Origin of the sequence: Psychrobium sp. 1_MG-2023, assembly GCF_030689115.1 — a bacterium.
GTDB lineage: Bacteria > Pseudomonadota > Gammaproteobacteria > Enterobacterales > Psychrobiaceae > Psychrobium.
Genome location: NZ_JAUYVJ010000007.1, coordinates 57,672 through 153,044, shown reverse-complemented (window position 1 = coordinate 153,044; position 95,373 = coordinate 57,672). Strand labels below are relative to the sequence as shown.

Here is a 95,373-nt window from a genome sequence, read left to right as displayed (position 1 = left end):
GGCGGAGTGGACGGGACTCGAACCCGCGACCCCCGGCGTGACAGGCCGGTATTCTAACCAACTGAACTACCACTCCGCTGCATAATAATTGATGTTGACATAAGTAATTGGCGGAGTGGACGGGACTCGAACCCGCGACCCCCGGCGTGACAGGCCGGTATTCTAACCAACTGAACTACCACTCCGCTTCGCTTACTTGATGTTTCCATCGTTGCTCACTAAAAGACTTCTTTAGAAGCCGTCTCGTTGTCAGCGGGGTGGATAATACGTATGTGACCAATTCTAGTCAACCAGTTTTTTTATCTATCGTAAAAAAATCGTTTAACCGTTGAAAATAACATCAAAAAAATCAAATAATGAGCAAAAAGGCTATTTCTTGTTATCCTTTTCTTTGTCGCCAGCCTTTTTCTTTTCTTTTGCATCATCTCCTTTATCATCTTTTGACACTTTTGGTTTTTTGGTGCGTAAAAAGAACCACATCAATAACCCACCCAGTAATAAGATAATTACATTAACCATGACTATGATAATGATAAGGGATGTTTGTTTTTCTTCACGTTGCTGCTTTTCTTTTAACTGCTTTGCGCGCTGCTGTTTTTTAAACTCAGCCTCACGTTCTTTATCAAAGGTTATTTGTTCTTCTTCTGCTTGTTTAGCTGCCGGGGCAGCAATCTTAAATTTGAGCTGCTTAAGAGATACTTTAAAATCTCGCCCAGAGGTTGTTTTACCGAATACATCCACATCTATTTTATATCGTCCAGGCGCACTGACTTTACTTAACCTAAATAAGTGATTCGCAACCAATCCATTAACACTAAGTTGTTCGACGGTGTTATCAGGGTGCTTAACCTTAATTTGAATGGCAGTCCCAGCTAAGTCCACCGCCTCTGCATTGGTGATAAAGCGTAATGCATAGCTCCCCCCTATCGCTGCTGAAATTAAATCAACTTTTACTGGTTTAGGTCTTAGAAACAGTTCTTGTGACACTTCTCGCTCAAATACTTTATTTTCAGCTCGTACAAGTAAAGTATAAGGTCCGTAAGGTTTATCAAGGTTTAATCGGCCAGTGAACACACCATCACCACGGCGCTCGTCAAAACCTAAACCGTTATCGGTATAGTCACCAATAATAAAAGTCCCCGCACCAAAATTATCGTTATCAACAATATCTTTACTGCGTAGGAATACATTTAAACCAATTAGGTCGTCTACACGCCCCAATGCTAACAGCTCATTATTAAACTCTATCTTTGCTGTCAACTTGATATCTTCACCGATAAATAGCTCATCTGGGATGTGATCAATTTTTAATGACAAGGAGGTTGCTAAACGCACTTCACTGCTTGGTAAAATGTCACCGATGATCTGCCACGGGCCAATCATCGGCCCTGTGATCTCAATCATGTCCCCTGAATTACCATCCATCCAGCGCACATTCTCGACATTACGATTGGAGTAGAGTTTACTGCCATCAGGACGCACTAAAATTATCGGTGCAGAACCCGGCTTGCGCTCAATAATAAATATTATGCTTTCAACAGCTTGATCGACACGAAAGCGATTTGACAATAATTTAATCTTTTGTTGTTCATTAGCAGTGGTTGCAGCCCACACTTTGGTCGGTACTGACATGCTTGCTATTAACACAAGTAAACTAATTAAGAATCTCAACCTTATCCCCTATTGTTGTATTAATTATTCTTGCGGTTCACCCAACCACAAACACTGACCACCTTTGCTTTTAACTAGTTCTAGCCGTTCGGTATGGGCATTTAATTCACTTTCTGTCGCGGCTAGAACTTTTAGTGCCAATGCTGGATTAACGGCCTGTATCGCAGCGCCATCACCATCGTTCTCGGCCTCATTGGCTAAATTTAAAGATGTTTGGCCACCTGTCATTGCTAAATATACATCAGCAAGGATTTCAGCATCTAATAATGCGCCGTGAAGCTCTCGAGAGGAGTTATCGATACCATAGCGTTTACATAAAGCATCAAGGCTATTACGCTGACCCGGATGCATTTGTTTTGCCATGACTAATGTATCAAGGATACCGCTCATTTCAGACGTTTTAGGAATGCCTTGGCCAAGCATGTCAAACTCATAATCCATAAAGCTGACATCAAAGGGCGCATTATGGATAACTAATTCTGCACCTTGTATAAATTCAACAAACTCACTGGCCACTTGAGCAAATGTCGGTTTATCACGTAAAAACTCGTCACTTATCCCGTGAACTTGAAACGCCTCTTCATCAACTGCACGACCAGGATTGACATAGACGTGATAATGTCGACCCGTTAAACGGCGGTTAATGACCTCAACACAACCAATTTCAATGATTTTATGGCCTTGATAAATGGGACCACCCGCTTGGTTCATACCGGTTGTTTCGGTATCAAGCACTACCTGACGGCTATATGTTTGCTCTGCCATATCAATACTCTTTACGATATACTTCTTAAAAATTATTCCCTATGGTAACAACTCAATGAGCAAGCTGAAACAGGTAGATGTATTTACTGATGGTTCTTGTTTAGGAAATCCCGGTCCCGGCGGCTACGGTGCACTATTAATTTACGCTAACCATAAAAAAGAACTATCTTCTGGTTATCAATTAACCACCAATAACCGAATGGAAATGCTCGCAGCAATTAAAGCGTTATCAGCATTAAAAGAACCCTGCGCGGTTAGCTTAACCACAGACAGTCAGTACGTTCGCCAAGGCATTACATCATGGCTAGTGAACTGGAAAAAACGCAATTGGCAAACGAGCAATAAAACACCGGTCAAAAACGTCGACTTGTGGCAGCAACTTGATCAGCAATGTCAACGCCACCAAGTTCAATGGCATTGGGTCAAGGGTCATAGCGGCCACACCGAAAATGAACGAGTGGATGATTTAGCAAGAGCAGCTGCAGAGTCAACATCCCTTGAGGTTGATGAAGGCTATATCGCAAGCACAACGTAACAACTCTAAACGGTTCATAGATAGTTTTTATAATCCATATCTGACTTTAATATATGTTTTGCTAGCCATTTGTAGAGGAACATCGCAACGCGGTTATGACTATCAACATCGTTAAAATCCACACGTTCAACCACTTGCTCAACTTTATCCACCAAGTCTTGGTGCTGTTGTTGATGAATAGCCAATTTGGGGTAATGTATTTGTGCCATCAGTTGCTCTTCAGCAGAAAAATGTAATCCAATATAATGAGTCAGCTGAGCTAGAATCTCACTCAATACATCGGGATCATCATGACTATGAAAAAATTTATTGACCAGTGAGAATAATATTTGATGGTGCTTGTCCATTTCTGAGTGACCCACAGAATATTGAGGGTGCCATTTTATTTCGATGTCTCCATCAATTAATTGCTGCTCGAGAACTTGCCATGGGTTTTTTATCTCTTCCAGAACAGTATTTAAAATGGCACTTCGGCTGGAAGGTTTAACTAGGTAAGCATTCAAGCCTAACGGAATCCATTTAACAATGTAGGGTTTATGTTTTGCCTGAGTTAGTGCGACGATGGGTAATTTAAATCCTAAAGTCCGTAACTTTGTGGTCAAATCCAAACCATTTAATTTAGGTAACTCATATTCCGTTAACAGCGCATCTGGTTGGTGTTTTTTGATGGCGAGTAATGTCTGTGGGCCATCTTGCGTATATATAATCTTAAAACCTTGTGCTTCAAAAATTTCCCCTAACACTTTAGCGAAGAGCTCAGAAGGTTCAGCGATAATAATAGTTCGCTCTATACCGTCAGCATTATTGTTGGTACGTTCACTATCACTACTTAACGGCTTATCGATATCTGTTAAGGTTGCTGTGGCCTGCTCCCCATTAATGTTAATAGAATGAGATTGATGAGGGGCAGCTATTCGCTCTGTTACTGCACGTTGAATTTTATCAACATCTAAAAGTTGCTCAATAAGTTGACCAAACTTGTTATTAAGCACGCCAGTCAATTGATTTAACTCTTCTTTGACTGCCCTCTCCACTTCTTCAACCAACGTTTCATCTTGACTCACTCGCTTGGTTGTTTCGACAATGCTAGATTCACATTGATTAATACTTGATAGTAATTGCTCTTTCAACTCCAAACCATGACTGATACAGGAGGCAAGTTCCAGCTCGCCATTAGCCATCAATTCACTGAGCCCATCTAGATTATGTGTATTGACCAACTGCAATGATTTTAACAAAATTAATGTTAAGCGGTGCGGATCGTTCAGTGGGCTGATTATAGCGTAATCATCAAACAGGCCGTTTTCACATGCAACAAAAGCCTTGATGTAATCTTTATGGCCAGTTAATAAAATCGCACGATGTTGTGACATCTTCTTAGCATGTTTTTCAAGAAAGCTGACATAAAACTCGATGCTTTTGATCAGTTGGTTTGACGAAAATAGTAATATTTTAGGTTGGATTGCCACCAATTCATTCGCCGCATCAGCGGAGAATTTAAGAGGATGAAAGCTTAGGTTTAAATGCCTGACTTGTTCAATAACATGCTTAATCGTATCACTATCTTGATAGATAATGACAATATCCGCTTTTAAATAACTTTTACGAGCAACCATTTATATTAAACCTAATTTAACGACATCTTTAAACTAAACATAACAGGTTTAATCAGTTATACAACAACACTAATCTATCGTAGTATTAGCCTTTAATATCTTCAGACAACAAACTAAGTCATTACACACATGAATATTTTATTTATCACCGATATCTTTGGTCTATGTCACAGCACTGACCTGATAACAAAACATTTTATTCAGCTGGGGCATAACATCTCTATTGTTGACCCTTATCAGCAACAATATCTTGGTTTTGGTAATGAAGAGGATGCATATCACCATTTCATGACTCACTGCGGACACGACCAATTTTTAGAGATGGCACTCAAAGAACTAGCCAAACAACAATTTGGACTCGTGGTTGGTTTTAGTGCTGGAGCCAGTGTAGCTTGGCGCTTATCAGCCTTGCCAGAGCCTCACCACAGCCAAGTAGTTTGTTTGTACCCCTCACAGATTAGGCATCATTTGAAGCTTAAGCCTCAAACCGAAACCACCATAATTTTTGCAAAACAAGAAGCAAGCTTTGATGTAGCGATCGTCGCTCAACAGTTAAGCCAATCGACAAAAACAACTTGTCAGATTGCTCCTTACCATCACGGTTTCATGAATCAATCATCAAAAGCTTATGACGAGCAAGGTTACTTACAAACTATTCAGCAACTCACCACCCTATGTACTTAATAGTAAGAATAACAGAGTATATGTAACTACCCTTCACGCCCATTACTCCATCCTAGTGTTATTAAGTCGCTATTGCGCCAAATGAGCATATAAATTCTTAGACTACTGGCTATTGTCTTCGACCTCTTGTCTTATTTTTACTGGGATAGAGAGACTATCCCATGCCATATTTACAACAGGGATGGTGACATATTTATCTTTTAACGCCCAGCGAGCATAACGTTCGTTTAATTTTCGATATTTTAATGTTGCCGTTAAAGTAATCGGTGACTTAACCCATGATGGTAAAGCAAACTCGTAAGCGACTAAATCTGACTCACCCGCTTTGATCACCCGCTTGAAGGACTCGCCTACCCGATTAAATAAATCATGTTTCCAAACTAAGCGACCTTGCTTATCAACAGGTAACGAGCGATAAAAGTGTGCTTTTTTATCAACAAAATTGTTGCTGTCAATCAATCCACTAGCAAACACATCCCGCCCTTGAGCATCAACGACGATAAACTCAAGCCATGCTTGGTTAATATCAATAGTCCCTCCAGGAAAACTGTGCCCCACACCTTGATTACTCACAATGATATTTATCTTTGCTTGTTCACCTAAATAATAATAATACGGTGCTTCACTTGAATCCCTTAACCGCTCATCTACAGCATGAAGTGTTTGTAAGGCGTTTTGACGACTAGGTTTATCAATACTGACACGTAATTTGTTCGCTTGAAGAAAAGACTTTACCGCTGCTAACTGTTCTTTATCACCACGTAACGTTGGTAATAATGTATTGGCTGCTGGGTAGTGATGTGATCTAATCTTGCCATTTTTGTCCGCCGAAGGATCACTAGACTCAACTAATGGCATATGGCAATCTTGGCAACGACTCACGTTCGCATCTGAAAAGTTTTCTTGATGCTGGTTAGAAAATGGGCTTTCTAACCACTGGCCATACTCATCTTGCATTTTTACCCACCCCCAATCATTCATGTCTTTATCCATAAATTGACTGTGACAGGTAGAGCAGTATTTTGATTCCTTGAACAGTGGCTTACCCAGATCTTTAATATGCTGGTCTGGCTTAACTCTAATCAGTAAATTATTTAGGCGAGTTAGCCACTCATTATTACTCTGGGCAAAAAGATAATCTTGCTTAGGTTTAAATTGATAACTAGCGACCCCCTTTAAATGAACCAATTTATTTATCCCATGACAACCTAAACACGACACTCCCTCTTGATTAGCCATCGTGTCACTCACGGCACCATGTTTTCCTCCGGGTGACAGTTCACCTGATAGTAATGCAACTGGCGCATGGCAGCCTTCGCAGTAACGTGTAGCAGTAATCCCCTTACTATTTACCAATGTCTTAATATTGGTCACATAAGTAGGGTCTGAAGCTGCTTCTTTGTGTACAGAAGCAACCCATTGCCGTCCGATATCTTCATGGCAAGCGAGGCATTTATGAGAATTACCTATTTGTCTCTTATCAATAAATGTATTGGTTGCACTTTCCGTTTGACTGGGACGAAATGGATGTGGTCCATAAGGTAATTCATAGTTATCTACTTGAGGCTGTGTGGAGTATGCTTTCAACGAGTACTGATAAACTACACTCAAACCAATTATTAATCCGACTATTGCCACATTAAACCATAACACCACTTTACTGGTTCCATGAATAATACTCGGAAACTTAGGCTCTGCACTTTCACGTCGTCGTTGAGGTAATAAAAAACGGTGTAAAAAGAGATGCAAAGCCAAAAAAACAATAAACAAGCCCGAGCTAATAATATGAGTAAGGTAAACCCAATGCTCACTTTCTTTTTGCCCCAAAAACAACAAATACCAACCGGTATAGCTAAAAGCGATAAAGATAAAAAGTATTAACAGCCCACTGGTAAACACTCGGATTCGGCGAAAGGCGATAGTCCGGCGAAAGTGACTCACTAAAAAGAATAACAAGCCCAAGCTACAAGCAACCCCAGTGACAATATGAACAAGTACAGACCACTGTATCCAGACAGTATGATTATTAATAAAAAAAGTAGCAGCGCCTGTCACACTACACGCCAATGTGACAGCCCACAGTGCTGGCAGTATTTTTTGCTCTTGGGTTAACAGGTTCATTTTATTATTCATGAGTAAAGAAGTTCGAATGAATATAGGCCAATACTTTCGATGATGTAAAAGGCACAAGGTGTTTTGCTGACGCTAAACGTACTTCAGTATCGAGTTGTTCAGCGGTTAACCTTTGCCATAACAGTTCTTGAAAGCTCGAGAGTAGTTGATGGCGATGCAATACATCAAGAGCATCTAAGTAAGCAGGGGGCGGTAACGATAGCAATCGTTTTGACAATGTTGCTTTAGCAATCAAAGCGTCAGATATAGCTCCATCAATTAGAACATTATTTTTAGCTTTCTCCGATAATGACTCATCAGATAAGAGCTGATGAAGAATGTGATTTTTTTTCAAACTGAGCTGCCTATCTTTTTTCGCAAACAAACGCGATTTGTCAGAAAAAATACACTGTGCATAAGCTAATAAAACTTTGCTTGAAAACGTTGAAGTGTCGACTCCTTGATGCAGTGAAAATGGTATCTTCGAGCTAGTACAACGGTGAAATAATGTCTGTAGTTCTGACTGATTGAGCTTCGCCGTCAACATCTGTTCAAACAGTCGAGTCGCGCTTTTTTTGGAAATAAAATGATATAAATCGATCAAGTGCTCGACTGGAACACCTTGTTTATCAGCCCTCATCAGCAACTGCTCGATGAATACCCCTGATAAAGTTAATTTTACGCTCCCCAACTCTTTGATCACATTGATAACGTCAAGGACCGGCAAATTTAAAAGCGCTTGCTCAAATAGCTTTGTTGAGTTTAAGTCACCAAATAATGACAACGACTTTAAAGCATGTCGTTGAATTCTTTTGTTTGGGTGAGTTAAAAAAGGCTTAATCAATAAATAATGTTGTGATGTTTTTCCCGCTGCTAGGGCGTTTAATCTTGCCACAGAAAGCCGCTCTTTTTCATTAGGCGATGGTTGGTTTTGATGGAGTAGTTGGTTTAATAACGATTGTAATTGGTGATGTGAAAAAACAACTCCATCAGGGTGATTAAATAAATACGAGAGTATTTGATAATTTTTATCACTCACTACGCCCGCAACTTGTGTCGCAGTGCTTTGACCAAGTACGGTTCTGCTGAGTAATGGCACCAACAACTGATAATCCAGCCGAGATAACCCAATCAACGAAGATGCAATCACTTGAGCATCAAGTTGATTGTTTTTGATGATTTTAACTAGAGGTTTTATAGCCCTCTTATCTCTTATGAGCCCAAGAGCTCTAATCGCCGCAGACTGCACAATAGGGTTTGTGTTGGCATTAATAAGCTTAATTAAAGGCAAAACAGCACGCTTTCTCTCAGCCCTCGCCAATGCATTAATGATACAGACTTTGACATCATCATCTGTAGAGTCCAAATGCTTTATCAACGGCACCAGCGCTAAAAACTTACGGTGGGTAGCGGCTTCTTCTTCATTGAAATAAAACTCAAACGTTTTAGCCACTCCACATTGAATGGCTGGCTCACTGTCATTGAGTAATGGTATAAGCCAATTAACACTACTCTCAATCTCTGATAACCTTAATAAATGAACACTCAACAACCGTAATCGACTTTGTTCACTTGTTAATGCGTCCATGACTATTGGTAAAAATCGCTTATCCCAACGCCCCTCTAATTGCGACAAAATAGATGCTTGTACTTGAGGTGAGCTTTCTGACCAGATGGCCAGCAATTCATCGATCACTGTGTCGGGCGGGTATTGTAATAAAATTGTTGAAAGTAACTTTAATGACTGAGGCGTTAACTTAGCGTGTATTTTGATTGTTACATTATCTGATACCGCATTCGTGTCGTTAACATCATTCCCTATAACTTGCTCATAATGGCTGTTTTGTTTATTAACCGAGATGTACTGATTCACTTTAATATTGTCAAACGAAGAGCGATGACCATCAGGCCAAAAGATTGTTAGCCGTTCAATGACATCATTTTTTCCTAACCCAAAATGGACTCTCGAATCGCTTTGGGATAAAAAGCTTTGCTGTGGCAGCACATTTTTCTTTAAAGTCAGGTTGTTGGTTTTCAGTTCAATACTCGCGCCCAAGACATCTTCAGAGTTATTTTCTAAGTGCAGTTCAATTCCTAACCAATTATTCGTATTTCCACTTTGACTTTCAAAGATTTGTAGATCGCTGTTATTATTACTAACAATTATTTCCATTGCGCCGTCATTATTCAAATCAGCGGTGATAGCGCCCCGTGACGAATTGGCAAAGTGTTGCTCAAATGCTCGTGGTTGCAAGCTAAAACCGTTCTCTTTGTTATTCAAGTAAATGCTATTTTTTTGGCCCTGACTGAGAAATGGCGCGTCAACATCAGGGCTACTCAAGCCATGAGCAACAAAAATATCTAGATAGCTATCATTATTTAAATCTGCACTCACAGAGGCCCATGACATATTGGAAAGAGATCTAGCCTGAGCTAACCCGTTTTCCCAAGAGAGGTTTTTAAATGAATATCGTTTCTTTCCATCATTCCCATCATTCCCATCATTAGTTGCTGTGTTTTTCAAAAACACAGCAGGAAAATTCAGACCCCGACTAATAAAAAACTCGTCTTGTTGATCATTGTTAAAATCATTAATCAATAAATCATGACTCCAAGCGACTTCTAAAGGCGCATACTGACCACCACCGCGGATGAATTGCTTACCTTTGTGATTAATAAATACCTGATTTGCTGATTTTTGCGCATTAATCACAATTAAGTCTAACCAAGAGTCATTATTAATGTCATACCATTTAGCCCCCACGCTGCGCCCTAAATCGTTAGCCACTTCCATTTTATTGGTCACATCTTCAAACCTGAACTGCCCTGTGTTTAAATATAGTTTATTGGGTTGTGGGTCATAAAGCGTTGCATCAAATGCAATATCGGTCGTTGGCCGGAAACCTTTGGTACGTTCGAAGGTTCGAGCTCCTTTTTTATAATCAATATAATTACTCAAATAGATATCGAGTAAGCCATCTTTGTTAAAGTCCCCTAATGCCGCAGACATACTCCAATGGTTACCAGATAGTCCCGACTTATCAGTTACATTAATAAAGGTACTATTGCCCTGATTTGCATATAGTTGATTTTTTCCAATGCCAGTTATCAATAAATCCGTTAAACCATCATTATTGAAATCAGCAACCGCACACCCCATGCCTTGAGTTATTTCCAAGACTCCAGCCCCTTCAGATATATCAGTAAAATATTGGCCTTTCATATTGAGCAATAGGCGATTGCCACTATTTTTCGACCACCACGACTGTTTACCGTAATAACGGGTGTGACCACTGCCCCCAACAAAAAACAAGTCCATCCAGCCGTCACGGTTAATATCTAAAGTACAGACACCACTTCCCATACTCTCTGTTAATGAAGAGAGTTGTTTTGATGCTTGTTGATGTTTGTTTTGCACTCGCCACTGTAAGCTAGTTTCTTTAAAAACAATTTTTTGCAACGTATTTTGAGTGACCAGTGGCGAAAAAACACTCGCCTGTATTTTTTTATGAGGAATTGGCTGCAGCACAATGACTACATAAATAATCATGCAACTAACTACCCCTAAAAAGACGATATAACGAGATATCTTAAGCATTTATAGCTCTCAAAGTTTAATTTGAGTATAGGTTAGAATTTTGCGAGGAGAGAAAATAAAAAAGATACAACAGCGAAAAAAAGTTTATCGTGATTTTTTAAAGACGAATACATTTGTAACTCGTTAACTCTATTACTTTTTAACTACAATTTCGCTACATTGCAGTTGTAATGCGGGTTTTAAAGTGAATTTAATTTTTAACTTAACAGGAAAAAACAAAGGTTCTTTACTATACTTTCCTTTTAGAAAATTAAAGAAAGTAACTAGAACTTACATTTTCAATCCGACTTCCCAAGTGAAGGTGGATCTAACTGAAGGTGTAAGTATTTGCTTTTCCGGTGTGGCGTAACTAAACCCGACACTGGTTCTCAATAATTAGTGATAACTAAATTATGGGAGAGTGTGATGCTAAATAAAAAGATATCACTCTATTACCTTATAAGTGCATTATTTTTAAGTTTTTTCTTGATTTCGTGTGGGGGTGGTGGAGACAGTAAAAAGTCAACTACCGACCCTAATAATGCACCTACCGTCGAAATTATTGGTTCAAAGACCGTTCAAGAACGCAATAATTTTTCTCTTACTGCACAAGCAACTGACTCGGATGGTTCAATTTCCTCCTATCTATGGTCAGTCACTTCAGATAAAAAAGTCACGCTATCAGGAAAGACTTCAGCAACCGTCTCATTTCAAGCCATTGATGTAAATGCTGATACCCCAATCGAGCTGAAAGTTGTTGTCACTGATAACGACGGTGCTTCAGCCACAAAAAGTCATACTGTAACCATATTACGAAAATCAAGTGAATTAACGTTAACAGGCTCAGTCACCGACAACCCTATTGCTAATGCATCGGTTCTAATTACGGTGGGTACAGAATCATTTTCGACGATTGCTGATGCCGTTGGCGATTACAGTATCATGATTGATGTAGATGAGGATAACACTGACAAATTAGTATTACTAAAAGCAACAGGGGCCAGTGATAGCCATCCTGGTGTAGTTTTAGTGTCACAACTGCCAACTTTTAACAGCCTGGCAACGCTAGCAGGAACCGGATCAGAAATAGATAGTAGTAACTTTTTTGGTTTAAACATTACCAATGTCACAACCGCACAACTTGCTCTAATCCACCGAAATTTAAGCGGTAACAACCTTGAAAGTGAAGAGCAACTCAACCAACTATTAGCAATGGTCGATGCACAAGAGCAGTTGACGATAGCAGCATTAATTAAAATTATTATCGACAACCCACTATTTACGTTACCAGACGGTGCTCAAGATACCTTTGCTTTAGTTCTAGATGAAACATTAAAGCAAAACTTTGAAGACCTTGTCATTATTCAAGATAGCGCTTTAATATCAAAAACAGTCAGCGAAATCATTAATGATGAAAGCTTGGTTTCAATCGGTGAAGGCCGAGACTTTGACAATGATAGCGTTTTAGACACCGATGACGCCTTTCCGTTTGACTCAACAGAAAGTGTCGATAGTGATAAGGATGGTGTTGGTAATAACGCTGATGATGACGATGATAATGACAAAGTTTTAGATGTTAATGATGCCTTTCCAACAGACGCCACTGAAAGTGTCGATACAGATAAAGATGGCATCGGTAATAATGCCGATAAGGACGATGATAACGATAAAGTCTTAGACACCAACGATGCCTTTCCCACAGACGCCACTGAGAGTGTAGATACAGATAAAGATGGTACGGGCAATAATGCCGACCCTGACGACGATAACGACAAAGTTTTAGATGAAAATGATGCCTTTCCTTTAATATCAGTCGAGGGGTTAGTTGATACAGATGCTGACGGCAGACCCGATGATTGTGACCAAGCTTGTATAGATTTAGGCTTAGCTGCGGACGATGACGATGATGGTGACGGAATCTTAGATGTAGATGAAATTCCCCCCGTTATTAATGTCGCCATTAACACGCCCAAATCATTGACCACCGTAGGCACATCGACAATCACAGTTTCTGGTACTGCCGTACCTGCCGATGCCACATTAACATTAAACGGAACCACGGTGACTAATAACAGTGGTAACTTCTCAAGCGAAGTTACTTTAACTGAAGGTTCAAATACAATTGAGGTTAAGGCGACAAAAGGCAACCTTATCCAAACAGATATCGTTACAATTTCATTGGATCAAACACCTCCCTTCCTCACTATCGACTCGCATAAAGATGGCGATACAGTCTTTACCAACACAGTAACAATTACAGGCTTAGTTAATGATATTGTGCGGGGAACAATTGAGGAAGATCAAGCTAATGTAACCGTTAACGGCATTGATACAACTATCAGTAATCGCTCCTATGCTGCCGCCAATGTTCCACTTATCGAAGGGGAAAATACCATAACAGTCAATGGTGCTGATCAAGTCGGGAATGTTAGCAGTATTGATATTAAGCTTAATTACGAAGTCATCGTTGGTAAACGTGTTGAACTTTCACGAGGCCAACAACAAACCGGTGTGATAAAAACAGAATTAGCAGAACCACTCGAAGTTCGTGTACTTAATGATGATAATGAATTAGTACAAGATGCTGCTGTGGTCTTTAGGGTTTCTCAAGGTTCAGGCGCAGTTGGAGCAGGAACCGATAATGAAGGGCGAGCTGTTGTTGTAGAAACTGACGTAAACGGGATTGCTTCGACCCGATTTAAAGTCGGTGCGCGTGCCGGTGTCTCAAATCATAAAGTAACCGCAGCCGTGGTAGGTTATGTAAGCCAAGTTGATTTTAGTGCTTCAGCCAGTGGTGAAATAGGTAATAAATTAAGTGTCAATTCGGGAAACAATCAACGCGGCTCGGTAGGAAATAATTTACCTGAACCATTGGTAGTGGTTGTCACAGATGCTGGTGCTAATGTTGTCGCAAATTCCAGAGTAAAATTTGATGTAACCGTTGGCGAGGGTTTATTAAGCAACGACCTGCAATCCTACGAGGTACAAACAGACTCTGATGGGCGTGCGTCAACGTTATTTAAATTAAGCTCTCTGACAGGAATCGATGCCCAGAGGGTTGTCGCAACATTAGTGGATGCACCAGAAGGGAAAGTGATTACTGCAGGGTTTAGCGCGACGGCCTTTATTCCTGCTGAAGCGGGTCTCACGAAAGTAAGTGGGGTTGTACTTGATAATCAAGAGGAACCTATTCCAGGGGTGACATTACGCATTGAAGGTAGTAACCGTGAAGCCATCAGTGACTCCTCTGGACAATTCACCATAGAACAAGCCCCAATTGGCCCTCTTCATATTATTGCCGATGGTTCAACAGCAACAAATGAAGGTGAGTATCCGTCACTAAGTTTCAATTTAGTAACCATTTCGGGGGTCGATAATCCCCTCCCATCACCTATTTACATGGTCAAGCTAGACACTGAAAATGCCGTTTATGCAGGTTTGGCTGATACTGTATTAGAGCTAAAAGAATACCCAGGCTTTAAACTAGAAATTGCCAAAGACTCAGTCACTTTCCCAAATGGTGATAAAGAGGGATATATTTCTGTCACCCCAGTCAATGCTGGCACAGTGCCGATGGCACCACCGAATGGAATGCAGCCTAAATTTATTGTGACCATTCAGCCAACTGGCACCAAGTTTTCACCTCCTGCTAAGCTCACCTTACCTAATGTTGATGCCCATGAACCCGGGGCACAAGTTGAAATGTATTCTTTTGATCATGACTTGGAAGAGTTTGTTGCCATTGGCTTAGGCACGGTCAGTGAAGATGGCACTCTTGTAACGACCAACCCGGGAGTTGGTGTAATTAAAGCAGGCTGGCATTGTGGCTCTCAACCAGGAGGACAAAGTTGTGCGCATAATTGCCCTATCTGTCAAGACTGTGATGGTGATTGTAACTGCGTGCCCGCCTCCGGCGACCCTCGTTTAGCAAGTTTAAATAAAGTTGGGGATTGTAAGAAAGCAGAATGTTCTGATGGCGGTGTAGTCACAGTCAATGACAACGCAGATGCACCAGAAGATGATAAAGTGGGCGATTGTAAGAAGTTTAGCTGCGAGGATGGAAGTCCTGTAAAAGTCACTGACAATACTGACGAAACAAAATGTACGACCTGTGGTGAAGACGGTCCAGAGGCTAAACCTGACGGACATGTTCCAGACGATGATAAGTGTATTATCTGCCAAGACGGTAAAGAAACGAAAAAACCGGATAATGAACTTGGCGGTACTACGATTACCTTTAATGGGATGAAAAACTTAATTGCTGATATCAATAAATTATTGACTCTTCTAGGCTCTAATAAAAAGCTACCGGAAGTATCACTTGAATACAGTAATACGAAAAAAGAAGTCTGTTGTACCCAAAGAGATGGTGCCACAACCTTAGAAGAAACCGACTCTGGAACCGCAGCAATCAGTAAATGGGATAATGAATGGATTCCAACTATTCCGCCTTTCTCAGGAGATTATACAGTTCGAGTTTTCGGTAAAGAAATTGGTGTCAAATATGGCATTCGCTTTACCTTCGGTGTCAGTGGCAAACTCACCATCAGTCGAGTGAAAAAAGAATGTGAAGACAAAAACTGCTGGGGTGGCAGTGTCACCATTGATATTGGTGTCGGCGGAGGCCCATTTGGCAGTGTTCCAAACCCTGCCTCATCGCCAATATCTTGTGGACCAGATGGGAAAAAACGTCCCTGCGACATTATCAGAATTCAAGGCACAGTTAAAACGGGTGTTAATGCCCAAGCCTCTGTCGACTGTACCGCAATCAAAGGTACCATTGGTCATAATGGTATTAGTTTAAATGCAGAAATTGTTGTAGCAGAAGGCTCTTGGGTCGAAATAGGTGCGTCAGAATCTTGGGTTGTTGCTAATTCAGCGAGTGTCGCAATAATTAATATCCCGATGCCAGAATAATGTTTAATCAACATAATCTAAGGAGTGAGATTTGAAACAAGTGACCGTATTTTCTCAAATGTTAATTCTATTGTTGGCCTGTATGTTGACCATGATGACTCGTTCAACACATGCAGCTGAACTGCTATGGGTTATTCCTACATACCCCGCTTCAGAGCCAGAAAAGAAAAGTTTGATCGTTGAAACACAATTTGATTATCACCTTTACACTCCACATAAAGGCCATAATCAGGTTCATTTGGTACAACGTAAATATGCTTCATTGGATTCTGCTGATGACTCTTTTGTTTCAAGAATGTCCGCAATTAGCTCAGTAAATTATTCATGGTGGTTAGATACTTGGCAACCTTCATCAAAACAACTAGCACTGCAATATTACCAACAGAAAGGCCTTGACCAACCTTACTGGGAAAAGGTGTGGCGAGAAAAGTTTGTCGGCAGAAAAATTCGGCTAAAACAAAAAGTGATTTACAACGATTACATTGTGATGGTTTATAACGTTTCTAACCCTAATGGTAAAGAAAGTTACCTCGATTTACCTGTTGTTTTAAAAAAGGAAAGTAATGATTGGTTAGTAAGTTTAGACCTCAGACAAAGCCCACTACTTCGGTTTAGCCCTTGGGTTGAAGGTATTGACTCCGAGAAGGTGATTTATGAATAATTTAGCTAAGAATTATCTTTCTCTTGTAATGTTAATCGCAATATCAACGTTAGTACTGTGGTCATCGACCGCACAAAGTATTGAGCGTAAATATAATGATCAAGGCGAAAAAACATTTACCTACACTCAAGAATTTATTTTTCACCATCAAAAATATCAAAATGTGATTTTATCTGACTTTATCACTGAATCTATTGATATTAACAATGGGCCGGATACACAACTAGTTCACTTTCTATCCGCTATTCTTGCCGACGATTTTGAATGGTGGTTAGGTCTATGGAGCATTGAAACGCAGCAAGACTGGACACAAAAGTTAGCGATAAATAAAGCCCAACGTACCTTCCACTATTGGAAGGGTCGCTTCAACAAAAACACGGTTGCTCAGTTACAAGATTTTATTGTTTTAGGGCAGCGAGTATTAATTGGTGTGGAGCTAAAAAACATTGCATCTGAGTATTATTTGATCCCATTTACACTTGAAAATAACCGTTGGCGAATAGACCAACCGTTTATGGATTCGTTGCTCTATAAAAAGTTAAAAAACAACATCATTAAGTCATAGAGAAGAAATAATGTTATGGCAGTAACAATAGAAAAAGACACAACACAGTTCATGGTCAGTTCATTTCCAAAATGCGTCTTTGGCTTGTGTGTACTATTTCTATTAATTTTTTGGTCAGCGGTACTACTTGTTGAACAAGCAAAACAACTAAAAGCAGTTGACTATTTTATCTTCTCTTCAATTTGTTTAATCGGAATGATTATTCAAAAACATAAAAAACTGTCGCTTAATAAACAAAACAATCAAGCGATATTAGTCGTTAAGAGTATTTTGGGTACTAAAGAGCAGCGGTTTTCTTTAACAGATATAGAGTCTGTTGAAATGGTTTACGGAAGAGGACAATACGCCCGTGGAGGCGCAATTTACCTTGTTATTGACGGTCAAAAGCAAGCGATCGTCGATTCAGATATTTGTTTCGGTAATGTAGAACGTAATATTCGAGTAAAAGAAGAGATTTCACAGTGGTTATAGCTGTTGGTTTATGAATTAAACAAACCTTGATAATTGATGAATAATCATTTGAATATATTGTCCATCGATTAAACCAAAGCTTACTGATTTTTTATTCTATGTATACGTTAAAACGGTAACTTAGTTATGAATAATCTAAATAAAATCAAAGCAGTGTTTACGATTTTGACTTCGTTAAGTATTGCTTTATCTTCTCATTCATTTGCCGTTGAACTTAATGACAAGTGTGTTATTAATATACTCAATCGCACGATCCAAGTTGCATCCAATGGGGGGTGGTCACTCCCTAATGTGCCCTCTAATCAAGGGGCTGTCAAAGCCCGTGCGACTTGTATCAATGAAGATGGAAGCACGTCGTCTGGTCAATCCGGTTACTTCAATCTAATCACCAATGGTATTACCCCGGTTGGTGACATAATGTTTGCCGAGCAAGAACCCGTTCCTGCTGACTTAAGCTTTTTCTCATCAAATCAAATTACGCTCACTTCACTTGGGCAAAACTTTCAATTACAAGTAACAGCCACCTACCCTGATGGTTTGACCGACGATGTCACCAATAGCGGTTCTGGAATAAACTATACCAGCTCCAATACAGGCGTTGTTTCTGTCAATGCTAACGGTTTACTCACTGCCACAGGTAGCGGTCAGTCACTAATAAGTGCAGATAAAGACGGCCTTATTGCCACGCGGCTGGTCCGAATCAGCTTTACCGGTGATCAGGATGGTGACGGTTTACCCGATGATTATGAAACTTCAAATGGTCTCGATCCCAACGACCCTGCAGATGCGTTTGAAGATATTGATGGCGACGGTCTAAGTGCACTAGATGAATATAATGCCGGCACCGATTTAACTAAAGCCGATAGTGATGATGATGGAATAAAAGATGGCGAAGAAATAATCGAAGGTGACGATGGCTTTATTACTAACCCTCTACTATCAGATAGTGACGGTGATGGTTTATCTGATTCTGTTGAAATTACGACAGGCTCAGATCCAAGTGATAACAGCAGTAATAACTTTGAAGACGCTATCGTCTCAATTTCTGCAACGCCAACCAATGTTGTCATGACTTTTAATGGTATTGATAGTGAAGTCAGCACGCAATTAACAGTCATGGCCACAATACTCGATGGATCACAACTTGATGTGACCGCAAAGGGGAATGGTACAGCCTATAGTTCATCTGATCTCAGTATCGTTAGTTTTGGTTTAAGTGATGGTGAAATTTTTGGTGGGGCTGAAGGTAATGCCACAGTCACCGTTAGCCTATTTGACCTATCTCTTGATATTCCTGTAACGGTTGAAAGCTTTCAACCTGTTGGGATTGCTTCACTGACATTCACTGGCAATGGCCACGATACTGACGTTCAAGGTGACTATGTGTATATTGCCGCTGGTGCAGGTGGCTTGCACATCGTAAACACCAGCGTAAAAGAAACACCTGAGCTAGTTGCAACTCAGGCCATAACTGGCAGTGCTGTGGATGTTAAAGTTGTCGGAATGACAGCTTATGTCGCTGCGGGAGCTAGTGGAATCGACATTATCAATGTGAGTAATCCATTAGAGCCAGCACTTATATCTAACATCAAAACTGCTGGTAACGCCGTAGATTTGGCAGTACAAAACGGTTTACTCTTTGTCGCCAATGGTAGCGGCGGCATGGAGATCATAGATGTTAACGACAATACAACCCCCTTTAGCCTGGCTAAGTTAGAAGGGTTAGGCAACGTCATCGGTATTGATGCTCAAAATGATAGAGCAGTGATAGCCAGTTCATCTTCAATCATCATTGCCGATATAACCGATCCTAGCTCACCTATGCGCTTAGGGAGTATTAATATCGGTAATGTTCGCGCCGTCGTAATGGACGGTGATTATGCCTATGTAGCATGTTACACCTGTGGTTATAAAGTCGTTGATATTTCTGACCCTTTAAAACCCTCCATAGTCGGTAGTGATAGTCGGTTTTATCCATCTGACGTTGAATTAACCAATGGTTTAGCTTTCTTCTCCGATATATTATTTGTCAACGCAGTTCCTTACGTTAATATCTTTGATCCGTTAAATTCGATATTTCAAGGCGTTATCGACATCAGAGAGTTTGGTGATCGGGATGCCGTGGGCCTGTCACTCGATGCAGCCTTTGCATATTCAACAGGCAGTAATAAGCTCTATATATCACAATATCGTGTACTTGATGACAATCAAGGAATAGCACCAACTGTTGAGATAATCGCTCCACTTGATGGAGGGGTGGTTGTTGAAAATAGTCGAGTGCTGGTTCGCGTTGAAGCGTCAGACGACGTCGCTGTCGCTGCCGTTAACTTTACTGTCAATGGTACACTTTTACTAACCGATACCACCCGACCTTATGAAGCTCCTGTTCTGGTGCCTGACGACTCAGACACATTAAACATTCTTGTTGAAGCCGTCGACTTTGGGAACAACATTGAAAACCAAGTCACCTTACTTTCAATCGAACCAGATGGTGATAATGATGGGCTTGGCGATAACGAAGAAGTATTTACTTGGTTCACCGATCCAGAAGATCCTGATAGCGATAACGATGGGTTACCTGACGGCGATGAAATAAATATCGGCACTGACCCGAATGACTCAGATTCAGATGATGATGAGCGTACTGATGGCGCAGAAGTTGCCGCAGGAACAGACCCATTAAACCCTGATATTACCGCGCCTTTAGTTAGTTTAGTTGACCCGTTAAATGAAGCACTTGATATTTGTGAAAATCAATCGATTACCGTGACCTTTAACGAAGGAGTATTACGCAACTCCATCACGGCCGATAGTTTAATGTTATTAAAAGATGGGGCGACTGCCACTGACGGCTCTTTAAGCTTAATTTCTAGCAACACTGAAATCCTCTTTAGCCCGACAGGACTACTACAAGATAACAGTGATTACACTATCAAGGTTGCCGGCGTCAAAGATGAGGCTGGTAATGTATTAGCCACCGAATTCACATCTACGTTCACAACGGGAAATTGTGTTGATTTAGAACGCCCAACCGTCATTGACATTAGCCCGCTGAATGGCTCAACGGAAATACCTGTTAATTCACTTGTCACCGTCATTCTCAACGAGCCAATCGACCCGACTACCGTAACTGAAGACACCATGTACGTGATCGATCAGTCCAGCGGGCAACGTATTGGAGGAGTCTTACAAGTTGCAGATAATAAGTCTGCAATTACTTTTACACCTAACGTTCCGTTCTTGGTCGGCCGACGCCATTACGTTTATATCACAACCGGTATATTAGACTTATTTGGTAACGCATTAATAGGGACTAGTCGTTATTTTGATACTTCATTTGAGCCCGATGGGACAGGGCCAGAAATCATCAGTACCACAATTGATGATGGCGCCACTGACCTTCCTATTAATGCTAAGTTAGCTGTGTTATTTGATGAACCAATTAATGCATTGTATTTACAACAAATTCAATTACAAACAGCGTTAGGGGTTCAAATTGCAGTGACACGAGACATTAGCTCTGACCGTCGAAGAGTTATTTTAAGTCCAATCACAAACCTTGACCCCAATGAAGATTTCGTTTTCCTAATCGATGGCGTACAAGACTCAAGTGGAAATTTACTGGCTAATTCTTATCAAGTGTCATTTACCACGGGCGAAGAAAGTGACACGACAACAGGCAGTGACTCAATTTGGAGCATACCTGTCAACAACACCCAAGACGTCCCACTTAACCCAATACTTTCTGTCACCTTATCTGAACCAATCGACCCGACAACACTTAACTCTAACTCCTTATATTTATGGGATAATTCCACAGGATTAAGAATTAGTGCAACAAGAACCATTTCAGAGGATGGTACAACCCTAACCTTGGTTCCAGACGATTTATTACGAGAAAATAGACGTTACTACTTCTATGTTGGTTACTCACCATATTTCACGGACTTTGCAGGAAACATCGTGGCGCAGAATCGTTATAGATACTTCACCACTGGCTACGCTGAAGATTCTACTGCACCTGAAGTATCATCGCTTAATATGCTTGATGGAAATACCATTATGCCAATTAATGGCAAAGTCATTATCACCCTTGATCAACCGATAAGTGATGCATGTTCTTTAGCGGACTCTATACAATTAATGACAGGAGAAACCCCTACCCCGGTCACAGCCTCATTAGCCAATGATCGTAGAACTATCACTATCATGGGGGAAGAACCATTTGATACCGAGACAACTTACCAACTTTCAGTTGCTGGCCTGTGTGACTATGCGGGCAACGCATTAAGTGAGTTTACCATGTCATTTACCACAACGGATGTTGAAACAAATGACACCACAGGCCCATCGTTAGTTAGTATTACTCCAGCCCATACAGCAACTGACGTCTCAGTCACGACAACTGTTGTTATGGAATATGACGAAAATATTGATATCCGCTCGATGCCACCGATCACTGGAGCAGGCATTACACTGCCGGGTGACTATGTCGTTGACGGTAGTACTATAACTTTCACTCCGAGCATTAACCTTTTAGGTGAAACTCGCTATACCGCAGGTCTGTATTACAATGTTGCTGACTTGGCTGGTAATACAAGATACGGAGGTACAAAATATTTTGATACACAAGCAACAACAGATATTATTACCCCAACAGTGCAGGTCATGTCGCCAAATAATGGCGCGATGGATACCAACCCATCTCAACCTATTGTTTTAACCTTTGATGAGCCGATGAACATTGGCACACTCATTAGCAATAATATTGCTATTTATTCTAATGGCAGCATCATTAATAGCAGTATTTTCCGCTCTGCAGATGGCCGTCAGGTGACATTAACCGCTTCACTTCCACACTCATCATTAATTAGTGTCGTCATGACCGATGCAGTAACGGATCTATCAGGAAATGCAATAGCACCATTTGTAAGCTCGTTTACGACAGGTGTATTTGATACAGATGTAACACGCCCAAGTATTATTCGACAAGTACCTGCTAATGGTTCTGGTGGCTGGTTAAATATGAGTGACGTTTATTTTTATACCAATGATGTTATGGATAGTTCAACACTTGAGGAGAGTTTCCACCTCGCGGAGAATGGTGTACTCGTTGATGTTGATATTTCCCTTGTTGGTGATGGACGAACCATTAAAGTGTCCAAAGCAACTAATTTTACCGAAGGTGCATTAGTTCAAGTGTACTGGAACAACAACTTAATGGATGACTCTGGTAACCCAGTTCATGCCTACAACGGTTACTTCAATATGGGGGTCAGTATTGATAACATTGGAGATAGAGCTTACCCAACAGCCTATTATCCAAACAATGGAAGCCGTGGAACACCTCTTAATCCAGTGTTACTTACTAGATTTACAGAAGAAATAGATGAATCTAGTCTGACTGATGCTACCGTCACTTTATCTGATGTTACTGGTGGTTGGATTGAGCTGCCAATCACAACGAGTCTAGATAGTACCGGCAAGGTGATCAAAGTCACCCCTGTCGAACCACTTGTCGCCGATAATCAGTACTATCTCTGGTTTGGCGTTGATATTTTAGACACTGATGGTGATAACATTGCCAGTGATTATGCAACCTACTTCCATACCGATGCTGATTCTGAGCTTGATGACAGACAGCCAATCGTTGAAGTGATGAGCCCGCCAGTAGGAGAAGATGCCGTCGGCATCAACACATTGTTCTCAGTGCGTTATGATGAACAAATGAACCCTATCTCCTTTGATTATCAACTTGCAGTTAATCCACAGTTTAGCGAAACAAACAAAGTGGTTAAATATGAACTACCAGCACCTTTAGCACCGCTCGCTGAGCATACTGAACCAGCGCCATTAATGGTTGACTTAGCTGGCAATGGAATCGTGCCTCAATCTACAACCTTTACCACAGCCAACGGTCCAGACTTTATTGCTCCAACAGTGTTAGACACGGCGATAAGCCAAAATCAACAAGACGTTGCTTTAAACCCAGTCTTTGAATGGCGTTTTAGTGAACCTATCGATCCAAATAGTGCAACCTCTTCGGGCATCTATATTTGGGATAGTGTAACGGGTTTAAATGTGCCATCTACATTCGAGCTATCTGCTAATGGTAAACACTTAATAGTCATACCAACAGAGCCTCTGCTCGTGCTTCGCCGCTACTATCAATATGCCTATGGCATGCGAGATTTAAGTGGCAACAATTTAGGCAATCATTATCGTTACTTCACCACTGGAACGGAGTCTGACGCTACAGCCCCTTCAATTATCACGACAACAATCAATGATGGCGAAACAGGAATCTCCACTAATGTTCGACTAAACGTTCAATTTGATGAACCTTTAAACCCACTGAACTTATCAGGTGTTAGCTTACAAAATGCCGCAGGTGAAGAGGTTGGGGTTAATATCAATCTTATTCGTGGTCGAACAACCATAAATATTGTGCCAAAACAGCTACTATCCTCAATGAGTGATTATCAATTACGCATTAATGGCATGAGAGACACCAGCGGTAATACTCAAGAAGGTGAGCTTGTTATTAACTTTAGTTCAGGTGACAGTGTTGATTTAATTAAGGGAGCTATTACTCGCTGGAGCATTCCTGTGAACAATACGCAAAATGTCCCACTAAATCCATTATTAGAAGTTACCTTTAATGAACGTATCGACTCAACCACTGTAGATAAAAATAGTTTCTATCTATGGAATAACACAACTGGGCTTAATGTGCCTGGAACTTGGTTACTATCCAATGATGGCTTGACCCTGCAGTTCATTCCAGAGCAACCACTGGAAAGTAATACACGCCATTACCTCTATGTAGGATATTCACCTTACCTTACCGATCTTTCCGGTAATTTAGTCGCCCAGAATAACTATCGTTACTTCACCACGGGTACCACAGAAGATGATGCGGCGCCTGCAGTGTCTGCGACCAACTTCTTAGATGGTAATTCCATGGTACCAGTTAACGGTAGAGTATTATTAACATTGAACGAACCATTGAGTGATTCGTGCAATCTCACTAATGGCGTCTCGGTCGCATCTGGCGCGGTTAATCATGATTTCAATGCTGTGCTCGACAGCGATCGTAAAACCATTATCATAACCTCAGTTTCAGGGTTTGATGTATCAACCGCTTATACCGTCACTCTTGATGGAATCTGTGACTACGCTGGTAATAACATTACCCCATATAGCATCAACTTTACGACTTCTGCATCAACCGATCCAGATGCCTCTGGCCCGAGTCTTGTCAGTATATCACCAGCACATACGGCCACCGACGTAGTCACCAGTCTGGATCAAATCGTCATGGTTTATGATGAAGCAGTGGATGTTCGATCTGCGCCACCAGTTAAGGGTGGAGGCATAACTATTCCTGGTGATTATGTCGTCACAAATGACACAATCACCTTTAACCCGAGTATTAACCTACTAGGCAGTACTCGTTATACTGTAGAACTATATTATAACGTCCCTGATTTAGCGGGTAATACTCGCTGGGGCAGTACGAAATATTTTGAAACTGCGGTAGCCGCCGACACCGTGGCACCGACGATCACTGCAATATCACCAGCAAGTGATGCCACCGATACAAGTCCAACGCAATCCATAGTCATTAATTTCAGTGAACCAATGGCAGCTGGGAGTTTAGTCCGAAATAACATTGCCTTGTTCCATAATGGCGCTGTAATCAACCCAACGATTTTCCGTTCAACAGATGGGCAGCAGTTAACCTTAACCGCATCCTTACCGCAAAACGCTCTTATTAGCGTCGTACTAAACGATGGGGTAACAGACCTATCAGGTAACTCATTGACCCCTTACGTGAGCTCCTTTACTACAGGTATTATTGATAATGACAACGCAAGACCTCGGATCATTAGTCAAGTGCCAAGTAATGGGTCGACTGGATGGACAGATCTCGATGCTATCACGCTTTATTCATCCGAACCTCTCGATAGCACTAGTCTAGATAATGGTTTAACCATTGAAGAAGATGGTGTCTTAACTGAGGCATCTCTATCACTTTCTGGTGATAACCGAGTGATGACAATAACTAAAGAGGGTGGGTTCACCCCAGGTAAACGAACAACATTCTACCTAAATACGAATATCACTGATCAATCAGATAACCCACTACATAACTACAGTGGCTCTATCGTGATGGCGGATATTTCTGATGGCACAGGTTCGCGCCCTTACCCAACTGCTTACTACCCAAATAGTGGCAGTAGAGGGACACCTCTTAACCCTATTTTACTCACCAGTTTCACTGAAGAAATTGATGCTTCATCATTGTCATCAACTACTGTAACACTCTCAGATGTAACTAATGATTGGGCAGCTCTCAGTGTGAGCATTAGCTTAGATGCAAGTGGAAAAATAATTCAGGTAACTCCAGATGAAGAGCTGGTTCCTGAAAATCAATACTACCTCTGGTTCTCAGTCGATATTTTAGATACCGATGGTGATAACCTTGCTTCAAACTATGCCACATACTTCAATACATTCGCTGATTCTGCAGTTGACGATAGCCAGCCATCAGTTTCCGCGATGAGCCCACCATCAGGTGAAGACGGGGTTGGTATCAATGCTCAATTCTCTGTACGCTTTGACGAGCCAGTCAATAGTCTCAGCTTTGATGTGGCAACCAACAATAAAGTCAATGTGCAATTTAGCGAAGATAATACCGTGGTTAAATATAACCACCGGACTCCATTGGCTCCTAGTACTGAAATTACCGAAACAATCGATGCAGTGACCGACTTGGCTGGCAATATCGTGATTCCTTCCTCTGCTACATTTAATACAGCAAGCGGACCTGACTTTATCAACCCGACAGTTATTGACACGGCATTATTCAATAACCAACAAAATGTTCCAACCACCCCTCAAATAGAATGGATATTTAGTGAGCCAATTGATTTTGTTAGCGCCACCAATTCAGGTATTTACATTTGGAATAACAATACCGGTGAGAACGTAGGCAGCTCATGGGAGCTATCTCCAGACGGTAAGCGCTTAACGGTTGTTCCTGATGAGGCGCTCGAATCAGGTTCACGTCATTACACTTACGCATACTCAATGCGTGACTTAAGCGGCAACAATTTAGGTAACCATTATCGCTACTTTACCGTGGGCTTTGATGAAGATACCCTAGGTCCACTGGTGCAAAGTAGTACCGTTTTTGATGGCCAAACTAACGTGCCTACCAATGTGAAACTTAAAGTCCGTTACAATGAAATATTAAACCCGATAAGAATGCCGTTTGTCAGTTTAAAAGATAGCGCAGACCAAGTTATCCCGGTTAATGTCTCATTAACACGTGGCCGAACGCTGCTAAATATTACGCCTAAACAGTTATTAACACCAAACACCAGTTATACTCTCGATGTTTCCGGTGTAGAAGATATCAGTGGGAATGCCCAAGAAACTGATTTAGCATTAACATTCGTCACAGGTGAAACTGTCGACTTAGCGACAAGTGGGATTAAAACATGGAGTATTCCGGTTAACAACACTCAAAACGTTCCGTTAAATCCATTACTAGAGGTCACCTTCAATGAACGCGTGGATCGTACCACGGTTGATGAAAACAGCTTCCGCCTATGGAATAACACGACTGGATTAAATATAGCGGGAACATGGGCACTGTCTGCCGACGGTCTACGTTTAGGGTTCTCCCCTGCTGAAGCATTGGATGAAAATACACGCCATTACCTATATGTTGGGTACTCTCCTTACCTAACTGATATGGCAGGTAACTTAATTGCCCAAAACAATTACCGTTACTTTACAACAGGTGATACAACAGACACCACGAATCCGATGATAAATAAAACCAGTATTGCAGATGGTAATACAACAATGCCTGTCAATGGGCAGATTGTGTTGGTAATGGATCAACCATTGAGTGACGCCTGCTTATATTCTGACAATATTGTATTAAAAACAGGTGGAGCTAATGTTGATATTAATATCGCACTGGCCAGTGATCGCAAAACAATTACAATCACCGGTAAAGAAAACTTCACTGTTGATACTCTTTATGACTTGTCGGTAATAACGTTATGTGATTATGCGGGTAACGAACTCACCGGGGATGTACTAAGCTTTACTACTATAGCGTCAGATATTGAAGACACATCGGGGCCAACCCTTGTAAGCATTACACCCGCACATACCGCCAGTGATGTAGCTATTACCAGTACAGTCGTCATTGAATATCAAGAGCCTGTGGATATGCGCTCAGCACCGGCAATCAAGGCGGGGTCGGTCGTGGTGGAAGGGACCTATAGCGTTGTTGGTAACACAATTACTTTTACACCAGCCGAAGATTTAGCAAATGGAACGACTTACACGGTAGAACTGTACCGCAATGTACCCGACTTTACAGGGCGCACCGTTTACGGCGGCACAAAAACATTTACCACTGTTGAATAGGCATAGTAATGACAAATATTAAAGTACCTATCATACTAACTTTAGCAATTGCGATATTGCTTGCTACTTATTGGCTGTCAAGCAACCAATCAACGAGCTCATTGTTGGAGTCCGAAAAAGTGCTTCACCACGACAGCCAAACTCCCCTATTGGAGAAAGAGATTGCTCTGCGCCCTAAAATTGATGTACCTGAAGCAGAAAATATTAAACAGCAATTAAGCGCAGTACAAGCTGAAAAAGCAGCTCAAGCGGCACGATTTCTCCCTAAAAAAGCGACAGTCGTGACCTTGTCAGTACAAGAAATGAGTCTAATCAAAGAGCAATCACAACTCAAGCAAGCAGAAATTGCCCTACTGATCTCAGAGTACAAGACTCACATAAACGACCAAGCTAAAGTGAAAGCGCTGCAACAACAAGTAAAACGGCTAACCGCTGAGTACAATGAGTTAATTTTACCTTTAGCGCTCAATGCCATGGCGGAAAAAAACAATGGTTAAGACAAACAGCACCTGTCTTTACAAGTTTTGGCTAACGATCACTTTACTTTTTACTTTTTCTGTCGCAGAACCAGTACAGTCGGCTAATTTCATTCCCACTGAGTCAGAGTATTACCCATTTTTAGTCAATGGCTGGGACCCAAAGCGAAAAACAGTTTTAGTCTTCAAAGACCCCTACTGCCCTTACTGTATTAATGCGATCTCGGATATTGAAAAATTAACCAAATTCAATGTATTTGTTTTTTGGGCGCCTATTTTAGGCGAACGAAGTAAACAAAGAGTTGATGATATCTTTCAGTGCCGCTCCCCTGTCAACAAAAGAATATTGGATGCTATGATGGTCCGTAAATCCCCTAACTGCGATCGTCCGATTAATCACAAATTAAAAGCATTAAATCAGCGGGTTGTTGATAATTACAATATCTTCGCTGTACCCAGCATTTTTATCTCAGGAAAGCAGGTTTCTTTGGCCCAATTAATGAAAGAGTCAAACAAACGTCCTGCAGTAAACGGGGTTCAGGTTAATTGGAAACGATTCAAGTTAATGCAACAAGACGCTAATCACGAAGCTAAGACGCTCGCCTTATTAATTCCTAACAACCACCCACAGGTACCAGCTCAGGTTGTCGACTCTTATAAACCTGAGTTTGTCTTTTTAGCCAATAAAGTCATAGAGCAGCGCCCAAGGTTTCTAAAATGTAAATCAGATAATTTGTTATGTTTAAGCTATCAATTGAATAAATACAAAGCAAAGTACCAAGAGTTCACTTTACTATTTGGCACAAGTATCAAACCTGAACGGCTTATGGTAATTGATCGCAACGGCAAGGTGAGTTACCCCTGAAAAGTAATACAGAGCACACCTAGCCTTATACCATTACCACTAATAACCTGATCTCTTAATTAATGGAATTAATAGTATTATGGCTATTCTATTTCCTTATTCATCGTGGCTACCGGATTAAGTAGTGGTTTTTGTTTAAATGCCCAGCGACGTTTCACTGGTGTTAAAGGGCGCACTAACTTCTTGGCCATAATACAATAAAAAGACCCAACCCCCGGTAAATTATAAGCCATGATTCGTTGTAAATATTTGGTGTGTTGAGGTTTTAATAACAAACTAGAATAGACAAGTTTTTGCTCTGCAATCACCTTATAGCCTAATACAGCTAGCCAATCCTTAACTCTCGACTTTGCAAAAAAACGCCCATTAAAGGGATACTTATGACCTAACTGCGGGTTTAAGCTCACTAAGCCCAAAGGACTGACAGGATTAAGCCCAACAATAATAATATGCCCACCAGGAACAGTGACTCGATTAATCTCACGAAGTAATTGATGGGGGTTATGATGGAAGTTTAAACTCAGAGTGAGTACACATGCGTCAATGCACGACTCTTGAAAGGGTAAACGCGAAATATCTGCGATTAAATCAGCGCCTCGCTCTGGTGCAACGGTTACTTGATGCTTTATTGGCGCACTACTCATATCAAGTTGACCACTTAGTGAGCCAATTTTCAGTAAATGATAGCCAAAAACACGCGATAGCCAAGGCGTTAACGCCTCCGTTACTTCTTGCTTTAGCCATTCCCCTTGAGCTAATTCCGTCCAATCACTCGGCGCAAGTACTCGGCGGTGGTTAAATGCAGGCTTTAAAATCACTATCGATAACCTTCTTATGTAAACCTTGTCTTAATCTATCATAAAACCTCGAATCAATAAAAAACACTACGACTTATCTCCAGAATGCGTTGGTACTTTTATCGTAAAGCATGTCCCTTGACCTATCACTGATGCCACAGTAATACTACCATTGTGCTGCTCCATAATCTGATGCGAAATTGACAACCCTAACCCAGTGCCCTGACCAACAGGCTTAGACGTATAAAAGGGTGTAAATATTTGCGACAGTTTTTCTGCTTCAATACCGCATCCATCGTCTGCAATCTCGATAACGACATCTTCACTAGTAAAATAAGTTTTCACCCTAACCTCACCATGATGAGTCATGGCCTGTCCGGCATTGACTAGGACATTCATAAAGACTTGATTAAGCTTCCCAGGGAAACCCATGACCATCGGCACAGGGCTCAATGACACCTTAACATCACAGCAATATTTTAACTCATTACTCACCATATTGAGCGTTGCGGTAAGTCCTTCATTAATATCGATGAGGCTCATTTCATCTTGCTCAACTCTGGCAAAGGTTCTTAAACTATCAACTATTTCTGACACACGCTTTATACCACCACTGCTACTATCAAGTAATGGCAGCATATCATCTAGGATATGAACAATATCTAGAGTGTCAGCTAGTCGCTTTTGTTCGGGTGCTAATTCAGGGGCGAGTGCTAATAGCTCATTAACACCACGGTGGTAAGTAAGGAGTGATGTGACGTAATCGTGTAATACCTCCAAATTACTCTTCACAAAACCAATCGGGTTGTTTATTTCATGAGCAACACCCGCTGCAAGGACACCAATGCTGGCCATTTTTTCAGATTGAATCAACTGGGACTCGCTGTCTTTGAGACTCTCATTAGTTTTTGATAACGCTAAATAACTCTCTTTTAATGCCTGTTCTCGTTCAATGACTCGCTTGGTCATCAAATTAAAAGTCTGGAAAAGCTCATTAAACTCCCTGACCTTTAAACCTTCATCAAGGACTCTCTGCTCTTCCCCGTTCTCAAGCCCCTTAGCGGCATTTGATAAAAGCACCACGGGCTGTACAAAGTATCGATAGCCAAATAAATAGGCAAAGAGCGTAACAACTAGAATAGCAGTGGTGATAATTAAGACTAGTTGAGTAACAATAGACTCAACTTCTTGTTTCTTGTAATGTTCATCAACTGTAAAACGAAACATAAGCCTCTGACTAGGCCAAGTGAGAACATATTCAGAGCCTTGACCAAGGGTGCCAAACTTCGTAAGCACCTTATTATTTTGAACTATCTCAATCGATAACCCAGCCAGGGGCTGAATTGATGCCCCTTGTTCATTAATATCCTGCAATGGAATATTGGCGATCAATACGCCTTCAACACTTTGGTTATAAGTAATGGACACTCCTAAACTCCAATAGGCTTGCCCATCAATTTCAATCACTTGAAAATCTGTACCTGATTGCTCTAACAAACCTAATACCCAATCAAAAGTGTGATATTCAACCGAAGTTGTTGCCTTATTTGCATGAATTATACGCCCTTCAAAATCGAGTAACGTTAGCTCATAAGGCTTCCCAAGCAAAGGCAACGTGTTCATATGGTCTTTAATCTTTCCAATATTCACCTCAGGTTGCATCAACGATTGGATCATCAATGGTTCTCTGGCGAGTTGTTGTAATAGCGTTAATCGATGTTGGATAAAGATTTGGTAACGACTAACGATAGAGGTCATCTCTCTATTGAGGATCTGCTCATTGCCTTGTTTCATTGTACTGACCACAACTGTCGCCACCGCAATAGTTATTGTTAATGCCAATGCAACACAACAGATAAAAACAAAACGAGCTAATGTAAATGAAATTGAGGGTGTGCGTTTCATTTAATCCCTTACTCAATCAAAATCACATCATTATTGTGATCAAAATACCCCATCGCATAATCCATCTCCCTGAGAGCTTCATGTGCATTAGGTTTTAATGGAGACCATCGCATAAAAGGCTTGGAGTAGCGTTTAATTAAACCATCAACTGGTTTATTTAAATTCTCTAATGCTAATTTAACCGCTAATTTATCCTGCTCTTTGTCCCCAGAGAGCCCTGCTTGTTTGATCGCGGCAATCAATATTTTAGTCAGGTCGTAAGCATGAACAAACCCTGTCACGGTTTTGATATCATCGCTAGAACGAACCTCGGGTAAGTGGCTTATCGCAACCTCTAATACCGAAGCGGCTAGTTCGCTATGAGGACGTTGCACAAAAGAAAAGCGAGTCTGAATAAATTGTAAATCTATCTTTTTGCGTTGTTGATGAGGAATAACCTCAGGAAAATCCCCACCAGTAATCCCCCAGTGACTCCTTATTGGTAAATTAAATTCATGTGATAGTTCAACCATTGCCTGAACAAACACTTTACCCTCGGGCGCATTGGCGACTAAGAAAATAACATCAGCGCCACTTTGTTTGATTTGACGTAAAATTAACTTGGCATGATTCTTACCAATACCCCAATTAAACCACGACACTCCCTTAGCTTCTACATTGAACGTTTTAAGAACATTAAGCATGTTTATCTCGTTGGAGCGCCCCCAGCCTGTATCTTCGAGTAATAAGTAAGGTCGTCGAAAACCCTCTTGATACGCTTTTTTACCGATAAAGCCACCAGCGCTTCTATCATCGATTGATAGCCGATAGATCCAGTTTTCGTTACTCTTACTGCGCGTGATCGGCCCCGCCGCAGCCCACGGATCGAGTAATAAAACCTGAGATTGATTAATAAAGTCTTTATGGGCTAATAAAGGGGGTGAATGCAAACCCGAAAAAACCACTAACGACTGAGGGTCATTTATAACCGATTCAAGGTTCTTTTTACTTCTGCGTGAATTTGCTCTGTGATCTTTAATTTCAACAGAAAATGTGTAATCAGCAATCCGGTGATTAACTTCTGCCAATGCAGTCTCTATACCTTGGCGAATCGAGTGACTTGACGTAACTGAGCCCGTAAAATCAGCATCTATCACGATCTTGTAGTGCGAGGGTTTAGCCGAAATGCTTTGAGACATGGCCACGTAACAAGCCAGTACAGCGACAAAAAGGAGCAGACGCTGGATGAATGAGCGCTTAGTGAGTAACAGCTGTTTACGTTGACTATCTATCTCCATCATCTTCCCTAATCCACTTTCGAGTTATTATTCCACGAACCAATTTAATAACTTACCATGTTTATCTTTGATGTCTATATCTGTACAGCAGTGATATTACCTTCCAATATGAGTAAAAAAGCCACTAACAAATGTAAGTGGCTTTATAATAAAACTTTATAGGGTCTTTGCCGTTACGACATAGCCATTAACATGGTATTTGGCTTCTCTAAATAAGACTTCCATAAATTACAAAAACGAGCAATAGTCCCCCCATCAATAACACGATGATCGCCTGACCAACTGACAGTCATTATTTGTCGTGCTTCAACTTCACCTTGCTCATTAAAACGAGGTAACTTTTGAACTTTACCTAAAGCAACAATAGCCACTTCAGGTTTGTTAATGATAGGGGTTGCGGTGGTACCACCTAAGACACCTATATTAGAAATGGTAATTGTACCTCCGCTTAAATCTTGTTGGTTTAAGCGGCCCGCACGAGCCGATTCAGTTAGGCGCGTTACTTCATTGGCAACCTCAATAATTGACTGGTTTTGAACACCTTTAATATTAGGTACTAATAAACCAATTTTACTATCGACCGCCATACCAATATTATGCTGTTGGAAGTAATGAATTTCATCTGCTGCAGCATTGAGCTGACTATTTAAAATCGGAAATTCTTTTAGCGCCAATGACATCGCTTTAATAAAGAATGGCATCAAGGTTAATTTAATATCTTGCTTAGCATATTGTTCTTTCAAACTTAAGCGAAGTGCAATTAAATCTGTCATATCAATCTCTTCACTATAAGTAAAGTGAGGAATCGTAGATACAGACTCAACCATTTGTTTGGCCATTGCGGCCTTAATCCCTTTGAGAGGTTCAATACGAACACCATCGACTGGCTCAGCGCTCATCGAGACATCCACAGTGGCAGGTACCGCCGTAGTAACTTCAACTTTAGCTGCTGATACACTTGGATTGTTATAGGCTAAAACATCTTCTTTATACACACGTCCATTTTTACCAGACCCAGCCACTTTGGTCAGATCAACATTCAACTCACGAGCAACCCTGCGCACCGCTGGGCTTGCAATCGCTTTATTATTGTTTTTTGTCACGTCTTGCTGGCTAGCTTGCGACTCAACAGAGACTATTGGCTCATCTGCTGGCACATTATGCTCTGTAGCAGAGCTAGCAGCCCCGGCAACTTGATAACTAAACAGTGGCGTGTGTACTTTGATGATTGCACCTTTGTCACAGAAAAGCTCAGTCACAACCCCCGACTCAACAGCCGGAATTTGTACCAAGGCTTTATCGGTCATAACATCGGCAACAGGCTGATCTTCTTCAATACTGTCACCCACATTAACTAACCACTCAACCACTTCACACTCAACAATCCCTTCACCAATATCAGGTAAGATAAACTGTTTTATTTCAGTGCTTGTTGAACTACTGGACTGTTGAACACGAGATTCATCACTTGCCACATCAAGAACCTCAGCAGGTGCTTGAATAACCTCACCTTCTGGTTCAATCGCATAAAGCGGCGAATGTACCTTAGCAATATCACCTTTCTGGTGATATAACTGTGTAATCTTACCATTATGCATTGATGGTATTTGTACCAATGCTTTATCCGTCATTACATCAGCAACAGGCTGATCTTCAGCCACTGTATCACCCTCTGCAACTAGCCATTCAACCAGTTCACATTCAACAATACCTTCGCCAATATCTGGTAATAAAAAATCTTGTGCCATTATTATTCCTTACACTTTCATTGCGAACTGCATTCGCAGGGAATTACTCAACATTAAAAATTAATTGACGCTTTAATTGCTTCAAAGATTTTTAGATGATCCGCAACATATTCTTTCTCTTGAATTAATGGATAAGGTGTATCCAAGCCACACACTCGACTAATCGGAGACTCAAGATGTAAGAAACATTTATCACTGATGGTTGCTGAAATTTCACCCGCAAAGCCACCCGTTAACGGTGCTTCATGGCTTATCAGTAAACGGCCTGTTTTAGTCACTGACTCAGCCACCGTATCAACATCCCAAGGTGCAAGCGTTCTTAAATCGATAACTTCACATGAAATACCTTGCTCAGCAGCCATTGCAGCTGCTTTTTCAATGATTTCCATCTGTGCACCCCAACCCAATAGGGTGATATCAGTACCCGGTGACACAACCTCAGCTTTACCCAGCTCGATTTGGTAGGCTTCCTCTGGTACTTCACCAATCGCTGCGCGGTATAAACGCTTAGGCTCGAAGAACAACACAGGATTGTCATCAGCAATACTGGCCATTAACAAGCCTTTCGCTTGATAAGGGTTACGAGGAACAACCACTTTAATGCCTGGGGTCCCTGTGAAATAGGCTTCTGGTGATTGAGAGTGATATAAACCACCGGCAATACCACCACCGTAAGGAGTACGAATAACCAAGGAGCCAACATCAAACTCATTACCACTACGATAACGAAATTTTGCTGTTTCATTCACAATTTGGTCAAAGGCTGGGAAAATATAATCAGCAAATTGAATCTCAGCAATCGGCACTGCCCCTTGGGCAGCCAAACCATTAGCAAAGCCGATAATACCTTGCTCAGTTAATGGAGTATTAAAACAACGATCTTTGCCGTACTTATCTTGAAGGCCACTGGTTGATCGAAACACGCCACCAAAATGTCCAACATCTTCACCAAAACATAACACACGCTCATTGTCAGCCATGGCAAGATCAAGCGCATTGTTAATTGCGTGTAGTAAATTCATTTCAGCCATTATTTAGCTCCCTTTGATGCACTAGGATAAGCACTTGGATATTTCGCGATGTGAGTTTCTAATTGTTCAAGTTGTTGTGATAGATGCGCTGGAACTTCGGCATACACATCAGTGACAAGCTCTTGTAATGATGGCGGCTCAATTTTTTCCGCCACTTTTAACTCCCGTAATACTTCTTCACGGTAAGCTTGGTATCGTTCACTTTCTTGTTCCTCAGTCCACCAACCTTGCTGTTCAAGCCATAGTTTAAAGCGTTGAACTCCGTCAATTTTAGCCCATAATTCTTCTTCATCTTTAGAGCGATAACCACTTGGATCATCCGATGTAGAGTGTGCCCCAAGACGGTAGCTCATTGCCTCGATCAAAACTGGTTTGTTATGAGCTAGCGCATATTTACGTGCTTCTTGTGTTGCTAATAAAACCGCTAAACAGTCATTACCATCAACACGAATAGTTTCAATACCATAACCCACACCACGTGGCGCAATACCATCACCCGCATATTGCTCATCTGTACTAGTTGAGATTGCATAGCCATTATTACGACAATAGAAAATCGCTGGGGCTTTTAAAACCGCAGCCATATTCAATCCCGCATGGAAATCTCCCTCTGAAGCAGCACCTTCACCAAAATAACACAACGTTAACGCTTGGTTACCTTGTAAACGCTGACCATAAGCATAGCCTGTTGCTTGTGGGATTTGAGTCGCAAGTGGTGACGAAATCGTCATGTAATTTAACTCATTAGAACCATAATGGATTGGCATTTGACGCCCTTTACCAAGGTCTTTAGCATTGGAGAACATCTGATTCATGAAGTTTGCGGTAGTAAACCCGCGATAGCGTAATGCCGCATGTTCACGGTATTGCGCCATAATCATATCGTGATCGGTTAAGGCCGCGGCACTACCAATAATTGATGCTTCTTCGCCTTTACACGTCATGTAAAAACTAATACGGCCCTGACGCTGAGACGCAACCATGCGCTCATCTAAAACCCGGGTAAATACCATGGTGTCATAAATTTTTAACGCAAGATCTTTATCTATCTCAGGTAATGCGGCGTTAGGGTAGATACTACCGTCTTGGGCGAGTACTTTTAGTGTTGGCACTTCTAAGGCATTTCCAGCAATAAAGTTCGCTTGATGGATCACGGCACCGACGTGTTGGTCTGGTCTGTTCATGATGGTCCTTGATTTATTGGATTACCGATCTTAATTAATTGGCATCACTTTAGTATTAATCATGATAAGTCAGCTTTCCTGTCTTATTTGAGTAAATTGCTATTACAAATCTATGACCCTGACGGCCTACTCGCATAACAACTCAATCAGTTAGCAACGGAGTTGCTTAACATTAAAGCCAGCTTATTTTTCTATCACTTTACCTTTACGTAAACGCTGAGACAAGATAATCGAGCCATTGAGACTTTAGTTTTAGCGACTAAAAAAAAAAGAACTGTAACACTAGGTTTACAGTTCTCTTCTTAACACGCTTTTAATGCAGGTGGAGCAGTTAGTTTGGTAACTCAGTCGGAACCACCATTAATACGGCTCTATTACCATTGGCTACATTCGCATTTGGGAAAACAATCGCCTCACCCTCTTGCTCTATTTTATACTGCTTCTCTCCTTCGCTAGCGAGTAAGAAGCCCACAGGGAAGCTTGTGAAATTAACAACATCATCAGCAAAGTAAAATTTAAAATCATCAGCGTGCTTATCAATTGCACGGTGCACTTTAAATAAATTGAAGTCGCTTTCATCATAGTTTGCAAGACCAAGTTCTTGTCCAGTGATCATTGCTTTTAATGTCTGTTCTATCTCAATAAATCGAGTCATGTCATTCTCACCAAATGGTCTAACTTTACCTAGCTCGACGGTGAAAGCGTGAGCACCAAATTGTGCGGAAGAGAAATAACTAAAAGTCGTTGTCGGCGCATTTGAAAGCAAAATAGTGTTAACACCACTCGCAAGCATAATTTGTAGCTGTTCTTTACAATAATCACGTTGCCCAAGATAAGGGTACACAGCAAATTTTTCATTTTTCGAACCTCGAATTGCTGTGTGTAAGTCATAATGAATTCGGCTAACATCAGCTCGCTCAGACTCATTATAAAAGCGAGCTACATACTGCTCTAATTTTTTTGCTCTGATGCGCTCACGGTTTATTAAACCCGGCGCTTTGGAATGCGCACCACTAAACAAACGGTTCATGTTTTCTTCGACAAAACGCTGACCAATATTCATCGATGCTGGATTACCAAATAAGAACATGACACGAGTTGTTAGTATTAATTCGCCAGTTAGGATTTGCGACACGAATTTATTACACAGTTCAATTGGGCCGGTTTCGTTCCCGTGAACACCACATGATAAAATGACGTCATGATTTTTTGCCTCTATTGGCTCAAAAACAATAACCCCAGTATCCCACACCGCAACCTGTGTTCCATTATCCAAAGTAAAGGATAACGGTTGTTCGATATCCCATTCGTTTTGACGTGTAAATGATAAGAAATCTTGACCTTGAAAATATGAAAACACGTATGCCCCTTGAGATAACTAACGATAATTACTGTCTAGTATAGCGTTTAAGTGAACCATTTTATATCTTGAGATTAGGCTAAAGTAGAATAAGTTGTTTATTTCTCATAAAAAAGCCGCGAGAGTATCGCGGCATCCATTAACTGCTGAGCAATGAGTATGAGTTAAGCACCAACTATTCCCAACGGCGTTGCATTTTTCCAAGCGCCACGAGTAAAGTCAGGTATATCAACAGATTGACTACGGTTATTCACCGATTGTGCACTCAATGGAGTAATAACCGACCATGCTGCGCCGTCATATACATCTTGATCAAGCGCTTCACCGTTGCGTAAACAATAAATCATGCGCCAGAACATCAAGAAATCCATACCGCCATGACCGCCATTACGTTCGGCTTCTTTACCCATCTTTTGCCATAAGGGGTGATCATATTTATCATACCAAGCGTCCATCTCATAATCCCACTCATGGAAATTACCACTGCCCCCTTCTTCCAATGCAATACGATTAGGGAATCCAGCAAACACACCATTAGTACCTTGAATTAAATTATGGCGCGAGTAAGGGCGTGGGGTCGTTGTATCATGTTGCACCATGATGCTTCGCCCGTTAACAGTTTTGATCAGCGTAGTGCTCATATCACCATTAATATATTTTAGTTGGTTGCGTTGATGATCCGCAGCAAACTCTCGTTTAGCATAAGCAGCACGCCCTAATGCAGGCGAACTCACCGAAGTTAAATAATCAAAACGATCACCACGGTTAATATTCATGTATTGCGACACAGGGCCTAAACCATGGGTCGGATAAAGGTTACCATTTTGTTTTGCGTGCCACTGTGTACGCCACGAGCCCGTTTTATGATCAATCTCTTTCATCTGCCAACGTAACTCATGGATATAGGCCGCTTCACCGTGCAATAATTCGCCAAACAGGCCTTGGCGTACCATATTAAGTACCATTAATTCATCACGGCCGTAATTGACGTTTTCCATCATCATACAGTTCTTTTGAGTACGTTCAGCAGTATCAACAATTGCCCACATCTCTTCAACCGTTACCGCTAGCGGCACTTCAACAAATGCATGTTTACCGCTTTCCATCGTGTCGATAGCCATGGGAGCATGCCATTTCCATGGTGTTGAAATAATCACGATATCAATATCTTGACGATTTAGCATTTCGCGATAGGCATAATCACCACCGCCATAAAGCGCAGGCTGTTGGTGGCCATTATCGGTTAAAAACTTCGAAGAGCGTTCAAGCACCTCTTGATGAGGATCGGCTATAGCGACAATTTCGGCACCATCAATATAGCTCATACGCTTAACATGACCATAACCACGCTGACCAACACCAATAAAACCAACACGTACTACATCCATTTTAGGTGCAATTAAACCAATGACTGACTGCCCTTGCTGCTTTGGCGTCCATATATTTGCAGATTGAGGGTTGGTGGTTGCACAACCAGCCACTAAACCAGCAGCAGCGGTAGCAGTAGCTGCTCTTAAGAAGTCACGGCGATTTAAATGTTTCATAACTCGTTCTCTAATTATTATTGTAATGGTATTGAATTAATGGAATAAATTGTATAGTGAAACTGGTGGCCAGCAAAGTAAAATACGCAATAAAAAAGGCAGCGAAGGCTGCCTTTTTGTTACTGAATATTTATTTCAACAATGCCGGTTTTAACACGGACTCTTTTGCCAACAGGCTCTGATAGAGTGCAAACTGATTGCGGGCTCTGTCAAGGTTATGCTCAGGGTATTTAATCGAGAAATAGTTATCACCATCAAGGTAATCAGTTAAAAAGCGCACGCCTATCATAAAACACATCACTTTTGCGCCCAGCCAAAAACTTTCTAATTCAGCGTCGGTTAACACATCTTTTAGTGGCGCGACATAGCCTTCAACAATGGCCTGAAAGATCTCTTCTCTTACTTCAACATTGGCTAAGTTAGTTGAGTCTTCAGCTTCAGGAGAACAGAATGTACGTACCATATCACCAAAATCAAACATCCAGTAGCCGGACATACAGGTATCAAGATCAATCACCGCTTTTGCTTTTTTGGTGGTCGTACAAAATAACATGTTATTAATTTTCGTATCATTGTGGCAAGCACGTAACGGCAAGTCAGGACACACTCTCGCTAGCTCATCCAGTAACGACTGTTGAGCGATACAAAAGTCAACTTCTGTTTGACAGCTAGCTAAACGAGCTACGTTATCAGCCAAAATCTTATCTTGCAGCTGGGAGACACGCATCGCTAAATTATGAAATTCTGGGATCACAGTAACTAACTGATGAGCGTCAAAATCATTAAGGGCTGCGGCAAACTGACCAAAGGCATTAGCAGCAATCGTAGCTTGTTCTGCGTTTTCAACGACATCTTCACTGAAACTACCGCCGATGAACTCTAGTGCTCGCCAACACTCATTATCCAGATCCACCAAATACTGATTATCTTTACTCTCAACATGCTTAATAATCTCTAGATTATATTGCGCATTATTGCGTTTTTCAGTTAAATGGGCTTCAATTTTACGGGCATTATTAACTAACCCTTGAACATCAGGGAATACTTGAGTATTTAGTTTTTGCACCACAATGCCTTTGTTACCTGACTGTAATAGCAGTGTGGTGTTAATGTGGCCATTACCAATTGGCTTAATGCTTATTCCGTCTTCGCCTAATCCATATTGCGTAGACAATGCGTTTGCTTGTTGTTGATACGTCATTATTGCTACCTGTAACCTGTACGGTTACTCCTTGATGTTCTTATATAGTTTCTGTAACTGCGCACTAACCTGTGCTAAATCACTACGATAGGTTATACCTAACCAAGAATCTTGAGCAGTTAGAACCCTAACTTGCTTTAACTTTTTATCAATTACTAACTGTATTTGGTCTGGTAAAAAAAACTCACCACCGACAGCGCTGTCATAATATGACAAAAAATGTGAAAAATTATCCGCCAAACGTTCCATCAATAAACTATCAATTCCCCAGATAGTCATTGATGCTAGTGCCGTTTGATCTACATTAACCGGCTGTCCACCACTCCCTTCAGGGAGCTCTCCGACAAGGCCTAACGGTGTCTGTGTTATATTTAGACACTCGGTCACTCGCTCAAGATAACCAAATTGGTCAACCTGACATAAACCTCGATTAACCCCGCCGCTTTGCGACAATGTATGCGTAATTGGGTAAGCTAGCATTGACCAGTCATCAGACTGTGCAATGTGCGACACTAATTGTTTAAATGCATGGCGTCCATAAAAATCATCAGCAGTAATCACAATCGCTTTTTCTTTAAAGAAAGGCTTTGCAGCCAATAAAGCTTGCCCTGTACCCCATGGTTTAGTGCGGGCCTGTGCTAAGCCAGCAAACTGCTTAGGAACATCTGTAATAGATTGAACCGCTAAATCAACAGAGATGCCTTTTGGCAATCGAGGTAAAACGAGGCGCTCAACATCTGCTTTTATCGCCTGGTTTATAACAAGAATGCAATGCTCAACCCCTGCCAGGTGGGCATCTAAAATGCTCAATTCCATGATGGTTTTATTTAAGCCATCAAGGGGCTCAAGTTGTTTACTACTACCAAAACGGCTACCTAACCCCGCCGCTAATACAATTAAACTAGGCGACAAACCATATCCCTTCGCAGTTATTGCTTATTTTAAAAGGCACACATTCTACAGGGACAATCTACAGATTAAAACCTTTACTCTAATTTTTTAACAGTTTTACTACCTTTAGCGGTTATATCGTCGATGAGTAGTAATAAAGGGGGGGTGAAGAGAACAAAGTACTTAACGCTCAATTGAGGTGATACCAAGTAAATTTGTAAGTGAGTTAAAAGTGAGTAACGCTTTCACATATTTCTAAGAATTAAACATAATGGATGTAAACACAATGAAACAAGGCAGTCATAGAGTAACTTCTAATGATACTGCCTTATTTAAAATCTATTTTAATGACTTAAGGTAAGCCAATAAATAATCTTGCTCTGCCGCATCCGTAATTTGAACATGACGCATACGAGTGCCCGGAACTAGAATGTCATTTCCAGCAATCCAACGACGCAGATTTGCTTCGGTCCAAACTAAGCCAGATTTACGTAGTGCATCTGAATAAGCGAAACGTGGTAGTGACGCAGATTTACGGTTCACCACCCCTGTCAAATCAGGACCAAAAGCATTTTTACTACTATCAGTGGAATGACACGCACTACACTTTTTAAAGATCTCAGCCCCAGCTGCTTGCATCATCACGTTGCTAGAATCTTTTGCTACCGAAGTAAAAGATACAGAAGCAGCAAGTACAACTAAGCCTAACATTTTTTTGTTCATTTTTATTCCCCTTTATATTACTAATTGCTCATTAACTAGTATATTCACTATTGCAATCAGCAGATGTAACTCTTAAGGATGAATAGGCATACCTACAAAGTATCAGGGCATAAAATAGTCAAACAATGGCTAAACTGTGCTTTGATTTACATCATATTCCATCGTAATAAATGATTTTTTTAGTCTCAAAAAAAAACCAACAGTACGAAGCACTGCTGGTTTTATCTCAATTGATATTTACCAAGAAAGCTGAATCACTTCCTTTAATGGTTTCTATCCAATTTGAGGCTGTACAGCCAAACCATAACCAAAGAATGTTGCCGCAATTAATACCAAGGCTGCCGCCGCCATTAGTTTAACTAACAGTGGGACACAAAACTTAAACCACTGGCTATATGGAACACCAGCAATACCTAAGATACCCATTAAAACGGCATTAGTCGGGACAATCATATTCGAGAAACCGTCACCAAACTGATAAGCCAATACAGCCACTTGGCGAGGTACACCCACTAAATCACCTAGCGGAGCCATTAATGGCATAGTGACATAAGCCTGACCCGAACCTGATGGAATAAACGTATTTAATAATGTTTGAATCACCAACATACCCACCGCTGAAATTTCAGCAGGCACATGAGACAATGGTAATGACAAGCCATGAACAATACTGTGTAAGATTTGGCCATCTTCTAGGATAAGCGCGATACCACGAGCCACACCAATAAGGATGGCTGTAGTGACGAGCTCTGATACACCGGTAATAAAACGGTTTGCCGCATCATCAGCTGACAATTTACCAATAAATGCAGTGAACAGACCCCAAGCAACAAAAAGACCACCAAGTTCATATAGATACCAACCCTTCGTAGCGATACCCCAAATAGCCACGACTAAGGTAATTAAAAAGCTAGCAAGCACCATTAAGTGACGTTTGTTCAATTTAGGGTAGTCGGTGGCAGGCTGACCACTTAATGGACAAGGGATTCCGACCATTAATGACTTATTAGGATCGTCAATCACACGTTGGGTATATTGCCAAACATGATGAACACCAATTAATACAAAAGGTAAGAAGATCGCTAAACGCAACCATAAACCTGAATAAACGGGTACCTCCGCAATTTGTTGAGCGATTAGTACGGTAAACGGGTTAAATGCAGAGACACCATAACCAATGCCATAACCGGCAATGATCATGCCCACTGCCGTCATTGCATCAAGTCGCATCGCCTTACAAAGCGCGACTAGTATCAACACAAAAGGAATATACTCTCCTGCGGTTCCTATCGTGCCTGACGCTAAAGCAAAAAAGAAAATAACAGCGAAAACTAATCGCTGTGGCGTTTCGCCATGTTTTTCAAGTAATCGACCGATAAGCGCATCTATTGTCCCTGTTGCTCGCGCAATCGCCAGCACACCACCGACAATCATAACAAAGAAAATAATGTCTTGAGCGGCAGCAAACGCACGAGGGATTGCTTTAAGAAAATCCCAAGGTGTTAGTACTGTTTTCTCATCAACGCTTGCATAAGTGCCGGGAACAACCACTGAGCGCCCATTGTCAGTTTGAACGGTTTCAAACGCACCTTGTGGTACAACCCACGTAGCAACAAGAGCGATAAACATCATCGCCAAAAGTAAAACCAGTGTATGTGGGACTTTAAACGACCTACCCATAAAATATCCTCTTATATTTGAAATTAACGATTTAATTTCATGTTGTAATTTTGCGTGAGTTTACTGATTGAGACATGAAATGTCGAACCCATTCACCTAAAACACCTGAGTTAAGGATTAAAGGGGATTAAAAAACATGATTCGCTGTGGGCCAGCAGGGCCATCAAGATAAAGCTTTCCTGTGTCTTGAAAACCGCCCCGTAAGTAGCATTCAAATGCGGCTGGATTTTTACAGTTTACCGTTAAGTAAAGACAATGATACTGAGAGTAGTGTGTGGAAAAGTAACAACCTAACGCGCTGACAGCCTGAGTGCCAATCCCCTGACCTTGCTTTGACTGGTCGATAACAAAAGAGCGCAACCCTATCGCGTTAGGGGAACAAAAATCATGCGTTAAACAATAATTGAGAACCAATTTAAAAAAACCCACAATCTGTCCTTTAAAGACAATGACAAAACGGTGGCAATCATTATTGTTATCGGCTAAAAAATCTTGAGATGTTTGCGCAAACTTAACTTGCTCAGGCGCAAGAAAAATCGCTTGCACTGCTGGAACATGTCCTTCATTTAATACTTCTATGGTAACCATTTCTATCTATCTAACCGTATTTAAAACAGCAGTATAACAACGATACAAACTATCAGATCGCTCGTATCCACAAAAATTAACGATCAGCATCTGACCGGGCATTTGTTATCGATAAAGTGTAAAAGTGTTTCCCTAATATCACCAGGAAGATTCCGCCAAGTACTAACAATGAGGCGATCATCAGTCTAGGTGTAATATATTCTGCAACGAAAATTACGCCACCAAAAGCCGCAATCACTGGCACAGACAACTGAATAACTGCCGCTTGGGTAGGTGTTAAATCCCTAAGAACTATATACCAAATTGTGTAACCGAGACCGGATGTAATTGCCCCTGACGTTAATGCCAATAAGCCTCCCTCATAGGACAGCATTAAATCATCAAGGGTAAAAATAGCCAACACCAACACAAACGGAATTGTTCGAACAAAATTATAAGCCGTGTCCATCAAGGGATTTACCGACCCTCGACCTTTTAAGGTATAAACACCCCACGAAATCCCAGCGATTGTCATTAAGATAAACCCCGTCAGCGAGGGTGTGGTGACATCAGGTAAAATCAAATAGACAAACCCTGTGAAAGCGATACCGAGACCGAGCCACTCACTAAGCTGCAAACGAGTGCCTGCAATTAAAGACAGTAAAATCATCGTTATTTGAACGGAGCCAAAGAGAACTAACGCGCCAGTCCCCGTGTCTAACGAAAGGTAAGCATAAGAGAATGTTGCGGCATAAACAAACAACATCAAACTCGCTACCCAGCTTCCTTTCGCGTTCGCCGAATGGTTACTACTCCAAATACGGATAATAATAAACAAAACGAATGCACCAGATAACAAACGAATACTGGTAAAGCTTGATGGGTCAATAGTATTACTATCTAAAGCCAGTCGACACAATATTGAATTAGCTGCAAAAGCAATTAACGTTAATAACGTAAGTGAACTTAATTTTATTAAATAGGTTGTACTCATAATCCCTCATTTATACCCTAGATATCAGCTAAAATTACACGTTAAACTAAGTTTTTCATTTCACCATCATGGCTGACATTCTTAACGGTCATTGGATAAAGCAAATTATTTAACGGTATTGAGCAGAGGTGATAAACTCACCGAATGTTTCACACCATATTACAACAGTATTATATTGATTCGGCTCAATCGCAGAGTCTAGCTTAACCACAAAGTTTTCAAAGGTGTTGACATCGCCCACCAGCACCATTAATGACTTAAGTCGTTCAAAATCAGCTTCCGTTTCAACAAACTCTGGTGACAGATATAACTTATAGTCAGGGCCGGGAGCGAGCTGACCTTCAAATGAAATGTGTGTATTCCCAATTGAGACTTGCCCCTCGCCCCAATGCAAGGCATCGCTATCGGCTAAATCAGTAACAAAATCTGCGCTAAAATTAGCCTGAAGCGACATTTCTTGAACTTCACTGTTGGTCGGTGATACGGGTGCGGTCAATATTGGTAACGTATAGATACCAACCGCAAAACCAAACAGCCCCACAGCAACATGAGTGATAATCAATAGTACAACCAAACGTAGTTTCATCATCGTTCTTTTTCCTTACTATCCCTTAAAGGGATGCTTCATAAGCTCTTAATAGCCAAGCAATGACCTCTTGATCAACATCTGAGGCAGACTTAAGCTGTATTCGATGTGTGCACATTGTACCAAAAGGTCCAGACTCTCCTAAGCATCCCTGAATGGGTACACCCTTAAGCTTCAATCCCAAATCAATTCGAGTTTTAGTTGCAGGTTTGATTAATGCGAACTGCTTATTTCTAATCACACTGACGCTCGCTTTTTTGGGCGTAATAACAACATCACCACCAAACTTTGCTATTTCAGACAAAAGAACATCATAAATAGGCTTAAGCGCTTCTTTACCTTGATATTGGTTAAACACTAAGTCTTGGGATGAACCTTCTTCGTCCTTAGACAAGGTCACAATAGTATTAGCAAATCCGTGAGTAACGCCATACTCTGTCTTTAAAAAGTTTACAGCGGCTGAATGTTTATCAAAATGTTTCGTTGCGAGTATATCAATCCACTCCCCTAATGCCTTACCCGTTTTCTCTGGCATATTATCAATCATCGTTTTTAATACTTTATCCATACGGTCTACCTTATGACTCTAAAGTGATTTCCTTCAAAAGACGTTTAGAAGAAGCATCACCTATCAATGCTGTGGCTAAGTAATATTTATCAGTAAAGTATAACAATAACAAAAAGAACGATTTTGCACAGTGGCTAATAAATAGTAAGGCACTAAACCAGCTATTGGGGTGACAACATCTGCGTTGCAACCGCCATCATTTCGCTTAACGAGCGTTTGTATGTATCAGAATGGCTGCCACCTTTAACAATGTGCAATGACACATTCTCACCATAACGCCAACGTTGTTGCAATTGACTTAAAGGAGTCTGTAAATCATTCGTTCCTTGAAAGATATTGATCGGCATTTGATTTAAAGCAGAGAAAGAATGCTGGAGCTTATAATCATGTGGCAACAGTTCAGCAATAGGTAAGAGTTTTAGTGGGGTCAAATACCATTTAGACCCTAAGAAATTTTCAACAGCAAGAGACAGTGACGGTGAGACTCCCTCAAGAATCAAACCACGAACTGTTACTCGCTGCGCCGTGTACGCCGCAAGGGTAGCCCCTAAAGAACGGCCCCAAAAAATTGTTCTTTTCGGCGAGCACTTGACTTCAATAGAGAGTATGGCGTTATCAATCAGGTTCACTAGTTGCAAAATACTCTTTAGATGCCCAGCGGCTCCATCTTGTCCCGGGTAGCTAATCATGAACACCTTAAAGTGACGGTTGTTTAAAGGGGTAATTAACTCCTGTTCATAACGTTTAACACCGCCATGTCGACCTGGAAAAAAAACAATACACTGGCCATCAGCAGCGCCATACTCACGAACAACTAACTCGTTATTGAATGGGTCGGTCACTTTAAACTGAGCAAGTTCAGTAGACTTCACTGTCAACTCGGTGCTTGGAAATAAATAAGCGGGTAATTGATTAACTAGCAGATAAGCGCCTGCCGAAAAATAGGTCAACGTCAGAAGCAAACCTATAAACAATAGACGAGCCATCAAGGTTGAAATATCCTTTCGATTGTTTGGCGTGAAACTAGAGCCCGTAAATTAATTAGAGGAGCTCTTAGCATCTAATAAAAGTTCAGTCCTTTGCCTATAGCCTTCTTCCAATGCAACAACAGCTGCCATAACCCCCGAACACCCAAACAGCCCGATAGTCATAGGGATCGCAGTGACAAAGCTGATACTAGACAATGATATACCACCCAAAGGACTACTCACAAAAGAAAATATGAATAGTATCAAGGTCAATCCTAGCGCTAAAAAACCCAGCACAGCAGTACATCTAGCGGAAAATAATAACAGCCCTAAATGTTTCGTTTTAATATTTTTATACGGTTTCAATTATAATTCCTTATATAATTTGAGTTGAAAAATGTAACACTGCGTAGCGAAGAAAAAAGTGAGTACTGTTGACTCTAACCAGTCGCTTACGCAATGTTTATGGCTTAGTCTAAACAACCACCAGCTTCAAAGAGGTAGCTTAAATCCCAGCCATTCTCCCCAGTAATTGTCACTTGTTTTTCTTTAATCGATTTAATTTTTATATCTTTGCTTCTCAATTGAGCAAGTAACTCTTTACAGTCTTTATAAGAAGTGAGGAGGTCTTCTTTTTTAAACCCCCCAACATCAGAAAAAACGTCAAAAACATGCACTCCCTCTTTCTTAGTTTCAGTGCTTTTTTCATGGTTAGCTGTCTCTGCATTTTTCTTAAGATCATTCGAGGCACAACCTGAGATGCCAATAACGAGCAATAGTGCAAGGATTCCTTTCATACAATCTCCATCGTGTAAGGGTAAATAAGACCCGAGACTTAACCATAATCAATGAGTGGCTTTTTGTCGTTGCTCGACTAAGTGTTGATCGCCATAAAGCGGAGATATCAACAAAGCACACAATGTATTACACTAAAATTGTCTACAGCGCCTTGCGTCGACAATATGCGACGCAGCAACAACTTACTACAAATAACACGTTAAATCAAAAGATTAGAATCAGTGGTAATATTGAGGGGTGAGGTTAAAACATGATATTCGTCCAATGTGATTCATGGAAAGAATGCCGCTAATTCAATCAATTTCATTGCTAAAGAATACGATGAACTGGTTAGCGCCAAATACTTTAAATGAGTTATTGACGCTATAGTCACTTCTGACGCTACGGGTGTTGCCATCCGCAATGTTGTTGCGCCTCTAGTTTATTTTCAGAAATGTCAGAAACGAAATCCATCTGAATCTTTAATAGCGCCGGGAGCTTTTGTTCATTTTTTCTTGTCGGCGTCCAGCGCCATTCTTTTAGTGTTTGAGTCGCTACGTGGTCAAACGCCCCCTCGGGATACGCTTGGCTGATCTTGATATTTTTAGCTTTCTCATCGACCACAAATAAAAACTCAACGCAACCTGATAGCCTAGAAGTTTCTTCACTCATAGGATGTGACGGGATAGTCTTCTTTACAGGCTGCCAATATTTATCAATATCCCCTTTGTACTTATCTGATGTTAAATCAATCTGTACACTTTTAAATTTAAGATCAAGATCAGCGATGTTGATGCTCCCTTTCGGTACCACAGCATTTTTTGAAGCGCATGCACACAAGCCAAAAATGCCAACCATTAATACACATATCTGTTTCATCATTAATCCTTTAATTTACGTTTAATCTAAACACTCACAACATGAGCAAATCATTGGGCCACTTCCACTATTAACTATAAAAGTAAGGCTGTCGGGTTTGTCCAACTCCCGAATAAGATGTCGGCTGGGCGACACTTATTCTTGTTACACAACTATTACGACGACCAAAGTATTGGCAGTAACCCAAAAGCCAACAAAGTACAGGCGATTAGTGATAGTAGTGACCCAGTACGTACCATAATCTTAACAGTTAATTCGCTAGTGACCGTTGCTGAATATCCGGCGCCAGCGATTGAAAGCGCTTTACTTGCACCTGTTACAGACGCAATAGTTATTCCCAGCCAAATCAGTATAAACCCCACTGCAGAACCATAAGCGACAAAAATATCTAAAGATAAAGGCAGCTCACTCAGCGACCAGATAACACCAAAGATCGCCAGAGCCATTCCGCACTGAACGGCAGTCATGTGACCAGAAAGAGCCATCCGAGAATTTTTTACAGCGGGTATCAATGCACCTTGGATTAAACCGACGAGAAAAAAGACAACTCCAATAGAGATGAGTTGTGCACCTCTTTGTGTAAGTTCTATCATTAAGCCCTTTGTCTATGTAATCGCGGTCGAGCACCCCATGACTGAGCCAAACCCGCACAATGCAGGACGTGCCCAACTCAGTCAGAATAAGGCCGCATCCAGCTCTTCAGTTATATATTCACTCGTGTAAAACACGACCCTAGTACCAGCCTATTAACACTAATCGTTTGCTAATAGCTGGCCGCTTAATTCAAAAAACCTTAGCATCTTATTGAAATTACTGCAATTATAACTTCTGACCCCTGCTAGTTTTCGTTTTAATTGGAGTAGCCATTCTTTGAGCTTGCACCAACACGATTGCAATAACGCACTAAGTACTTCAGCACTACGGTTACACGCCATTAATAACGAAAACTAACTAAAACTCGTCACAGCCCACCTCCCCAGTGCTAACTACTGAGACTATAATCAAAAGTAACTAGCCCAGTGTGTAAGCATTATTCACAGGCTCAATTAAAGCTTTACCGCAGAGAAAATTAATTATAGACTTCTAGACACCTAAACGTTCGAGGTAATAGTAATGGAATTAGCAACATTTGGTGGTGGTTGTTTCTGGGGGGTCGAAGCACTATTTCGCCAACAAGACGGTGTTATCGACGCTGTATCTGGTTATGAGGGTGGCGAAACCGATAACCCGACTTATCAACAAGTATGCACAGGTACCACAGGGCACGCGGAAGTTGTTCAGGTCACTTTCGATCCTCAAAAAATCTCATACCAGCAATTATTAGCTGTATTTTTTGACAATCATAACCCAACAGAACTTAACCGCCAGGGAGTCGATGTTGGTACACAATACCGCAGTGCCGTATTCTTTCATGATCAGGTGCAGCAACAAGATGCATTAGCGTTTATTCAGCAGTTGTCACAGTCAACACGTTTTGCTGACAAAACCATTGTGACGGAAGTGACTCCTGCAACAACCTTTTTTAAGGCTGAGGAGTATCATCAAGATTACCTCGCTAAAAATGGATTAGGTAGCTGTCACATTTAATCGTCAATGGCTCGCGCGAATCTAGGTTTTTCAGGGCAACATTAGCGATTAAAGACGACATTTTGGCAATAAGCATTGACACAATGAAGTTGCGGATGGCCAGCACCATTCGCAACTGGTGATAGTGAGCCTAACTTGAGGCTCAAAGCTAGGTTCCAAGCCCTCCTAAACACACGTATTTAATTTCACTGTAATCATCAAGGCCATGCTTTGAACCCTCCCGGCCAAAGCCCGATTGTTTAACTCCTCCAAATGGCGCGCTTGCATTTGAGATAGCCCCTTCATTTGCCCCAACCATGCCAAAATCAAGGGCTTCACTGACTCGCCAAATCGTGCCAATGTCACGAGCGTAAAAGTAAGCCGCCAGCCCGTAGTCGGTATCATTGGCTAAACTAATAGCCTGTGCTTCATCACTAAATGTTTGAATCGTCACTACGGGACCAAAGATCTCAGTTTGAGCAATGGTCATTGTATTTTCCACCTGTTCTAACAAGGTGGGTGGGTAAAAACACGGTTGTTGATTATCATTGACTGATTGTTGCCAGTGGAGCCTTGCTCCCTGCTCTATCGCAGAAACAACAAGTTGTCTAACCCGTTCAACGGCTTGGCGATGGATTAATGGGCCAATAGCCGATTGAGCTTCAAGACCATCACCCATCACCAACGTTGCCATTTCATTTTGTAGCTTATCAATAAACGCAGCTTTCACCGACTCATGAATAATAAAGCGATTAGCACTAATGCAAGTCTGCCCTGCATTTCGAAACTTTGAAGCCATTGCGCCAGCAACAGCCGCATCCAAATCAGCATCGGCAAAGACAATAAAGGGAGCATTTCCCCCCAGCTCCATCGACACCCGTTTAATCGTCGCAGCGCACTGTTGATTTAATTGCTTGCCAACGGCTGTTGATCCCGTAAAGCTAAACTTACGAACCAAAGGGTGTTGGGTTAACACCTTACCAATTTCAGGGGCATCTGCACCAACCACCACGTTAAATACCCCTGCGGGAATGCCCGCTTGTTCAGCCAAATAGGCCATCGCTAATGCAGATAGTGGCGTTAACTCAGAAGGTTTGACCACAAAAGTACAACCTGCGGCTAAAGCGGCTGCCGCTTTTCTAGCAATCATCGCTTGCGGAAAGTTCCACGGAGTAATCGCGCATACCACACCAACAGGTTGTCTTAATGCAATACCACGATTGATTGAAGTTGGACTTGGGATAGTTTCACCGTATTGGCGTATTGCTTCATTAGCAAACCAGTCGATATATGACGCGCCATAGGCTATTTCACCGGCCGCTTCATTTAAAGGTTTACCTTGCTCAACCGTTAAAATGCGTGCTAAATCTTGGCTATTATCGACAATCAATTGATGCCACCGCTTTAAAAGCTCACAACGTGTTGCCGCTGTAGTTTTTCTCCATGTGCTTAGCGCACCATCTGCCGCTAGTACGGCTTGCTCAGCTTCTAGCCCTCCCGCATTGACAACTTGACTAATACAGAGGCCACTCGAAGGGTTTACGACGTCAAATAAATCACGGTCATTTTGTTGAATAAATTGGCCATTAATAAATGAACTTTGCTTTAATAACGCAGGGTTAGATAAGTTGAGCATAAATAAACCTTCAAATAATCAAGAGTGTATCAATTAGCGGCTAACGCCGAGAAAATCAATGAATGCGGGCATCATAGGATGCAACCCACCCTAAATCAAGGTGAAAGCACAGTATGCCTGCCGCCTCCCGCGGTGTGCCGAACAACAAATTCACATTGTTCAACGAAGTGGTCATGAATTACTGGGTGAAAAATTACGCGAGAATAGAAACTTGTTTGAGGATTACCAGCAATACATCAACGGTGGAGCTAGTAAAGTCACTCGAATTTGGCTCATCGCGAATAGCGTGTTTATGAGAGGAACCGGTCAATGCTCATACAGTGACATCAGCTTAGAGTCCAAAACCCAAAAAATTACGATCCTATAGCGGTCGACTCATCCAGACCGTTAGTCATAACTTGACTAGCGGTCTTTACATTAAATAGTGATATCGAGTCTTGAGCATACCCAATCATTTTATCTTGATAGTCAATACTCTGCATTTCCAACAAACGACTTTGGGTGCGTAGAAATGCCTTAGCAACTCGCCCGCCTTGATATAACTCAGTCAATGAGCAATGACTCTCAATGATAATTAGCTTGTGTCTATCATAAAATTCATCAACCAAAGCAATAAAACGTCTTGCGCAATCATCAAGGTGCCCGACTTCAATATCACTGGCAGGCGTGATTAGATAATTGGTATCCCCATCCTCGATGCCTTTGACGGATTTATGCTGTTCAACTTTACCACCTAACTGTATTACGTCACTCACAAACAAATAATCGTAGTGATCAGCCAACTCGATATAATCGTTTTGACTGCGCGGGCCATCACACAACATCAGAAAATCAAACCAAATCGAGCGCTGACTCCGTCCTTTAATTGACAGGGGGCGATGGCAAAGATTGATTTGTTGAGGCACATGACTAACGTTGTGCCGCGCTAAATGCTCAGTAAAAGAAGTTTGATTATCTTGGCTCTCAAAAAATACCGAGCGATAACGGGTAAACTGCGTGCGGTAATCAAGTTCACCGTTAAGTGGAAAATAACACAAATGGTGTTTGATTAAAGCGATGGTCGGCAAAAATCGATCGCGACCAAGTCCACCTAAGTACAAATCATCAGGAGCAGTGTTCGAGGTGGTGATAATCATCACTTGATGCCGATGAAGCGCATTAAATATTCCGCCTAATAACATCGCATCAGCGATGTCATTAACGAAAAACTCATCAAAACAAATCACTCGAGCCTGATTTGCTAAGTCACTTGCGATAGAATCAAGCGGGTTAACTTGCCCTTGAATGGCTTTAAGGCGTTGATGAATCAAATGCATAAAGTGGTGGAAATGCAGCCGTAATTTATGCTTGATAGATAGCGCGTCATAAAACATATCCATCAATAATGTCTTACCACGACCAACTTCCCCGTGTAAATATAACCCCTGATACAACTCATTACGTAACAATGCTTGCTCGCGAAGAACTAGTTGTTCGACGGCTTGTTGCTGGATGGGATCATGGACAAGTGATTGCTCAGCAAGCTTCGCTTGATAACATTGTAGTAACACAGAGTTCATGGGTAAGATTAAAGTTAGCTCGAATTTGAAATTGAGCGTTATTATAAGCCTTGACAGTAAACTTAGCATTAAAAAGGTTCAATGTGAGTAAGCACAATGAACCTTGATGATTTCCATGTGAGCTAGTGTATTGTTATAAACGAAGGTCGACTTTATCTGCATCAAATGTGTACTTTAAGTCAAATAATAACCCATCAGATTTTAAGTATGAGCGGACATCATCGACGCCAGATTGACAAAAAGTATCATGAGAAACAGCCACAATAACCGCATCATAATGGTTCGCTCGTGGCGCTTCTATCAATTCAATATTATAGATCTTCTTCGCTTGCTCGACATCAGCAGTGGGGTCATAAACATCAACCTCAACATCGTACTCTGCTAATGATTGAGTAATATCGACAACGCGGGTATTACGCAAATCAGGACAGTTCTCTTTAAATGTTAAACCCATAATTAATATTTTAGCCTCAACAACTTGCTGCTTATTTCGGATCATCGCTTTAACGAGTCGAGTCACAACATATCGCCCCATATTATCGTTAATACGACGCCCTGCTAGAATCACCTGTGGATGGTAACCAATAGATTGTGCCTTATGTGTGAGGTAATAAGGATCGACACCAATACAATGCCCACCCACTAAGCCAGGACGAAATGGTAAAAAATTCCATTTTGTTCCAGCCGCTTTTAATACCTCCTCAGTGTCAATGTCGAGCTTATTAAAGATAATGGCCAACTCATTAATAAGTGCAATGTTTAAATCTCGCTGAGTGTTTTCAATCACTTTAGCTGCTTCTGCGACGCGAATAGAACTGGCTTGATGAGTGCCCGCTGTTATCACCTTGGCATAGAGCCAGTCAACAAAGTTAGCAACGGCGACGGTTTACCCAGAAGTGACTTTTAAGATATCACTGACCCGGTGTTCGTGATCACCTGGGTTAATACGTTCAGGACTGTAACCAGCAAAAAAATCAACGTTGTAGCGTAAGTGACAGCTACGTTCAATGGCAGGAACACAAACTTCTTCGGTTGCACCGGGGTAAACTGTTGATTCGTAAATAACAACATTCCCCTTAGACAGCACTGTCGCCACGCTTTCACTGGCTTTAACCAATGGAGTCAAGTCAGGCTGATTCGCATCAGTAATAGGTGTTGGTACCGTAACGATATAAACATCAGCCTGCGCAATATCATCTAAACAATGGCTAATCGCCAGTGTGCTCTGTGTTAATTCCGCCGTGGATATTTCCAACGTTTGATCAATACCATCGAGCAACTGAGCCACTCGGCGATGGTTTGTGTCAAAACCAATAGTAACGAAATGTTCGCTAAGGGCAACAGCCAAAGGCAAGCCAACGTAGCCTAACCCAATCACTGCAATGCGAGGTTTATCAATTTTTTTAAACATAAAAACTCACTTGGAATCAAATGTTAAAATACCTAAAGTTAAATATAATAGACAAAATAACAGCCACTCATTTGTCATACTCTAAGTAAAGCAAAGAAGTTTCAATTTTGCATAAAATGCGACTGTCTAATCTTCAAAAACGCCTAAATGAACTGTCAGTAAAAATTACAAAACCAAAATTAAAAAAATTTAAAACGCTCTAAATTAAATCAACCAATTGAAAATATTGTAAAAAAAATTATTGGATTAATCATTGCATGTTTGAGCATTCTAACGATTATCTATTTAGGTCTCGGATGCAATTGGTCAATAGTTCAGATAAAAACATATTTCATTCAACAATTGATAGCTGGTTAATAATCTTATTAGTATTAACATTATTAGGCAGCTTAAGTTTATTGTTAAAGTTACAATCTATGGACTCCCTTGAAGAGTATCTATTTGCTAGCGCATTTATTTTTTTCACCCTGATTTTGCCTAGCTGGGTACTACTGCGTAACCTCTATGAAATTACTAATGATAACCTTATCGTGGGGTTCGGCCCTCTTACGTGGCATATCCCTTACAAAAGCATCACTAAAATTAGTCACACGACAGAGGCATCACTCGCCCCCGCCTTATCTTTTCATCGGATAAAAATCCATTATGGTATCAATCAAGTGATTATGATTTCGCCTAAGGATGAAAACCATTTCTTAAATTTGCTCAAACGGCATGTGCAAGATATCGAAATTGTGCCGATAAAATACCCTAAGCGATAACATGTACGGCGAGTGGAAGCCCTGCCTGTACCCAGTATTTCGATGATTTGTGATGCCATTAAAGTTACAAAATGAAATTAAGCTAGTCATTAGCAAGATAGCTAGGTAAAATGTGCCGCTATTTTTGTGCGCAGTGATGAGATTTTTATGGCCAAGAAACTATTGATTAAAACCTGGGGTTGCCAGATGAATGAGTATGATTCATCTAAGATTGGCGATTTATTAAATGACTCTATGGGTTATGAACTAACAGAGGAAGCCGAAGAGGCTGACGTATTACTTCTCAATACATGTTCAATTCGTGAGAAAGCGCAAGAGAAGGTATTTCATCAGCTTGGTCGCTGGAAGAACCTAAAAGATTTAAAGCCCGGCACTATTATTGGTGTTGGAGGTTGTGTTGCCTCTCAAGAAGGTCAAGCTATTCGTGAGCGTGCCCCATTTGTTGACATGGTTTTTGGCCCACAAACATTACATCGTTTACCAGATATGATTGGACAAATTAACGCTGGTGAAAAAGCAGTTGTTGATGTCAGCTTCCCTGAAATTGAAAAATTCGATAGCCTACCTGAACCTAAAGCAGATGGCGTAACTGCATTTGTTTCTGTAATGGAAGGCTGTAGTAAATACTGTAGTTTCTGTGTTGTACCTTATACTCGTGGTGAAGAAGTGTCTCGCCCGCTCGATGATGTTCTTTACGAAATCGCGTTATTAGCAGAGCAAGGTGTTCGTGAAGTTAATCTCCTCGGTCAAAATGTTAATGCGTATCGTGGTGAGACGCATGAAGATGATGTGTGTGACTTCGCGACGTTAATCCGTCTTGTTGCTTCTATCGATGGTATCGACCGAATTCGTTACACTACCAGTCACCCAGTTGAATTTACTCAAGCTTTAGTTGATGTTTACGCTGATGTTCCTGAATTAGTTGATCACCTTCACTTACCAGTTCAATCAGGCTCGGATCGCATTTTAAACTTAATGAAGCGTAACCATATGGCGATTGAGTTTAAAAAGACCGTTCGCGAGTTACGTAAAGTACGCCCTAACATCGCAATGAGCTCTGACTTTATCATCGGTTTCCCTGGAGAGTCTGATGAAGATTTCGAAGCAACGATGAACTTAATCCAAGAAATCAATTTCGATATGAGTTTCAGCTTTATCTACAGTGCTCGCCCAGGTACGCCTGCGGCCGACTTGCCTGATGACGTTTCTGAAGACGCTAAGAAGCAGCGTTTATACTTGTTACAGAACAGAATTAATCAGCAAGCTTTACATCACGCACGCCAAATGCTAAATACAACACAACGTATCTTAGTTGAGGGTCCATCGAAGAAAAACCCAATGGAACTACGTGGTCGTACCGAAAACAACCGTGTAGTTAACTTTGAAGGTCCGCATTCACTCATCGGTGGTTTTGCTGATGTGAAGATTGTCGATGTATTTAGTAACTCACTACGTGGCGAGTTTATTCATGGTGAAAACGAGATGGGTTTACGTGTTCAAACGTCCCCAGCGTCGATTTTAGCAAAACATAGTGAATCAATTGACGAAACTGGTGTCGGAATATATACACCATAGTAAAAGGAATTAGCAGCTGTTGGCTAAAAATCTAATAACTATCGATTGCTATCTAGAGCCTGCTTCGCAGGCTCGCTTAGCAAACTTATGTGGCCCATTTGACGACAATTTAAAACAAATTGAACGCAGAATGGGCGTTGAAATCATTTATAAAGATAATTTCTTTAAAGTCGTTGGTCGCCCTGATGTAGCGAAACCCGTCAGTGATTTGCTGCGAGAGCTTTACATCGAAACTCAGCCTGTTAAAGGTAAAGTCGTTGATCTAGAACCTCAAGCGGTTCACCTTGCTATTGAAGAGTGTAAGGCACTAGAGCAGCAGTCCTCGGCAAATCACGGTAAAGAGATCTACATTAAAACGCGTAAAGGCGTCATTAAACCACGCAACCCAAACCAGCAAGACTATGTCGCCAACATTATGGGACATGATATTTGTTTTGGCGTTGGTCCAGCAGGGACCGGTAAAACTTACCTTGCCGTCGCCTGTGCGGTTGATGCGTTAGAACGTCAGGAAGTTCGCCGGATCTTGCTCACACGACCAGCCGTAGAAGCAGGTGAAAAGCTCGGTTTTTTACCGGGGGATTTAAGTCAAAAAGTCGACCCTTATCTTCGTCCGCTATACGATGCGCTATTTGAGATGCTGGGCTTTGAGAAGGTTGAACGCTTAATTGAGAAAAGTGTCATAGAAGTTGCTCCCCTAGCCTACATGCGCGGCCGTACATTAAACGATGCCTTTATTATTCTCGATGAATCACAAAATACCACCCCTGAGCAGATGAAAATGTTTTTAACCCGAATTGGGTTTAATTCTAAAGCCATTATCACAGGGGACATTACACAGGTTGATTTACCGCGTCATATCAAAAGTGGCTTAAGACAAGCAATTGAAGTATTAGGTAATGTTGACTCAATCAGTTTCAATTTTTTCCAGTCCCACGACATTGTACGCCATCAGGTAGTGTCAGAGGTCGTTGAAGCTTATCAGCATTTTGATAATCAGCAGCAGCGTATCCAGGCTGAAAAGCAAGCAGCGAAATTGGCAGCTCATACCAGTGAGCCAGAGGCAAAAGTATGATTGAGTTAGATCTGCAAATTGCCTGCGATGAAGCGAATTTACCAACGAAGCAACAGTTTGAACAATGGCTTGGCGCAGTCTTAGCAAGCAGAAAGCCTGAGTCTGAAGTGACTATTCGCTTAGTTGAGGCAGATGAAAGCCAACAGCTAAACCATGAATACCGTGGCAAAGATAAACCTACAAACGTCTTATCTTTTGAGTTTGATGCTCCGCCAATGGTTGAATTACCTTTGTTAGGCGATTTAGTCATCTGTCAGTCAATCATCAAGCAAGAAGCCATCGAGCAAGAAAAACCAGTAATAGACCATTGGGCTCATATGGTAGTTCATGGCACATTACATTTATTGGGTTATGATCATATTGAGCCACAAGAGGCTCAAGAAATGGAATCGTTAGAGAAACAGATATTAGCCGATTTAGGCATTGACGATCCCTACCGTGACGATTTAGTATAAATTTAAAATTTGAAGGAAAATTAAACAAAAATGAGTGAAGATAAACCTCCAAGTAGTCAGTCAGCTAACAAAACTTGGTTAGAGCGCATTGGTCAAATGTTTCAAGGCGAACCACAAAGCCAAGAAGAGTTAGTTGAATTTATTCAAGACGCTGAAGATCGAGAGTTAATAGATCAGTACACTAAGGATATGATCCACGGTGTGTTAAATGTTTCGCGTAAACGCGTGCGTGACATCATGATCCCTCGTTCTCAAATGGTGGTAATAGAAAACGATCACTCTATTGAGCAGGCGATAGCTATTATCGCGGAATCCGCTCATTCTAGATTCCCAGTCATCAGTGAAGATAAAGATAATGTTGAAGGCATGTTATTAGCCAAAGACATTATTCCATTAACACTTAATGGAAATATCGACACCCAACAATTAAACAATATCGTACGTCCGTGTGTCATTGTTCCCGAGAGCAAGAAAGTCGACGTGTTACTTCGCGAATTTAGAGCAAAACGCTACCACATGGCAGTAGTTGTCGATGAATATGGCGGTGTGTCAGGTTTGATAACCATCGAAGATATTCTTGAAGAAATCGTTGGTGAAATTGAAGACGAATTTGCTGTTAACGAAGAATTTGTAGAAGATATTCGTAAAGTTGGCAAGCAAGTCTATTCAATTCAGGCGCTTACAACGTTAGAAGATTTTAACCAATACTTCGAAAGTCAGTTTGATGAAACTGAGGCTGACACCATTGGTGGTTTAGTTACTAAAGCGTTTGGACATTTACCCGGACGCGGTGAAGAAACAACGGTCAATGGTTACCAATTCAAAGTCATGAACGCAGATTCACGTCGCTTAATTCAATTACAAGTGAAAGTACCGACCACTGAATCGCAAGCTTAAAAGGACACTTAGCTCGATATGACCAAAGCCTTTCAAACAAACGCCCCTCAAGGGCGTTTTTTGGGTGCACACCTCTTTATTGCCTTTAGTGCAGGCATCATGTGCCACTTTAGTTTCGCACCTTACCAACTACAATGGCTAGCCCCTCTTTCTATTGCAATTTTATTCGCACAATTGACAGCGTTTGATCAGTTAAGCACTAAAAAGAATTTTTTACTCGGCCTTAGCTTTGGCTTCGGTCTGTTTAGCGCAGGCCTACGTTGGGTACATGTGTCGATCGCCGATTACGGCGGACTACCATTACCCATCTCGATATTGCTCATGGCGATTTTAGCACTATATCTCGCTCTATTTCCTGCGCTAGCAAGTGCTATCTTTGGTCGTTATCGCAATAACCATTTAACCCACAATGCTATTTTCTTTAGCTGTTTATGGGTACTGGCGGAGTTTGTTCGAGGGAAAGTTTTAACAGGCTTCCCTTGGTTATTACTCGGTTATAGCCAGACACAAGGCCTATTTAGTCAAAGTGCGGCAATCATTGGCGTGTTAGGTTTATCGTTGGTGGTCGTCGCTCTAGGCTGTTTTGCCACTAATGCCATAAAAAAATCCAAGCGCGGATTACTCGCTGTCATCATTATTGTTGCTTTTAGTATTGGCTTGTCTCGCGTGAGCACGATTCAGACGTTAGATAAACAAGTCGACTTCGCTTTAGTACAAGGTAATATTGCCCAAAGTGCGAAATGGCAACAGGATGAGATGTGGCCAACGATTACCAGCTATATGGACCTTACCCGCCATCAATTTACTGCTGATATTATCATTTGGCCTGAAGCTGCAATGCCAGCAGTTGAAGCATGGGTTTCTGATTATTTGCGCTTAATGGATAGTGCAGCAAATGTTAACGACAGTGCAATTATTACTGGCATTATTGGGCGCGATGATTCGATAAACCACCTAACATTGGCAAATAATATTGACCAAGTATCGAATCAGTCACAGCAAACACAATATTATAACGCCCTCATCACCTTGGGGAACGACCAACAAAAGCAACAAGAGCAAGGCAGTTACACACGAAATCACCTCAATCGCTATTACAAGCATCAATTGTTACCCATTGGTGAATTCGTGCCTTTTAGGTCATTACTACAACCGCTAGCTCCATTATTTAATTTGCCAATGTCATCGTTTTCACGGGGTGAATGGGCACAGCCTAACCTAACGGCACTAGGCTATAATTTTGCACCTGCTATTTGCTATGAGATCGCCTTTCCAGAATTGGTTCGAGCGAACATGAGAAGCAATACAGACTTCCTGTTAACAGTGTCCAACGATGCATGGTTTGGTCGCTCTATTGGTCCACACCAGCATATGGAAATAGCCCAGATGCGGGCCATCGAGTTGGGACGACCATTGATTCGCGTCACAAATAATGGGGTCACAGCCATTGTTAATCCGCAGGGAGAAATTGAAAAAAAATTACCTCAATTTACCCAGTCAATATTGCGTGAGAAGGTTAACCTAGTCAAAGGGCAAACGTACTATTATCAATATGGTCAATTACCAGTGATCTTGTTTAGCATGTTTTTTGCAGTTGCTATTGGGCTAGTGAATCGCTTTCGCTAAGTTCACTAGCCCCTCTTAATTCATGGATGAATTAAGGGTTAAATGGGATCCGATTAAACTCTTCGCCGTTACATTCGGTACAACTGGATAAAATTTCTGGATGATAAATATGCAGTTGGTGTTTGCAATTTTGGCACGCAAAGTGCCCTAACCCCACCACGTCACCACTGTGATACACCCCTTTATGCTTGATGTCTTCATTGAGTTCGAGCCATTCTAATTTATTGCGATCACTGGCTGCAAGCAGCCACTGCCATAACGCCCCTTCCATAGCCAGAAATTGGGGGGAGTCTCGATAGTTTTCTTGACGTTGCTTAAACGAAGAAACAAAATCAGCTAAATCAGCTTTAAGCTGCAATTCAATTTCGATTAACTGGTTTTCACTGATCTCACTGTTAAAACGATAAGCAGCCATGCCTTTGGTGATTAAATCCTTAAGCTCTTCTTTACCGTCACTATCTAGCCAACGACGTTGTAGAGATTCAACTAACTTATGGTAACCCGCCTTAAAAATAGCCTGATTGTTAGCCATAATAACGCTCCTTATTTAAAAAAATCTTTAACTTGTGCAACAAACTATTGTTGCAATGTGGTCAGCTGCGGTATCCTATGCCGATCAAATTTTAATATTACTCTATTTTAAAAATAGTCCTAGGTTTAATTGCATGCAAGAGCAGTACACTCCATCTCAAATAGAAACCCAAGCACAAAAGTACTGGGTTGATACAAATACCTTTAAAGCCATTGAACTTGAAGATAAAGAAAAGTTCTACTGTTTATCAATGTTCCCATACCCAAGTGGCCGTTTACACATGGGACATGTACGAAACTATACGATTGGTGACGTTGTTTCTCGTTATCAACGTATGCAAGGTAAAAACGTACTGCAACCTATGGGCTGGGATGCATTTGGTCTACCCGCAGAAAACGCGGCGATTAATAATAAAACGGCACCAGCGAAATGGACATACGAAAACATTGATTATATGAATGATCAATTACGCGCTCTTGGCTTTGGTTATGACTGGGACCGTGAGTTAGCGACTTGTAAATCTGATTACTATCGTTGGGAACAGTGGTTCTTCACCGAACTTTATAAAAAAGACATGGTTTACAAGAAAACTTCAGCAGTAAACTGGTGTCCGCACGATCAAACGGTTTTAGCCAATGAGCAAGTGATTGATGGCTGTTGTTGGCGTTGTGATACTGTGGTTGAACGTAAAGAGATCCCACAGTGGTTCATTCGTATTACTAAATACGCACAAGAATTACTTGATGACTTGGACGAGCTTGATCAGTGGCCAGAAAAAGTTAAGACCATGCAGCGCAACTGGATTGGTCGTTCAGAAGGTGTTGACCTAACATTCGATCTAAAAGATCGCTCTGACAAGCTTGATGTTTACACTACTCGCCCTGACACTTTAATGGGTGTGACTTATGTCGGTATCGCTGCGCAGCATCCTTTAGCACTTGAAGCGGCCAAAACGAATAGCGCGATCGCAGACTTTGTTGAAGAATGTAAAACCACTAAAGTCGCTGAAGCTGATTTAGCGACTATGGATAAAAAAGGTATCGCCACTGGTTTTTACGCCGTTCATCCATTAACCGGTCGCGAAGTACCAGTGTGGATTGCTAATTTCGTTTTAGCGGATTATGGTTCAGGCGCGGTTATGGCGGTTCCAGGCCACGATCAACGTGACTATGAATTTGCCACTAAATACCAATTACCAATTGAAGCGGTGATTTACCCAACAGACAGTGAAACAGCAACCGTTGATATTAGCGAAGAAGCTTACACTGAAAAAGGCACGCTATTTAACTCTGCGCAATTTGACGGTTTAAGCTCTGAAGATGCCGTTGATGCTATCGCTGACGCATTAGAAAGTGCAGGTAAAGGTAAGAAAACCATTAACTACCGCCTACGTGACTGGGGGGTTTCTCGCCAACGTTATTGGGGTGCACCTATCCCAATGCTACATTTAGAAAATGGTGATGTTGCACCAGTACCACCAGAGCAACTCCCAGTTGTATTACCAGAAGATGTAGTAATGGATGGCATTAACTCGCCAATTAAATCTGACAAAGAGTGGGCAAAAACGACTTTCAATGGTCAACCTGCGCTTCATGAAACAGATACATTTGATACATTTATGGAATCTAGCTGGTATTACGCACGTTACGCATCACCAGCCAAAGATGCGATGTTAGACCCAGCGCAAGCGAATCATTGGTTACCTGTTGATCAATACATCGGCGGTATCGAACATGCAATATTACATTTACTATATGCCCGTTTCTTCCATAAATTACTACGTGATCAAGGACTCGTTGATTCTAACGAACCGTTCAAACGTTTATTAACCCAAGGAATGGTGTTATCTGATGCATACTTCAAGTTAGATGAGAAAGGCACTAAAGTATGGGTTGCCTTAGATGACGTTAAAACCGAAACAGATGATAAAGGAAAAATCATCGCTGCCACTCAAATATCTACTGGTGAAAGTGTTAGCCATGCTGGTATGAGTAAGATGTCAAAGTCGAAGAACAATGGTATTGATCCACAAGTCATGATTGATAAATATGGCGCTGATACTGTTCGTTTATTCATGATGTTTGCCGCGCCAGCAGAGCAAACACTTGAGTGGGTTGACTCTGCTGTTGAAGGTGCAAATCGCTTCCTTAAGCGTGTTTGGCGTTTAGCTTACAACCACATCGAGCTAGGTGAAACACCAACATTAGATAAATCAGCTTTATCAGGTGATCAACAAGCACTACGTCGCGAGATTCACAAAACTATTGCTAAAGTCTCTGATGATATCGGTCGTCGCCAAACATTTAACACTGCAATTGCAGCGATCATGGAGCTGGTAAACCGTCTCAACAAAGCTAAAATTTCCAATGTTCAGGACCGTGCAATCTTAGGTGAAGCAATTGAAGCTATTATAAAAATGCTTTCGCCAATCGTGCCGCATATTTGTCATGAACTATGGAAAGAACTAGGTCATGAAGATAACTTAGCTTACGCACCTTGGCCTATCGTTGATCAGGACGCACTTGTCGAGCAATCTAAACTTGTTATCGTACAGGTAAACGGTAAATTGCGTGCCAAAATCAATGTTGCTGCCGATGCTTCAAAAGAAGAAGTAGAAGCGATGGCACAAAGTGACAGTGATGTATTACGTTTTACTGAAGGTAAAACCGTACGTAAAGTCATTTATGTCCCTGGTAAGCTTGTTAACATCGTTGCGAACTAATTGGCATTGATGATGAATAAAACATTATTAAGTGTTTTGTCAGCCCTGCTACTAAGCCTTGTGCTTAGTAGCTGCGGCTTTCGCTTAAAGGGAGATTATCAATTACCTCCTTCTTTACTGACTTTAAAACTACAAAGTCCCGACAACTATGGTGAGTTATCTCGCTTAGTGAAAAGTAAACTAGCCCGTTATCAAGTCACCGTTGCAGACTCCACTGATACTGATCTTCCGATATTGTTCTTATCAAAAGATAAACTAGAGCGTGGCACGTTATCGCTTTTTTCTACTGGTCAAGTTGCTGAGTATGAACTAACTTATAGTGTTGATTACCTTTTAACACTGCCAAACCAAGAGCCCCAGCGCTTTAATGTCACGATTCGTCGTGATTACCTAGATGATCCTCAATCAGCACAAGCAAAAAGTCGTGAACGAGCGCAATTACTTCGTGAAATACGTGCTGAGGCAGCACAGATAATTGTTTATCAGCTCAGTCAAATCAAACCAAAGTAAGCTGTACCATGCGTATTTATACAAATCAACTCGCTCAACACCTATCAAAACTTGTACCTGTCTACGTCGTGTTAGGTGATGAGCCACTGCAAAAAGCACAAACCCTTGACACTTTACGTGCGACTTGCCTTAAGCAGGGTTTTGATGAGCGGATTTGTCTGTCACAAGAGCAAAGCTTTAATTGGCAACAGCTTGAAACCGCAGGACAAAATTTATCGCTATTCTCGCAAAAGCAACTGATTGAACTTGAATTAAGCAATCTGAAAATTGGTCAAGAAGGCAGTAAAACATTAGTTAGTTTCCTTGCGCAACAGTCACCAGATACCATTTTAATCATCCACGGCCCTAAAGCCCCTGCGGAGACACAAAAAGCTAAATGGTTTAAACAGCTTGAACAGGCAGGGTTGTATATAGTGGTCAATCAGCCTGAGGGTAGACACTTCCAACAAACCATTGAACGCCAGGCTAAAGTTAGAGGTTTAAACTTTGAATCTGAAGCATTGACCAAATTTTGTTTGATGTTTGAAGGGAATTTACTCGCTGCGGATCAAGAATTAGAGAAACTGTCACTTCAAATCGGACATTACGTCATCGATAGTAAAGTGCTCAAGCAGCGTGTTACAAATCAAGCACAGTATAACTTATTTGAGCTACAAGATTGCTTTCTCGCCGGCCATACCGAGAAGGCTCTGACCATTTTAGCTAGACTGCGCGAACAAGAAATGGAACCACAATTATTATTCTGGGCCTTTAGCCGGGAATTAAATTTGTTATTATCATTAAATGAAAGTAAATTACGCGGCCAACCAACGCACAAAATTTATCAGCAAGCACGGGTTTGGCAATCCCGCCAGCAGTTGTTTGAACAAGCACTACAACGTCTTGATCTAGCAACGCTGTTGCAATGCCAAAGCTTATTAGCGAGTGTTGAACAACAGATAAAGCATGAGTTTAATACACCTTGGCATCTGTTTAGTGAATTGCTTATAAAACTGACGGTTAACCACAAGGATTAAGCAATGAAAAAGCCAATTGGATTATTCGGTGGAACTTTTGACCCAATCCATCACGGCCATTTACGGTCGGCACTCGATATTGCGAGCGTTCTTGATCTTGAATACATTAACTTAGTGCCCAACCATCGTTCGCCTCATAAACAAAATAATAATACGAGTAATGAACATCGCTTAGCGATGTTAAAACTGGCCGTAGAACACTGCCCGCAGCTTAGTATTGATGAACGAGAGCTTCACGTTGCAGGCCCCTCATATACAGTCAATACCCTTGAAACCCTGCGGACTAATCATCCCGAGCGCCCTATTTGCTTTTTGATGGGCATGGACTCATTACTATCTTTTACAAAATGGCACCGCTGGCAAGATATCTTATCAGTATGCCACTTAGTTGTATCACAGCGACCAGGGTGGCCTTTACCCGACCAAGGTGAAATAGCTCAGCTGTTAGATAAACACCGTTGTATTGACGCTGATATACTCCACCAAACACTTAACGGCCATATTTTTATTCACCACGCTCACCCTTTGTCCATTTCCTCAAGTGAAATAAGAGATTTAACATCCCGTAACCAAACTTGCCAATTTCTATTACCCGATGCTGTCAATGCCTATATTGTAAAACATCGACTTTACCAACAAAGCTAATCGCGAATCCACTAGCCTAATAAACTATCCATTGGTATCATTAATTTATTCTTTCAATCAAATAAACAATGATCATGGCATCTCTACAAGACCAATTATTAAAAGCAGGTTTAGCCAACAAGCAATCTGCAAAGCAAATTCGTAGTGAAAAGCGAAAAAAGAACAAAGCCGTTCGAAAGAACCAAACAGCTGAAGACACCAGCTTACAAGATCAGCTCGCACAGCAAAAACAACAGCAAGCTGAACAAGACTTAGCAAGAAACCAAGCCATCAAAGCTGAACTAGAGCGTAAATCAGAGCTAGGTAAAGTAAAACAAATGATTGAGCAACTTCATATTAAAGAATTTGCAGGAGACAATGAATACAACTATGTACTCGATAACAAGGTAAAAACTATCCTGCTAGACGACATCAATCACAATGCGCTCGTAAAAGGGCGTATTAGTATTTGTACCCTCAACGACGCCGTTTACCTCATGCCAAGTCAAGCCGCTGAAAAAATTGCCGCTGTTGATGAAAGTTATGTGTTATTAATGAATGATAACCAGCCAACAGAGGTCGATGAAGACGATCCTTATGCTGATTTTCAAATTCCTGACGATTTAATGTGGTAACCACGACTAACTTCAGCAGCAGTGTTAATTACTGCTGCTTTTATAACACACACTAGAGGGACTATGTTCACTTTTTCCGAAAAACAAACCGCTCTACAGCAAGTAGCAAAACATTATGCCTGTAAGATCGATTGTAGCGAACTAATACAATTGTTTGATACTAAGCTTGAGTGCAGTGATGCTGAGCAAGCATTAACATTATGTACGAGCTTTCAAACCCTAATTGACGTTGCTATGGATGACCCTGATAAGTCGCAAGTGTTTGAGCCGGGGCAAAACTTCGAAGCCTTATTGTTTCAATTATTCAACTTATTCTATAACTACATGCTTAAACAAGGCTTTGAATCGCAGTGGCAGCAAGCTTCAGATCAAGCTGTTTCGCAAAATAACCAACAATAAATGAGCAACCAACACCATTCTGATTACTTTGCAAGCAGTTGAAAAAAATAGTGTTGACATTTTTTATCAAGTCTTTAATATGCAGCGTCAACGGAGAGGTGGCCGAGTGGCCGAAGGCGCTCCCCTGCTAAGGGAGTATGGGCTTTAAATCCCATCGAGGGTTCGAATCCCTCCTTCTCCGCCATTTATTTTATTAGAAATAAATGGGATATGATGCGCGCATGTAGCTCAGCTGGATAGAGTACCTGGCTACGAACCAGGCGGTCGGAGGTTCGACTCCTTCCATGCGCGCCATTTTATTTATCTAACTCCCCTTGTTTATCGGCACCTTCAAACGCTACTTATTCCATTATCTCTTGTTAGTATCAAATTACTAAATCGCTATTTGTCATCTTGACTCGTCTTTCTTCAAAAGTTATTGCAACTCATTGATAGTGATATCGAATATCAACATAACGTAACTATTATCCAATTGAGCCGTCAAAAGTAATCAGGTAATTAGTGGACATGGCATAAGTTCAGATATAAAAAAACCGCTCAATAGAATGAACGGTTTTAAGACTGCGAAAAATAATCAGCCAATTAGTAGCATTGATATTAGCATGCAAGTTTTACTTGATTGCGACCAGCATCCTTGGCGGCATATAGCGCCTGATCTGCGCGTTCTATCACTTGAGCCAGTACTTCCTTACCTTTTGCTTCTGCAACACCAAATGAGGCCGTTACAGGCGCAATTTTTTGCCCTGTTCTTTTATTTGTAAATGGAACACTTTCTAACTTAGCACGTAATTTCTCAGCCATGGCTTGTGCAGCATTAATTGAGGCAGAGGGGCATAAAACAGCAAACTCTTCTCCGCCAAGGCGAACTGGGACACTCGGCTCTTTACACATATCTTTTAGTAAGTGACCGACAAATTTTAGGATTTGATCACCCATTAAATGACCATGTGTATCATTAAACACTTTAAACTTATCAATATCCATCATAATAAGAGTCATGTTTTCATTACTAGCATCGCTTTCAAAGCGCTGGTATATATCTTCAAATACACGTCGATTATACAAACCCGTCAGCGGATCAGTACTCGCTTGCTGCTTACTCGATTCAAGTTGTTGCTTAAGCGATTGTATTTCAGCTTGTGCGCTGGTCATCTGCTGCTGAAGTTGTTGGTGGGTATCACAGATTGCCGTCGCATTTTGACTCAATTTATCTAATAAAGGCGATAAGGTGACAGCGTCACTGTGGCTGTCTAACTCTGTGATATTTTGCTTTAATGCGTCAGCGAAGCCCTCACTTTGCTTAGCGCTTTCATCAATTGTCTCTGACAAATCACTCACCAGATGAACTAAGGCTTGCCCGAACTTTTCAACTTCAGCGCTCCCATTACGACTTAATTGGCTAATGTGCTCTAAAAAAAGTGCTTCGCCCGTTGCTGGAGGGCAAGTTCCAAAGCGCTCAATAGTATGATCCAACTCTTTATTCAAATTTGGAAATGCTTTGGAAAAATAGCTATACCATAAAGTATAATTAAGTGGATTAGGGACAATATTATGTTTAATCATTTTAGGCACTGCTTGCCTAAGAAAATCAGCTGCCTGATTTGAGTTTTCTGAGAATTTCATCTAGAGCCTACAGTATGGACTAAATACAGATTAATATTCAAATATCAATCGATTGTACAAATTGATACATCATCATTCATTATTTTCACAGCTATACTAAAAGCTATATAGACCAATTAGCACCGTCCAATAGAACTAAATATATAGAATAAACCATACTTAAAGACTAGTTTGATATAAATCCTACTACATTGACGCCAAGCCACCTCATTAATCGCTCATTTTTCACACAAACCCTTATGTTAACTATGGTCAAACCAGTTATTTGTAAATAAAAAGTTAACAGCCATCAGAAACATTAACAAACCCTTAATACGTAAGGGTTTGAACTATATTATGAGGCCATTAGTACCATAGGATATAACCAATTTTAGACTAAGGTCTTGATTTCATGCCGCCTTGTCACTGCTAGATTGTTCAAGGTAACTCCAACATAACTATTAAACAAAGGGGGAAGTTATATGAGTTTCGAAAGTAAAGAGCAGGCGGACAGTTACTGGAAAGAGAACTTAAGCATAATGCTCAAATTATTGGCAGTTTGGTTTGCGGTGTCTTATGGCTGTGGCATCTTATTTATTGACGTATTAAATGAAATTACTTTTATGGGCTTTAAGCTAGGCTTCTGGTTTGCTCAGCAAGGTTCCATGTATGTCTTCATAGCGCTAATCTTCATCTATGTTAAGCAGATGAATACTTTAGACAAAAAATACAACGTAGAAGAATAATAATAGGAGTATTAATATGGATGTACAAATCTTAACGTACATTATCGTTGGTTTAACGTTCGCGTTATACATCGGTATTGCAATTTGGGCCCGCGCTGGCTCAACTAAAGAGTTTTATGTAGCGGGTGGTGGTGTACCACCAGTAATGAATGGTATGGCAACGGCAGCCGATTGGATGTCAGCGGCCTCATTCATTTCATTAGCAGGTATCGTTTCTTTCACTGGTTCTGACGGTTCAGTTTATCTGATGGGTTGGACAGGTGGTTATGTACTACTTGCTCTTTGTATGGTTCCTTACTTACGTAAATTTGGTAAGTTCACGGTTCCAGACTTCATCGGTGATCGTTATTACTCAGATAAAGCACGTATCGTTGCGGTAATCTGTGCGATTTTCATCTGTTTCACATACATCGCTGGTCAAATGCGTGGTGTAGGTGTTGTATTCTCTCGCTTCTTAGAAGTAGAAATCGAAACAGGCGTTGTGATCGGTATGGCAGTAGTATTCTTCTACGCTGTATTAGGTGGTATGAAAGGTATTACTTACACGCAAGTAGCACAATACTGTGTTCTTATCTTCGCTTTCATGGTTCCAGCAATCTTCATCTCGGTAATGATGACTGGTAACTTAATTCCACAACTTGGTTTTGGTAGTGAAATGGTTGACGGTTCAGGCTATCTTTTAGATAAACTTGATGGTCTATCTGAAGAACTCGGCTTTGGTGCTTATACCGAAGGGCGGAAATCAACCCTTGATGTATTCTGTATTACAGGTGCTCTAATGGTTGGTACTGCGGGTCTACCACACGTAATCGTACGTTTCTTTACTGTACCTAAAGTTAAAGATTCACGTATCTCTGCGGGTTGGACTTTAATCTTCATCGGTATCATGTACACAACTATTCCAGCATTAGCTTCTTTCGCTCGTGTAAACATGATTGAAACTATCAATGGTCCAGAAATGACAGGTACAGCTTACGCTGAAGCGCCAAGCTGGATTAAGAACTGGGAAAAAACTGGTTTAATTAAGTTTGATGATAAGAATGGCGACGGTAAAATGTTCTACTCTGGCGATGAGCGTAATGAGATGAAGATTGACCGTGACATTATGGTACTTGCTAACCCAGAGATTGCTGACTTACCAGCATGGGTTATCGCTCTTGTAGCAGCAGGTGGTCTAGCAGCAGCGCTCTCAACCTCTGCCGGCTTACTACTTGTAATCTCTACATCGGTATCACATGACTTAATGAAGAAAACCCTTAAACCTGACATCTCGGATAAAACTGAGCTCCTGTACGCTCGTGTAGCAGCAGCAGTTGGTATTGTCTTCGCAGGTTACTTCGGAATCAACCCACCAGGCTTCGTGGCCGCGGTTGTTGCCTTTGCCTTCGGTCTAGCAGCTTCATCGCTATTCCCAGCAATTATCATGGGTATCTTCAATAAGAAGATGAATAAAGAAGGTGCAATTGCAGGTATGGTTGTAGGTCTAGTATTCACTGCTTCTTACATCATCTACTTCAAGTTCGTAAACCCAGCGGCTAATACTGCTGATAACTGGTTGTTCGGTATATCTCCAGAAGGTATCGGTACTATTGGTATGCTTGTAAACTTCGCAACAGCATTTACTGTAGCTAAATTAACAAGTGAAGTACCACAAGATGTACAAGATATGGTTGATGCAATTCGTTTCCCTAAAGGGTCTGGCGAAGCACACGATCACTAATCAAGATTTCTTGATAAATTAAATAACCGCCTTCGGGCGGTTTTTTTATGCGTCAAACAATCATCGTCAACTTTAGCAATTTCGTTAATCTAGTCGTTGGCTCCATAACATGATTAAACAGATTAAAGCACAGGTTCTACGTTCTAACTAAGTTAAGTACCGACAACCATGTCGGTAAGGCATTTTTTATGCGTATAGAGTTATCTACATCGATAATAAGTAACTTAACTATCATTGATTTAACCCAAAACAGATGATAAACCCAATGCTTGCAGAACGACGCTGTTGTGGCAGGCAATACTATTACCGCTTAAAGCCCTCGAGAGCGCATCGAACAATAAGTAAGATCCTTTAACAAGATAAACTACACGTTAACTAATAGCACATTGCTCTAATAGAAAAAGAAGTTAGTAAGGAACAATAAATTGAGCAGGATACATAACGGGCTGAAGGTGATCATTGAGGTGAGGTGAGGTAAGGTGAGGTGAGGTAAGGTGAAATAATATCGAAGTTTTAAAGAGTTAGGTTTTAATCTAAATCCTCATCAGGGCTAATATTTTTGATTGAGACACTCCCCTGCTCTTTGATTTGTTTTACCATCATACGGATAAGCTTAGATTTATTAACACCACTTTCTTGCGCTAGTTCTCCAAGTTGAGCAATACACTGCTCACTTAATGAAAACGTTGCGTGCCTAGTTCGTTTTTTAGTGCTTTTTTTACAATCAGAGCCAGCAGAGGTTGGTTGGTTCAGCTCCTCTGGCCGACTGATATTAGGCTCACCTTTACTGTAGGCTTGCGCATCATCAATAAAGTCTTCTACGGTTAATTTTTTCCGTTTTTTTTGAGGTTTTTTCTTTTTAAGATCAGCTAAACTCATAACTATTATCCGGTTGCATTGCCAACATCTCTTCGGCAATAGCAATAATCTCATTGCCAGCTTTCCCCTGGGGATCTAATTCTAATACTGACTTGCCATCTTCCTCGCTATCATCATAAATATTACGACTATAAGTGATCGCATCTAAGACGTTTATACCGTAGGATTTACAGACTTCTTTAGCTTCTAAAATCCTTCCAGCCTGATTAGGCAATGAGGGGCATTGAGTCATGACAAAGGAAGCATTCATTTTAGGGTTGACCATTTTACATGTCGAAAGGACATCTTCCATGTGAGGTACGGTCTTAATATCCCGACGCTTTGGTCGAAGTGGTATTAGTACGTGGTCAGCAACAGACATTGAAGCGCGCAAGGCTAAGTTATCCTGTCCACCGCAATCAATGAGAAGGAAGTCATAATTACGCTCCAAACTAATCAGATCATTGCGTATTTTTCCGTAAAGTTGAATACAATTGATTTGAGGTAGACTCTCATCACTATTTCTCGCTTGAATCCAGTCAGAGGTTGTCCGTTGCGGATCACAATCTACCATTAACACAGAAGCCTTTTTAATAGAGGCTAGGTAAACTGCTATATTCTGCGCCAAACAGCTTTTACCGCTACCGCCCTTTTCGCCGCCAATCAAAATAATCATAAGCGTTCCTTAGTTATCACTGAAAGTGTTCGACATTGATTTATTTGATAAATGACATGCCAACATGATAGCTTCCATCACGCAGTTTATGGCAACGAAGTATAATCGCACTGCGTTTGGGGCTCTTCGAGTCGTGAGGATTAAACTGAACCTCAACTTCATCATCAAGTTGAAACTCCACGTCAATACTCACTGCAATTCCGCCACTTGATACATCAATGCACACAACGCTTTGACTATGTTGCTCACCTTGACTATCACGCCAATAAATTGCAACTAATTCACTCTCCATGTCAAGGCGGAGTGATTGACGTCTTTCTTGTGGATTTACAGAGCTATTATTGTTCATATATCATCCGTTACACTAAAAACAATGTTGTTCATTCATTTTAATGTAACGGACTGTGGTGACAATTTCCAGTATAATTTTTAGGCTACTTATCCTCTTTTAACCTCAAATATCCCCTCAACCGAGGATAGTTTTGCTAATAAACGACTCAACACTTCTTGACCAGGCACCTCAAGGGTTAATCCTATTGTTGCAATTTGAGTCGATTCATTGGTTCGAGTGTTCATTCCCAAAAGACTGACTTTATCATTAGCGATAATTGCAGAAATATCACGAATTAATCCCGTGCGATCATTAGCGAATAACGTCACCTCTAGCGAATAACCCGCTGATGAATCACTACCCCAATGCACTTCAACGTTACGCTCTGGGTGTTTTGTTAATAACTGTTTTAACTGCTCACAATCACGGCGATGAATCGATATTCCTTTACCTTGAGAGATGAAACCATCAATGTCATCACCAGGTATTGGCTGACAACACTTAGCCATATGAGTTAATAAATTGCCAACGCCTTCAACGACCACCTCACTTTTATTTTTAGTATTAGTTAAGGTTGTACGCTTGAGCACTGGCTCCGGTGGTTCTTCGGACTTAATTAACTGTGATTGGATATAATTAACCAGTGCATTAATCCTGACATCACCACAGCCAACGGCAGCGACTAAATCATCAAAGTTATTAAAGTTGTATTTTTGAACCGCTATCTGTGCATCAGAAAGCTTTAAACCAAGGTTAGTGAGCTCATTTTCTAAGACTTCGCGCCCAGCGACTAAGTTTTTATCTCGATCTTGTTGCTTAAAGAAATGCTGTATCTTTGAGCGTGAACGTGATGAAAAAACATAACCCAGTCTGGGGTTTAACCAATCTCGTTTAGGGTTAGGTTCTTTAGCAGTAAGAATTTCAACTTGTTCACCAGTTTGAAGCTTATAAGTAAAAGGGACAATGCGATCATTAATTTTTGCGCCGATACAGCGATGACCCACTTGTGAGTGAATATAATAAGCAAAGTCTAACGGTGTACACCCAGCCGGCATATCAATCACTTCACCCGTTGGCGTATAAACGTAGATGCGGTCATCAAAGACTTGTGAGCGGATTTCTTCAGCTAAGTTTCCGCTGTCTTTAACATCATCTTGCCAAGCAAGAATCTTACGCAGCCATTCGATTTTACTTTCAAATGAGCTGCCTTTAGTTGCTCCACTCCCTTCTTTGTAGCGCCAATGGGCAGCAACGCCCATTTCTGCATCTTGATGCATCTGTTCTGTTCGAATTTGCACCTCGACCGTGCGCCCTTCTGGGCCAACAACAATACTGTGTATTGATTGATAGCCATTAGGCTTAGGGTTGGCTACATAGTCAGAGAACTCACTCGGGACGTGATGCCATAATGTATGTAGTGTACCTAATGCACCATAACAATCTTGAATCTCGTCAACAACGACTCTAATGGCTCTAACATCAAACAGCTGCTCAAACTCAATATTTTTATTATCCATCTTTTTCCAGATGGAGTAGATATGTTTTGGCCGACCGTAGACATTGGCTGAAATACCATCATCATTGAGTTTTCGTTTTAAGTGCTCAACGAAGTGGGCAATATATGATTCTCGTTCTAAGCGTTTTTGGTCCAATAAGCTGGCAATTTTTTTATAAGTTTTTGGGTGAAGATAACGAAACGAAATATCCTCTAACTCCCACTTTAGCTGCCCAATACCCAAACGGTTTGCTAATGGTGCGTAAATATCTGCAATTTCACGCGCAGCCAGTACCCTAACTTCCTCATCTTCGTTCTTAATATCACGTAGATATGCCACACGTTCGGCCAGTTTAATAATAACAGCTCGAACATCAGCCACCATAGCCATTAGCATCCGGCGTAAGTTATCAACTTGTACCCCTGAAAGGTTTCGACCTCGAACATGCAATGTTTTGATTGCAGCCATTTCATTAACATTACGAAGTAAGGCAAAGACACCTTTACTGGTTAATTGCTCGACTTCTTCTTGATCGAGCAACTCCAATTCGAACCATGGGAATATCAACGCGGCTTTTAGAGTATCAAGATCCATATGCATCGATTGCAAAATTTCAGCCATTTCCCTAGCTTTTATCATTAACGCTGCATTTTCTTGTACACAAGCTGATTCTAGCTGAAGATATAATGCCCTCAGATGCTTCGCCTGTGCTTTATCTAAACCAAATTTCGTTACCCATTGATCTAAATCGAAGTCACCTGCTAAGTGACCTTCCCTAACTGCTACCATTAACTATCCTTTATCTTGATTAGCGCAAAAACCTTAGCGACCAAACGTTTTCTTTTTCTTTGGTGCTTTTTTCTTACCTTTAACAAACAATGCCATTGATTCGACATGGCCAGTGTGTGGAAACATATCCATCACACAGATTTTTTCTAACTGATAACCTTGCTCTATAATAACTTTACTATCGCGTTCAAGTGAAGCCGGTTCGCAAGAAACATAAACAATATGTTGTGGCTGTAATTGCGATAGCTGCTTACAGATTTCCATAGCACCGTCACGCGCAGGGTCCAGTAGAATTTTATCAACCTTCTTACGTAACTTATCACCAAACCACTGTTGTTCACTTAAAGGCTCAGCCAAATTACTATGATAAAAAACACAATTAGCTAATCCGGCTTGCTCGGCGTTTGATTGAGCTTGCTCAACCATCGCTTTAACACCTTCAACACCAACCACCAACTGAGCTTGCTTTGCAATGGCTAAGCTAAAATTACCAACACCACAAAACAAATCAAGCACTTTGTCAGTCGGCTTTACGTTAAGCCATTCGACAGCTCTATTAACCATGGTCTGATTTACTTGATCATTAACTTGAATAAAGTTACCTGCACTAAACCCAATCTTCATTTCATTAAGAGAATAATATAAAGCGCCTTTCTTAGCTGGTGATAGCCAGCTAAATTTATTATCGTTTTCTTCTAGTAAAATGGTTAACTGATGCTTTTGTTCAAAGGTTTTTAATTTTATAACATCAGCAGTACTTGGCGAGTTTAAACATCTAAAAATAACCACGTTGGCATTATCAGCAGCAATGCACTCTAAATGACCAATACTTGCACGAATATCAAGTTGATCAATTAAGTCTCTAAACTCATTGAATAGCGTATCAAAGGGTTTTACAAATACATCACATTGCGATATTTGAACTAAATCGTTACTACCACTTTGGCGAAAACCAAGACGGAGATTGGTATTTTTCTCAACATAAACACCAATGCGACCTCGGCGGCGATAATGCCAATCTGGAGAAGCAATCGGTGTTGCCCATTGTTTAGTACTGACAAGGTTGTTTAGCCGCTCTGCAAGAGCCTGCTGCTTATAGCTAAGTTGCTCACCTGGTGATAGGTACTGAACTTGACAGCCACCACAATCTTCAAAATGTTGACATAACGCACTAATTCGCTGCTCACTGACTTTCGTTATTTCAATCAACTCAGCACTCGCATAGTTTTTATGTTCGTGATTCACTTGGATCACAACTTCTTCATTGGGCAAAGTACTTGGTACAAATACCACTTTTTGATCGATGTAAGCCATTCCTTGTAATTTTAAGTCGAGTTTCTCGATAGTTACATTCTGCTGCTTTCTGATTTTTTTTATCTTATTTTTGGGACTGTAAAACTTTGCCATATGCTTGAAACTACTTAGATACTCAATTAAATTTAGATTACAAAATCATGGCTAAATGCTATGATATTTTCTTTATTATACTGACGTCATGTTAACCGTCAGTTTTAAGACAGAGGCTATTTTCCCACAAATGAATCATTCAGCCAATTACAGTCTTCGCTCTTGGGTCATAATTCTTACATTAACCCCGACAATCCTTGTTAGTCTAATGTTGGGCGGCTTTTTTACTTTCAGTTTATTTGACGAATTAGAAAACTCTCTTGACAAGCAAGGGATTAATATTATTTCCCCACTAGCAATCTCTGCTGAGCACAATTTAAAAAACAACCAGCGTGCAGAGCTCAAAAGCCTTATCGAACGTATGCATCGATTTCATTCACCTTTAGTAAATTCTATTTCCGTATACAACGAGTCTAAAGCTCTTTATGTTGCGAGTAATTACAATGAACAGCTTGCCAATTTTAAGCAAGCACCAGACAATAAGTTAATTAATGTTCAGTATTTTGATGATTTCATCCTCGTATCCAGTGCCATTACGGTTGAAGACGCCGATCCAGCCAGTTTCACTCAAACCACAAAAACACTGGGCTATTTGGTTATTCAACTCAATAACCACACCACACTACTTGAGCAGCATCGCATCGGTGTCACTACCTTCATCATCATCCTATTGGGCATTCAATTAAACCTATTTTTTACGTTTCGTTTAATTAGCCACGTGACAAACCCAATTGGTGAAATGGTCCGTGCAATTACAAAAATAAGAGAAGGAAAATTAGACACTCGCTTACATGGTCAACTAATCGGTGAAATGGATATTTTAAAGCGAGGTATCAATTCTATGGGCACCTCATTAAAAGAATACCAAGATAAAATGCAACATAACATTGATCATGCAACCAGTGAACTGCGTGAAACGATGGAACAAATCGAAATAAAAAATGTTGAATTAGATATTGCGAATAAAAAAGCTCAAGAAGGCAACCGAATAAAGTCTGAATTTTTAGCAAATATGTCGCATGAACTAAGAACCCCACTTAACGGGGTGATTGGTCTCACTCAACAGTTGTTGAAAACACAGCTATTACCTAATCAAGTGGATTACTTACAAACAATCGAGAAGTCTGCTCAAGGTTTGTTCAATATTATTAAGGATATTCTGGATTTCTCTAAGTTGGAAGCCGGTAAGCTTTACCTTGATAACTCGCCGTTTAGCCTAAGAGAAAACATCGATAATATCAGTGAAATACTAGCAACAAGTGCTCACGAAAAAAATATTAATTTTTTCATTGATATCAAGCCACAGACAGTCGACAACCTCACCGGGGATCATCAACGCTTTCAGCAAATACTAATCAACTTGATCGGCAATGCCATAAAATTCACTAAAGAAGGTTCGGTTCGACTCAATATTCACTCCCATGAACTCTCTAGTAATGTGCACCAAATATTCTTTGAAGTAATTGACACTGGTATCGGAATCGAGGCAGAACAGCTTCCCCGCTTATTTAATGCATTTGCCCAAGCCGATAGTAGTATTAGTCGCAAATATGGTGGCAGTGGATTAGGCCTCGTCATCACCAAACGATTAATCGAGGAAATGGGCGGAGAAATATCGTGCGTCAGTGAAGCTGGGATCGGTTCAAAGTTTTACAGTCATATTGTTCTTGAAGAAAGTAACAGTAAACCCAACTTCTACATCAACGCCAATATCAAAAAATCAATCCAGTTGTTTTACTCTAACGATGAGCACTTAGAGATTTTGACGCAACAACTCAATCACTGGAACTGTCATGTGGATAGTTTTAATGTGCTACAGAATTGGCAACAAGCAAGTCAGCATAACTATTATGATTGTACCCTTATAAGCTACGATGGTCCCTATGACGATTTGACCCCGTTAAAACAATTGATTAATGCAACAAAAAATAATTCGAACGTTATCGTATTGATCAATACCAACGATCTCATTATTCACCAAAAAGTCATTGCATTAGGGGTCGATTATTGTTTGATAACCCCAACAAGCTGCATAAGGCTTTATAACAGTATTGAAAAAATACAGGCACTCACACCTCAATCGCGACCTAAAAAGCATAATAGTCAGTATGCAAATAAACGAGTGCTTGTGGTTGATGATAATGAGGCAAACCTCAAGCTAATCACAACTATATTGCAGGATAAGGTGGGTAGTTTAGTCCAAGCTAGCAATGGCCAAGAAGCCGTAGATAGCTGTAAAGCGACTAAATTTGATATTATTTTTATGGATATTCAGATGCCTGTACTTGATGGGTTGCAAGCAACAGCTATCATCAGAAAACATGGCATCAACCAATTAGTGCCTATCATTGCAACTACCGCTCACGCTTTAGAAGAAGAAAAACAAGATTGGTTAAATATGGGGATGGATGACTTCTTAACCAAACCGTTAAAAGAGCAAACGATTGATCAAATCCTTAAACATTGGCTTGAAACATCTCATATAACCCGTTCGGTCATTCACTCTTACCAATTAAACGATAATGAAACAGTGACCGAACTCGACGACAACCATATTTCATGGGACGCATCACTTGAGCAAGCGATGGGCAAAGAAGACTTAGCGTACGATATGTTACAGATGCTCATCGACAGTATCCCAGCGAATATTTCTAGTATAGAGAAGGCCATCGGAGCGCAGCAACGCGATGAACTCTTAAAAATAATTCACAAGCTCCACGGTGCTTGCTGTTATACTGGCGTTCCTCAATTAAAACGTTTAGCAGCGTCAATCGAAACGGCCTTAAAGCAGAATGTCGACATTGCAGATATTGAACCTGAACTATTAGAAATTCTAGATGAATTACAATTAGTTGCCACAATCGGTGGCACTTACCTAAAACAAAGAGTGATAGAATAAATGAGTAAGCAACCCGGCTTTTTCACCCGGATAAAAAACCTAAGCTTCGAGCAGCAATTAACGTTCGCTAATGTACTGAGCGAACGTATGTTACCAAACTATCGATTATTTAGTGACAGTGTCAATTATGGTAATCCACAAGTCTTAGCAACCATTGTTGACTTAATCTGGCAAAAACTCGCTAAGCAATCAGTGAAGTTAAACTTAGAGGTGCAACAGAACAAACTAAGTGAACAGATTCCAGAAACTCAAGAGTTTGATTGTTTTGGGGTTATCCCAGCCATTGATTGCTCTATGGCAATTAATACGATGTTAGTGGCCTTAGAACAGAAATTAGATGAAGATCTAATTAACATCAGTAAATTGTCTAGCTCAACTGTTGCAAGCTATATAACAGCAATGGAAGGTGATATAAGCGACGAGGCAACATTCGCACATGAAATGATGGTCGAAGAAAAAGCACTGCAGCAGTATTTACTTGAGCGAATTGAAGAAAATCCTAAGTTAACACCAGGCTTTCTTAAAGAATTACGCCAAGAATTTAAAGGTTTTGGCGTTAGTAATATTGGTATTGAATATTAAGCTAAGGCAAGTTGTTCAACTTTATACAAAAAGAGCTAATCGACGTTAGCTCTTTTTTGTTTATTCTAATGCCATTTGTTTACCCCATGTAGAATAACCAGAGTATTAACGGCAATAGTCTAATTTAAGCGCGTCCCATGAACTTCTTGTCAGTGGTGTTAACTTTGACTTTTTCACCCGTCGCAATGTACTCAGGTACTTGAATCACTAGCCCCGATGCCAATGTTGCAGGTTTAGTACGAGCACTAGCTGAAGCACCTTTTATTGACGGATCAGTCTCAACTATCTCCAAATCAACACTTGCCGGAAGATCAATGCCCACTGGCGTACCACTGACAAGCACCACATTTAACCCTTGTGTGTTTTCGTCTATGAACAAAACCTGCTCAGCAATTGCTTCCTTGTTGAGGTTATATGGTGTGTAGTCCTCAGAGTCCATAAATACAACTTCATCACCATCAGTGTAAGATAAAACAGCTTCACGGCGCGTTAGATCAGCTAAGGTAAGCATATCGACATCTTTAAAGGTTTCATCAACCTTTGAACCTGTAACAACATCATACATACGCATACGGTATAAACTCCCACCGGCGCGACCTTGTGGCACAGAGCGCTCGATATCACGGATAATATACACACCGTTGTTATATTCTATTGCGGTATTTTTTTTAACATCACTCGCTTTTGGCATAGCTTTTTCCTTTTGTTTCTTACCGTGCGTGTCGCACGGGTACTATTGTTATAAATTTTACATCAGCCAAAAAGAGGTCGATGTAAAGGTAGGTTTAAGAACCTATTAATGCATTAATAAACATGACGATGATAAATACTGGGCAAACAAATCGGACATACCATGGCCAGATCTTCCAAAATAGGCTTTGCTCAGCTTCAGGATACCCTTTCTTGATTTCGGCTAAAGCATGGTCACGATGCCACACCCAACCGGCAAATAAGCAAAAGAACAACCCTAGTACAGGCTGGCTGTATTGCGTTGTTACCATAATGACCAAGCCAAATAACCAATCAAAGTTAAAGACAATGGTTAGGCTTAATAGCGTAATCAAACCACCAATCACCCAACTCGCTTTTTTACGCGCTACACCATGACTTTCGACAACATAAGCAACAGGTACCTCCAATAGCGAAATTGAAGAAGTGAGTCCAGCCAATGACATTAATAGGAAAAACAAGAAAGCAACAAACTGACCAATATCTCCCATCTGCTCAAATAGTGCTGGTAATACGTTAAAGATCAACGTATCACCATTAATTAACGCGCCCTGCTTGTCAAAAATTTCAACCCCGTGATGAGCAGCAATATACATAACAGGAATAATAAGCAGACCTGCGATAAACGCTAAACCAACATCAATGAGAGTGACCCAAGCCCCTACTTTAACAATATTCTCTTTGCTTGATAAATAGGAGCCGTAAATAAGCATACAACCCACACCTAATGATAATGAAAAAAAGGCTTGCCCTAGTGCACTAATAATTAAGCCACCTTTAAATACTAAGGAAAAATCAGGTACTAAATAATGCGTTAAGCCTTTCATTGCGCCGGGCAAGGTCAACATATAAGCAATCAGCAGTAATAATATCGCAATTAATGCAGGCATCATTCGTTTTGACCAACGTTCAATGCCGCTACTCACACCTTGAGCAATAATTAGAATAGTCGCGACCATAAACAGCAAAGTGAAAATAATATTTCGCTCTAGAGAAAAGTCCGTAAGCCAATGACTATCTACGACAAGGCTAGCTATTGGTGCTAAAGAAAATGAAAACAACCACCCTGCAATAATTGCGTAAAAGCTTAAAATCACAGCGACAGTTAATAGCCCTGTTAAGCCTACTAAACGACCAAACTGCTTTAGTATCGGCTTATCAGTTAACTCAGGAAGTGCTTTTACGGCATTTGCTCGGGCTGAGCGCCCTACAATCATTTCAGCCATCAAGGCTGGATATGCTAAACAAAAAGCGAGTATCAAATAGACTAATACAAACGCTGCACCACCATTACTCGCCACTTGAGTTGGAAAGCCCCAAATATTCCCTAAACCAACCGCTGCACCAGCTGCAGCCATAATAAAGCCGATTTTCGAACTAAATTGTCCTCGTTCCACGTTACACCTTAAAATGTTAGAAATCAGAGTATAAAAAAAGGCGGTAATCACCGCCTTTTTATAGAGTTAATTACCCATTACTGGACAGGATACTGAATATCACTTGTCGCTTTTAATGAATCAATAAACGCTTTGTAAGTAGTATCAGCGTTTAGACGATTTAGACGATTAACCACTTCAGCCACCTGCTGTTCCGTTGCTACGACATCGTGCGCAGCAACTAAAGAAACAATCGCTTGTCCTTTAACAGTCTTAACTAACTCAACCTGCGGCGTATCTGTTGCTTTTGCTAACTTGAATGCAGCTGTAACAATCGCATTATCAATATCACGCTCACTACGTTTAACTGCAGACTTTTCAACAACTGAAACTCCATCTACAACCGTACCAGCACTCCAAGAAGCAAAATAATCTTGTGCTTTTTCTTTAGCGAGCTCCTGTGAGTGTTCTTGAACAAGGCGCTGTTTGATTTGCTCTGTCACATCAGCAAGAGATTTAACCTCACTTGGATTATGCTGTTTTAAGCGGATAACCATGTGATGTTCAGGTGTGATCTCAATAACATCAGAATTACTCGCTGAACTCAGTACAGCATCTGAAAACGCCACACTAATTACTTCCGGGTAGTTAACAACGGCCGGAGCGCCAAAGCGAGCAAATAACTCTGTGTGTTGAACTTGAGCATCAATAGCAACCGCGGCTTCATCAAGGTTCTCAGGAACTTGGAAAGACACATCAACTAGCTCTTGTTGTAGCTCATAGAATAATTCCTTAGCAGCCTCATCAACAAGTTCTTGCTCAATACCTTCTTTAACGTCATCAAATGACTTGGTTGTCATTTCTTCAGCATCAGTCACTTTAATCACGTGGAAACCAAACTCAGTTTTAACTAGGCTTGATACCTCACCTTTACTTAAAGCAAAAACAGCCTCATCAAATGAAGGGTCCATCACACCAGGTTCAATCCAGTCTAGATCACCACCTTGCTCAGCACTAAAAGTATCATCAGATGATGCTTTTGCAACAGTAGCGAAGTCTTCACCACCTTGAACACGAGCTAAGATATCATTTGCAGTGGCTTGTGCAGCAGTTTCATCATCACCGAATTCCACTAAGATGTGTGATACCTTACGACGCGGTGTTGACTGGTACTGGCTAAGATTTTCATTGTAAGCAGCTAACACTTGGTCTGCTTCAATTGATACTTTGCTTTTTAATGCGTCAACTTTTAATTCAACAAACTCTAAGCTAATTTGCTCTTGAGTCATGAATTGACCGCTGTTTAGATCATAATAATCATTAATTTGTTCATCAGAAACCGTAACGTCATTAATAAAATCAGCCGCAGCCACTTCAATGAAGCGGATATCACGCGTTTGTTGTTCTAATGCTGCTAATGCTTTAGCTTCACTATCCAGTGTGAAATCAGAACTAATCAGAGAAGTCATTAGCTGACGACGAGTCATGTCGACACGTAACATCTCTTTAAACTGCTCTACACGGTAACCAGCACGGCGAATCAACATTAAGTAACGGTCATTATCAAATTGACCATCAACCTGAAACTCAGGCATTTTACGAATCGCTAGCTTAATTTCTTCGTCACCAACACGTAAGTCCATAGCGTGTGCAGTTTGCTCAATAAGCTCTTGAGCTACTAAACGCTCTAGGACACCTTGACGCACACTCGCCATATAGTTCGCATCATTAGCGATAGCTTTAAACATTTCACCGAACTGTTGCTCTAAGCGACTACGTTCTTGTTGAAATTCATCTTCTACTTGTGCAGCAGTAATTTTTTGGCCGTTGACGATAGCGCCAGCCACTTCATTTGAACCACCAAGATAACTACCAATACCGGCTAAGGCGAATGAAAGGATCACAACACCAAGAATTGCTTTTGCAACAACCCCTTGAGATCCATCCCGAATTTTTTCTAACATCAGAGCCTCTTTAAACTGTCTGTTTATTATTTTTATAGCATTTGCACTAAGTAAACGCTCTTGTTGTGCCTTGGGAAAATAAGCTTGAACAATGCACTCGATTGACTAATAGCTAGCTATTGGGATTGAGAGCAACGAAGTTCCAGTTTGTTTTAGCTGGCTCAACTGGGCAAATACTTAATGTAATTGTTATTAGATTGATAAAATTGCGCACATCATAGCAGCAAAGTTAGGGGCAATCTATATCTCAAACCCAATATCCTGCGGGTTTTATGACAATAGTAAAATTATTTTTATCTAAGATTAGTTTGATAAAAAAAAAGCGCATCTGTTTAGATGCGCATTTTAATTTGGCGGAGTGGACGGGACTCGAACCCGCGACCCCCGGCGTGACAGGCCGGTATTCTAACCAACTGAACTACCACTCCTTATTCGCTATAAACTAACTCTTAGTTTACTGAATCTTTTAGTGCTTTACCGGCTTTAAATGCTGGAACGTTAGCAGCAGCGATTTTAATCTCTGCACCCGTTTGAGGATTACGTCCTGTACGAGCTGAACGTTGACGTACTTCGAAAGTACCAAAACCAACTAGTGAAACTTTGTCATCTTCTTTAAGTGCATCAGTTACAGTTTCGATAAAAGCGTCAAGTGCGCGACCTGCGTTAGCTTTAGAAATATCAGCGCCTTCAGCGATTTTATCAATTAGTTGAGACTTATTCATGTCATCCCCTTCAGTTTTTCTTGTTACAACAGCCTCATATCCTGAGCTGTATTTTTATATTAGGTAATTTGAACTGGTTCAAGTTACCCACTAAATATAGATTTTATTATTGTTAATATTCTAAAATAGCCTAGCGCTAAGTCGTGCTATCACTGCTTTAGAGCAATTCAACGCTAGCTAGGCTATCACAGTTTTTCCTAATAAAAACTACTTTTTTTAATTATTTTACAGTTTTTTAATCAAATTTTATGATTTCAACTAAAGTTTAAGCTGATTTAGCACAAAATCCTTGTGGATCATGCTCTAACGCGAGCGTGAGTACATCGTCAATCCATCTAACAGGATGAATTTCTAAATCACCAATGACGTTTTCTGGAGTGTCAGCAAGGTCACGTTCATTCTCATATGGTATTAAAACACGTTTAACGCCACCACGGTGAGCCGCTAGAAGCTTCTCTTTTAGGCCCCCAATTGGTAACACTTCACCACGTAAAGTAATCTCACCGGTCATCGCGACATCACCGCGTACAGGATTGCCAGTTAAGCTTGATACCAGCGCAGTGCACATCGCTATGCCAGCGCTTGGACCATCTTTTGGTGTTGCCCCTTCCGGGACATGCACGTGAATATCACGCTTCTCATGAAAGTCACTATTGATACGAAGTTTCTCAGCGCGAGAACGAACTACAGTCATCGCCGCTTGTATCGACTCTTGCATCACATCACCCAAAGAACCGGTATACGTCAGCTTACCCTTACCAACAACAGATGCCGTTTCGATGGTCAGTAAGTCACCCCCCACCTCAGTCCATGCTAACCCTGTCACTTGACCAATTTGGTTATTACCGTCGGATTTGCCGTAATCAAAACGTTGCACCCCTAAGAAATCGCTGAGATTTTGATCCGTAATCACAACCTTACCTTCAACTTCTTTTAGTAAGATGGTTTTAACCGCTTTACGGCATAACTTAGAGATTTCACGCTCAAGCGAACGTACGCCAGCTTCACGTGTATAGTAACGAATAATCCCGATAATCGCGCTATCTTCGATTTCAATCTCTTTTGCTTTTAAGCCGTTACGTTCAATTTGTTTTGACAGTAAATGCTGCTTAGCAATATTGAGCTTTTCATCTTCGGTATAGCCAGATAAACGAATCACTTCCATCCGGTCCAATAAGGGACCCGGAATATTCATTGAGTTAGAAGTCGCTACAAACATTACATCTGACAGGTCATAGTCTACCTCAAGGTAATGGTCGTTGAAGCTATTGTTTTGTTCTGGGTCAAGCACTTCTAGTAATGCTGACGCAGGGTCGCCACGCATGTCAGAACTCATTTTATCAATTTCATCAAGCAGGAATAGCGGGTTTTTCACTTCCACTTTTGCCATTTTTTGAATCAACTTGCCCGGCATTGAACCAATATAGGTACGACGGTGACCTCGAATCTCTGCTTCATCACGTACACCACCTAACGCCATACGGACATATTTTCGTCCAGTAGCTTTAGCGATAGATTGACCCAATGATGTTTTACCAACGCCAGGAGGCCCAACAAGACACAAAATAGGCCCTTTAAGCTGACGCACTCGTGACTGTACTGCGAGGTACTCTAAAATACGTTCTTTTACTTTCTCTAAGCCGTAGTGGTCAGAGTTTAATACCACTTCCGCTTTAGCAAGATCTTTCTTCACTTTGCTACGCTTTTTCCATGGCACAGAAACCATCCAGTCCACATAGCTACGCACTACTGTTGCTTCAGCAGACATCGCTGACATCATCTTAAGCTTCTGTAACTCTGCTTCCGCTTTCTTTTGTGCGTCGCTTGGCATACCAGCGTCTTTGATCTTTTGTGCCAACTCTTCCATTTCGTCGGGCGTATCATCAAGCTCACCAATCTCTTTTTGAATGGCTTTCATCTGCTCATTGAGATAGTACTCGCGTTGAGACTTCTCCATTTGCTTTTTAACACGGCCTCTAATTTTCTTTTCCATGTGAAGTAGATCAATTTCCGACTCCATCATGGTTAATAGAAATTCTAAGCGTTCATTAACATTATCAATCTCAATGACTTGCTGCTTATCCTCAAGATTAAGCGTCATATGAGCAGCCATTGTATCGGCCAAGCGAGCAGCATCATCAATCCCCGACAGTGAGGTTAATACCTCAGGTGGGATTTTTTTATTTAATTTAATATAAGAATCAAATTGGGCAACAGCTGTTCTAATCAAAACTTCTTGCTCTAGATCTTCTAATGGCTCTGTCACCATATACTGAGCATCAGCACTGAGTAAGTCTTCACCAGCGTATAATTTGTTAATACGAGCACGCTGATTACCTTCGACCAATACCTTTACAGTACCGTCAGGTAGTTTTAATAGTTGCAAGATGGTAGCTACAGTACCAACTTGATAGATCTCATCCATTTGAGGGTCATCAACATTCGAGTCCTTTTGTGCCACTAACAAGATAAGTTTATCTTGTTCCATAGCGGCTTCTAAACAACGAATCGACTTTTCACGGCCAACAAATAATGGGATCACCATGTGGGGGTACACGACCACATCGCGTAACGGTAAAACAGGAATATCAATGCGTTCTGAGCGCTCTAAAGGCATGTTTTTCTCTCTTAACTGGGATCCACAAATATTACTTACAATATATTGGGGTAAATCAATAGAATTCAACAGCTATTTATAAATAACTTTAGTCAATTATTTACAGCGCGCAGCAGATTACTCAAGCTTTTTATCAGATATAAACAAAAAAAGACTCTAGTTGAGTCTTTTTTAATCAGTTTATGTCATTTTTTAACTTACTTAACACCGAGTTCGCGCAAACGCTCATCAAGGTAGCTTCCCGCAGTATAACGCTCAGATAACTTAACTTCAGGGTTCGGATGTAAAAATAATGGTAACGAAATACGAGAGTGTTCCGTCCGGCCCCCTGTAGGATTAATGACTCGGTGAATAGTCGATGGGTAATAACCACCAGACGCTTCTTGAAGCATGTCCCCGATATTGATGATCAAGTTACCAAAATCACAAGGCACATCAAACCAGCTTCCGTCGTTAGCGACAACCTGAAGACCTGGCTCATTTGCAGCTGGAAGCACTGTTAATAAATTAATATCACCATGTGCTGCTGCACGTACCGCTCCTGGCTCTTCCTCTCCAGTGATTGGTGGGTAGTGTAATACACGCAGTAAGGTACCTTCACTGCCTTCAACCATCGATGGTAGCGATTGGTTAAATCTCACTTTCACATCACTTGGCGCGTGCTCTTCAATCCAACCAAGTAACTCCTGCGCTAAAGCATTAGCGAGTTGGTAATACTCCATCACCTCATCTTTAAGGTGCTGCGGCATTTTACCCCAAGGGTAACAATGAAAATATTCTTTAATATCTTTTACTGAATGGTCTTTAGCTGTTTCTGATACTGACGGAGGGAAATAACCATCTTGTGTTTTGGGATCAAATAAAAAGTCATGCTTAGCTTCAGTCATGAAGAACTCATACCAATTATCATAAATTGATTGCACTTTCTCTTTTGCAATTGGGTGGTTAGTTAACACGCCAAAGCCCGTGTTATGTAATGATTCAACAAAGCGCTGTGGCGCATCATCCGCAGTATAATCAACAGTTAAAACGTTCATAAGTATCTCATGTGAAATTAATAAGCATAAAGCCTGACAAATTCTACGGATTTATCGGAACAATTAACAACCGTTATAATTATTCTTAGCCTCCTTTTAAACTTTTTGAGCTGTTGGTCACAAATTAATGAACAATAGCGCATATAAAAAAAGAGCGGCCAAAGCCGCTCTTACTGTTTTGTAAAAATTAACTTACTTAACTAGCCAACGTTAACACGCGCGTTACGGAACATACGCATCCATGGGCTATCTTCTTGCCATGCATCTGGTCGCCATGAGTTTGCAACAGCACGGAAAACACGCTCAGGGTGAGGCATCATTATCGTGACACGACCATCGGTAGTTGTTAAACCAGTAATACCAGCAACAGAACCGTTAGGGTTTGCAGGGTATTGCTCTGTGATTTGACCATGGTTATCAACATATTGCAGGGCAACCGTGCCACTTGCTAGTGCTGCATCAACCGCTTGCTGGTTTTTAAACTCAGCATGGCCTTCACCATGAGATACAGCAATTGGCATACGCGAACCAGCCATACCATCAAGGAATAACGATGGGCTGTTTTGTACTTCAACTAAGCTAAAGCGTGCTTCAAAACGCTCTGATTTGTTTTGTACAAAGTGAGGCCATAAATCAGCACCAGGAATTAATTCCTTCAAGTTAGATAGCATTTGACAACCGTTACAGACACCTAATGAGAATGTATTATCACGGTTAAAGAAGTCGCTAAACTGACCGCGAGCTAGGTCATTAAATAAGATTGATTTTGCCCAACCTTCACCAGCGCCTAATACGTCACCGTAAGAGAAGCCACCACAGGCAACCATACCTTGGAACTGCTCAAGTGTAACACGACCAGATAAAACGTCTGACATATGAACGTCAATCGCTTTAAAGCCAGCACGGTTAAATGCCGCAGCCATTTCAACATGAGAGTTAACACCCTGCTCACGTAAAATAGCAACTTGTGGTTGTGCACCTTTTAGGATAAATGGTGCGGCGACATCTTCGTTTAAATCAAACGTCAATTCAGCATGTAAACCTGGGTTATTATCATCAGTTTTTAATGCAAATTCTTGCTCTGCACACGCTGGGTTATCACGTAATTTTTGCATTTCAAAGCTAGTTGCTGACCAAAGTTTACGTAAATCACTACGCTTAGCACTAAACACCGCTTCACCTGCAACATCAACATTGATGTTATTATCAGTGTTTAATGTACCAATATCATAGCTAACATCAGCTAGACCGTGTTGTGCTAATACTGATTCAACAGCACTAACATCAGACTCACGAATTTGAAGTACACAACCTAATTCTTCGTTAAACAACTGCGCTAATGCATCGCCTTGTGGCAATGACAAGCTAACACCCGTATTACCCGCAAAAGCCATCTCAGTCGCTGTAGTGAATAGACCACCGTCAGAGCGATCATGATAAGCCAACAGTTTGCCATCAGCTAATAACGCTTGAACAGAATCGAATAAACCTTTTAACAACTCTGGGCTATCTAAATCTGGCGTTTCATTACCTAATTGCTTGTAAACCTGTGCTAATGCCGAGCCACCTAGACGGTTTTGACCTGCACCTAAATCAATCAGAATTAGACGTGTTGCGCCTTTATCAGTACGAAGCTGTGGAGTTAGCGTTGTGCGAACATCAGTAACTGGTGCGAAAGCTGTCATCACTAATGATAACGGCGCGGTGACTGTCTTATCTTCGCCATCTTGTTGCCATTGGGTCTTCATTGACATTGAGTCCTTGCCTACTGGGATAGTAATACCCAGCGTAGGACATAACTCTTCACCAATGGCTTTGACCGCTTCAAATAAACCAGCATCTTCACCAGGGTGACCTGCTGCTGACATCCAGTTAGCTGACATTTGAACTTGGCTAATCTCACCAATTTGCGCGCTTGCGATATTGGTTAGGGACTCAGCCACAGACATGCGAGCAGAAGCAGCAAAGTTTAATAATGCAATTGGTGAACGCTCACCCATCGCCATAGCTTCACCCGCATAAGTATCATAACTAGCAGCTGTTACTGCACAGTTTGCTACAGGCACCTGCCATGGACCAACCATTTGGTCACGAGCAACAAGACCTGTTACCGTGCGGTCACCGATAGTAATTAGGAAGCCTTTATCTGCAACAGTTGGTAAACTTAATACACGAATCGCCGCATCATCGATTGACACATCGTCAAAAGCTAGTGAATCACCATCGACAACTTGCGTAACAACATCACGGCTCATCTTCGGTGGTTTACCTAATAATACGTCCAGAGGCATATCGATTGGCGTATTGTCGAAGTGACTATCAGTTAATGACAGATGCTCTTCTGCTGTCGCTTCACCAACCACAGCATAAGGAGCACGTTCACGTTGACAAATAGCATCAAACTGCTCAAGTTTATCAGCAGGAACAGCCATTACATAACGCTCTTGTGACTCATTACACCAGATCTCATGAGGAGCCATGCCTGGCTCATCATTTGGTACGTTACGCAGTTCAAAGTTACCACCACGGCCACCATCGCTTACTAGTTCAGGAAATGCGTTTGAAATACCACCTGCACCTACATCATGAATGAACGCTATTGGGTTATCTTCACCAAGCTGCCAACAACGGTCGATCACTTCCTGACAACGTCGTTCAATTTCAGGGTTCTCACGCTGGACAGAAGCAAAGTCTAAGTTTTCAGCTGACTGACCAGATGCCATAGAAGAAGCCGCACCGCCACCAAGACCGATATTCATTGCTGGTCCACCCAGAACGATTAATTTAGCACCTACAGGAATTTCACCTTTTTGAACGTGCTGGTCACGGATGTTACCTAAACCACCGGCAATCATGATTGGCTTGTGATAACCACGTACCTCAACACCGTTATGGCTGTTAACTTGCTCTTCATAAGTACGGAAATAACCACAGATTGCAGGACGACCGAACTCATTATTAAATGCAGCACCACCTAGTGGGCCTTCAATCATAATATCAAGCGCTGAAACGATGCGACCAGGTTTACCGAAATCTGTTTCCCATGGCTGCTCTGCACCAGGAATACGTAAGTTTGACACAGTAAAACCTGTTAAGCCCGCTTTAGGTTTTGACCCACGCCCCGTTGCACCTTCATCACGAATTTCACCGCCCGAACCTGTTGCAGCACCAGGGAATGGCGAAATTGCTGTTGGGTGATTGTGAGTCTCAACTTTCATTAAGATATGAATATCTTCTTGGTTATATTGGTATTCACACGTTTCTGGATTCGGGAAGAAGCGACCGGCTTTAGAACCTACCATCACTGACGCATTATCTTTGTATGCAGATAAAACGTTTTCAGGGCTCTTTTCGTAAGTGTTTTTAATCATTTTAAATAATGATTTCGCTTGTTGGCTACCATCGATAGTCCAATCAGCATTGAAAATTTTGTGACGACAATGCTCAGAGTTTGCTTGAGCAAACATCATTAGCTCAATGTCATTTGGGTTACGGTTTAATCCAATAAATGCATCAACTAAATAATCAATTTCATCATCAGCTAAAGCTAAGCCCATCTCAACATTAGCCGCTTCAAGTGCCGCTTTACCGCCACCTAAAATATCAACACTACGCATCTCACCAGGTTCAGCGCTAACAAATAATTGCTGCGCGGCATCCATGTTGTCACTGACCACTTCCATCATGCGATCATGAATCAAGCTAATTAACTGTTCGCTCTGTGCTTGCGTTAATTCACCTTCTACATAATAAGCGATACCACGTTCTAAACGTTTAACTTGGCTAAGGCCACAGTTATTAGCAATATCTGTTGCTTTTGATGACCATGGAGAAATAGTGCCTGGACGAGGAGTCACTAGGTACAAAGTCCCAGCAGGCTCATGCTCAGCAATAGTCGGACCATAGGTTAATAGTTTATTTAGTTTTTCTAACTCTGCTGCTGACAATGGTGCAGTTAAGTCAGCAAAATGAACAAACTCAGCATAAATACTTGTCACAGGCAAAGATAACTCTGCTGCACTTGTTAACAGTTTATTTGTACGAAAGTCTGATAGGGCCGGGGCTCCGCGAAGGATTTCCATAAAGATATTCACCAATTTGAAAGTGGATGGACTAAAATTCCGCGATATTATAAGTGAAATAGCTCACAAAATTAACCTTTAGATTAATATTTCGTGCGTCGCATTTCATATCGCTTTCTGTTATAACTAAAAGAGACAAAGAAATAGAACCATTTTGAAGAGGTAACACATTGATTAATAGATATTCTAAAGGGCGCGTGAGTTACTATTTATCAATGATGGCATCACTGGTTTTTTTAGCGAGTTGTACGCCACCGCCAAAGCCAAGTGATACGACACAAATTAAACAACGAGACACATTAGTTATTGGTACGCTCTATAGCCCAGAGTTAAGTAGCGATAGCCAGCATTCATCCTATGGTATGGAATTTGAATTGGCTCAAAGTTTCGCTCAACACCTAGGCGTTAATTTAAAAATAGTCGCTAATGCTGATCTTAATACCCTATTTGAAAAACTTGATAACAATAAAATTGATATATTAGCAACAGGGCTCACTGTCACGGAGCCCCGACTAGCCAAAATGCGTTTCGGTCCTCCTTATTACCAAGTCTCGCAACAGCTGATTTTTAAGCAAGGTAAAAAAAGGCCCCGCAAGCTAAGTGACTTAACAGGCAAGCTTATGGTCATTGATGGCAGTAGCCATCATGAAACGTTGATCGAGTTAAAACAAGACAATCCAGAATTAACTTGGCA

At 41.1% G+C, this 95,373-nt stretch carries 69 protein-coding genes, 5 tRNA genes and 2 pseudogenes (1 of these 76 cut by a window edge); 30 read left to right on the top strand and 46 right to left on the bottom strand.

What is annotated here, in order from left to right; all coding sequences use genetic code 11:
* Positions 1 to 2: 2 nt before the first annotated feature.
* From Q8W26_RS05695 to dnaQ, 4 genes are all read right to left on the bottom strand, one after another.
* A tRNA-Asp gene (locus Q8W26_RS05695) sits at positions 3 to 76 on the bottom strand.
* A 32-nt stretch (positions 77 to 108) separates the two neighbouring features.
* Positions 109 to 185 (bottom strand) — tRNA-Asp (locus Q8W26_RS05690).
* A gap of 184 nt (positions 186 to 369) precedes the next feature.
* Positions 370 to 1,632: a TIGR03503 family protein gene (locus Q8W26_RS05685; protein ID WP_153071479.1), complete on the bottom strand. Its 1,263-nt coding sequence runs from the start codon at positions 1,630 to 1,632 to the stop codon at positions 370 to 372.
* 63 nt (positions 1,633 to 1,695) lie between these two features.
* Positions 1,696 to 2,436 carry a DNA polymerase III subunit epsilon gene (dnaQ, locus tag Q8W26_RS05680; RefSeq protein ID WP_101213923.1) on the bottom strand — a complete coding sequence of 247 codons (741 nt, stop codon included), beginning with the start codon at positions 2,434 to 2,436 and terminating at the stop codon, positions 1,696 to 1,698.
* Between the two features lie 55 nt (positions 2,437 to 2,491).
* Between dnaQ and rnhA the strand changes: the two genes are divergently transcribed.
* Positions 2,492 to 2,971, top strand: a complete 480-nt coding sequence (rnhA, locus tag Q8W26_RS05675; RefSeq protein WP_101213922.1) for a ribonuclease HI — start codon at positions 2,492 to 2,494, stop codon at positions 2,969 to 2,971.
* A 14-nt stretch (positions 2,972 to 2,985) separates the two neighbouring features.
* On the opposite strand, the gene Q8W26_RS05670 is transcribed toward rnhA, so the two are convergent.
* Positions 2,986 to 4,587, bottom strand: coding sequence for a bacteriohemerythrin (locus Q8W26_RS05670; protein WP_101213921.1), 1,602 nt, complete (start codon positions 4,585 to 4,587; stop codon positions 2,986 to 2,988).
* A gap of 129 nt (positions 4,588 to 4,716) precedes the next feature.
* Between Q8W26_RS05670 and Q8W26_RS05665 the strand changes: the two genes are divergently transcribed.
* Positions 4,717 to 5,271, top strand: coding sequence for a dienelactone hydrolase family protein (locus Q8W26_RS05665; protein WP_101213920.1), 555 nt, complete (start codon positions 4,717 to 4,719; stop codon positions 5,269 to 5,271).
* Between the two features lie 102 nt (positions 5,272 to 5,373).
* Here the strand turns inward: Q8W26_RS05665 and Q8W26_RS05660 are convergent, their stop codons facing one another.
* Together Q8W26_RS05660 and Q8W26_RS05655 are read right to left on the bottom strand one after the other, a co-directional pair.
* A complete protein-coding gene (locus Q8W26_RS05660; RefSeq protein WP_305472678.1) occupies positions 5,374 to 7,392 on the bottom strand; it encodes a multiheme c-type cytochrome in 2,019 nt (672 codons plus the stop codon).
* 4 nt (positions 7,393 to 7,396) lie between these two features.
* Positions 7,397 to 10,981: an FG-GAP-like repeat-containing protein gene (locus Q8W26_RS05655; RefSeq protein ID WP_101213918.1), complete on the bottom strand. Its 3,585-nt coding sequence runs from the start codon at positions 10,979 to 10,981 to the stop codon at positions 7,397 to 7,399.
* 405 nt (positions 10,982 to 11,386) lie between these two features.
* Between Q8W26_RS05655 and Q8W26_RS05650 the strand changes: the two genes are divergently transcribed.
* From Q8W26_RS05650 to Q8W26_RS05620, 7 genes are all read left to right on the top strand, one after another.
* The gene (locus Q8W26_RS05650) at positions 11,387 to 15,877 is read left to right on the top strand and encodes a hypothetical protein (RefSeq protein WP_305472677.1); all 4,491 of its coding nucleotides are present in this window, start codon (positions 11,387 to 11,389) and stop codon (positions 15,875 to 15,877) included.
* Between the two features lie 31 nt (positions 15,878 to 15,908).
* Positions 15,909 to 16,538, top strand: coding sequence for a hypothetical protein (locus Q8W26_RS05645; protein WP_305472676.1), 630 nt, complete (start codon positions 15,909 to 15,911; stop codon positions 16,536 to 16,538).
* On the top strand, positions 16,531 to 17,103 hold the full coding sequence (locus Q8W26_RS05640; protein WP_305472674.1) for a hypothetical protein: 573 nt from the start codon (positions 16,531 to 16,533) through the stop codon (positions 17,101 to 17,103). The genes Q8W26_RS05645 and Q8W26_RS05640 overlap by 8 nt, the downstream gene beginning before the upstream one ends.
* Positions 17,104 to 17,118: 15 nt before the next feature.
* Positions 17,119 to 17,574, top strand: coding sequence for a hypothetical protein (locus Q8W26_RS05635; protein ID WP_101213914.1), 456 nt, complete (start codon positions 17,119 to 17,121; stop codon positions 17,572 to 17,574).
* Between the two features lie 126 nt (positions 17,575 to 17,700).
* Positions 17,701 to 28,029, top strand: coding sequence for an Ig-like domain-containing protein (locus Q8W26_RS05630; protein WP_305472671.1), 10,329 nt, complete (start codon positions 17,701 to 17,703; stop codon positions 28,027 to 28,029).
* Between the two features lie 8 nt (positions 28,030 to 28,037).
* Positions 28,038 to 28,526 carry a hypothetical protein gene (locus tag Q8W26_RS05625; RefSeq protein WP_305472669.1) on the top strand — a complete coding sequence of 163 codons (489 nt, stop codon included), beginning with the start codon at positions 28,038 to 28,040 and terminating at the stop codon, positions 28,524 to 28,526.
* Positions 28,519 to 29,370, top strand: coding sequence for a thioredoxin fold domain-containing protein (locus tag Q8W26_RS05620; RefSeq protein ID WP_305472667.1), 852 nt, complete (start codon positions 28,519 to 28,521; stop codon positions 29,368 to 29,370). The genes Q8W26_RS05625 and Q8W26_RS05620 overlap by 8 nt, the downstream gene beginning before the upstream one ends.
* An 83-nt stretch (positions 29,371 to 29,453) precedes the next feature.
* On the opposite strand, the gene Q8W26_RS05615 is transcribed toward Q8W26_RS05620, so the two are convergent.
* From Q8W26_RS05615 to Q8W26_RS05515, 21 genes are all read right to left on the bottom strand, one after another.
* Entirely contained in the window at positions 29,454 to 30,188 is a 735-nt protein-coding gene (locus tag Q8W26_RS05615) for a class I SAM-dependent methyltransferase (RefSeq protein ID WP_305472664.1), read from the bottom strand.
* Between the two features lie 66 nt (positions 30,189 to 30,254).
* Positions 30,255 to 32,072: an ATP-binding protein gene (locus Q8W26_RS05610; RefSeq protein WP_305472662.1), complete on the bottom strand. Its 1,818-nt coding sequence runs from the start codon at positions 32,070 to 32,072 to the stop codon at positions 30,255 to 30,257.
* A gap of 8 nt (positions 32,073 to 32,080) precedes the next feature.
* Positions 32,081 to 33,352 carry an ABC transporter substrate-binding protein gene (locus Q8W26_RS05605; RefSeq protein ID WP_305472660.1) on the bottom strand — a complete coding sequence of 424 codons (1,272 nt, stop codon included), beginning with the start codon at positions 33,350 to 33,352 and terminating at the stop codon, positions 32,081 to 32,083.
* Positions 33,353 to 33,522: 170 nt separating this feature from the next.
* Complete coding sequence (locus Q8W26_RS05600; RefSeq protein ID WP_101213907.1) at positions 33,523 to 35,097, bottom strand: dihydrolipoyllysine-residue acetyltransferase; 1,575 nt, start codon at positions 35,095 to 35,097, stop codon at positions 33,523 to 33,525.
* A 53-nt stretch (positions 35,098 to 35,150) separates the two neighbouring features.
* Positions 35,151 to 36,128, bottom strand: coding sequence for an alpha-ketoacid dehydrogenase subunit beta (locus Q8W26_RS05595; protein WP_101213906.1), 978 nt, complete (start codon positions 36,126 to 36,128; stop codon positions 35,151 to 35,153).
* On the bottom strand, positions 36,128 to 37,312 hold the full coding sequence (locus Q8W26_RS05590) for a thiamine pyrophosphate-dependent dehydrogenase E1 component subunit alpha (protein WP_101213905.1): 1,185 nt from the start codon (positions 37,310 to 37,312) through the stop codon (positions 36,128 to 36,130). Before Q8W26_RS05590 ends, Q8W26_RS05595 begins: the two co-directional genes overlap by 1 nt.
* Before the next feature lie 331 nt (positions 37,313 to 37,643).
* Positions 37,644 to 38,672 carry a succinylglutamate desuccinylase gene (astE, locus tag Q8W26_RS05585; RefSeq protein WP_101213904.1) on the bottom strand — a complete coding sequence of 343 codons (1,029 nt, stop codon included), beginning with the start codon at positions 38,670 to 38,672 and terminating at the stop codon, positions 37,644 to 37,646.
* Positions 38,673 to 38,836: 164 nt separating this feature from the next.
* Positions 38,837 to 40,216, bottom strand: coding sequence for a Gfo/Idh/MocA family protein (locus Q8W26_RS05580; protein ID WP_101213903.1), 1,380 nt, complete (start codon positions 40,214 to 40,216; stop codon positions 38,837 to 38,839).
* 130 nt (positions 40,217 to 40,346) lie between these two features.
* Positions 40,347 to 41,417 (bottom strand): phosphotransferase enzyme family protein, encoded by a 1,071-nt coding sequence (locus Q8W26_RS05575; RefSeq protein WP_101213902.1) that lies wholly within the window; start codon positions 41,415 to 41,417, stop codon positions 40,347 to 40,349.
* A 24-nt stretch (positions 41,418 to 41,441) separates the two neighbouring features.
* Positions 41,442 to 42,329 carry an NTP transferase domain-containing protein gene (locus Q8W26_RS05570; RefSeq protein WP_305472656.1) on the bottom strand — a complete coding sequence of 296 codons (888 nt, stop codon included), beginning with the start codon at positions 42,327 to 42,329 and terminating at the stop codon, positions 41,442 to 41,444.
* Positions 42,330 to 42,647: 318 nt separating this feature from the next.
* Positions 42,648 to 43,031 carry a cytochrome c family protein gene (locus Q8W26_RS05565; protein ID WP_101213900.1) on the bottom strand — a complete coding sequence of 128 codons (384 nt, stop codon included), beginning with the start codon at positions 43,029 to 43,031 and terminating at the stop codon, positions 42,648 to 42,650.
* A 273-nt stretch (positions 43,032 to 43,304) separates the two neighbouring features.
* The gene (locus tag Q8W26_RS05560; protein WP_101213899.1) at positions 43,305 to 44,711 is read right to left on the bottom strand and encodes a YfcC family protein; all 1,407 of its coding nucleotides are present in this window, start codon (positions 44,709 to 44,711) and stop codon (positions 43,305 to 43,307) included.
* A 117-nt stretch (positions 44,712 to 44,828) separates the two neighbouring features.
* Entirely contained in the window at positions 44,829 to 45,299 is a 471-nt protein-coding gene (locus tag Q8W26_RS05555) for a GNAT family N-acetyltransferase (protein WP_101213898.1), read from the bottom strand.
* A gap of 76 nt (positions 45,300 to 45,375) precedes the next feature.
* Positions 45,376 to 46,272, bottom strand: coding sequence for a DMT family transporter (locus Q8W26_RS05550; protein WP_101213897.1), 897 nt, complete (start codon positions 46,270 to 46,272; stop codon positions 45,376 to 45,378).
* A gap of 109 nt (positions 46,273 to 46,381) precedes the next feature.
* On the bottom strand, positions 46,382 to 46,861 hold the full coding sequence (locus tag Q8W26_RS05545) for a DM13 domain-containing protein (protein WP_370694265.1): 480 nt from the start codon (positions 46,859 to 46,861) through the stop codon (positions 46,382 to 46,384).
* A gap of 22 nt (positions 46,862 to 46,883) precedes the next feature.
* The gene (locus Q8W26_RS05540) at positions 46,884 to 47,426 is read right to left on the bottom strand and encodes a DUF4287 domain-containing protein (protein ID WP_101213896.1); all 543 of its coding nucleotides are present in this window, start codon (positions 47,424 to 47,426) and stop codon (positions 46,884 to 46,886) included.
* 161 nt (positions 47,427 to 47,587) lie between these two features.
* Positions 47,588 to 48,412, bottom strand: a complete 825-nt coding sequence (locus Q8W26_RS05535; RefSeq protein ID WP_101213895.1) for an alpha/beta hydrolase — start codon at positions 48,410 to 48,412, stop codon at positions 47,588 to 47,590.
* A gap of 51 nt (positions 48,413 to 48,463) precedes the next feature.
* Positions 48,464 to 48,760, bottom strand: a complete 297-nt coding sequence (locus Q8W26_RS05530; RefSeq protein ID WP_101213894.1) for a hypothetical protein — start codon at positions 48,758 to 48,760, stop codon at positions 48,464 to 48,466.
* 104 nt (positions 48,761 to 48,864) lie between these two features.
* Positions 48,865 to 49,191, bottom strand: a complete 327-nt coding sequence (locus Q8W26_RS05525; RefSeq protein WP_101213893.1) for a hypothetical protein — start codon at positions 49,189 to 49,191, stop codon at positions 48,865 to 48,867.
* A gap of 382 nt (positions 49,192 to 49,573) precedes the next feature.
* Positions 49,574 to 50,053 carry an energy transducer TonB gene (locus Q8W26_RS05520; RefSeq protein ID WP_101213892.1) on the bottom strand — a complete coding sequence of 160 codons (480 nt, stop codon included), beginning with the start codon at positions 50,051 to 50,053 and terminating at the stop codon, positions 49,574 to 49,576.
* Positions 50,054 to 50,205: 152 nt separating this feature from the next.
* Positions 50,206 to 50,643, bottom strand: a complete 438-nt coding sequence (locus tag Q8W26_RS05515; RefSeq protein ID WP_101213891.1) for a hydrogenase — start codon at positions 50,641 to 50,643, stop codon at positions 50,206 to 50,208.
* Between the two features lie 520 nt (positions 50,644 to 51,163).
* On the opposite strand from Q8W26_RS05515, the gene msrA reads away from it, so the two are divergent.
* Positions 51,164 to 51,637 (top strand): peptide-methionine (S)-S-oxide reductase MsrA, encoded by a 474-nt coding sequence (gene msrA, locus Q8W26_RS05510; RefSeq protein WP_101213890.1) that lies wholly within the window; start codon positions 51,164 to 51,166, stop codon positions 51,635 to 51,637.
* Positions 51,638 to 51,785: 148 nt separating this feature from the next.
* Here the strand turns inward: msrA and Q8W26_RS05505 are convergent, their stop codons facing one another.
* Positions 51,786 to 53,252 (bottom strand): NAD-dependent succinate-semialdehyde dehydrogenase, encoded by a 1,467-nt coding sequence (locus Q8W26_RS05505; protein ID WP_101213889.1) that lies wholly within the window; start codon positions 53,250 to 53,252, stop codon positions 51,786 to 51,788.
* A 100-nt stretch (positions 53,253 to 53,352) separates the two neighbouring features.
* Here Q8W26_RS05505 and Q8W26_RS17900 point away from each other — a divergent pair, with 100 nt between their 5' ends.
* Positions 53,353 to 53,619 carry a DUF3047 domain-containing protein gene (locus tag Q8W26_RS17900; protein WP_370694264.1) on the top strand — a complete coding sequence of 89 codons (267 nt, stop codon included), beginning with the start codon at positions 53,353 to 53,355 and terminating at the stop codon, positions 53,617 to 53,619.
* Here the strand turns inward: Q8W26_RS17900 and zapE are convergent.
* Both zapE and Q8W26_RS05495 read right to left on the bottom strand, forming a co-directional pair.
* Positions 53,606 to 54,811, bottom strand: coding sequence for a cell division protein ZapE (zapE, locus tag Q8W26_RS05500; RefSeq protein WP_305472648.1), 1,206 nt, complete (start codon positions 54,809 to 54,811; stop codon positions 53,606 to 53,608). The two genes, Q8W26_RS17900 and zapE, sit on opposite strands and share 14 nt — an antisense overlap.
* A gap of 133 nt (positions 54,812 to 54,944) precedes the next feature.
* Positions 54,945 to 56,222: pseudogene (locus Q8W26_RS05495) on the bottom strand (nucleotide sugar dehydrogenase).
* Positions 56,223 to 56,518: 296 nt separating this feature from the next.
* Here Q8W26_RS05495 and Q8W26_RS05490 point away from each other — a divergent pair.
* The 6 genes from Q8W26_RS05490 (at position 56,519) to lnt (ending at position 62,608) form a co-directional block, all read left to right on the top strand.
* Positions 56,519 to 56,983, top strand: a complete 465-nt coding sequence (locus Q8W26_RS05490) for a PH domain-containing protein (protein ID WP_305472646.1) — start codon at positions 56,519 to 56,521, stop codon at positions 56,981 to 56,983.
* Between the two features lie 147 nt (positions 56,984 to 57,130).
* On the top strand, positions 57,131 to 58,558 hold the full coding sequence (miaB, locus tag Q8W26_RS05485) for a tRNA (N6-isopentenyl adenosine(37)-C2)-methylthiotransferase MiaB (RefSeq protein WP_101213939.1): 1,428 nt from the start codon (positions 57,131 to 57,133) through the stop codon (positions 58,556 to 58,558).
* Positions 58,559 to 58,577: 19 nt separating this feature from the next.
* A complete protein-coding gene (locus Q8W26_RS05480; protein WP_305472644.1) occupies positions 58,578 to 59,630 on the top strand; it encodes a PhoH family protein in 1,053 nt (350 codons plus the stop codon).
* Complete coding sequence (gene ybeY / locus Q8W26_RS05475) at positions 59,627 to 60,085, top strand: rRNA maturation RNase YbeY (protein WP_305472642.1); 459 nt, start codon at positions 59,627 to 59,629, stop codon at positions 60,083 to 60,085. The genes Q8W26_RS05480 and ybeY overlap by 4 nt, the downstream gene beginning before the upstream one ends.
* Positions 60,086 to 60,115: 30 nt before the next feature.
* Positions 60,116 to 60,982 carry an HlyC/CorC family transporter gene (locus Q8W26_RS05470; RefSeq protein ID WP_101213883.1) on the top strand — a complete coding sequence of 289 codons (867 nt, stop codon included), beginning with the start codon at positions 60,116 to 60,118 and terminating at the stop codon, positions 60,980 to 60,982.
* 18 nt (positions 60,983 to 61,000) lie between these two features.
* Positions 61,001 to 62,608 (top strand): apolipoprotein N-acyltransferase, encoded by a 1,608-nt coding sequence (gene lnt / locus Q8W26_RS05465; RefSeq protein ID WP_101213882.1) that lies wholly within the window; start codon positions 61,001 to 61,003, stop codon positions 62,606 to 62,608.
* A 31-nt stretch (positions 62,609 to 62,639) separates the two neighbouring features.
* Here the strand turns inward: lnt and Q8W26_RS05460 are convergent, their stop codons facing one another.
* Positions 62,640 to 63,140 carry a hypothetical protein gene (locus Q8W26_RS05460; RefSeq protein ID WP_101213881.1) on the bottom strand — a complete coding sequence of 167 codons (501 nt, stop codon included), beginning with the start codon at positions 63,138 to 63,140 and terminating at the stop codon, positions 62,640 to 62,642.
* A gap of 133 nt (positions 63,141 to 63,273) precedes the next feature.
* Here Q8W26_RS05460 and leuS point away from each other — a divergent pair, with 133 nt between their 5' ends.
* The 8 genes from leuS to Q8W26_RS05420 all read left to right on the top strand — a co-directional run bounded on the left by leuS (position 63,274) and on the right by Q8W26_RS05420 (position 69,340).
* A complete protein-coding gene (gene leuS / locus Q8W26_RS05455; RefSeq protein ID WP_305472638.1) occupies positions 63,274 to 65,862 on the top strand; it encodes a leucine--tRNA ligase in 2,589 nt (862 codons plus the stop codon).
* Positions 65,863 to 65,871: 9 nt separating this feature from the next.
* The gene (lptE, locus tag Q8W26_RS05450) at positions 65,872 to 66,372 is read left to right on the top strand and encodes an LPS assembly lipoprotein LptE (RefSeq protein WP_101213879.1); all 501 of its coding nucleotides are present in this window, start codon (positions 65,872 to 65,874) and stop codon (positions 66,370 to 66,372) included.
* Between the two features lie 8 nt (positions 66,373 to 66,380).
* Positions 66,381 to 67,388, top strand: a complete 1,008-nt coding sequence (gene holA, locus Q8W26_RS05445) for a DNA polymerase III subunit delta (RefSeq protein ID WP_305472635.1) — start codon at positions 66,381 to 66,383, stop codon at positions 67,386 to 67,388.
* 3 nt (positions 67,389 to 67,391) lie between these two features.
* On the top strand, positions 67,392 to 68,033 hold the full coding sequence (nadD, locus tag Q8W26_RS05440) for a nicotinate-nucleotide adenylyltransferase (protein WP_305472633.1): 642 nt from the start codon (positions 67,392 to 67,394) through the stop codon (positions 68,031 to 68,033).
* Positions 68,034 to 68,107: 74 nt separating this feature from the next.
* On the top strand, positions 68,108 to 68,647 hold the full coding sequence (locus Q8W26_RS05435; protein ID WP_101213938.1) for a DUF2058 domain-containing protein: 540 nt from the start codon (positions 68,108 to 68,110) through the stop codon (positions 68,645 to 68,647).
* A 63-nt stretch (positions 68,648 to 68,710) separates the two neighbouring features.
* Positions 68,711 to 69,046: a hypothetical protein gene (locus Q8W26_RS05430; protein WP_305472630.1), complete on the top strand. Its 336-nt coding sequence runs from the start codon at positions 68,711 to 68,713 to the stop codon at positions 69,044 to 69,046.
* Between the two features lie 92 nt (positions 69,047 to 69,138).
* A tRNA-Ser gene (locus tag Q8W26_RS05425) sits at positions 69,139 to 69,230 on the top strand.
* A 33-nt stretch (positions 69,231 to 69,263) separates the two neighbouring features.
* Positions 69,264 to 69,340: transfer RNA gene (locus Q8W26_RS05420), tRNA-Arg, on the top strand.
* 303 nt (positions 69,341 to 69,643) lie between these two features.
* Here Q8W26_RS05420 and Q8W26_RS05415 read toward each other — a convergent pair.
* On the bottom strand, positions 69,644 to 70,669 hold the full coding sequence (locus Q8W26_RS05415) for a GGDEF domain-containing protein (RefSeq protein ID WP_101213875.1): 1,026 nt from the start codon (positions 70,667 to 70,669) through the stop codon (positions 69,644 to 69,646).
* Between the two features lie 461 nt (positions 70,670 to 71,130).
* Here Q8W26_RS05415 and Q8W26_RS05410 point away from each other — a divergent pair, with 461 nt between their 5' ends.
* Both Q8W26_RS05410 and Q8W26_RS05405 read left to right on the top strand, forming a co-directional pair.
* Positions 71,131 to 71,394, top strand: coding sequence for a DUF4212 domain-containing protein (locus Q8W26_RS05410; RefSeq protein WP_305472628.1), 264 nt, complete (start codon positions 71,131 to 71,133; stop codon positions 71,392 to 71,394).
* A gap of 16 nt (positions 71,395 to 71,410) precedes the next feature.
* Positions 71,411 to 73,114 carry a sodium:solute symporter family protein gene (locus Q8W26_RS05405; protein WP_101213873.1) on the top strand — a complete coding sequence of 568 codons (1,704 nt, stop codon included), beginning with the start codon at positions 71,411 to 71,413 and terminating at the stop codon, positions 73,112 to 73,114.
* Positions 73,115 to 73,642: 528 nt separating this feature from the next.
* On the opposite strand, the gene Q8W26_RS05400 is transcribed toward Q8W26_RS05405, so the two are convergent.
* The 5 genes from Q8W26_RS05400 to rlmD all read right to left on the bottom strand — a co-directional run bounded on the left by Q8W26_RS05400 (position 73,643) and on the right by rlmD (position 78,671).
* Positions 73,643 to 73,993 (bottom strand): ribbon-helix-helix protein, CopG family, encoded by a 351-nt coding sequence (locus Q8W26_RS05400; protein ID WP_305472626.1) that lies wholly within the window; start codon positions 73,991 to 73,993, stop codon positions 73,643 to 73,645.
* Positions 73,980 to 74,648, bottom strand: coding sequence for an AAA family ATPase (locus Q8W26_RS05395; RefSeq protein WP_305472624.1), 669 nt, complete (start codon positions 74,646 to 74,648; stop codon positions 73,980 to 73,982). The genes Q8W26_RS05400 and Q8W26_RS05395 overlap by 14 nt, the downstream gene beginning before the upstream one ends.
* A 40-nt stretch (positions 74,649 to 74,688) precedes the next feature.
* Positions 74,689 to 74,997: a PilZ domain-containing protein gene (locus Q8W26_RS05390; protein ID WP_101213870.1), complete on the bottom strand. Its 309-nt coding sequence runs from the start codon at positions 74,995 to 74,997 to the stop codon at positions 74,689 to 74,691.
* 89 nt (positions 74,998 to 75,086) lie between these two features.
* Positions 75,087 to 77,264, bottom strand: coding sequence for a GTP diphosphokinase (relA, locus tag Q8W26_RS05385; protein ID WP_305472622.1), 2,178 nt, complete (start codon positions 77,262 to 77,264; stop codon positions 75,087 to 75,089).
* A 33-nt stretch (positions 77,265 to 77,297) separates the two neighbouring features.
* On the bottom strand, positions 77,298 to 78,671 hold the full coding sequence (gene rlmD, locus Q8W26_RS05380; RefSeq protein WP_305472620.1) for a 23S rRNA (uracil(1939)-C(5))-methyltransferase RlmD: 1,374 nt from the start codon (positions 78,669 to 78,671) through the stop codon (positions 77,298 to 77,300).
* Between the two features lie 130 nt (positions 78,672 to 78,801).
* Between rlmD and barA the strand changes: the two genes are divergently transcribed.
* Both barA and Q8W26_RS05370 read left to right on the top strand, forming a co-directional pair.
* A complete protein-coding gene (barA, locus tag Q8W26_RS05375; protein WP_305472618.1) occupies positions 78,802 to 81,570 on the top strand; it encodes a two-component sensor histidine kinase BarA in 2,769 nt (922 codons plus the stop codon).
* A complete protein-coding gene (locus Q8W26_RS05370; protein WP_101213866.1) occupies positions 81,571 to 82,152 on the top strand; it encodes a YjaG family protein in 582 nt (193 codons plus the stop codon).
* Between the two features lie 124 nt (positions 82,153 to 82,276).
* On the opposite strand, the gene yeiP is transcribed toward Q8W26_RS05370, so the two are convergent.
* The 8 genes and pseudogenes from yeiP to purL all read right to left on the bottom strand — a co-directional run bounded on the left by yeiP (position 82,277) and on the right by purL (position 94,679).
* Entirely contained in the window at positions 82,277 to 82,843 is a 567-nt protein-coding gene (gene yeiP, locus Q8W26_RS05365) for an elongation factor P-like protein YeiP (RefSeq protein WP_305472615.1), read from the bottom strand.
* Between the two features lie 94 nt (positions 82,844 to 82,937).
* Positions 82,938 to 84,278, bottom strand: coding sequence for a sodium-dependent transporter (locus tag Q8W26_RS05360; RefSeq protein ID WP_305472613.1), 1,341 nt, complete (start codon positions 84,276 to 84,278; stop codon positions 82,938 to 82,940).
* 77 nt (positions 84,279 to 84,355) lie between these two features.
* Complete coding sequence (locus tag Q8W26_RS05355; RefSeq protein WP_305472611.1) at positions 84,356 to 86,221, bottom strand: SurA N-terminal domain-containing protein; 1,866 nt, start codon at positions 86,219 to 86,221, stop codon at positions 84,356 to 84,358.
* Positions 86,222 to 86,572: 351 nt separating this feature from the next.
* Positions 86,573 to 86,649, bottom strand: a tRNA-Asp gene (locus Q8W26_RS05350).
* A 21-nt stretch (positions 86,650 to 86,670) separates the two neighbouring features.
* Positions 86,671 to 86,967: pseudogene (locus tag Q8W26_RS05345) on the bottom strand (HU family DNA-binding protein); the annotation flags it as partial.
* Positions 86,968 to 87,208: 241 nt separating this feature from the next.
* Entirely contained in the window at positions 87,209 to 89,560 is a 2,352-nt protein-coding gene (gene lon / locus Q8W26_RS05340; protein ID WP_305472609.1) for an endopeptidase La, read from the bottom strand.
* Positions 89,561 to 89,757: 197 nt separating this feature from the next.
* On the bottom strand, positions 89,758 to 90,597 hold the full coding sequence (locus Q8W26_RS05335) for a 2OG-Fe(II) oxygenase family protein (protein WP_101213861.1): 840 nt from the start codon (positions 90,595 to 90,597) through the stop codon (positions 89,758 to 89,760).
* A 200-nt stretch (positions 90,598 to 90,797) separates the two neighbouring features.
* Complete coding sequence (gene purL, locus Q8W26_RS05330; RefSeq protein WP_305472606.1) at positions 90,798 to 94,679, bottom strand: phosphoribosylformylglycinamidine synthase; 3,882 nt, start codon at positions 94,677 to 94,679, stop codon at positions 90,798 to 90,800.
* A 170-nt stretch (positions 94,680 to 94,849) separates the two neighbouring features.
* Between purL and mltF the strand changes: the two genes are divergently transcribed.
* Positions 94,850 to 95,373, top strand: partial view of a membrane-bound lytic murein transglycosylase MltF gene (mltF, locus tag Q8W26_RS05325; RefSeq protein ID WP_153071478.1) — the start only. 976 nt of this gene lie beyond the right edge of the window; the window shows 524 of its 1,500 coding nt (coding positions 1-524); its start codon is at positions 94,850 to 94,852; the stop codon falls past the right edge of the window.

What these genes read in the sequence shown, in the direction of transcription:
- Q8W26_RS05625 (WP_305472669.1), top strand. Translation starts at nt 28,038, where the DNA reads ATGACAAATATTAAAGTACCTATCATACTAACTTTAGCAATTGCGATA.
- Q8W26_RS05335 (WP_101213861.1), bottom strand. Translation starts at nt 90,597, where the DNA reads ATGAACGTTTTAACTGTTGATTATACTGCGGATGATGCGCCACAGCGC.
- barA (WP_305472618.1), top strand. Translation starts at nt 78,802, where the DNA reads ATGAATCATTCAGCCAATTACAGTCTTCGCTCTTGGGTCATAATTCTT.
- Q8W26_RS05620 (WP_305472667.1), top strand. Translation starts at nt 28,519, where the DNA reads ATGGTTAAGACAAACAGCACCTGTCTTTACAAGTTTTGGCTAACGATC.
- Q8W26_RS05400 (WP_305472626.1), bottom strand. Translation starts at nt 73,993, where the DNA reads ATGAGTTTAGCTGATCTTAAAAAGAAAAAACCTCAAAAAAAACGGAAA.
- Q8W26_RS05550 (WP_101213897.1), bottom strand. Translation starts at nt 46,272, where the DNA reads ATGAGTACAACCTATTTAATAAAATTAAGTTCACTTACGTTATTAACG.
- Q8W26_RS05555 (WP_101213898.1), bottom strand. Translation starts at nt 45,299, where the DNA reads ATGGTTACCATAGAAGTATTAAATGAAGGACATGTTCCAGCAGTGCAA.
- Q8W26_RS05430 (WP_305472630.1), top strand. Translation starts at nt 68,711, where the DNA reads ATGTTCACTTTTTCCGAAAAACAAACCGCTCTACAGCAAGTAGCAAAA.
- Q8W26_RS05355 (WP_305472611.1), bottom strand. Translation starts at nt 86,221, where the DNA reads ATGTTAGAAAAAATTCGGGATGGATCTCAAGGGGTTGTTGCAAAAGCA.
- Q8W26_RS05470 (WP_101213883.1), top strand. Translation starts at nt 60,116, where the DNA reads ATGAGTGAAGATAAACCTCCAAGTAGTCAGTCAGCTAACAAAACTTGG.
- Q8W26_RS05595 (WP_101213906.1), bottom strand. Translation starts at nt 36,128, where the DNA reads ATGGCTGAAATGAATTTACTACACGCAATTAACAATGCGCTTGATCTT.
- Q8W26_RS05395 (WP_305472624.1), bottom strand. Translation starts at nt 74,648, where the DNA reads ATGATTATTTTGATTGGCGGCGAAAAGGGCGGTAGCGGTAAAAGCTGT.
- Q8W26_RS05640 (WP_305472674.1), top strand. Translation starts at nt 16,531, where the DNA reads ATGAATAATTTAGCTAAGAATTATCTTTCTCTTGTAATGTTAATCGCA.
- ybeY (WP_305472642.1), top strand. Translation starts at nt 59,627, where the DNA reads ATGATTGAGTTAGATCTGCAAATTGCCTGCGATGAAGCGAATTTACCA.
- Q8W26_RS05565 (WP_101213900.1), bottom strand. Translation starts at nt 43,031, where the DNA reads ATGAACAAAAAAATGTTAGGCTTAGTTGTACTTGCTGCTTCTGTATCT.
- nadD (WP_305472633.1), top strand. Translation starts at nt 67,392, where the DNA reads ATGAAAAAGCCAATTGGATTATTCGGTGGAACTTTTGACCCAATCCAT.
- Q8W26_RS05370 (WP_101213866.1), top strand. Translation starts at nt 81,571, where the DNA reads ATGAGTAAGCAACCCGGCTTTTTCACCCGGATAAAAAACCTAAGCTTC.
- msrA (WP_101213890.1), top strand. Translation starts at nt 51,164, where the DNA reads ATGGAATTAGCAACATTTGGTGGTGGTTGTTTCTGGGGGGTCGAAGCA.
- lptE (WP_101213879.1), top strand. Translation starts at nt 65,872, where the DNA reads ATGATGAATAAAACATTATTAAGTGTTTTGTCAGCCCTGCTACTAAGC.
- purL (WP_305472606.1), bottom strand. Translation starts at nt 94,679, where the DNA reads ATGGAAATCCTTCGCGGAGCCCCGGCCCTATCAGACTTTCGTACAAAT.
- Q8W26_RS05390 (WP_101213870.1), bottom strand. Translation starts at nt 74,997, where the DNA reads ATGAACAATAATAGCTCTGTAAATCCACAAGAAAGACGTCAATCACTC.
- lon (WP_305472609.1), bottom strand. Translation starts at nt 89,560, where the DNA reads ATGCCTTTAGAGCGCTCAGAACGCATTGATATTCCTGTTTTACCGTTA.
- Q8W26_RS05630 (WP_305472671.1), top strand. Translation starts at nt 17,701, where the DNA reads ATGAATAATCTAAATAAAATCAAAGCAGTGTTTACGATTTTGACTTCG.
- miaB (WP_101213939.1), top strand. Translation starts at nt 57,131, where the DNA reads ATGGCCAAGAAACTATTGATTAAAACCTGGGGTTGCCAGATGAATGAG.
- Q8W26_RS05525 (WP_101213893.1), bottom strand. Translation starts at nt 49,191, where the DNA reads ATGAAAGGAATCCTTGCACTATTGCTCGTTATTGGCATCTCAGGTTGT.
- Q8W26_RS05660 (WP_305472678.1), bottom strand. Translation starts at nt 7,392, where the DNA reads ATGAACCTGTTAACCCAAGAGCAAAAAATACTGCCAGCACTGTGGGCT.
- Q8W26_RS05575 (WP_101213902.1), bottom strand. Translation starts at nt 41,417, where the DNA reads ATGACGTATCAACAACAAGCAAACGCATTGTCTACGCAATATGGATTA.
- rlmD (WP_305472620.1), bottom strand. Translation starts at nt 78,671, where the DNA reads ATGGCAAAGTTTTACAGTCCCAAAAATAAGATAAAAAAAATCAGAAAG.
- Q8W26_RS05515 (WP_101213891.1), bottom strand. Translation starts at nt 50,643, where the DNA reads ATGATAGAACTTACACAAAGAGGTGCACAACTCATCTCTATTGGAGTT.
- Q8W26_RS05540 (WP_101213896.1), bottom strand. Translation starts at nt 47,426, where the DNA reads ATGGATAAAGTATTAAAAACGATGATTGATAATATGCCAGAGAAAACG.
- Q8W26_RS05560 (WP_101213899.1), bottom strand. Translation starts at nt 44,711, where the DNA reads ATGGGTAGGTCGTTTAAAGTCCCACATACACTGGTTTTACTTTTGGCG.
- Q8W26_RS05545 (WP_370694265.1), bottom strand. Translation starts at nt 46,861, where the DNA reads ATGATGAAACTACGTTTGGTTGTACTATTGATTATCACTCATGTTGCT.
- Q8W26_RS05590 (WP_101213905.1), bottom strand. Translation starts at nt 37,312, where the DNA reads ATGAACAGACCAGACCAACACGTCGGTGCCGTGATCCATCAAGCGAAC.
- relA (WP_305472622.1), bottom strand. Translation starts at nt 77,264, where the DNA reads ATGGTAGCAGTTAGGGAAGGTCACTTAGCAGGTGACTTCGATTTAGAT.
- Q8W26_RS05405 (WP_101213873.1), top strand. Translation starts at nt 71,411, where the DNA reads ATGGATGTACAAATCTTAACGTACATTATCGTTGGTTTAACGTTCGCG.
- Q8W26_RS05635 (WP_101213914.1), top strand. Translation starts at nt 17,119, where the DNA reads ATGGCAGTAACAATAGAAAAAGACACAACACAGTTCATGGTCAGTTCA.
- Q8W26_RS05650 (WP_305472677.1), top strand. Translation starts at nt 11,387, where the DNA reads ATGCTAAATAAAAAGATATCACTCTATTACCTTATAAGTGCATTATTT.
- Q8W26_RS05685 (WP_153071479.1), bottom strand. Translation starts at nt 1,632, where the DNA reads ATGTCAGTACCGACCAAAGTGTGGGCTGCAACCACTGCTAATGAACAA.
- rnhA (WP_101213922.1), top strand. Translation starts at nt 2,492, where the DNA reads ATGAGCAAGCTGAAACAGGTAGATGTATTTACTGATGGTTCTTGTTTA.
- Q8W26_RS05415 (WP_101213875.1), bottom strand. Translation starts at nt 70,669, where the DNA reads ATGAAATTCTCAGAAAACTCAAATCAGGCAGCTGATTTTCTTAGGCAA.
- Q8W26_RS05605 (WP_305472660.1), bottom strand. Translation starts at nt 33,352, where the DNA reads ATGATGGAGATAGATAGTCAACGTAAACAGCTGTTACTCACTAAGCGC.
- Q8W26_RS05655 (WP_101213918.1), bottom strand. Translation starts at nt 10,981, where the DNA reads ATGCTTAAGATATCTCGTTATATCGTCTTTTTAGGGGTAGTTAGTTGC.
- Q8W26_RS05410 (WP_305472628.1), top strand. Translation starts at nt 71,131, where the DNA reads ATGAGTTTCGAAAGTAAAGAGCAGGCGGACAGTTACTGGAAAGAGAAC.
- Q8W26_RS05600 (WP_101213907.1), bottom strand. Translation starts at nt 35,097, where the DNA reads ATGGCACAAGATTTTTTATTACCAGATATTGGCGAAGGTATTGTTGAA.
- Q8W26_RS05535 (WP_101213895.1), bottom strand. Translation starts at nt 48,412, where the DNA reads ATGGCTCGTCTATTGTTTATAGGTTTGCTTCTGACGTTGACCTATTTT.
- Q8W26_RS05670 (WP_101213921.1), bottom strand. Translation starts at nt 4,587, where the DNA reads ATGGTTGCTCGTAAAAGTTATTTAAAAGCGGATATTGTCATTATCTAT.
- yeiP (WP_305472615.1), bottom strand. Translation starts at nt 82,843, where the DNA reads ATGCCAAAAGCGAGTGATGTTAAAAAAAATACCGCAATAGAATATAAC.
- Q8W26_RS05665 (WP_101213920.1), top strand. Translation starts at nt 4,717, where the DNA reads ATGAATATTTTATTTATCACCGATATCTTTGGTCTATGTCACAGCACT.
- Q8W26_RS05580 (WP_101213903.1), bottom strand. Translation starts at nt 40,216, where the DNA reads ATGAAACATTTAAATCGCCGTGACTTCTTAAGAGCAGCTACTGCTACC.
- Q8W26_RS05490 (WP_305472646.1), top strand. Translation starts at nt 56,519, where the DNA reads ATGCAATTGGTCAATAGTTCAGATAAAAACATATTTCATTCAACAATT.
- lnt (WP_101213882.1), top strand. Translation starts at nt 61,001, where the DNA reads ATGACCAAAGCCTTTCAAACAAACGCCCCTCAAGGGCGTTTTTTGGGT.
- dnaQ (WP_101213923.1), bottom strand. Translation starts at nt 2,436, where the DNA reads ATGGCAGAGCAAACATATAGCCGTCAGGTAGTGCTTGATACCGAAACA.
- Q8W26_RS05505 (WP_101213889.1), bottom strand. Translation starts at nt 53,252, where the DNA reads ATGCTCAACTTATCTAACCCTGCGTTATTAAAGCAAAGTTCATTTATT.
- Q8W26_RS05435 (WP_101213938.1), top strand. Translation starts at nt 68,108, where the DNA reads ATGGCATCTCTACAAGACCAATTATTAAAAGCAGGTTTAGCCAACAAG.
- zapE (WP_305472648.1), bottom strand. Translation starts at nt 54,811, where the DNA reads ATGAACTCTGTGTTACTACAATGTTATCAAGCGAAGCTTGCTGAGCAA.
- Q8W26_RS05610 (WP_305472662.1), bottom strand. Translation starts at nt 32,072, where the DNA reads ATGAAACGCACACCCTCAATTTCATTTACATTAGCTCGTTTTGTTTTT.
- Q8W26_RS05460 (WP_101213881.1), bottom strand. Translation starts at nt 63,140, where the DNA reads ATGGCTAACAATCAGGCTATTTTTAAGGCGGGTTACCATAAGTTAGTT.
- leuS (WP_305472638.1), top strand. Translation starts at nt 63,274, where the DNA reads ATGCAAGAGCAGTACACTCCATCTCAAATAGAAACCCAAGCACAAAAG.
- holA (WP_305472635.1), top strand. Translation starts at nt 66,381, where the DNA reads ATGCGTATTTATACAAATCAACTCGCTCAACACCTATCAAAACTTGTA.
- Q8W26_RS05520 (WP_101213892.1), bottom strand. Translation starts at nt 50,053, where the DNA reads ATGATGAAACAGATATGTGTATTAATGGTTGGCATTTTTGGCTTGTGT.